Here is a 112,249-nt window from a genome sequence, read left to right as displayed (position 1 = left end):
GGTGCACGTGCTGGCGCCGACGTGGTGCGGCGAGGTCGTGCTGGTGGACATCGGGCTCGGCCCGGAGCTGGGGGAGCCGTCGATCCGGCGGCTGGACATCGCGGACATCGCGGCGGCCTGGCCGGTGCCGGGCCCCGAGGACGACAAGTACAGCCAGGGCGTGGTCGGCGTCGCGGCGGGCTCGGCGCAGTACCCGGGCGCGGCGGTCCTGACCTCGGGAGCCGCGGTCCGTGCGACGGCCGGGATGGTGCGCTACGCGGGCCACGCGGCCGACATCGTCCGGGCGCAGTGGCCGGAGGTCATCGCGACGGGCACGGTCGCGGACGCCGGGCGCGTCCAGGCGTGGGCGGTCGGGCCCGGCATCGGCACGGGTTCGGAAGGGCGGGACGTGCTGCGGCACGTCCTCGGCGAAGGCCTGCCGGTGTGCGCGGACGCGGACGCCACGACGATCATCGCGAAGTCCCCGGACGTCCTCGACGCGCGCGACCCGGGCACCCCGCTGGTGCTGACGCCGCACGCGGGCGAGTACGAGCGGCTGATGGGCCGGAAGCCGGGCGCGGACCGCGTGATGGCGGCGCGCGAGGCGGCTCGCCGGTACAACGCGGTCGTGCTGCTGAAGGGGTACGTCACGGTGATCGCGGCCCCAGACGGCCGCGTGGCGGTCAACACGCCCCGTGGCGCGTGGCTGGCGACGCCGGGTTCGGGCGACGTCCTGTCGGGTCTGCTCGGCGCGCTGCTGGCGGCGGGCCTGGACCCGTGGCTGGCCGCGGCCGCGGCGGCCCACGTGCACTCCCTGACCGGGGCGATCGCGGCCCGGAACGCCCCGACGTCGTCCTCGGCGCTGGTCCACGCGATTCCGGAGGCGATCCGCTCGATCCGCTCCCTGAAGTGAGCCTCGTGCGAAGAGTTATCGAGTTCTCTGTTAACTCCGGGCGTTAAATCTGGTAAGAAGTGCGTGTGAGCGGCGGCACAGCGTCTGGAGACCGGAAGACCCGGCCGTCCGATGCTGTCGTCGAACAGCGGCGGCAGGACATCCTCGATCACGTCATCGAGCAGGGTGAAGCCCGCATCGACGACTTGACAACAAAATTCAAGGTCAGCCTGATGACCATGCACCGCGACCTCGACGACCTCGACGAACGTCGCCTCCTGCGCAAGCTGCGCGGCAAGGTCGAGGCCTACCCGGCGCTCACCATCGAGACCGCCGCCCGCTTCCGCGACACCCTCCACCACGGCGAGAAGGACGCGCTCGGCGAGGCCGCCGCGAACCACGTCCAGCCCGGGCAGACCGTCTTCGTCGACGACTCCACCACGCTCCTTCCGCTGGTCAAGCGGCTCGCCGAGATCGACGCCCTCACCGTCGTCACCAACTCGCTGCACGCCGCGCGCCTCCTGGGCCCGAAGGTCGACGTCGTCCTCGCCGGGGGCCGCTACAGCCACGAGTACGACTCCTGCGCCGGGCCCGAGGTGCTGAACCTGCTCGACAGCATCCGCGCGGACGTCTCCTTCGTGTCGGTCACCGCGGTCGCCATCGGGCGGCTCTACCACCCCGATCGCGACTACGCGGAGCTGAAGAAGACCGCGCTGAAGATCGCGAACCACAGCGTCCTCGTCGTCGACCACTCGAAGTTCGGCCGCACCGCGACCTACGCGCACGGCAACGTCGGGGACTACGACCTGCTGATCACCGGCGAAACCACGCCGACCGAGGAGATCGAGGCCGCGCTCAACGCGGGCACGGCGATCGAGATCGTCGAACACGTCGAGGAGGGGCAGCCGTATGACAGCTGAGCTGGTGGCCGGCATCGATTCGTCCACGCAGTCGACCAAGGTCGTCGTGTGCGACGCCGAAACGGGCGAGATCGTCCGCACCGGCCGCGCGCCGCACCCGGACGGCACCGAGGTCGACCCCGCCGCGTGGTGGGGCGCATTCCAGGAAGCGACCTCCGGGCTGCTCGACGACGTCAAGGCCATCGGCATCGGCGGCCAGCAGCACGGCATGGTGACGCTCGACGACGGCGGCGACGTCGTCCGGCCCGCGCTGCTCTGGAACGACAACCGCTCGGCGCAGGCCGCGCTCGACCTGATCGACGAGCTCGGCGGGCCGTCCGTCTGGGCGAAGTCCGTCGGCTCGGTGCCCGTCGCCAGCTTCACCGTGACGAAGCTGCGCTGGCTGGCCGACCACGAGCCGAAGCTGGCCGACCGCGTCGCCCGCGTGCTGCTGCCGCACGACTGGCTGACCTGGAAGCTCACCGGCGGCGACCCGGTCACCGACCGCGGTGACGCGTCCGGCACCGGCTACTTCTCGCCGTCCGACAACGCCTACCGCCTCGACGTCCTCGCGCACGCCTTCGGCGGCCGGACGCCGGAGCTGCCCACCGTGCTCGGCCCGGCCGACACGGCCGGCCACACGAAAGACGGCGTGCTCGTCTCCGCCGGCACCGGCGACAACATGGCCGCCGCGCTCGCGCTCGAACTGCAGCCGGGCGACGTCGTCGTCTCGCTGGGCACCAGCGGCACCGTGTTCGGCGTCGCCGAGACCGGTGCCGCCGACGCCAGCGGCGAGGTCGCCGGGTTCGCCGACGCCACCGGCCGCTTCCTCCCGCTGGCCTGCACGCTCAACGCCGCCCGTGTCCTGACGTCGACCGCGACGATGCTCGGCGCGACGCTGAGCGAGTTCGACCGGCTCGCCCTGCGCGCCGAGCCCGGGGCCGGCGGCCTGACGTTCCTGCCCTACCTGGACGGCGAACGCACCCCGAACCTGCCCGACGCCACCGGCTCGCTGGCCGGGCTGACCCGGGCCAACATGACGCCGGAGAACCTCGCGCGCAGCGCCGTCGAGGGCATGCTGTGCGGCCTGGCCGCCGGTCTCGACGCGGTCCGCGCGCACGGCCTCGACGTCCACCGCGTGCTGCTGATCGGCGGTGGCGCGCAGTCGGCCGCCGTCCGCGCGGTCGCGCCGCTCGTGTTCGGCGTGCCCGTGCAGCTGCCCGAGGTCGCCGAGTACGTCGCCATCGGCGCGGCGCGGCAGGCGGCCTGGGCCCTGGCTTCCGGTGCGGAACCCCCGTCCTGGCAGGAAAAAGGGCAGAGCAAGAACCCCCAGAAGACACGGCTCGAGCTGGACGAGCCGACCGAGGCGCAGCGCGCCGAGGGCCACCGGATCCAGCAGCGCCACCTCGAAGCGCGCGAAGCCGCGCACGGGGTCCGGCGGACTTTCGGAGAGGACTGACCCCGATGGCTTCCATCACCTACGACAAGGCGACCCGGCGTTACACCGGCAGCGACCGCCCGGCCGTCGACGCACTGGACCTGGAGATCGCCGACGGCGAGTTCCTGGTGCTGGTCGGCCCGTCCGGCTGCGGCAAGTCGACCAGCCTGCGCATGCTCGCCGGCCTCGAGGACATCGACGACGGCGCCGTCTGGATCGGCGACCGCGACGTCACGCAGCTGCCGCCGCGCTCGCGTGACATCGCGATGGTGTTCCAGAACTACGCGCTCTACCCGCACATGACCGTCGGGCAGAACATGGGCTTCGCGCTGAAGATCGCCGGGCGCCCCGCGTCCGAGATCAAGCAGAAGGTGCTCGACGCGGCCAAGCTGCTCGACATCGAGGACTACCTCGACCGCAAGCCGAAGGCGCTCTCCGGTGGTCAGCGCCAGCGCGTCGCCATGGGCCGCGCGATCGTGCGTGAGCCGCAGGTCTTCCTGATGGACGAGCCGCTGTCGAACCTCGACGCGAAGCTGCGTGTGTCGACCCGTACGCAGATCGCCGCGCTCCAGCGCCGCCTCGGCGTCACGACCGTGTACGTCACGCACGACCAGGTCGAGGCCATGACGATGGGTGACCGCGTCGCCGTGCTGTCGGACGGCCTGCTGCAGCAGTGCGACACCCCGCGCGCGCTCTACGACAAGCCCGCGAATGCGTTCGTCGCCGGCTTCATCGGCTCGCCCGCGATGAACCTCGTCACCGCGAAGCTCACCACCGACGGCGCCGAGGTGGGCGGCGCGCGCGTGCCGTTGACCCGCGAGATCATCGCCGCCGCCGAGGGCGACACCGTGACGCTGGGCTTCCGGCCGGAGTCGCTCGAGGTGTCGGCCACCGAGGACGGCACCGTGCCGATCAAGGTGGAACTGGTCGAGGAGCTCGGTTCGGACGCCTACGTCTACGGCAAGCTTGCCGAGACCGACGCCGAGGGCACCAAGTCCAACGTCGTGGCCCGGGTCGACCCGCGCAAGCCGCCGGCCATGGGCGACACCCTGCACCTGCGGATCCGTCCCGACGAGCTGCACGTGTTCTCCGCCACGTCCGGGGCGCGCCTGTCCTGACCTCGGGTCATGGGAAACTGGGGGTCGTCATGACCCTCAGTTTCCCGAGAGCGCAGGTCGACATCGACCTCGACGCGATCCGCCACAACCTCACGCTGCTGGGCGCCCGCGCGCCCGGCGCCGAAGTGATGGCCGTGGTGAAGGCCGACGCCTACGGCCACGGCGCGCTGCCGGTGGCGCGCGCCGCGGTCGAGGCCGGCGCGAGCTGGCTCGGTACCTGCTCGCTCGGCGAGGCCCTCGACCTGCGCCGCGCCGGGATCACCACGCGGCTGTTCAGCTGGCTGGACGTGCCCGAGGTCGACTTCGCCGCAGGCGTCGAGGCGGACGTCGACCTCGCCGCCAGCTCGGTCGGTGAGCTACGTCGCATCGCCGCCGCCGTTCCCGCGGGTACCCGGGCTCGCGTGCACCTCAAAATCGACACCGGCCTCTCGCGCAACGGCTGCCCGCCCGTCGGCTGGGCCGAGCTGGTTTCCGCGGCGGCCGGCGAACCGCGCGTCGACGTCGTCGCGATCTGGTCCCACCTCGCGTGCGCCGACGAGCCGGGGCACCCGTCGATCGACGCCCAGGCGAAGCGCTTCGACGACGCGTACGACGTCGCCCGAGACGCCGGGCTCGACCCGCTGCGCCACCTCGCGAACTCCGCGGCCGTGCTGACCCGGCCGGACCTGCACTTCGACGTCGTGCGGCCGGGCATCGCGATGTACGGGCTCAACCCGGTGCCGCAGGCCGAGGACCTGCGCCCGGCCATGACGTTCCGGTCCGCCGTCGCGCTGGTCAAGCGCATCGAGGCCGGGGAGTCGGTGTCCTACGGGCAGACCTGGACCGCGGCGCACGACACGAACTTGGCCCTGGTGCCGGCCGGTTACGCCGACGGCGTGCCGCGGTCGCTGTCGGGCCGGATGGACGTACTCCTGGGCGGGCAACGACGTCCGGTCGTCGGGCGCGTCTGCATGGACCAGCTGATCGTCGACTGCGGTGACTTCGAGCCGGACGTCGGCGCCGAGATCGTCCTGTTCGGACCGGGCACGCGCGGCGAGCCCACGGCGCGGGAATGGGCCGACAAGCTCGGCACGATCGACTACGAGATCGTGACGTCGATGTACCGCCCGCGGGTGCGCCGCCGGTATCTGGGAGTGGCCTCGTGACACCTTCACGTCGACTGCTGGCCATCGCCGGCGGCGTCGGAGCCGTGGCCACCGGGACTGCCGCGGCCGCCATCGCGGTCGCCGCCCAGCAACGGCGGCACAGTGAGGACCCGTACGTGGACGAGCCCCTGGGGGAACTGAAGCCGGACCGCACGTCCACGGTCGCGGCCGACGACGGCACCCCGCTTTCGGTCGAGGAGATCGACCCGGAAGACGGCGGCAAGCCCGAACTGACCGTCGTCGGCGTGCACGGTTTCGCGCTTTCGCGGCGGTGCTTCCACTTCCAACGCCGCGACCTCGCGAAGCTGGGGCTGCCGCGCGTGCGTCAGGTCTACTACGACCACCGCGGCCACGGCCTGTCCGGTGCGGCGTCGGCGGAGAACTCGACGATCGAGCAGCTGGCCCGCGACCTCGACGTCGTGCTGCGGTCGCTGGTGCCGACGGGGCCCATCGTGCTGGTGGGGCACTCGATGGGCGGCATGGTGATCATGGAGCTGGCCGCGGAGTTCCCCCAGCTGTTCGCGGACCGCGTGGCCGGCGTCGCCTTCATCGCGACGGCGGCGGGCGAAGTCGGGGCGCGCGGGCTGCCGCGTTCGCTGCTCTCGAAGTACAACCCGCTGACGCGCGCCGCCGGCGGTCTCGCCGGCTGGCAGCCGGGCTTGGTCGAGTTCGTCCGCGCGGCCGGTGGCCAGCTGACGCGCCAGGCCGTGCGCCGGCTGGCGTTCGGCAGCCGCGACGTCGCACCCCGGCTCGTCGACTTCATGCTCGAGATGCTGGAAGTGACGCCGGTGCGCGGGCTCGTGAACTTCGTCGACACGCTCGGCAGCCACAACCGCTACGCGGCGCTGGCCGGGCTGAAGACCGCGGAGGTGCTGGTGCTCGGCGGTGATTCGGACCGGTTCACGCCGTTCGCGCACGCCGAGCGGATCGCGTCCGAGCTGCCCGACGCGGAGCTGGTGCGCGTCCGCGGCGCCGGGCACATGGTGCTGCTGGAGCAGCCGGACCTGGTGACCAGCCATCTGATCGACTTACTGCAACGCTGCTCCGGTGTGGACGGCGAAGATTCGGCCCGGCGGAACTGGTGGTGGCAGCGTTGACGTTGGTGTTTCCCACGCCCGAAGACACGATGGAGTTCGGGCGCTCACTGGGCCGCTCCCTGCGCGCGGGTGACCTGGTGCTGCTCGCCGGGCCCCTCGGCGCGGGCAAGACCACGCTGACCCGCGGCATCGCGGACGGCTTGGGCGTCGGCGGCCGGGTGAGCAGCCCGACGTTCGTGCTGGCCCGCGTCCACCCGGCGGGTGCTGCCGGCGTGCCGCTGGTGCACGTCGACGCGTACCGCCTGGGCGGCGACCTGTCCCAGCTGGACGACCTGGACCTGGACACGGACCTGGAGCGTTCGGCCATCGTCGTCGAGTGGGGCGAGGGCTCGGCGGAACGGCTGTCGTCGGACTACCTGGTGGTCCGGCTGGACCGCCGCGACGACGACGTCCGCGAGATCACCCTGGAACCCCACGGCACCTGGGCCGACCGAGTACCGGAGCTGGCCCGCTCGTGACGCACCCGCCTTCCGGCTCGCCGAAGGCGACCTGGACCCGTGCCAAAAGCCGTGAAGGCCTCTCGGAGTCATGGGGTCGTTGCAACACCACCTCAACGAAAGGTGGAATTGCAGATGGCTCGAGTTCACCGCTGGCTACCACGATCAGTCCAGCTGGACTTCTGGGACCAGATCCGGGCCGGGACGACGGCGAAGCCGGCCGCGCAAGCGGCCGGCTTCGCCCCCGCCACAGGCGGGCGACTGTTCCGCCAAGCTGGCGGAGTGATCAGCAACGCACCCCACCAACCTGGCCCGGTCCGGCTGACTATCGCCGAGCGGGAAGAGATCGCCTGCCTGACAGCCGCAGGTCACGGCCCACGCGCCATCGGCAGAACGATCGGCCGGCCGGCCTCGACAGTGTCACGGGAGCTGGCCCGCAACACCGGCCTGACCGGGACATACCGGCCCAGCAGCGCCCAGCACACCGCCGAGCAACGCGCGAAACGACCAAAGACAGCCAAACTGGCCGCGAACGTGAAGCTACGGGCGGTGGTGCAGGCCGGACTGGACCGCAAATGGTCACCTCGGCAGATCTCCGAGAGACTGGTCCTGGACTTCCCCGACCAGCCGGAGATGCGGGTGTCACACGAAACGATCTACCAGTCCCTCTACGTCCAAAGCCGAGGCGCGCTGCGCCGGGAACTGACCAGCGCGCTGCGGACCGGACGAGCGTTGCGGATGCCACGACGCCAAGCCCAAACCCGGCGGGAACGACCGTCGGGCCGGATCCAGGACATGGTCAACATTTCTGAGCGGCCCGCCGAAGTCGCCGACCGTGCGGTCCCGGGGCACTGGGAAGGCGACCTGATCCTGGGCAAGAACAACAAGTCCGCGATCGGGACGCTGGTGGAACGCTCGACCCGGTTCGTGATGCTGCTGCACCTGCCCCACGGGCGGGACGCGGCCACGGTCGCGACGGCGATGACCGAGATGATCCAGACGTTGCCGCCGCTGCTGCTGGGCTCGCTGACCTGGGATCAGGGCAAAGAAATGGCCCATCACCGGAAGATCACCCTGGACACGGGGTTGCAGATCTACTTCTGCGATCCGCATTCGCCCTGGCAGCGCGGCAGCAACGAGAACACCAACGGTCTGCTCCGGCAGTACTTTCCCAAAGGCACCGACCTGTCCCAGCACACCGCGGATGATCTGATGCGGGTGGCGGACGAGCTGAACGGGCGGCCTCGGGAGACCCTCGGCTGGCGGACACCAACCGAGGCCCTCACGAAGCTACTCTCAGATCAACAAACACCAGGTGTTGCAACCACCGCATGAATCCGCCCCTCCTTCGCGGCTCTTAGCGCCGGTAAGGAGGCCTTCACGGCTTTTCGACAGGCGCCGGGCTAGTCGGCGGGGCTGACCACCGCGCGGGCCACGCCCAGCTGCACCAGGTCCTGTGGGCGTAGGCGGAGCTGGTTGGCCAGCTCCGGGACCTCCGACGCGGGACGCTTCAGGATCGCCGCCGCCGCTTCGGGTGAGGTCACCGAGAAGTACGCGTCCGGGGTCACCCACGTCGAGCCCGGGGCCGCGAACGCCAGCGCGCCGCCCGAGCCGCCCTCGCCGATCACCAGCGTCGTCACCGGGGCCGACGCCGTCGCGACCGCCTCGAACAGGTCCGCGATCGCGCCGCCCGCGCCCGCCTGTTCCGCCGCCGCGTCGTTGGCCGCGCCCGGGGTGTCGACCAGCGTCAGCACCGGGATCGCCAGCCGTGACGCCAACCGGACCAGACGCGCGGCCGTGCGGAAGCCCGACGGCAGCGTCGGCGTGCCGCACTGGGCCGCGTACGCGATCGTGCGGCCGTTGCGCCAGCCGAAGCCGCAGCGGACGCCGTCGTCGACGCCGCCGCAGCGGTCGCCGCTGATGTCCTCGCGCCAGTCGAAGTACGCGTCGAGGTACTCGACGGCCCGCGCCCGGCGTGGGGACCGCGCGGCCTGGACCGCGTCCCAGCCCGTGTCCGGCAGCGCCGCCTCGCGCAGCGCCCGGGGCGGTGGTGCCGCGGCGTTCGACGGGGACGTCAGCAAGCGCAGCCGGCGTTCCAACGCCGGCCCGAGGTCCTCGGGCGCGACGATGGCGTCGACCTGGCCCCACGCGAGCTTCGCCTCCGCCGTGTAGGCCTCGGGGGAGCCGGCCGGACGCACGCGTGAACCGGCGAAGCCGACCTGGGCCTCGGGCAGCGCGAGGATGACGTCGGCGCCCGCGCCGAGCGTCGCCCAGCCGCCGCCGGTCGTCGGGTCGCGCAGCACCGCGATCTGCGGGACGCCCGCCGCGCGCGTCCGCGCCGCCGCCCGCGCCACGCGCTGCAGCTGCATGAGCGCGCGCATCCCCTGCTGCATGCGGCTGCCACCGGTCGCGATCAGCGAGACCACCGGCAGCCGGACGTCGCGGGCGTGCGCGAACGCCGCCTCGATCCGGTCGCCGGTGCGCTGGCCGAGCGAGCCGCCGAGGAACCCGAACTCGAACGCGATCACGACGGCCTCGGCGTCCCCGATCTTCGCCGTCCCGCAGACGACCGACTCCTTCTCGCCGGTGCGCTCTTCGGCGGCGGAGCGTGCTTCGCGGTAGCCCGGCCAGTCGATCGGGCCGTCGGCGGGCTCCTCGCGCAGCGGCGTCGTGAACTCCTCGAAGCCGGTCGAAATCGTGTCGACGACCTCGCGCGCCGGCCGCCTAGTCACCGAGCGCTCGCTTCAGGACCTTGCCCATGTCGTTGCGCGGCAGGGCATCCAGGTACCGGACGACCCGCGGGCGCTTGTGCGGCGCGAGCAGCCGGGCGACGTGGTCGGCCAGCTCCTCGGCCGACGGCCGCTCGCCCTCCGGGACGACCCAGGCGACGATCCGCTCGCCGAGGTCGTCGTCCGGTTCGCCGGTGACAGCCGCTTCGGCGACGCCGGGGTGCTCCAGCAGCGCGTTCTCGATCTCGCCCGCGCCGATCTTGTACCCGCCGCTCTTGATCAGGTCGGTCGCCTTGCGCCCGACGATCTTGACGTACCCGTCGGCGTCGCGTGTGGCCATGTCGCCGGTGCGGAACCAGCCGTCGGCCAGCGCGGCCGCGGTGGCGTCCGGGCGGTTGAGGTACTCGGTGAAGAGGTTCGGCCCGCGCACCTGGATCTCGCCGACGGTCTCGACGTCCTCGAGCACCTCGCCGGCGTCGCCGATCAGCCTGAGTTCCACGCCGCCGAGCGGGACGCCGACGGTGCCGGGCTTGCGTTCGCCGTCCGCGCGGACGCTCGTGTTCATCAGCGTCTCGGTCATGCCGTAGCGCTCGACGACCTGCTGGCCGGTCGCCGCGGTGATCCGCTGGTGGTCGTGCACCGGCAGCGCCGCCGACCCCGAGACGAGCAGCCGTGCGCCGCGCAGAGCGTTGGCCAGCACGCTGTCGGTTCCGACCTCGCCGGCGATGCGGTGGTACATCGTCGGGACGCCGAACATCATGGTCGCGCCGGCCTTCAGCTCGCGCGCGACGCCGTCGGTCGAGAACCGGCCGAGGTGGCGGACCGAGCCGCCGCGGCGCAGCGGGCCGAGGATGCCGAGGATGAGGCCGTGCACGTGGAACAGCGGGAGTCCGTGCACCAGGACGTCGTCGGCGGTCCACGCCCAGGCGTCTTCGAGGGCGTCCAGCGTGGTCGCGATCGAACGGCGGGGGAGGACGACGCCCTTCGGCGGCCCGGTGGTCCCCGACGTGTAGACGATCAGGGCGGGCGCCTCGGCGTCCGGTTCTTCCTTCAACGGCGTGGCCGGGCCGGTCAGCGGGATGTCCCGCCGCGGCAGGCCGGCGAGCCCGGCGGGCAGCTCGACGCCGGGTTCGGCCAGCACCAGCTGTGGCTCGCTGTCGGCGAGGATGTGCGCCAGCTCGCGCTCGCCGATCTTCGGGTTCAGCGGCACCGCGGGCACCCCGGCGAGCAGGGCGGCGACGACGGCGACGCTGGTGTGCAGGGTCGGCGTCGCCCACACGGCGACGCGGCCGCGGGGCAGCTCGGCGGCGAGACCGCCGGCGACGGCGGCGAGCTCGGCGTAGGCCAGGGCCTGTTCGCCGAATCGGAGGGCTTCGTTGCCCGAGGCTGACGTGAGGGCGGGGAACAACGGGTCGGGCACCGCGGGGACCTCCAGCTCGGGGGACTCGCTCCTGCGAACCCCGATTCGCGCGTTGCTAAACCGGCCCAAGGTAGGCCGACCCCCCGAGCGGCGCGTAACCGCAGCTACGAAGTCATTCGGCCGTGACTGTGGTCGGTTTGGCAACGATCGGCACAGTACCGTGCTGATCTGGCCCCCGCAGCGACCGGTTTCACCGGTGATCCGGGCCCGCGAATGCGACATCTCGGCCTGGTCGTAGGCTGGGACACCGTGTTGGTACTGGCGATCGATACCTCGACCCCGGCGGTCACCGCGGGCGTCGTCGCACTGGACGGCGACCGGGTCGAGACGCGCGGCGACCGCGTCACCGTGGACCCGCGCGCCCACGGCGAGCTGATCACGCCGCACGCGCTGGCCGCGGCCGAAGCCGCCGGTGTCACCCTCAAGGACCTCGACGCGATCGTCGTCGGCGTCGGCCCCGGGCCGTTCACCGGCCTGCGCGCCGGCATGGCCACCGCGGCCGCGTTCGGCCACGCGCTCGGCATCCCGGTGTACCCCGTCGGCAGTCTCGACGCGATCGCCGCCGACGTCGCCCCGGGTGAGAAGCCGTTCCTCGTGCTCACCGACGCCCGCCGCCGCGAGGTCTACTGGGCGGCCTACGACGCGTCCGGCGCGCGCACGCACGGCCCCGACGTCCAGCGCCCGGCCGACCTCGAGACCGACGTCAAGGCCGCGGCCGGCGACGGCGCGATCCTCTACGGCGCGGTGCTCGACGTCCGGCCGATCGAGCCGCGCTTCCCGTCGCCCGCCGGGCTGGTCAAGGCCGCTCGGAGCGCCCTGCTCGCGCAGGAGACGCCCGCGCCGCTGACGCCGTTGTACCTGCGGCGCCCCGACGCCGCCGAGCCGTCGGCGCCGAAACGGGTGACCGCGCCGTGAGACTCGATCCCCTGCGCCGCAGGGACATCGCCCGCTGCGTCGAGATCGAGAAGATCCTCTTCCCCGGGGACGACCCGTGGAACGCCCACGCGTTCCACTCCGAGCTGGACATCGGCCACTTCTACCTGGCCGCCCGCCCGGACGAGGGCGACGAGCTCCTCGGCTACGCCGGACTGGCCGTCCTCGGCCGGCGTCGCGGCGAGTACGAGGCGACCGTGCACACCCTCGGCGTCGCGCCGGAGCACCAGGGCCATGGCATCGGCAAAGCGCTGTTGCTGGCGTTGCTCGAGCGCGCCGACGAGTTCGAGGCGCCGGTGTTCCTCGAGGTCCGCACGGACAACACGACCGCGCTCGGGCTGTACAAGCGCCACGGCTTCGAACGGCTCGGCATCCGGAAGCGCTACTACCAGCCTTCCGGCGCCGACGCGTACACGATGGTCCGCCCCGCGCGGACGCGAGACGAGGTGGCGGGCTGATGTCGCGCATCATCATGGGCATCGAGAGCTCGTGCGACGAGACCGGCGTCGGCCTGGTCCGCCTGCACGACGACGGCACGGTCGAGCTGCTGGCCGACGAGGTCGCCTCGAGCGTCGAGCAGCACGCGCGCTTCGGCGGCGTCGTGCCCGAGGTCGCCAGCCGCGCGCACCTCGAGGCGATGGTCCCGACGACTTCGCGCGCGTTCGAGAAAGCCGGGCTCTCACTGTCCGATGTGGACGCCATCGCGGTGACGGCGGGGCCGGGTCTCGCGGGCGCGCTGCTCGTCGGCGTCTCCGCGGCGAAGGCGTACGCGACGGCGCTGGACGTGCCGCTCTACGGCGTCAACCACCTGGCCGGGCACATCGCGGTGGACACGTTGCAGCACGGGCCGTTGCCGGCGCCGTGCCTGGCGCTGCTGGTCTCCGGCGGGCACACGCAGCTGCTGCGCGTCGACGACATCGCGTCGTCGATCACCGAGCTGGGGTCCACTGTGGACGACGCGGCGGGGGAGGCGTACGACAAGGTCGCGCGCGTGCTCGGCCTGCCGTACCCGGGTGGCCCGCCGATCGACAAGGCCGCGAAGAACGGCAACCCGTCGGCGATCGCGTTCCCGCGCGGCATGACCGGCCCGCGCGACGCGAAGTTCGACTTCTCCTTCTCCGGCTTGAAGACGTCGGTCGCGCGCTGGGTCGAAGGCGCTCAGCGGCGCGGCGAGGAGATCCCGGTGGACGACGTCGCGGCGTCGTTCCAGGAGGCCGTCGCGGACGTGCTGACGGCGAAGGCGATCCGCGCGGCGAAGGAGCAGGGGATCGGCACGATCGTCATCTCCGGCGGCGTGGCGGCGAACTCACGGTTGTCGTCGCTGGCGGCGGAACGCTGTGCCGCGGCCGGGATCGAGCTGCGCGTCCCACGGCCTCGGCTGTGCACGGACAACGGCGCGATGATCGCCGCGCTGGGCGCCCACGTGGTGGCGGCCAAGCGCCCGACGGCGGCCCTGGACTTCAGCGCGAACCCGGCCCTCCCGGTCACCGTCATCTCGCTCTAGCCCTCGTGAGTGTTTAGGGCGGTTCTAACCGCCCTAAACACTCACGACGAGTCTGGGCCTACGAAGCCGCGGCATGGCGGTGCGCCGGGGTCCCGACGCCCAGCAGCTCCTCGATCGCCGCCACCGCCAAGACCGCCGCATTGCCTTCGCCGTAAGGGTTTCCGACCTGGGCCGTGCGCAGCTCGCCGCGCAGCAGCCGGGCCGCGGTGTCGGCGATGCGGGCGGTGTCCGTGCCCACCAGCCACGCGCACCCCGCGTCGACGACCTCGGCGCGCTCGGTGACGTCGCGCAGGACCAGCACCGGCGTGCCGAACGTCGGCGCCTCCTCCTGGATGCCGCCCGAGTCCGTCAGCACCAGCGACGCCAGCCGCAGTGCGCGGACCAGGTCCGGGTACTCCAGCGGGTCCGTCACCGTCACCCGCGGCAGGCCGCCCAGCGCTTCGTCCACCTGGGCCCTGACCTGCGGGTTCGGATGCGCCGGGAACAGCACCTGGACGTCCGGGTGCTCGGCGACGATCAGCTGCACCGCGGCGAGCGTCCGCTCCAGCGGCTCGCCCCAGGACTCGCGGCGGTGCGACGTCACCAGCACCAGCCGCTCGCCCGCCTCCGCGATCTCCATCTCCAGCAGCGCCAGCGCCGTGTCGCGCGCCGGGAGGTCGCGCGCCGCGATCTCCAGCACCGCGTCGACGATCGTGTTGCCCGTGACCGCGATGCGTTGCCGCGCAACGCCTTCCGCGCGCAGCTCGGCCGCCGCGCCGAGCGTCGGCGCCAGGTGCAGCGCGGCCAGGCGGGACACCATCTGCCGCGCGCCCTCCTCGGGGAACGGCGCCGTGAGGTCGTGCGTGCGCAGCCCGGCCTCCAGGTGCACCACCGGGATGCCCAGCCAGAACGCGGCCAGCGCACCAGCCAGCGTCGTCGTCGTGTCGCCCTGGACGACCAACGCGGCCGGGGCGATCCGGCGCAGCGCGTCGTCGAGCGCCGGCAGCAGGCCCGCCACGAGCTCCGCCTGCCCGCCGGTGACGCGCGGCGGGACGTCCAGCCACGCGTCGGCGACCAGGCCGAACGGCAACAGCGCCTGTTCGACCATGCTCTCGTGCTGGCCGCTGTGGACCAGGATCGGCCGGAGCGCCGGGTGCGCGTCCATGGCCAGCGCCAGCGGCGCGAGCTTGAGCGCTTCCGGGCGGGTCCCGGCCAGCAACATCACATCCACCCCGCGGTGCCTCTTTTCCACGTCGTCCAGTTTCCACGAGAATTTGGGACCGGGGCCGCCGGCGTGCGAGGGGCGCACGCCGACGGCCCCGGTTTTCAGTGCTCCCGCGCCTGGGAGAGACGGCGGTTGCGGCGGTGGACGGCGATCAGCGCGACGGTCCCGAGCAGGACCAGCAGCACGCCGACAGCCAGCCACCACCCGACGTCGGCGCCGGTGGCGGCGAGGGTGCCCACCCCGCCACCGGCCACGCCGACGCCCGCGCCCGGCATCTTGTACATCCGGGCCTCACTCAGGCCGTGCGGCGGTTGCGGAGGATGCGCGTCCCGACCGGCAGCGCGATCGCGCCGAGCAGGCCGAGCCCGACCCACAGGCCGGCACCGGACGCCAGTGGCATCGGCGGCGCGGCCGGGCCGCAGGTCGCCGACGAGACGATCACGTCACCGGAGCCGAGGGCGCCGACGACCCCGCCGAGCAGCTTCACGTGGAGGGCGTTGACCGTGAGGCTGCCGTCCTTGTTCTGGATCTGCTCGTTGAGGATGATCGTCGCCACGTTGACCAGGCCGATGGCCACCTTGATCTGGGTGTTCGGCGCCGGGTTGGCGTCGACCGCGCCGATGCTGCCGAGCTTCGCGTCGGCCAGCGTGCTGCTGCCCTTGACGCCTTCCTGGGTGGCGGTGCAGACGGCTTCGACGGTCTTGACGCCGACCGTGCCGAGCGCGGCCTTGAGCAGCGGCAGGCCGACGTCGGCGGTGGTCGCCTTGGCCGTCACCGCGCCGGACTCGTCGTCGCGCTTGGCCTCGGCGGTGATCACGCCGGCGGTCAGGATGCCGGCCGCGGTGGCGCCGGCCACCGTGCTCGTCGTCGGACCGGCGGTGTTCGCGACCGCGAGCGGCCCCACGTTCACCGCGGGCTGGCCGAGCAGCGTCACGCCGACTTTGACGCCGTACGCGGAACCGTCGCCGGGGGCCGCCGAAGCGGGGGCCGCGCCGGCGAGCACGACGCTCGCCACGACCGCGGCGAGCAGTCCGCCGCGTCGCACGAGGGAGCTCTTCATCAACTGGTCCTCCGAATTCGCTGAGTTTCTCGGGGGTTTGGATTCACGTGACTCGGGCGCGGATGCATCCGGCTTGCCTCGATTCGGCACGCGAATCGACTATCGCCAAGACGGCCCCGAATAGCACACCAAAATCGCCGAATCACCGGATCGGGTAGTGCTTTCGAGTAATCCCGCAGGTCGAATCCGACGTCACCCGGACGGCCTAGCAAGTTCGCGGCCGAAACTGCCGAATGGCCGCCTAAACCCCATCTCCGGGTGGAACGCGGGGCGGTCGTGTCATACGCTCGCCCGGGGTCCGCAGCTTGAACGAGAAATCGTCTCCGAGAGGAAAGTCGTGGCCGTAGCGAGCGCTCCGAACGCAGGGATGGCGAAGTTTCCGCTGGTCGTAGCGCTGGGGGCGCTGGCGTCCGCGGGGGCTGTGGTGGTGCTGGCCGAGCGGTTCTACCGCGAACTGGAAGTGCGGCTCGCGGGCGCGATCCTCAACTTCATCACTACATCGGGTGTTTATGTAGCGCCCGATCGAGAGTCTGTTTACTTTGGGTTGAGTGGCGCTACTCCATTCGGGTTGAGAATGACGCCGGAGTGTTCGTCGGCATTCCTTTTGCTGCCACTGATCGTTGTCACGATGGCCATGCTCTACTTCCGCCCCGCGAATGCGAAGCAGCTCTTCTTTTCCCTCGGTATTTCCGCGATCGTCGTCGTGCTGGTGAACCAGCTGCGCATTCTCACGATCGTCGGGCTGGTCCACTGGCTCGGCCAGGACGAGGGCTACTACTGGGGGCACACGCTGCTCGGCTCGATGGTGAGCGTGTTCGGCGGCGCCGTCTCGCTCGTCCTGTTCGTCTGGCTGGCCACGCGGAAGAAGAACGCATGAGCGTCAAGGTCCTGCTGGCGACCACCCAGGCGTTCGCGCTGACCATGAGCGTGGCGTTCCTCGTCTACGTCGTGCTGATCGTGGTGCCGTACCTGCGCCGCAAACCCGGCCCGGTCGGCGACCCGGCGGACTTCACGTGGCACTTCTTCGTCCCGTGCCGCGACGAGCAGACCGTCATCCGCGAGACGATCCGTTACCTGCGCACGACGTTCCGGCACGCGCACGTCTGGGTCGTCGACGACGACTCGGAGGACCGCACCGCCCGCGTCGTCCGGATGCTGTGGCGGCGCAACGGCGGTTACGACCCGTACCTGCACCTCGTGCCACGCGTCCGGCCCGAAGCCCGCACCGGCAAGGGCGACGCGCTCAACGCGGCCTACCGGGCCCTGAACGACTGGATGGGACCGGAGGCGAACCGCGACGACGTCGTGGTCGTGGTGGTCGACGCCGACGGCCGCCCGGCGCCGAACTGCCTCGAGGTCTGCGCGGCGGACCACCTCTTCGGCGACCCGGGGATCGGCGCGGTGCAGCTCGACGTGTGGATGAGCAACGTCGAAACCCCGCCGCCGACGCGCAACCCGGCCGGCCGCTGGTTCGGGCTGAAGCTCGCGCAGCTGCAGGACCTGGAGTTCCGGACGGCGATCGCGGCGATCCAGACGTCGCGCGGCTTCACCGGCACGATCTCGATGGGCGGCAACGGCCAGTTCACCCGGCTCACCGCGCTCGACTCGATCGCCGGCCCCGGCGAGCAGCCGTGGCGCGGCTCGCTGCTGGAGGACTTCGAGCTCGGCGTCCACCTGCTGACCGCGGGCTGGCGCACCGGGTTCACCCCGGATTCCCATGTGGCGCAAGAAGGTCTGTACAGCCTGCGGCGGTTCCTGGTGCAGCGCACGCGCTGGGGCCAGGGCACCATGCAGTGCGCGCGGTACCTGCGGCGGATCTGGGACTCGCCGCACGTCAGCACGCTCGGCGCGGCGGAGATGATGTACTACCTCGCGCAGCCGTGGCTGCAGCTGCTCGGCTCGCTGCTGTACCCGATCCCGTTCCTGCTGCTGATCTTCAGCACCGCCGGCGACCCGGCGCAGATGTGGACGTGGTTCACCGGCGGCGCCTGGATCCTGTTCGCGATCTACGGCTCGTTCGGCCTGCTGCCGTTCCTCGTCTGGGGCCCGATCTACCAGCTGAAGTGCTTGCGCAGCAAGAACATCCTGCGTGGCATCGGCCTGGGCTTCGCCTACGCGGCGTACATCTACACGTTCTACGTGACGTCGTGGCGCGCCCTGTTCCGGCTGATCCGCGGCCGCAACGGCTGGGCGAAGACGCGCCGCAACACCGAGCAGTCCACCGGCGCGAAGGTCGCGCTCGACGCCTGAAAGCCGTGAAGGCCTCCTTCCCGGCTCTTAGCGCCGGTAAGGAGGCCTTCACGGCTTTGGGCTAGAACGCCGGCAGGAACCGGACGTCGTCCGCCTTGACGAACGCGATCCGGTGCCCGAACTGGATCTGGACGTACTTGAGCTTGCCCTTCACGACCACGTGGTCGGCCACGTCGAACGTGGTCGCCGAGTAGTACTCCGACCCGACCACCCCGGCCGACGAGTACTTCTGCCCGGCGGCCAGCGTGTACGGCAGCGGCGTGATGGCCTGCGGCGTGAGGTTCGCCGGATAGGCCTCGGGTTCGGGGTAGGCGCGCCCGTACACCGGAATCGTCGCCAGCCCCGGCTTCGGCGTCACCACGAGCCCGATCGCGGGCTTCGCGACCCGCGCGTTGTGCGGGTTGTGGAACCAGCCCTTCTGGCCGAGGTACCAGATCGCCGTCCAGTCGCCGCTGGTCCCGGCGACGGCGAACCGCTGCCCGGTGGCGGCGCGGCTGCCGACGTCGGAGACGTCCGTGGTGGCCGGTCCGCCCGCCGGGTGCAGGCCGATGTCGACCAGCAGCGGCGAGGTGTCACTGGGCTGCGAGTACAGCACGACGGCCTCGGAACCCCTTGGCGCGCAAGGTGTTCCGGCGGTGTCGCAGCCGGTGAAGAGCGGCTGGTTCGTCGCGAAGTCCGGGTCGATGGTGACCAGCGACGAGCCGGGCAGGCCGAACCCGCCGAGCGGCGCGCCCAGCAGGTCGAAGTAGTGCGACCAGTCCCAGTAGGGGCCCGGGTCCCAGTGCATGCCCGCGATCGTCGACGGGACCGTGCCCGGCACGTTGTCGTGGCCGATGATGTGCGCGCGGTCGAGCGGGATGTCGTACTTGCGCGCGAGGTAGCCGACGAGCTTCGCGCTCGAGCGGTACATCGCCTCGGTGTACCAGGTGCCCTTCGCGGCGAAGCCCTCGTGCTCGATACCGATCGACTTCGCGTTGATGTACCAGTTGCCCGCGTGCCAGGCGACGTCCTTGGTCGGGACGTGCTGCGCGATCAGGCCGTCGGCTGAGCGGACGGTGTAGTTCCAGCTGACGTACGTCGGGTCCTGGGCGAGCTTGAGGACGCTGTCCCAGTAGCCCTCGGTGTCGTGGATGACGATGTGGTCGATCTTCTGGCTCACCGGCCGGTCGGCCAGGTCGTGGTTGCCGTAGTCGTCGTTCGGCAGCTCCTGGTAGGGAGCCGGGACGGACTCGCAGGTGACGGTCCGCGGGCACTCGACGTTCGCCGGGTTCGCCGCGGCCTCGGCGTGCTTCGGCAGCGCGAGGCCCGGCGTGGCGGCGAGGGTGACCTGCTGGCCGTCGTCGGTGGTGCGGCTCACGCCGCTCTTGATCGTCTCGAAGACCTCGTCGGCGAACGTCTGCGCGGCGTCGCCGGTCGAGCCGCTGTAGCGCGCGACGGCGTCGTACCAGTCGGTCTGGCCGAGGTGGTACTCGGCGAGCAGTGCGGCGCCACCCCGGATGTTCTGCGTGGTGTCGGTACGCAGAGTCTTCGTGTCGGTCTTGAGCAGCTGAGCGGCCTCGTCGACGGTCTGCAGCCCGGCTTGCGGCGGCACGTCGGGCCCCGCGGCCGGGTGCAACGCGGGCCGCGCGTCATCACCGCGCGGGTCCTCGCTGCCGACGTCGTGATGACTACTGGCGACCCCGGCTTCCCGCAGGTCGGTGAGGTGCATGGGCCCGTACCCGGCGGCGGTGCTGGGCGTCCCGGCGTTGAAGTCCCACCGGGACTCCAGGTAGGAGACGCCGAGCAGGACGTCGAGCGGAACCCCGAACTCGGCAGCCGCGGCGGCGAAGTCCCGCTGTCGCTGATCGGTGGTCGCGGCATGGGCGGGCGCGGTGGCGAGCCCACCGAGCAGGGCGACGGCAGCGGCCAGCGCCGCCGTTCTGGAGAGCGAACGAAACGACATGGGCATAAACCCCCAGGGTTCAGGTGCCAGACGGTGAGAACCTAACCAGAAACTCACGCCGGGGGTAAGAGCCGTCGCCGACCTGCCGAAGAGTGAGGGGCGCCGGCCTTCGGGAGGACCCTGGTTGCACGGCTGGCACTCCCGTGGCTAGAGTGCTAATCGCACGGCCCGACAGCCCCGGCACCCGCGACGGCGGGGGTGGTAGAGCCGTAACCACAACCTGCCAACGCTTTCGACGACCGTGGAGGTCAACCCGGTGAGCGTGAACATCAAGCCGCTCGAGGACAAGATCGTTGTCCAGACGAGTGAGGCCGAGGAGACGACCGCTTCCGGTCTCGTCATCCCCGACACCGCCAAGGAGAAGCCCCAGGAGGGCAAGGTTCTGGCCGTGGGCCCGGGCCGGATCGACGACAAGGGCAACCGCGTCCCGCTCGACGTTTCCGTCGGCGACGTCGTCATCTACTCGAAGTACGGCGGCACCGAGGTCAAGTACAACGGTGAGGACTACCTGATCCTGTCCGCCCGCGACGTGCTGGCCGTCATCAACTGACGTCCGCTCGCAGCGCATGACGCCCCGGGCCCCGCACAAGCCGGGGGACGGGGCGTTCGTGCGTTCAAGACCCACCGAAAGGTAAGCGGAACACGCTATGCCCAAGCAGATCAGATTCGACGAGGACGCTCGTCGCGCCTTGGAGCGCGGGGTGAACAAGCTCGCCGACACGGTCAAGGTCACCCTCGGCCCGCGCGGTCGCCACGTCGTGCTCGACAAGAAGTTCGGCGGCCCGACCATCACCCTCGACGGCGTGACCGTCGCCCGTGAGATCGAGCTCGACGACCCGTTCGAGAACCTCGGCGCCCAGCTCGCCAAGAGCGTGGCCACCAAGACCAACGACGTCGCCGGCGACGGCACCACGACCGCGACAGTGCTCGCGCAGTCGCTGGTGAAGGTCGGCCTGCGCAACGTCGCGGCCGGCGCGAACCCGACCTCGATCGGCCGTGGCATCGAAGCCGCCGCGGCGAAGGTCATCGAGGTCCTCAAGAGCAAGGCGACCCCGGTCAAGGGCCGCGAGAGCATCGCGCAGGTCGGCACCGTCACCTCGCGTGACGCGAACATCGGCGCCCTGCTCGGCGAAGCCGTCGAGAAGGTCGGCGAAGACGGCGTCATCACCATCGAGGAGTCGTCGACCCTGGCGACCGAGCTGGTGATCACCGAGGGCGTCCAGTTCGACAAGGGCTTCCTCTCGGCGCACTTCGCGACCAACCCGGAGGAGCAGAAGGCGATCCTCGAGGACGCCTACATCCTGCTCGTCCGCGAGAAGGTCTCGTCGCTGGCGGAGCTGCTGCCGGTGCTCGAGAAGGTCGTCGAGGCCAAGAAGCCGCTGCTGATCATCGCCGAGGACGTCGACGGCGAAGCGCTGTCCACCCTCGTGGTGAACTCGCTGCGCAAGACGATCACCGCGGTCGCCGTCAAGGCGCCGTTCTTCGGTGACCGTCGCAAGGCGTTCCTGGACGACCTCGCGTTCGTCACCGGTGGTGAGGTCGTCTCCGCGGAGATCGGCCAGAAGCTGTCCGAGACCGACCTCGGTTCGCTGGGCAAGGCCCGCCGGATCGTCGTCACCAAGGACGACACCACGATCGTCGACGGCGGCGGGGCCAAGGACGCCATCCAGGGCCGGATCGCGCAGATCCGCAAGGAGATCGAGACCACCGACTCCGACTGGGACCGCGAGAAGCTGCAGGAACGGCTCGCGAAGCTGGGCGGCGGTGTCGCGGTGATCAAGGTCGGCGCGGCCACCGAGACCGAGCTGAACGAGCGCAAGCACCGCATCGAGGACGCCGTGGCGGCGACTAAGGCGGCTGTCGAAGAGGGCATCCTGCCCGGCGGCGGCTCGGCGCTGGTGCACGCGGTCAAGGAGCTCGAAGACGGCCTCGGCCTCGAGGGCGACGAAGCGACCGGTGTCCGCATCGTGCGTGACGCGCTGTCCGCCCCGCTGTTCTGGATCGCGACCAACGCGGGCCACGAGGGCGCGGTCATCGTGAACAAGGTGCGGGAGCAGAGCTGGGGGCACGGCTTCAACGCCGCCACCGGCGAGCTGACGGACCTGCTGGCCGCCGGCATCGTCGACCCGGTCAAGGTGACCCGGTCCGCGGTGGCGAACGCCGCCTCGATCGCGCGCCTGGTGCTGACGACGGAGTCGTCGATCGTCGAGAAGCCGGCCGAGGAAGAGTCCGCCTCGGCGGGCCACGGCCACTCGCACTGACGCAGTCCGACGCACGAAACGGGGCGGCATCCTTCCGGGGGTGCCGCCCTGTTCGCGTTGCCGCTAGGCGCGTCCGCGCGCGAAAACGGGGCGGCATCCGCGAGGGATGCCGCCCCGGTCCCGTCCCGGGCAGAACTCACCCGGAAAGCACGGAGGGCGGCCACCCCACCCGGCGCCGCCCTCCGATGTTCGTGGGCCGTCAGCCGCCCGACATGCTGAGCGTGCGCTTGTCGGCCTTGATCAAGTGTTCGCGTTCGGACTCCGAGAGCCCGCCCCAGATGCCGTAGGGCTCGTGCACCGCCAGCGCGTGGCTGCGGCACATCTCCAAAACGGGACAGCTCAGGCACACGGCTTTCGCCCTGGCCTCCCGCCGTGCCCGCGCCGGGCCGCGCTCGCCGTCCGGGTGAAAGAAGGACGCGCTGTCCATCCCCCGGCACGACCCTTCCAGCTGCCAGTCCCACATGTCGGCGTTGGGTCCTGGGAGCCTGCGCGTGTCTGCCATCCTGACCGCCTCCGTCATTCGGTCGATGCCGCTAGCTGCTCTGCTGTAGTGCCGATACTCCATTCGGTGCAACGGCGGTAACGTTAGAAGCGCGCCAATAGTTGTTCAAGTGATTCGGTTCGATTCAGCCGTTAGGCATCCCCCGGATGTGTGAGCGGGGGGTTCGCCTCCGGTTGCCGACCTCGGTGAGTGCCTGGATATTGAGGCTCGTGGGAGCTGGGTCGGGTACCGAAGAACCCACCCTGCCGGTGGCCTCGGTCGCCCGCAGGCTCGGGGTCGCGCCGTCCACCCTCCGAACCTGGGACCGGCGCTACGGACTGGGCCCCAGCCGCCACACGGACGGCCGTCACCGCCGCTACGGCACCTCCGACATCGGCCGGCTCGAACTGATGCAGCGGGCCCTCCTCAGCGGCGCGTCGACGGCGGAGGCCGCGCGCTACGCCCTCGAGCAGATCCCGCGCTCCGGCTCACCCCAGCCGGAGGAGCCCGAGGAGCCTCCCGAAGCCGGGACCGCCGACGACGGTCACGAGGTCCGCTCCCGCCTCGCGCGCCGGCTGAGCACCGCCGCGCTCGCCATGGACGTCCACGCCGTGCAGCGCATGCTCGCCGACACCGTCGCCGAGCTGGGGGTGCTGCCCGCCTGGACGGGCGTCCTCGAACCGGTCCTGTCGGCGCTGCGGGCCCGCTGGCGCGGGGCCAGCGCGGGCGCCGAGGTCGAGTACCTGCTCGCCGAGTGCGTGTACGCCGCCCTGATCCGCGCCACCCCGGTGCTCGACGAGCCGCGCAACACCCGCCCGGTGCTGCTCGGCTGCGTCCCGGAGGAGCGCGACACGATGCCGATGTACGCGCTCGCGGCGTCACTGGCCGGCCGGCGGATCGGCGCCCAGCTGTTCGGGGTCCCGCTGCCCGCGGACGTCCTGGCGGTGGCGGTCCGCCGCAGCGCGCCGGCGGCGGTGGTGCTGTGGGCCCACCGCCACGGGATGGCGGACACCCGCCTGTTCGCCCGGGTGTCCCGCGGCCGCCAGCGGAGCAGGCTGTTCGCCTGCGGCCCGGGCTGGGACCCGTCCGGGCTGCCGGACAAGGTGGAGCACCTCCCGGACCTGCAGGGCGCGGCGGACCGCATCGAGCACGTCCTGGTCGGGGTCCACCACTAGCCGGAACGCCGTGAAGGGCACCTTCAGGGCGCTCAGGTCCCTGAGGGTGCCCCTCACGACCCCCGCGCCCGCTTCGATCACGTTCTTGTCGGTGGCAGGCGCTAGAAAGGACGGGTGCACGAACCCGCCCTCCGCGCCGCGGCCTTCGGCAGTGACCCGCGGCCCGACCCCGCCGTCCTGCGCGGTGCCGGGCCGCCACGGGCCCGCCTGCTCGCCGCCGTCGTCCTGGGCGCCCAGGGGCGGTACGCGGCCGCCGCGGCGCTCCTGGACCCCCTGCGTGCCGCGGGCGACCCCTTGCTCGGCTCCCTCGCCGCCAGCACCCTCGCGGCGCACCGGCGGCAGCTGGGTGGCCACGCACGGGCCCGCGCGCTCGACGGCGAGGCCTTCGCGCGAGCGGCGACCCTGCGCGGCGACCCCGACCCGGACGGCCTCGACGCCGCCGGCGCCCGGGCCGACGCGCTGCTGGGCCTGGCCGCCGACAACCTCGCCCTGGGCCGGCTGAGCGCCGCGCGGCGGCTGGCCGCGCGGGCCGCGGCGCAGGACGCCGGGTGGCGGGCCGAGGTCCGCGGTGGCTGGGTCGGCGCCGAGATCGAGCTCGCCGCAGGTCAGGGTGCCGCCGCCGTGGCGCCCGCCGAGCGCGCGTTCGAAACCGCCGTCGCCCGTGGTGCCCGCCGCCACGCGACCAAATCCGGCATCGTGCTGGCCGTGGCCCTGCGGGCGGCCGAAGCTCCCGATCACCGGAACATTTCGGACGCTCTTGTCGGAAAGGCAATGGCGGCGGCCGAAGAATGCGAATTGCTTTCACTTTTGTGGCCCGCCGCGCTCGTCGCGGCCGACCTGCGCCCAGGACACGCCGAGGAGTATCGATTCAGAGTCGCCGAGGTGTTGCACGCAGTGTTACGAAGCGCAGATCCTTGCGGGAGGAGGATCGCGGGGGAATCGCCATGGGTCCCCGCCCCGGGTGGTTGAGCCGTCGGAATGGGGTGTTCCGGCATCCGGGCTAAGAAGTTTCAAAAAAAGCCACCGGATCGTGTCAAGGTTCGGGCTAAAGCGTCCGATAGGGGAAGTGGAATGTCACCCGGCTGCAGGAAGGAAACCCCGTGACGACGGTCTTGATCTGCGACGACCGACGCAGTGTCCGTGAAGGGCTCACCCGAGTGATGTCCGCGGTCCCTGGGGTCAGTCGCATCGACTGCGTAGCGCACGGTGACGAGCTGCTGGCCCGGTACTCCCGTCAGCCCGTCGACGTCGTGCTGGTCGGGACGCAACGCGCGGTCCCGACAGGTGTCGAAGCCACCCGGCGGCTCGTCTCCGCGAACCCCCAGGCGAACGTCATCGTGTTCGGCGCCCCCGACGACGCCGGCAGCATCGCTGCCGCCATCGCCGGTGGTGCCCGCGGCTACCTCCGCTGGGACGCGTCCCGGCCGGAGCTGGTCGCCGCACTGGCCCACACCCTCGCGAGCACCTCGGTGCCCGCGCCCCGTCAGCCGTCCGACCCGGGCGTTCAGCTGACCGAGCGCGAGCTTCAGGTGCTCCGCGGGATGAGCCAGGGCAAGAGCAACGGCCAGATCGGCCGCGAGCTGTACCTGTCCGAGGACACGGTCAAGACCCACGCCCGGCGGCTGTTCCGCAAGCTCGGCGTGCGCGACCGCGCGCAGGCCGTGGCTCACGGCTTCCGTCGCGGCCTGGTCAGCTGAGAAGTTCCGCGGACTCTCCTCGATCCTGACACGGCCGGAATGCAGGTGACAGCGGGCCAGGGCGACGTATCGTCCTGGCCCGCACCTGTGTGGTCCCCATCACACTCCGGCGCCCTTCGGGGCAGCCCTCGGGGCGGTCTCCCGCCCCGGTTCCCGCCCTCCGGACGGGAACTCGTACCTGTGGCCCCGGTCGCTCGTTGATTCGACGACATCGATCGTGGGCTTCAGGGGCTAATCCGTATTTTCGCGGCGCCGGCAGGCGCGGCGCGCCGCGGAGCACCGCGCGCGCCGGTCCGAGCCGGCCGCAGGTACGGTAACGGTCACCGGTCCGCGGCGCGGGCAGCCACGAGCCGGACTCTTTGCACGCCTACACGTAACACTGGGACTGTTGTCTGCGATGGCCAATGTGGGGGATGGACTGGATGAACCGGTCGCCGCTGCTGTCGAGGGAGATCCCCAGGCGGTGGAGCGGCTGCTGGCTGCTATCCGTCCACTGGTAGTGCGGTATTGCCGCGCTCGGGTTGGCAGGCAGGAGCGATCGTTCGCTTCGGCGGACGACGTTGCGCAGGAGGTGTGTCTCGCGGTGCTAACGGCATTGCCTTCGTACCGTGACCAAGGGCGCCCTTTCCTGGCCTTCGTCTACGGGATCGCCCAGCACAAGGTGGCCGACGCGCACCGCGCGGCGGCTCGCAACCGCGCCGAACCGGTCGCCGAGATCCCCGACGAGGTCGAGGGTGGCGTCGGTCCCGAGCAGCGGGCGTTGCAGGGTGAGCTGAACGAGCGGATGTCCCAGTTGTTGCAGGTGCTGCCGGACAAGCAGCGGGAGATCGTGGTGCTGCGCGTGGTCGTCGGCCTGTCGGCGGAGGAGACCGCGGACGCCGTGGGGTCCACCCCCGGAGCCGTCCGCGTCGCTCAGCACCGCGCCCTCGCGCGGCTGAGAAAGGTCCTGGCCGCGGAGGAGGTGCTCTGAGTGACCGGTCACGAAAAGGGTTTCGAGCCGGATGACGTCTGGGCCGGCGGCCTGTCGGGTTCGGAGGCGGAGTTCGCCGCCGACCTGACGGCGGTGCAGGCGGACGACGCCCTGCTCGACGCGCTCGGCGGATCCGACCCGGCCCTGGCCGACGGCCTCGGCGACCAGGAGCTCAACGCGTTGCTGGTGGCGTGGCGAAGAGACATCGACAGTGAGCCACTGGCCGAACTGGTCGACGTCGACACCGCTGTACGCACCGTGACCACCGCCGCTCTCGCGCAGCGGCACGCCTCGAGCGGAGGCCGCCGCAGGCTGCTCGTCCCGGTCGCCGTCGCCGCCGCTGTGCTGGCGATCGCGTTCACCGGAACCGGGCTGGCCGCGCGCTCCGCGGAGCCCGGCGACACGCTTTGGGGCCTCGCGAAGGTCCTGTACTCCGATCACACCCACTCGGTCGAGGCGGCCGCGAACGCGAAGCTCGACCTCGAGAAGGCGAACCTCGCCCTCGCCGGTGGCGACCTCGTCGGCGCCCGCCAGGCCCTCCAGGACGCCCAGACCGCGCTCTCGCAGGTCAGCGACGAGGACAACAAAGGCCAGCTGATGGAGCAGCACCGGCAGCTCGCCGCCCAGCTCCAGAACCCGGACGCGCCGGTGCAGGGCCCGACCCAGCAGCCCACTTCGACGCAGATACCGCCCGGTGGTGTCTCGGCGACGCAGGTGCCGCCGGCCGGCTCGGCGACGTCGATCCCGGGCAGCAGCGGCGGCACGACCAGCCTGCCGGGCACCGGGACGCCGAGCGTGACGCCTCCGCCGCCGACCACCGAGACGACGCCCCCGCCGCCGACCACACCGACCACCACGGCCGCGAGCGGCAACGACCCGGGCACGTCACCCCGCAGCGAGACGGTCGGCGGGGCCGGCCAGCAGGGCGTCACCGATACGCCGTAGTCGTCCACAAACCGAAGAAGCCCCGGTGAGGAAACTCACCGGGGCTCCTTCGTTCGGTCAGGGGCCTCAGTAGGCGCTTTCGTTCGCCGTGACGCCGTCCGCGAAGCCGCGGCAGTAGTCCCAGCTGACGTAGTCGCCGGGGTTCGGGTCGTAGGCCGGCTCGTGCGGGCGCATCCGCCCGTCGGCCAGCAGCTGCTCCAGGCTGGCCCGCAGCAGGTGCCAGTCGTGGTAGTGCGGTTCGTCGCACTCGCCGCAGTCCACGACGATCCCGCGGACCCCGCGAGGCTCGAGAAGCGCCTGGTAGACGGCCAGATCCGAGAGATCGGCCAGCAGCTCGGTGCGTTCCTGGTCGCTGATCGGCTCGTCCAGCCGCTCCTCGTTGTCGAGGAACGCGCGGGCCGGGTCGTCCGGGTCGTCCGCGAACGGGTCCGGAGGCAGAACGTCATGCGCCACGGCCTGCACGCTACCGGTCGGTCCTCGCGGCTCGCCCACCACCCGGGGCAGGGGCCGGACCCGGATATCATGAGGGGAAGGCTCCGAGTCGCCACAGCGACGCCGCTCACCCCGCGCCAGGAAGGCCCTTCACCCGCTATGACCAGCGACGGCATCACCGCCCCCGTTCCGGCCAAGTTCGCCATGCTCGGCCTGACCTTCGATGACGTGCTGCTGCTGCCGGCGGAATCGGACGTCGTGCCCAGCATGGTCGACACCGGCACCCGGCTGACCCGGAACATCACGCTCGGCGTGCCGCTGGTCTCCGCCGCCATGGACACCGTCACCGAGGCGCGGATGGCGATCGCCATGGCCCGCCAGGGCGGCATCGGCGTGCTCCAGCGCAACCTCCCGATCGACGAGCAGGCCGCCGCCGTCGAGGTGGTCAAGCGGTCCGAAGCCGGCATGGTCACCGACCCGGTCACCTGCGCGCCCGACGCCACGTTGGCCGAGGTCGACGCGCTGTGCGCGAAGTTCCGCATCTCCGGCGTGCCGGTCGCCGACGCCGCCGGCACCCTCGTGGGCATCATCACCAACCGCGACATGCGGTTCGAGGTCGACCACAGCCGCCCGGTGTCCGAGGTCATGACCAAGGCCCCGCTGATCACCGCGCAGGTCGGGGTGTCCGCGGACGCCGCGCTCGGCCTGCTGCGCCGGCACAAGATCGAGAAGCTCCCGATCGTCGACGGCGCGGGCAAGCTGCGCGGGCTGATCACGGTCAAGGACTTCGTGAAGACCGAGCAGTACCCGAAGGCGACGAAGGACCCGGACGGCCGGCTCATCGTCGGCGCCGCGGTCGGCGTCGGCGCGGACGGCCACAAGCGGGCGATGGCCCTGGCCGACGCCGGCGTCGACGTCCTGATGGTCGACACCGCGCACGGGCACTCCCGCGCGGTCGTCGACACCGTCTCGCTGCTGAAGAAGGAGCTGGGCGACGCGGTCGACATCGTCGGCGGCAACGTCGCGACCCGCGCGGGCGCGCAGGCCCTGGTCGACGCGGGTGCGGACGGCATCAAGGTCGGCGTCGGCCCGGGCTCGATCTGCACCACCCGGATCGTCGCGGGGGTCGGCGTCCCGCAGATCTCGGCGATCTACGAGGCCGACCAGGCCGCCCGCCCGGCGGGCATCCCGGTGATCGGCGACGGCGGCATCCAGTACTCCGGCGACATCGCGAAGGCCATCGCGGCCGGCGCGTCCACGGTGATGCTGGGCAGCCTGCTGGCCGGCACGGCCGAGGCGCCCGGCGACCTGATCCTGGTCAACGGCAAGCAGTTCAAGGTCTACCGCGGCATGGGCTCGCTGGGCGCCATGCAGTCGCGCGGCGAGGGCAAGTCCTACTCCAAGGACCGCTACGCCCAGGACGACGTGCTCAACGAGGACAAGCTGGTCCCGGAGGGCATCGAGGGCCGGATCCCGTTCCGCGGCCCGCTCGCCAACGTGGTGCACCAGCTGGTCGGCGGCCTGCGCGCGGGCATGGGCTACGCGGGCGCCGAGACGATCCCGCAGCTGCAGGAGGCGCAGCTGGTCCGGATCACGGCGGCCGGGCTCAAGGAGAGCCACCCGCACGACGTCACGATGACCGTCGAAGCCCCGAACTACACAACTCGCTGAGCCGGGCCGCGAGCGGTGCCCCACGGCACCGCTCGCGACCTGCTCTGATTACAAGATCGCGGGTCTTCCGGCGTCGAATGCCCCCGTTCGGCCTGGGCCATAGGCCTCTTCGGCTGAACTTTCGTTACCCAGAGTGCTTACGGTAACTGGCCTATCGCCTTCCGTGGCCACCGTAGTGTCCACTGGACGCCATGACGGCCGGCCGCTTCACGCGCTTGCTCCGCAGGGTGTTCTTCACGGCAGTCGCGCTCGTCTCGCTGTTCCTCGGCGGCGTCGTCTGTCTCATGTGCCAGGTGCTCGCCGGCCGGGACGCGCCCACCTACCGCGTCGACGGGCACGTGGTGTCCCACGAGCGGGGCGAGCTCCCGGTCGGCGGGGACGACGGCGCCGTGCGGCACACCATCGGCATCGACGCGGCCGACGGGCGGCACTACAGCATCACCACGGTCGGGTCCGGCCTCGACCTGCCGCCGGGGCAGCCGGTCGCGCTCGACGTCTCGACCGCGGACAGCACCATCGCCTACCTGCGGGCCGGCGGCGGTGTGCTCGACCTGCGGGCGGGCGTGATCCGGCCGGTGCTCCTGATCGTCGCGTCGCTGCTCGCCCTGGGCGCGGTCTACTTCGGCGCGGTCCGGCTCAACGTCTATCCACCGATGGCCACCTGGCTGGCGCTCGCGCTGGGCGCGATCCTGTCCCCGGTCGCCGTGTTCGTCCGCGTGTAGCCCGTGGACCTCCGACCGGCGTTGTGGGCGGTCGTCGCCGGGGCGGCGGCCACCCTCGCCGTGGTCTGGTTCCTCCAGGCCGTCGGCCCGTCCGGCTGGGAAGAAGCCGTCGTCGAGGCGGCGGACCCCGTGCAGTGGCCGGTGAGCACCGAGCCGGGTGCGGGCGAGGACCAGCAGCACCACCTCGTCCTCCGCACGGCGTCGGGTGAGCGCTTCGACGTCCGGGGCAAGGACCGGCACCTCGGCCGGCCGGCGGGGACGTGGCTCCGGGCGGAGATCTCCGATGTCGGGCGGGAGGTCCAGGCCATCGAGGTCGACGGCAGGCGGACCACCGTCGACTCCGGCGGTCTCGGGATCTTCGTCGCGGCGTTGACCGGGCTCGGGTTCCTGGCCGGCGCGCTCGGCGCGTGCGCCGACGCCAAGCGCCCGATCCCGGCGGTGGCGGGCGCGGTGGCCGGGCTCGGGGCCGGCGTACTGCTCGTGTCGCGGCTGTTCTAACCCCCGTGCGCGGGTCACCCACGCGGACTAGCGACAATGGGGCACGGCAGATTGTCGTCGTCGGAGGAGGCTTCACGTGCGGGACCTGGTCGAGATCGGGATGGGCCGCACCGCGCGGCGGGCGTATGACCTCGACGACGTCGAGATCGTGCCCTCACGGCGGACCCGGTCGTCGTCGGTGGTGTCCACCTCGTGGCAGATCGACGCCTACCGCTTCGACCTGCCGCTGGTCACCCACCCGACGGACGCGATCGTCTCGCCCGGCACCGCGGTCGCCGTCGGCGAGCTCGGCGGCCTGGGCGTGCTCAACGCCGAAGGGCTCTGGGCCCGGCACCCGAACGTCGAGGACGCGATCTTCCAGCTGGTCCGCGCGGCCGAGGACGTCGAGGACCCGACCGCCGTCGGCCGCGTGCTGCAGGAGCTGCACGCCGCGCCGATCCGGCTCGACCTGCTGACCGAGGCGATCAAGACGGTCCGCGAGTCCGGCGTCACGGTGGCCGCGCGCGTCAGCCCGCAGCACGCCGCCGAGCTGACCCCGGACCTGATCGCGGCCGGCGTCGAGATCCTGGTCGTGCAGGGCACGATCATCTCCGCCGAGCACGTGCAGCGCGACGCCGAGCCGCTGAACCTCAAGGACTTCATCGGCCGCCTCGACGTCCCGGTGATCGCCGGCGGCGTCAGCGACTACCGCACGGCGATGCACCTGATGCGCACCGGCGCGGCCGGCGTCATCGTCGGCCACGGGTACACGCCGGGCGTGACGAGCACCGACCGCGTGCTCGGCATCGGCGTCCCGATGGCCACGGCCGTCATCGACGCCGCGGCCGCCCGCCGCGACTACCTCGACGAGACCGGCGGCCGCTACGTGCACGTGCTGGCGGACGGCGGCATGACGACGTCGGGGGACATCGCGAAGGCCATCGCGTGCGGCGCGGACGCCGTCATGCTCGGCTCACCACTGGCCGCCGCGTCGGACGCGCCCGGGCAGGGCCTGTACTGGACGGCGGCGGCCGCGCACCCGTCGCTGCCGCGCTCGCGCGTGGCGGCCGGGCCGGACTACGCCGTCGACCTCAAGACCCTGCTGTTCGGGCCGTCGTCCGACGCGGAGGGCGTGGTGAACCTCTTCGGTGCCCTGCGTCGCGCGATGGCGAAGACGGGTTATTCGGATTTGAAGGAGTTCCAGCGGGTGGGGCTCACCGTTCGCCGGTGAGGTGCCGCACGAAGGCCGCGAAGGCCTCCGCGGGGTAGACGAGCACCGGGCGGGCGGCACCGAGTGCCGCTTGCTTGGTGTCCCGCACCCCGACGACGCCGGGCGCGGAACCGATCTCCACGCAGGCGTTCTCTTCGAAGTGACTGTGGCTCGACTTGCGCCAACCGGTGAGCTGCTGGGGGCCCATGGCGGTCCCTCCCGGAAATCGTGTCCCGCCGAACGGGTCTCGCCGACGTGAACATCGAGCTACTGTTTGTATACCCACAATCACCGTCCGAGAAGCGCGCAGACGGGTGACTGGCCAGTAACTTACCTCTGGTCAGGAAGCGGACCCGGGGTTACGCTCTAGGTGTGACTGCCAGTAACACCACCACCAGTGCCGGTGCGTTCGACTACGACGTCGTCGTGGTCGGGTCGGGGTTCGGCGGCAGCGTCGCGGCGCTGCGGCTCACCGAGAAGGGCTACCGGGTCGCCGTCGTCGAGGCGGGGCGCCGGTTCGCCGACGACGAGTTCGCGAAGACGTCCTGGGACCTCAAGCGCTACCTGTGGGCGCCGCAGGTCGGCTGCTACGGGATCCAGCGCATCCACATGCTCAACGACGTCATGGTGCTCGCGGGCGCCGGCGTCGGCGGCGGGTCGCTCGTCTACGCCAACACGCTGTACCGGCCGCTGAAGCCGTTCTACGCCGACCAGCAGTGGTCGCACATCACCGACTGGGAGTCCGAGCTCGCGCCGCACTACGACCAGGCGAGCCGGATGCTCGGGGTCGTCACGAACCCGACCATCACGCCATCGGACGTCGTGATGCGCGACGTCGCGAAGGACATGGGCGTCGGCGACTCGTTCCACCCGACACCTGTCGGCGTCTACTTCGGCAAGCCGGGGGAGCGGGCCGCGGACCCGTTCTTCGGGGGCGCCGGGCCCGCGCGCACCGGCTGCACCGAGTGCGGCGCCTGCATGACCGGCTGCCGCGTCGGCGCGAAGAACACCCTGGTCAAGAACTACCTGTATCTCGCCGAGCAGGACGGCGCGCAGGTCATCCCGCTGACGACGGTGACGTCGGTTCGGCCCCGTTCGGGCGGCGGCTACGACGTCGACCTCAAGAAGACCGGGACGACGTCCCGCCGGTTCCGGACGACCATCACGGCCGAGAAGGTCGTCTTCGCCGCGGGCACGTGGGGCACGCAGAACCTGCTGCACAAGATGAAGGACACCGGCACGCTGCCCGCGCTCTCGCGGCGCTTGGGCGAGCTGACCCGGACGAACTCCGAGGCGATCATCGGCGCCGCGCGCACCGACGTCGACGAGAGCCGGAACTTCAGCCGCGGGGTCGCGATCACGTCGTCGATCCACCCGGACGAGAACACCCACATCGAGCCGGTCCGCTACGGCAAGGGCAGCAACGCGATGAGCCTGCTGCAGACCATCGCCACCGACGGCGCGTCACCGGTGCCGCGCTGGCGGCAGGCCGTGTCGTTCATGGTCAAGCACCCGGTCCAGTCGGCGAAGCTGCTCAACGGCTACCGCTGGAGCGAGCGCACGGTGATCCTGCTGGTGATGCAGAGCCTCGACAACTCGATCACGACGTACACGAAGCGCGGGCTGTTCGGCCGGCGCAAGTACACGTCGAAGCAGGGCCACGGCGAGCCGAACCCGAGCTTCATCCCGGCGGGCCACGAGGCCAACGAGCGCACGGCCGACCGCATCGGCGGCCTCGCGGGTGGCACCTGGGGCGAGATCTTCGACATCCCGCTGACGGCCCACTTCATCGGCGGCGTCCCGATCGGCGCCACCACCGACGAGGGCGTGATCGACCCGTACCACCGCGTGTTCGGCTACCCGGGCCTCTCGGTCGTGGACGGCGCGGCGATCACGGCCAACCTCGGCGTCAACCCGTCCCTGACGATCACGGCCCAGGCGGAGCGCGCGTTCTCGTTCTGGCCGAACAAGGGCGAACCGGACGCGCGCCCCACGCAGGACGTGCCGTACGTGCGGCTGGAGCCGATCGCGCCGAAGAACCCGGCCGTCCCGGCGGACGCCCCGGCGGCCCTTCGGCGGTCCTAGACTCGGGCCGGTGACGACGGCATCGGAACAGGCATCCGGGAAGGCCCGCGCGCTGCTCGACGGCGTGCGGCGGCTCGACGACGAATGGGCCCGCGTGGCCGGCGGGCTCGGTGAGCCCGAGCTGCGCGCGCCGAGTGCGTTGCCCGGCTGGACGCGGGCGCACGTCGTGGCGCACGTCGCGCGCAACGCCGATGGCCTGCGCAACCTGCTGACCTGGGCCGACACCGGTGTCGAGATGCCGATGTACGCCAGCCCCGAGGCGCGCGAGACGGACATCGAGGCCGGTGCGCGGCAGGCGGTGCCGGACATCCTCGCGGACTTCGTCGCGTCGGCCGGGCGGTTCGAGCAGTACGCCGCGGCCATGCCGGACGACGCGTGGGCGCGCGAAGCCCGCAACCGCCAGGGTGGGCCCGTGACCGGCGCCGTCGTCGCGCGGATGCGGCTGTCCGAGCTGACCATCCACCTCGCCGACCTGGGGCTCGGGCCCGACCTCGACCAGGTGCTGGCCCTGCTCGGCCCGCTCACGGAGGACGTCGTCCAGCACGCGATCACCTCCCGCGGTGCCCACTTGCCGGCGTTGCGCCTGGTCACCGACGGCTTCGAGTGGACGACGGGCGCCGCGGCGAAAGAGACCGTCACGGGCACGCCCGGCGCGCTGCTGGCCTGGCTGAGCGGCCGGTCCGACGGGTCCGCCTTGGACGGTGCCGTGCCGAGCGTTCCCGCCTGGTCCTGAACGCACCGCGCCGTGGGCGCGTGTAGGCATCGAGGCAGCCGTCTCAGCGTGTTGCGATTCGCCTGCCGACCTAGACTGGCCGCGCCGGGTGCATCCCCCGGGGCTGAGGAGTCCGATGTGGACAGCGAGCAGGACGCGGGACAACCCGCCGGACAGCCGGACGTCTACCCCCGTATGGACCTGGACCGAAGGGCGTTCCTCCGGATCGCGGGCGTTTCGGCGGTAGGCGCGGTCGCCGCGGCCTGCTCGACCGGCGGCAGCCCGGTGCCCGTGGGCTCGACCGCGCCCACCACCGCGCCCCCGGCCTCGCCGACGACCAGCAGGCCGCCGACCGGGCCGCCGAACTGGGACGACCTGCGCACCCGGCTGACCGGTGGCCTCCTCCGCCCGGGCGACGACGACTACGACGTCGCCAAGCACGCTTTCAACCCGCTCTTCGACGGCCGCAACCCCGTCGCGGTGGCCCAGGCCTCGACGGCCCAGGACGTGCAGGCGTGCGTCCAGGCCATCGCCGGCCGCGTGTCCATCGCCGCGCGCAGCGGCGGGCACAGCTACGCCGGGTACTCCGTGCCCGAGGGCGGGATGGTCATCGACCTGTCCGCGATGAACAAGGTGGACGTCCAGGGCACCAAGGCCGTGATCGGTGCCGGCGCGAAGCTCAAGGACGTCTACGCGGCGCTCGGCGCGGCCGGGCGCGCGCTGCCCGCCGGGTCGTGCCCGACGGTCGGGATCGCCGGGCTGACCCTCGGCGGCGGCATCGGCGTGCTCGCCCGCAAGTACGGCCTGACCTGCGACCACCTCAGCTCCGCCAAGGTCGTCACGGCCGACGGCAAGCTCGTGACGGCGTCCGCGACGTCCGAGCCGGACCTGTTCTGGGCGCTGCGCGGCGGCGGTGGCGGCAACTTCGGCGTCGTCACCGAGTTCACCTTCGACACCGACCCGGCGCCGAACCTGACCGTGTTCTCGCTGCACTTCCCGGTCGGTTCGGCGGCCGACGTGCTCAACGCGTGGCAGCAGTGGATTCCCGCGATGCCGCCGGAGCTGTGGGCGAACCTGGTCGTTTCGGGCGGTTCGCCGGTCCAGTGCCGGGTCGGCGGCTGCTACGTCGGCGGCGCGTCCGGGCTGAACACGCTGCTGAACAACCTGACCACCAACGCCGGCGCGAAGCCGACGCAGCGCACCGTCCGCAGCCTCGACTACCTCGGCGCCATGAAGTACTTCGAGGGCAGCTCGGACCGCCAGTCGTTCCTCGGGTCGTCGCGGATCATCACGGCCCCGGTCGACGCGGCGAAGGTCGTCGCGCTCGCCACCGGCCGCGCCGGCACCGACCTGCTCATCGACGGCCTCGGCGGCAAGGTCGGCGAACCGGCCAAGGACGCCACCGCGTTCTGGCACCGCGACGCGCTGGCCAGTGTGCAGGTCTACGCGCAGGCGACGGCGAAGAACCAGGCCAAGGTGAGCCAGTCCGTCGCCGACGTCGTCGCGGGCCTCTCCGCGGCCGGCGCGGGCGGCGGCTACGTCAACTACATCGACCCGGCCCTGCCCGACTGGAAGACCGCCTACTACGGCGACAACGTCAACCGGCTGCAGGACGTCGCGAAGAAGTACGACCCCTTCAACGTCTTCCGGTTCGGGCAGGGCGTCCAGGTCTGAGTCAGAGGTCGATGCCGGTGAACACCGTGACGCGCTCCTCGGTGAGGTCGTGCATCGCGGCGAGCACGCCCTCACGGCCGATGCCGGAGCCCTTGACCCCGCCGTAGGGCATCTGGTCGGCGCGGTAGGACGGCACGTCGCCGATGATCACGCCGCCGACCTCCAGCTCCGCCGACGCGTGGAAGGCCAGCTGGACGTCGGTGGTGAAGACGCCGGCCTGCAGCCCGTACGCGGAGTCGTTGACCGACCGGAAGGCCTCGTCCACACCGTCCACAACGGACACCGCGAGCACCGGGCCGAAGATCTCCTCGGCCCACGCCTTCGTGTCCGGCGGGACGTCGGTGAGCAGCGTGGGGGCGACGGTCGCGCCGTCCCGCGTGCCGCCGGTGAGCAGCTTCGCGCCCGCCGCGACGGCCTCGTCGACCCACGCGACGATCCGCTCGGCGGCGGCCTCGTCGACGACCGGGCCGACGTCGGTGTTGCGGTCGTACGGGTCGCCGGTCCGCTGCGACTGCACGGCTTCCAGCAGCTCGGGGACGAACTCGCCGGCGATCGCGGCGTCCACGATCACGCGCTGCACGGCGATGCAGGACTGCCCGGCCTGGTAGTTGCCGAAGGTGGCGATGCGGTGTGCGGCGCCCTCGGGGTCGGGCCAGTCGCGCAGCACGACGGCCGCCGCGTTGCCGCCGAGCTCGAGCACGACGTGCTTGCGCGGCGCGGCGTCGCGGATCGACCAGCCGACCGGGCCGGAGCCGGTGAACGACACGACCGGCAGCCGCGGGTCGGCGACGAGCGCCTGCGTTTCCTCGTTTCCCAGTGGCAGCACGGAGAACGCGCCTTCGGGCAGGTCCGTCTCGGCCAGGATCTCGCCCAGGATCAACGACGAAAGCGGCGTCCGCGGCGCGGGCTTGACGATGATCGGCGCGCCGATCGCGAGGGCCGGCGCGACCTTGTGCGCCACCAGGTTGAGCGGGAAGTTGAACGGCGCGATGCCGAGCACCGGCCCGCGCGGGACGCGGCGGGTCAGCGCCAGCCGGGCCTCGCCCGCGGGGTCCGTGTCGAGCCGCTGGACCTCGCCGGTGAACCGGCGGGCCTCCTCGGCGGCGATGCGGAACACCGACACCGCGCGGTTCACCTCGGCCTCGGCCCACTTCAGCGGCTTGCCGTTCTCCGCCGTGATCACTTCGGCGATCTCGTCGGCGCGGGCGGCGAGGACCCGGGAGACGTGCTCGAGCGCGCCGGCCCGGACGTGCGCCGGTAGCCGTCGCAGCTCCTTCGCGCTCGCCACCGCGGCGACGACCGCGCGCTCGACCTGCTCCGGCCCGGGAACCGCGACCGTGGCGACCTCGCTGCCGTCGTACGGGTGGTGCACGACGAGGGTGGTCGCGCCCGGTTCGGGGCGGCCGGCGATCCAGGCGGGGCGCGGCTCGGGGGTGATCATGTCCATGCGTACCAACGTAATCCGGGTGGGGGTCCGGCACAGTCGCACCCCGCCGACCCCCACCCGGACGGGTCACGGCTTGATGAGCACCTTCAGCGCCTCGCGGTCGGCCATGGCCCGGTAGCCGTCCGGGACGCCTTCGACGTCGATGGTCCGGTCGAAGACCTTGCCGGGCTGGTACTTGCCGTCGAGGACGTCCGGCAGCAGCTCGGGGATGTAGTGCCGGGCCGGCGCGACCCCGCCGGTGACGGTGACGTTGCGGCGGAACACGCCCACGCCGATCGGGCCCTCGTCGTACTGCGGCAGGCCGACGCGGCTGACCGCGCCACCCGCCCGCACGGCCCCGATGCCCATCTCGAACGCGCCCTTCGTGCCGACGCACTCGAGCACGGCGTGCGTCCCGTGGCCGCCGGTCAGCTCGCGGACCTTCTCGATGCCTTCGTCACCGCGCTCGGCGACCACGTCGGTCGCGCCGAACTCGCGGCCGAGGTCGGTGCGCGCCTGGTGACGTCCCATGAGGACGATCCGGTCGGCGCCGAGCCGCTTCGCCGCGAGGACGGCGGAGAGGCCGACGGCGCCGTCGCCGATGACGGTGACGTTCTGGCCCTCGCTCACGCGCGCCTTCACCGCGGCGTGGTGGCCGGTCGAGAAGACGTCCGACAGCGTGAGGAACGACGAGAGCAGCGCGTCGTCCTCGGTGTGCGGGAGCTTGACCAGGGTGCCGTCGGCCTGCGGCACGCGCACGGCCTCGCCCTGCCCGCCGTCGACGCCCTTCGAGCCCCAGCCGCCGCCGTGCAGGCAGGACGTCTGGAGGCCCTCCCGGCAGAACTCGCAGGTGTTGTCGGAGTAGAGGAACGGCGCGACGGCGAGGTCGCCCTTCTTGACGCTTCGGACGTCGGCGCCGGTCTCCTCGACGATCCCGAGGAACTCGTGCCCGATGCGGCGGCCGTGCTCGCTCGGCTTCATGTCGGCGTAGGGCCAGAGGTCGCTCCCGCAGATGCAGGACCGCACGACACGCAGGACGACGTCGGTGGGTTCGACCAGCTTCGGGTCGGGGACGGTTTCCACCCGCACGTCGCCGGCACCGTAGATGACTGTCGCTCGCATGCAGGTGCCTTTCTCGGGTGGAACGTGACAAACGTCGGGGGTGCGACCACGTCGTCGCCCCTAGATTTTCCGTCATGACCACTCGCGCCGCAGCTCGCAACCCGTTCGGGGCCCTCGCCACCGGTCCCCGCCTGCCGGTGCTGACGGGCGTGGTCTTCCTGGTGACGCTGGCGTGCGGGATCGCGCAGCTGGTGCACCCGCCGCTGTACGGCTACGTCGTGCGCGACGCCGCGCGCATCGACGATGGCGAGTGGTACCGCCTGCTCACCGGCATGTTCTTCCAGGACGGCTGGGCGTTCGGCCTGGTCTCGAACCTGCTCTGGCTGGCGGTGTTCGGCACGTTCGCCGAGCGCGCCTTCGGCCGGTGGCGGTGGCTGGTGCTGTACTTCGGCTGCGGCTGGTTCGGGCAGTTCATGAGCTACATCTGGCTCAACCCGGTCGGCGCGGGCAACTCGATGTGCGTCGCCGGCCTGCTCGGCGCGCTGGCCGTGCTGGTCATCGTGGCGTCGCGCCGGTACGGCGTGGTGCTGCCGATGCAGTTCCGGGTCATGGCGTGGGCGCTGCCGGTGCTGGCCGTGGCCGACACGGTCGTCCACGACAACCACGGCGTGCCCTGCCTGCTGGGGATGGCGCTCGGCTTCGCGCTCCTGCCGCGGCCCGTCGTGAGTGGTTAGGGCGGTTCTAACCGCCCTAACCACTCACGACCTAGTCCGGGTAGTGACCGCCGAGCTGCCGCCAGTGCGTGACCAGGTGCGGCTGCACGGGCACGGCGAGGATCTCGGCGAGATCCGCCTCGGCCTTGCGCGCGGCTTCCTCGGTGCGCTCCCAGTCCTGGGCTTCCCACCGGGTGTCCGAGCCGAGCACCCCCACCGGCTGCCCGCCCGCGCCGCTGCGCAGCTCCGCCCGGGCGTGGGCGGCGGCGATCCGGTCGCAGCGCAGCTCGTCGGCCCGGCCCAGGTCCTCGGTGTGCCGCGCGTCGAGGACGATCCCGCTGCCCGAGCGCACGCCGTGCCGGACGGCGATCCGCAGGAGGTCGTTGCTGAACGCCCGCGTTTCGGCGGGCACCCACGACAGCCGCTCCCAGTCGGGCGGCGGCTGGTCGTCGGCGCGGCAGACCGCGTACCCGGGCACGTCACACCAGGTCAGCCGGCCGGACGGGCGGAGTCGGTAGAGCATGCGCGGGTCCCCCTCGGCGGCGGTCCCCGGTCGGAGCCGCCTTCCACACCCGTTGAGTCGCACCGGCGGTGACTCGGCGTTACAAGGATCTTCGGTCACCGGTGGCGATGGAGGTCGCGCAGCAGCAGGACCTCGGCGCCGTGGTGGAGGGTCTCGCGGTTGATGTGCAGGACCAGCGTGGCCAGTGGTTCCGCGGCGTACGGGCCCTCCGCCGGGCCGCACGGCCGGGCGAGGCCGCCGTCGTCCAGCGCGCGCACGCCCGCGATCCAGCGGCCGTACAGCTCGTCCAGCTGGGCCAGCGCCGCGGCGGCCGTTCCCGGGTAGTCGTAGGAGTCGTAGTCCATCGCGGGCCCGCCGAAGTGGGACGCCGTCCGCATGCCCAGCACGCCGACCAGGATGTGGCTGAGCCGCCAGGCGATCGTCGTGACCGGGGGCGGTTCGGGCGCGGGGTGGGCGAAGTCAATGGTGAACTCGCCCGAGCCGGGTTCGTCGTCCGACTTGCGCGGCCGCACCGTCCAGCAGCCCGGCACCGGCTCCCACAGGTACTCGTCGTCCGTGAGGCCGTCGAGCTTCGGGCGGAAGAAGTTCTGCCAGTGGAAGTCGAGCTGGTCGGCGAGCTGGGTGGTCCAATCGACAGTCATGCCGCAGACCGTAGAGCCTTTCGCGGACAGCGGCTGTCCTCGTTCGACGGTGGGGCCGGGGCCCGGGTGACCCGGCCCACCTGGGACGATGGAGGCGAATCCCACTTCTCGCCAGGAGGTTCCCAGGTGCCCAGTCCCACCGGTCCGGTTCTCGTCGTGGACTTCGGGGCGCAGTACGCGCAGCTGATCGCCCGGCGCGTCCGGGAGGCGCAGATCTACTCGGAGGTCGTGCCGCACAACGCGTCCGTCGAGGAGCTCCTCGCGAAGAACCCCTCGGCGATCATCCTTTCCGGCGGCCCCTCGAGCGTGTACGCCGAAGGCGCCCCGAGCATGGACCCGAAGCTCACCGAAGCGGGTGTCCCGATCTTCGGCATCTGCTACGGCCACCAGCTGCTCGCCAGCGCGCTCGGCGGCGTCGTCGAGCCGACCGGTGTCCGCGAGTTCGGCCGCACCGAGGTCCGCGTCACCGGCGACGGCGGTGTCCTGCACGCCGGCCTGCCCGCGCGCCAGCCCGCCTGGATGAGCCACAACGACAGCGTCACCAAGGCCCCGGAGGGCTCGGTCGTCACGGCCTCCTCCGACGGCGCCGTGGTCGCCGGCTTCGAAGACGTCGAGCGCCGCTTCGCCGGCGTCCAGTACCACCCCGAGGTCGCGCACTCGCCGCACGGCCAGGAGGTGCTGCGCCGCTTCCTGCACGACATCGCGGGCATCAAGCCGCAGTGGACGACGTCGTCGATCGTCGAGGAGCAGGTCCAGCGGATCACCGAGCAGGTCGGCGACGGCCGCGCGATCTGCGGTCTGTCCGGCGGCGTCGACTCCGCCGTCGCCGCCGCGCTGGTGCAGCGCGCCATCGGCGACCGGCTGACCTGCGTGTTCGTCGACCACGGCCTGCTGCGGGCGGGGGAGCGCACCCAGGTCGAGCAGGACTTCGTCGCCGCCACCGGCGTCAACCTGGTCACCGTCGACGCCCGCGACCGCTTCCTCGACGCGCTCGCCGGCGTCACCGATCCGGAGCAGAAGCGCAAGATCATCGGCCGCGAGTTCATCCGCGTCTTCGAGCAGGCCGAGCGCGACCTCAAGGCCGAGGGCGACTACCGCTTCCTGGTCCAGGGCACGCTCTACCCGGACGTCGTCGAGTCCGGTGGCGGCGAGGGCACGGCCAACATCAAGAGCCACCACAACGTCGGTGGCCTGCCCGACGACCTGCAGTTCGAGCTGGTCGAGCCGCTGCGGCTGCTGTTCAAGGACGAGGTCCGCAAGGTCGGCACCGAGCTGGGCCTGCCGGAGACGATCGTCCAGCGCCAGCCGTTCCCCGGGCCCGGCCTGGGCATCCGCATCATCGGCGCGGTCGACGCCGAGCGCCTCGAGACTCTGCGCGCGGCCGACATGATCGCCCGCGAGGAGCTGACGGCGGCCGGGCTGGACCGCAGCATCTGGCAGTGCCCGGTGGTGCTGCTGGCGGACGTCCGCAGCGTCGGCGTCCAGGGTGACGGCCGCACGTACGGCCACCCGATCGTCCTGCGTCCGGTGTCGTCCGAGGACGCGATGACCGCGGACTGGACGCGTCTGCCGTACGAGGTCCTGGAGCGGATTTCGACCCGCATCACCAACGAGGTCGCGGAGGTCAACCGGGTGGTACTGGACGTCACGTCCAAGCCGCCGGGCACGATCGAGTGGGAGTAAGGCCTTAGACGGACTCGAGGCCCCGGCGTGGGATCCGGGGCCTCGAGAGTGAGGGTTATTCTGGTTAGCCCGCCGCGTCCCACTCGAGAACGCTGGTTGGCACGGATGTCATGCGGCGGGCGACGGCTGAATAATCCTCATTGAGTGGTGTGTTTTTGCTTCAGCGGCGGCGTTTCCCGCCGAACGACGCGCCCAGGAGCATCAGCCCCACGAACACCGCGCCGCCCGCGATCACCCAGCGGAAGTCGAAGTGCGGCAGCCAGCTCGCGCCGTCCGAGAGGACGTACGCCGAGATCAGCAGCGTCGCGACCCCGACGATCAGGGTGAAGAAGTCCACGCCGCGCCGCGCGGGCGTTGCCTCGGCCGGATTGTCGTAGGCGTAAGGGTTCTGGTCAGCCACGGCGCACCTCCACGTCGCCCACCGTGTTCGACACGTGCAGGGTGATCTTCTGGCCGCCGACGCCGTCGGTGCCGTAGTCCGTCCCGGTCAGCGAGTCCTGGCTGATGCCGTCCGTCGACCGGTTGAAGCACTCCGTCGTACCGGCGCCGGTACGGCAGTCGAAGGTGACGTCCGCCGTGTCCGGCACGGTGATCGTCGAGTTGCCGGCGCCGTTGACCACGTTCGTGGTGATCGGCGAACCGACGGGCAGCTTGGTCAGGTCGAGGTCGATGTCGCCCGCCGCGTGCTGGTAGAGCGGCTTGACGTCGGTCGCCACGACCGGCGTCACGTTGAGGTCGCCGGCGCCGCCGCGGAAGTCGAAGTTCTGGAACGGCGCCGTCGTCAGGATCATCCCGACGATCGCCAGCGGCACCGCGAGCCCGATCAGGCCCCGCCCGCCGCGGACGAACGCGCCGGTGACCAGGCCGATCCCGACCACCCCGAGCACCAGCCCGATGATGTGCTGCGCGGAGAACCAGGGCACGCCGTTGAGGTTCGCGAGCACGCCGCCACCGGCGGTCACGACGGCCAGGCCGAACGTCGCCGAGCCCACCTTCGAGCGGTGGCGGGGCGCGGGTGCCTTGAACGCCTTGGGCGGCACGGGCGGCGGCGGTTCCCGGTAGGACGGTGCGTCGGGCAGGTCCCAGCCGGCCGGGTCGGCGGCGAGGGGGTCCCAGCCCCGCTGGGACGGCGACTGCGCTTCGGCGGTCGCGGTGTCGGTCATGGTGAAGGCTCCGTTCCCGGTGAAGGCCGCGGCCGGCGACCGCGGCGTGACCGGGGCCGGCCGGTTCTCGTGACCCCGGCTGCGGTGCAGCAGGTAGAGCGCGATGCCGAGCAGCGCGAAGCTGATGAGGCCGCCGCCGTCGAACCACGAGCCGCTGAAGCTCCCGCCGACGCTCACGACGGTCAGGATCGACAGCACCACGGCGAACGCCGGTGACACCGACGAGCGCCCCCGCCCGATCAGCCCTTCGAAGCCCGAGACGTCGTCGCTCTCGCCGGGCAGGAACAGCCACCCCAGCAGGTAGAAGGTCACCCCGAAGCCGCCGAAGATCGTCGCGACCACCAGGGCGACCCGCACCACGACGGGATCGATCCCGTACCGGTTCCCGATCGCCGCGGCCACCCCGGCCACCTTGCGCCCACCGTGCGGCCGCCGCGGCCGGCTGCCCCAGAAGTCCTTGACGGTCTCCTCGAAGCCGTTCAACGGACTCGGCTTCGGTGCCCTTGTCTCACTCGCACCACTCATAGGCCAAAGCATGCGCGACAGCGGTCCCGGAGACATCCGGGAAGGACCCTGATTCTCCCCGGAGAGGGTCCCGGGGGCTTGGTCCGTAACGCGCCACGCCCGGCCGCGACCTTGTCACGAACGTCGGCGGACCGTGGAGGAGCAGTGGCCCGAAAACAGAACCCGGTCACGGGGGCCGGTTGCGCCGTGGCCGCGCTGGGCGTCTTCGTGGTCGCGGTGGCGGCGGCAGCGGTGCTGAGTGTGGTCGCGGCGCACCCCGTCGCGTCGATCGTCACCGGCAGCGCCGTGCTAGGCGTGACGATCTACCTGCTGGTGCTGTGGCAGCAGTCGCGCGCCCGCACGGCGCGGCAGGCCTGGGAGCTCGACGTCGCCCGCTCGCAGGAGATCGCCCGGTACCACGCGATGGGATCAGGCGAGTTCGAGCGAGCGCTGGCCTTCCTGTGTACCCGCGACGGTTGTGCGCACGCCCAGGTCACCGGCCGCGCCGGCGACCTGGGGGCGGACGTGGTCGCCTTCGCACCCGACGGGCGCAAGATCGTGCTGCAGGCCAAGCGGTTCGGTGCCACGAAGAAGGTCACCAGCCCGGATCTGCAGCGCTTCGGCGGTACTTGCTACACCGTGCACGGAGCCGGCGTCGCCGTCGTGGTCACCACCTCGACGTTCACCGAGCCGGCCCGGCAGTACGCCGCGCACCACGGCATCCGGCTCTTCGACGCGCACGGTCTCGCCGCGTGGGCGAGCCGCACCGGCCCGGCGCCCTGGCACTGACCCACCGGAAGCCGCTTCGGCACCGGATCAGGGGGTTTCCCCGATGCACCCCCACGTCCGCGCGTGTGACCATGGACGGCGTGCAGGAGTCCCACGACCAGGTCGTCGTCCCCGAGACGGTGACGCAGGCCGTCACCGTCCCGCCCTCGCCGAAGATGTTCCGGCGCCGGTCCGGGCGGGCGATCGCCGGCGTCGCCGGTGGTCTCGCCGACCACCTCGGCGTGCCCGTTGTCTGGGTGCGGACCGGGTTCGCGCTGCTGGCCGCCCTCAACGGCGCCGGCCTGCTCGCGTACGGCCTGCTCTGGGTGTTCGTCCAGCAGCAGTCCGAAGAAACCGCGACGACGCCGACGTCGAAAGAGCGTCAGCAGGCCTTCGGGCTGATCGCGCTGGGTGTCGGCCTCGCCGTCGCCAGCGGGACGCTCACCGGGTTCATCAGCGGCTGGGTCGCCGTGCCGCTCGCCGTCGCCATGATCGGTGCGGCCGTCGTCTGGCGCGAGGCCGACGAGTCGCAGCGCCGCCGCTGGCGCACCGGCGCGAAGGACAGCGTCGCCGGCGCCTTCCTCGGGGGTGGCGGCTGGTCGGCGGCCATCCGGATCGTCGCCGGCGTCGCGCTGGTGATCACCGGCATCGGCGTCGTCGTGCTCCGCAGCGGCAGCCTCGACCAGGTCCAGTTCGCGCTCATCGCGGTGATCGCGACGCTGATCGGCGTCGCCGTGCTGACCGTGCCGTTCTGGCTGCGGCTGGTCCGCGACCTGTCCGACGAGCGCAAGGCCCGCATCCGCACCGACGAACGCGCCGAGATCGCCGCCCACCTGCACGACTCCGTGCTGCAGACGCTGGCGCTGATCCAGAAGCAGAGCGAGCAGCCGCGCGAGGTCGCGCGCCTCGCCCGCAGCCAGGAACGTGAGCTGCGCGGCTGGCTCTACGGCCCGAACGGCTACGGCAAGCCCGTCGAGAAGACCGCCGAAGGTGAAGAGACCCAGACTTCGGGACAGCTGTCCGAAGCGCTCGCGACGGCGTGCGGCGAGGTCGAGGACACCTTCGCGATCTCCGTCGGCCAGGTCGTGGTCGGCGACGCCGAGCTGGACGAGGCGCTGATCGCCCTGGTCCAGGCCGCGCGCGAGGCGATCGTCAACGCCGCCAAGCACGCCGGGGTCGAAGAGGTCAGCGTCTACGCCGAGGTCGAGCCGACGTCGGTCACGGTGTTCGTCCGCGACCGCGGCAAGGGCTTCGACCCGGACGTCGTCCCGGGCGACCGCCACGGCCTCGCCGACTCGATCCGCGGCCGGATGACCCGCCACGGCGGCACGTGCAAGCTGCGGACCGCGCCGGGCGAGGGCACCGAAGTGCAGCTCGCCATGCCGGTGAAAGCGGGCAAGGGTGCGGCGTGAGGCGGCTATGCTCGGGGGCCAGGGCCAGTGAGGGAGAGTCGTGACGGATAGCCAGCGGGAACCGGTCAAGGTCTTCCTCGTCGACGACCACGCGTTGTTCCGCGCGGGCGTCCGCACCGAGCTCGACTCGATCACGGACGAGGTCCGCGTGGTCGGCGAGGCCGGTTCGGTCGCCGAGGCGGTGGCCGGGATCGCCCGGACGAAGCCCCAGGTGGTGCTGCTGGACGTCCACATGCCCGACGGCGGCGGCGCCGAGGTCCTGCGCCGCGTCCGCCCGGAGCTGCCGGACACCGTGTTCCTGGCGCTCTCGGTGTCGGACGCCGCGGAGGACGTCATCGCGGTCATCCGCGCCGGCGCCCGCGGCTACGTCACGAAGACGATCTCGTCGAAGGAGCTGGTCCGCGCGGTGGTCCGCGTCTCGGACGGCGACGCGGTGTTCTCGCCGCGGCTGGCCGGGTTCGTGCTGGACGCCTTCGCCGACCGCCCGGGTTCGGCCCCGATCAACGACCCCGAGCTGGACCTGCTGACGCCCCGCGAGCGCGACGTCCTGCGGCTGCTGGCCCGCGGGTACGCGTACAAGGAGATCGCGTCGGAGCTGTTCATCTCGGTGAAGACGGTCGAGACGCACGTGTCGAGCGTCCTGCGGAAGACCCAGCTGTCGAACCGCTACGAGCTGTCCCGCTGGGCCTCCGACCGCCGCCTGGTCTGACCGCAACCCCTCAGCCGCCACTTTCACCAGGAAAGATGCACGATCCGGCCCCCGAGGCGTCACTTTCCCTAGGAAAGATGCGTTTTGGGCTGCGCGAACGGGCCGTTCGTGACGGCACTCCGAGAGAGCCTCAGTCCGCCAGAGGAGCGAGAGGCCTGGACGCGCGGCCGGTGGTGTCGTCACCAAGCCCATCCGCTTGGTCACCGGGCTCCTCCAGGACCCCTCGCTCCGGCTTCTGGAGCCGGGTCAACGCGACCCCGCCGAGGACGACGGCCATCCCCGCGATCACCCGCAGGTTCAGCTGCTCGCCCAGGAACACCGCGCCCAGCAGCACCGAGACCACCGGCAGCAGGTACCCGACCACCGAGGCCGCCACGGCGCCTTCGCTCGCCAGCAGCTGGTAGTTCAACGCGAACGCGATGCCCGTCGAGCCGATGCCGAGCACCAGCATCGCGAGCAGCGGCCCCACCGAGAAGTGCACCGGCGTGAACCCGCCCGCCGGCAGCGCCAGCAGCAGGAACCCGCTCGCGATCAGCATCTGCCCGGCCGAGAGCGCGTACGGCGACAGCGGAGTCCCCGACAGGTACTTGCCCTCGTAGACGAACGCGAAGCCGTAGCTCGCCGCCGCCGCGAGGCAGGCCAGCGCGCCCCAGCTCAGCAGGCCCGACGCCTGCCACGGCGCGAAGATCAGCAGGATCCCGCCGAGGCCCACGAGCAGCCCGGCCAGGCGCGTCCCGGTCATCCGCGACGACGTCCCCATCATCGGCGCCGCGAGCAGCACCCACAGCGGCGTCGTCGAGTTCAGCACGCCGGTGATCCCGGAGTCGACCGTCGTCTCGCCGATCGCGAAGAGCAGGAACGGCAGCGCGTTGTGGAAGAACGCCGCGACGGTCAGGTGTCCCCACGTCCGCCGGTCGCGCGGCAGCCGGGCCCGCTGCAGCTTGCACAGCAGCAGGAGCATGGCCGCACCCAGCACGAGCCGCGCCAGGACCAGCTGCACCGGCGAGAACATCCCCAGCCCCAGCTTGATCCAGAAGAAACTCGAGCCCCACATCAGCGCCAGCGCGGCGATCCTGAGCAGGGTCTTCGTCTCGCCCACCCCAAGTCCTCCTTCAACGATCATCGCCAGCTTCGCGCCCACGAGACGTAAGGACAAGCGAAAATAACTGCAGGAACACTTAAGCCGAGCTGTACGATCGGGCCATGCTCGACGTCCGCCGCATGCAGGTCCTCCGCGCCGTGATCACCAGCGGGTCGATCACCGCCGCGGCCCGCAACCTGGGCTACACGCCGTCCGCGATCAGCCAGCAGCTGTCCGCGCTCGAACGCGAGGCGGGCACCGAGCTGCTCGAACGCGTCGGGCGCGGCGTCCGGCCGACGCCGGCGGGCTCGCTGCTGTCCGAGCACGCCGAGACGCTCAGCACCGAGCTCGCGCGGGCCGAGGCCGCGCTCACCGAGCTCAAGGAGGGCCGCATCGGCCGCATCACCATCCGCTACTTCGCGACGGCCGGCGCGTCGCTGGTCCCGCCCGCCATCGCCGCGGTCCGCCGCGAGCACCCCGGCGTGCGCCTCGACCTCAAGCTCGTCGAACCCCTGGACCCGCTGGCCGACGTCGAGTCGGGCGAGGCCGACGTCGCGATCACCGTCTTCCCGCGCAAGACCCCGCCCGGCAAGGGCGTCGAGCTGGTGCACCTGCTGGACGACCCGTACCGGGCCGTGCTGCCGAAGACCCACCCGCTGGCCCGCAAGCGCGTCATCGACCTGACGGAGTTCGCCGAGGAGCCGTGGGTCGGGGTCGACGGCATGCCCGGCGTCTGCCGCGACATCCTGCTCGGCGCGTGCGCGCAGGCCGGCTTCGCGCCGAACGTTGTCGTCGAGTCCGAGGACTACCAGACGGCTCAGGGGTTCGTGGCCGCCGGCATCGGCGTCGGGCTGATCCCGGAGCTCGGGCTCGGCTCGCAGCACCCCGGCGTGGTCGTGCGCAAGATCCGCCACCCGGAGCCGATCCGGGCGATCCACGCCGCCGTCGCGTCACGCGCCTGGGGGCACCCGGCCGTCCGCACGCTGCTCGAAGCGATGCGCGCGGCGACCGCGAAAGTGGCTTAAACGAAGAACAGTTCCGAGACGAGGATGCCCACCAGCACGGCCGCGAGGATCGCGGCCACGGTGATCAGCGTCTTCTTCGTCACCGGGAGGTTCCACTCGTCCGTGGCCGCCGCCTGCTGCGCCGCCTGCGGAGCCAGCGACTGGGGAACCGGTGCGGGCACGTACTGCGTCGCCTGCTGGGACGGCGGCACCGGCTGCATCCGCTGCGTCTCCTCCGCCGGGGAGTAGCCGGGCGCGGGAGTGTTGAGCGGGATCTGCTGCTGGTACTGCGGTCCCGACGGCGGCAGCGGCGGTGCCGCGGGCGTGTGCGCCGGGTTGAAGGGCGGGGGCGGCGGGGGTGGTGGCGGCGGGATCCCGGGCGCGGTCGGCGGGATGAACGCCGTCTCCCGGCCTTCGGTGATCGCGCTCAGCGCCCGGACGGTGTCCGCCATCGTCGGCCGGGTCGCCGGGTCCGCGCGCAGCATCTTGCGCAGCGCCGCGGTGAGCACGCCGGCGTTCTGCGCCGGGCGTTCCGAAGACTGCCCGTCGTCGCCGAACGGCGGCACGCCTTCCACCGAGGTGTAGAGCGTCGAGCCGAGGGAGAAGACGTCCGCGGGCGGCGATGGCGGCAGGCCGCGCGCCACCTCGGGGGCCACGTACGCCGGGCTCGGCCCGCCGCCGCTGATGCCGATGTCGGTGAGCTTCACGCCGCCGTCGTCGGCGAGCAGCACGGTGCCCGGTTCGAGCGTGCGGTGCACGAACCCGGCCGCGTGGATCGCGGCGAGCGCGTTGCCGAGCTGGATCCCCAGCGCCGCCGCCTGGTCCGGGGTGAGCCGGCCGTGCTCGGCGAGGAACGTCGCCATGCTGCGCGACGGGATGTACTCCATCACCAGCCAGACGTCCTGGCCCTCGGGCAGCACGTCGAACACCTTGATCGCGGACGCGTGCTCGATCCGGGCCGCGTCCTTGCCCTCCTGCATCGCGGCCGCGCGCGCCTGCTCGGCGCGGTCGCCGGCGCCGACCGGGAGGTACATCCGCTTCATCGCGACGGTGCGGAACAGCCGCGTGTCGAACGCCAGCCACACGATCCCGGCGCGGCCGCGGCCGATCGGCTGGTCCAGCCGGAACCGGCCGCCGACGATGGTGCCTTCGGAACTCAAGTCGAACCTCGATCAGCCAGCCGGAGGAGTGGTAGTCGGCGTAATGGACGTCTCCGGCGTCGTCGGAGTAGTGCTCGGCTCCGAGGTCGTCGTCTTCGGCGTGGTCTTCGGAGTCGTCTGCTGCGGCTCGGTCTGCCGCTGCGTCGTCCGCCGTGACGACGAGGTCGCTTCCTCGGTCGTCGACGGCAGTGTCACCGTATCCGTCGGTTCTTCGGTCGTCGATGGCGGCGACTGCGACGTCGCGGCCGGCGTCGGCCGGTTGCTCGACACCGGTGCCGCGGGTGCCTCCGGGTTGTTCGGGCTCAGCAGCCAGACACCCAGCGCGACCAGGCCGATGACCACGATGCCGCCGATGATCGCCGGGCGCTTCCAGGCGCCGGGCTTGTCGTCGTCGTCCGGCGGCGGGCTCGCCTGCGGCCGCTGCCGCGGGGGAGGCGGCGGCGGGGCCGGCTCGTCGTCGAAGTCGTCGTACTGGTCGTCCGCGTACGGGTCCTGCTGGCTGTGCGGCGGCACGGGCACCGCGCGGGTCGCGGCGAGCCCGGGCGGCACGCCGCCGGTCGAGGCGTACCGGCGGTCCTCCGGGTACTGGTCGTACCCGTCGTAGTCGTCCTCGGGGTAGCCGGTGCCCTCGGCGTAGTCGTCATCGTCGTAGAACGGCACGGCCTGCGTCGGCGCCGCGCCGCCACCCAGCAGCGTGCCGGAGTGGCCCGCGGGGATCTCGTCGAACATCTGGGTCGCGCCGGGGTCGGCGAGGGCGGCCGCGCCGAGCACACGGGCCGCGGGGGCCAGCACGGTCTCTTCGGCCGGGCCGCCGAGCGGCAGTTCGCCCCGCGCGACGGCGGCGAGCAGCTCCTCGCACTCCTCGGCGGTCGGCCGGTGCTCGATGTCCGGGTGCAGCAGCACGGCCAGGACGCTCGCCAGCGGCCCGGACTGGCGCGGCGGGTTGATCTGCCCGGCGGCGACGGCGTGCAGCAGGCTCAGCGTGTTCTCGGACAGGCCGAACGGCGGCTGGCCCTCACACGCGGCGTAGAGCGTGGACCCGAGGGAGAACACGTCGGACTCCGGACCGGGATCACCTCCGATGGCGACCTCGGGGGCCAGGTACGCGGGCGTGCCGGCGATCATCCCGGTCTTGGTGACCGTGACGTCGTCCTTGGCGCGGGAGATGCCGAAGTCGGTGATCTTCACGACGCCGTTGCCGCCGAGCAGGATGTTGCCCGGCTTGATGTCGCGGTGCACGATGCCGACCGCGTGCGCCTCGCGCAGCGCCGCGGCGACCTGGGCGCCGATGCGCGCCACCTCGGTCGGCGGCAGCGTGCGGCGTTCCTGCAGCACGGCGGCCAGGCTGGTGGAGTTGAGGTACTCCATGATCAGGCACGGCTGGCCGTTGTCGTCGGTGACGACGTCGAACACGGAGATGGCATTCGGGTGGTGCAGCCGGGCCGCGATCCGGCCCTCGCGCATGGTGCGCTGCCGGGCGTCTTCGGCGTCGTGCTCGTCCAGGTGGGAATGGAACAGGAGCTGCTTGATGGCCACGGTGCGGCCCAGGACTTCGTCGTGCGCCTGCCAGACGGCCCCCATCGCGCCCGTGCCGATCCGGCCGTCGATGCGGTACCGACCGGCGACCAGGCGACCCTCGTCGCTCACGCGACCTCCCTTTGGGCTCCGACTTCACCAGGGCGTGAGGATGGGTTCCCGGTGACGCGGCCAGGCGCACGCCGCTTCGCTGGAGCGTATGCACATGTCGTGGGCTGTGTGCCGGCTTTTCCGAGACCGACGCGAGACAAGGCTAGGCGCTCACTCTGCGCACACGAATCCGGTACAGGCACTTGAACCACGGGTGAAGGAGTGATCGCGCTGGGCTACATGTATTGGGCGGACACGAGCTCGGCTTCGGTGATCAACCCGCCCGTGTCGGCGACCCGGAACAGCTGGGTCACGCGCACCAGCGCGCCGTCCGGCCGGTGGAGCGTGGCGACCGCGACGATCGAGCCGTCCGGCTTGATCTGCGTGTCGGCTTCCTGGACGTCGATGGCGTCCATCGCGCTCCAGGTGCGGACGAGCTCACCGGCCGCGCCGTCGGCCAGCGTCGGGCTCAGCAGGGCCAGCGCGCCGTCCGAGTTCTTCGCGATCTCGGCGTAGAAGTTCTTGACGGCCTGGATCTTCCGGGTCGCGCTGCGCGGATCGGCCGCCGCGTCCGGCACCGTGGTGTCGGACTTCGGGGCCGCCTGCGGCTGCGGGCTGCCACCGGACGTCGACTCCTGGGCCGACGGCGCGCCGCCGGAGTGCGTGCCCTGCGGCGTGGTCGGGCCGGACTGCTCCGGTGCCCCGCCACCGGCCTGGCGCTGCGGGACGGCGAGGCCGCCGAGCTCCGCGGCTCCGGTGAAGTCGGCCGGCGTGGCCGCGTCGCCCGCGGAGACGGCGCGGTGCGCGCTGGTCAGCATGGGTGCGGCGATGACGGCCCCGGCGACGAGCGCGCCGGCCGCGAGGAGCCCGGCCAGCTTGGCCCGGCGGGCGAAGCGGCTCTCCGGCTCACCCTGGTCATCGGCCTGCTCGGGGTCGCGGACCGGTTCCGGGCGTGGCGGCAGGAACTTCTGCGGATCGCGGAAGACCTGCTCGAGATAGTCGCGATCGGCGTCACCGACGCCGTCGAGAATCTCGGCCGGGATCACGTCCTCGACGCGGACGGCGTTGGGTGCCTCACGCCGAGTGCGCTGCCGATCAAGCACGAAAGTCCTCGCTCTGGGGTTCCGGGGACGAACACTCGGCCGTTCGGCCGGATGTCCGTTGCTCCGGATGGCCGACTTGTGACCGGATCCGGAGCCGCTGTCGTCAGGTAACCCTGTGCGGACGGCAATCGCCAGGCTCTGTCGCCGGAATGCCGTCGCGATACGACGAGCGGCAGCTTATGTCACCCACCCGGACCAGGCATAACCGCTGAGCGCACCGCACGTGCATCGGAACGGGCGAACCGCACGTGCAAGATCGACTACTGACCGTCGCTGGTGATCTTGTCGCCGTCCCCGAACGTCAGCGTGCGCTCCTCGATCGTCTTGGTCCCGTCATCGTGCGTGATCTCGACGGTGTTCACCGTGACGCCGCGCTGCTGGTCGATGCTGACCTTCTTGACCTCGAAGTACGCGATGCCGGCGTACCGCTCGGCGAGCGCGTGCGGGCCCTGGTCGTGCAGCTCCCCGGTGGTCACCGTCGACGCCGTGCCGGGGTCGGTCGTGACCGTGTTGAAGAACTTCTCCGAGTTGTCGCCCAGCGTCTGGACGTCGGGCGGAAAGGAGTACCACCACGGCGCTTTCACCGGGGTTTCGCGCTCGGCCGCGGTGACCGGCGGCTTCTGCGGGAGGCTGCTCGTCGTGGCCGTGTCGCCGGTGGTCGCCGAGCCCGATGAGCCCGAAGAGTGGCCGGGGGGCGGCGGGACCGTGCCGTCGACCGGCCCGGCGCCCCCGCCGCTGCTCGTCCTGGTCGCGTCGTCCTGCTGCTGCGAGGTGCTGTCGGGGCCGGCCGCGGACCCGCCCGGGCGGGAGGTCGGCTGCTGCGGCCGGTCGCCGCCGCCGTTCACCGGGTCGTCGACCGTCGGCGCGCCCTGGTAACCCGGCCACGCGCCTTGCACGGCCTGGTCCATCGGCGGTTTGCCCATCAGGAAGGACCCGGCGAACAGCAGGCCGACGACCACGGCACCGGATGCGCCCGTGGCGAACCAGGCCGCCTTCCGCCACGTCTTCGGCGGGGTCACCGACGCGGGCACCGAGCCGATGGTGAAGCCGCCGAGCCCGTCGATGGCGTCGATCGGCGGGGCGGCGTAGATCCGGACCTCGTCGTCGTCGGGCTCCGGGCGGCGCGGCTTCGGGCTGGCGAGCGACACCCGGGTGCGCCGGGCGGCCTGTTCCGCGCGGGACTCGGTGTCGGGCATCGAGACGGGGCCCGTTCCCGGGCCCGGGTCGCCGAAGTCGGGGGCCTCGGGCATCTCGAGGATCGCGGGGTTTTCGGTCAGCGGCAGGTTTCCCTGCGCGGCGGGGAAGGGCGTGGGCCGCCGGTCGCGCGGCTGGGGCAGCAGCGGCCGGCTGGGCTGGGGGAGCGGGAGTGAGCCGGACACCGGCACGTCGATCGGCGCCGTGTCGTCCGCGCAGTGGCGCACGGGGCGGTAGGGCGGCGCCGACGGCGTCCAGCCGTCCGTGACGCCCTGCCGGTGCCGTCCGGGATGCGCGGGGGCGGTGCCGCGGCCGTGGAACTCCGTGCCGTTGCTCATGCGGACTCGACCACCTGCCGGTTCGGGTGTGACGCCGACCGGGGCCGGGTCAACCCGAACGGAGCACCCTCACGCGCGGAATCCTGTTCGGAATCCTGCGCAGATGCACGCGCATGCGAGAATGGGCGCGCGGGGCCAGTGCCCCCGCGCGCCTTCCGGGCGTCGCCCGACCCAGGCGCAAGGGTCCTCACGGCGTCAACCCTAGGAGCATCCGGCGTAGAAAGTCGCCCCCAAACCTGCAAGTTGCAGAGGTTTCACTCGGTCGGGCGCGACCGAAAGGGGGAAACAGGCGCCGCGAAATTTCACGCAGCGCGATCGCCGCAGCTCAACGGGATTCAGCCGCCGGTGCGGTAGCGATCCCGGGTCGACTGCAGCGCCTTCGTGGCCACCACGCCGCTACCCGCAGCGACGATGATCGCGAAGATGTCGAGCGTCGGTCCCCCGGCCGTGAGCAGCCAGGCGAACAATGACGCCGCGGTGGTACCGCCGGCAACCGCCCACCGGCCGCGGACGTACTGCGCGACCGGAGCACCGCCGGCACGCTTACCCGCCGCGTTGTTGAGCAGGGCCAGATAACCCACATGGCCCAGTGCGGCCAGCACGCTCGCGAGAGCGACGATGACGGCGATGAGGTTCACGATCCAGTCCATGGCCCCAGTCTGCCCGTACCGGGGCCACCGGTGCCTCGGGGAAGACCCCGAATTCGGTCAACCGTTACCGGCCGAGCCGCCCGCGGCCCAGGTTCAGCAGCGCCATGGCCAGCTGACGGCCCTCGGGGCCCAGTTCGCGGTAGCGCGCGAGGACGTCCATCTCGCGGTTGTAGACGATCCGCGTGCCGCCGGCGGCCATCCGCGCGGCCCCGATCGTCTTGGACACCTCGACCCGGCGCTTCACCAGCCGCAGGATCTCCTTGTCGAGCCAGTCGATCTCCTGCCGCAGCGACGCGATGTCGTCACCGGCGGGAGTGTCCTCGGCGGGCTGGCCGTCGGCGTTCGTCGCTTGTGCGTTCATCGGGAACCTCTTCCTTGAAGCCCGGATCCGGCCCCAGGGACGGCGACAGCCCCGGGTCCGTGGACTCCGGGGCTGGCGTGATGGCGGGTTCGGGCACTACGCGATCACGGGAGCCGGGGTCCGGGTCCCGTAGAAAAATCGCTTTGCGTGGTGCCGCATGGGTTCAGTATGGCACAGGCGTCCGGACGCGCTCCCGGGCCGAGCGGACCCCGGCATGAATGAAGAGGCTCGCCGCGAGCCAGAACATCGGGAACGCGGGCCAGAAGAACCCGGCGCCCAGCACGGCCCACCGCACGATCGCCACCACCGCGATGGCGACCACCACGGCGAGGTGCAGCCGCAGCGCCGGATGACGGCGCAGCGCGGCCGGGGAGAGCGGGAAGCCCGGCCACTGCGGCACGGGCCGCGGCAGGTCGGCGGTGAGCGCGGTCAGCTCGTCGGTGAACCGCGCGGAATAGACGTGGGTGAGGCGCTCTTCGACCTCGTCGAGGGTGAGCCGGCCTTCGGCACCGGCGGACTGGACGGTGGTGGCGACGCGCTCGCGATCGGCGTCGGCGGCCCGGATGCGGGCGGGGCGGATGTCTTCCATACCCGCCGATGCTCCGCGCGGCGGGCCGCCGGCGCGTCGGACGCCAGGCGACATCTCCCGCTACGCCTGGCGCGGTAGCCCACCCGCCCGGGGTAGCGTGGACAGGCGATGGACACCCTCTTCGATCTCCCCGCCGAGACCCCCGCGCGCAAGCCCGCCTCCGGCGGGCAGGCCGATCTGCTCGACGACCTGAACCCCGCTCAGCGCGAAGCCGTCACCCACGCCGGGGGCCCGCTGCTGGTCGTCGCGGGTGCGGGCTCGGGCAAGACCCGGGTGCTGACCCGCCGGATCGCCTACCTCCTCGGGCAACGGCACGTGCACCCCGGCGAAATCATGGCGATCACCTTCACCAACAAGGCCGCCGCCGAGATGCGCGAGCGCGTCGCCGCGCTCGTCGGGCGCCGCGCCAACGCGATGTGGGTCTCCACGTTCCACTCGATGTGCGTGCGGATCCTGCGCCGGGAAGCCAAGACGCTGGACATGTCGTCGAGCTTCTCGATCTACGACTCGGACGACACCAAGCGGCTCATCACGCTCGTGGCGCGGGACCTCGACATCGACCCGAAGCGCTACGCCGCCCGCACGCTCGCCATCCACATCTCGAACCTGAAGAACGAGCTCGTCGACCCGGACGAGGCGGCGGCCAACGCGGCCAACGACCTCGAACGCCGGGTCGCCGAGGTCTACGTCGAGTACCAGCGGCGGCTGAACCAGGCCAACGCCTTCGACTTCGACGACCTCATCATGCGCACGGTCTCGCTGCTGCAGGCGTTCCCGGCCGTCGCCGAGTACTACCGGCGGCGCTTCCGCCACGTGCTGGTCGACGAGTACCAGGACACGAACCACGCGCAGTACACCCTCGTGCGCGAGCTGGCCGGGACCACGCCGAACGAGTCGGGCGTCGAGCCGGCCGAGCTGGTCGTCGTCGGTGACGCGGACCAGTCGATCTACGCCTTCCGCGGCGCGACGATCCGGAACATCGAAGAGTTCGAACGGGACTTCCCGAACGCGCACACCATCCTGCTGGAGCAGAACTACCGCTCCACGCAGACGATCCTGTCCGCGGCCAACGCCGTCATCGAGCGGAACCCGAACCGCCGCGCGAAGCGGCTGTGGACCGACTCGGGCGACGGCGAGAAGATCGTCGGCTACGTCTCGGACAACGACCACGACGAAGCCGCGTTCGTCGCGAACGAGATCGACGCGCTGGCGGAGAAGGGCGAAGCCGACTACTCCGACGTCGCCGTCTTCTACCGCACCAACAACCAGTCCCGGGTCTTCGAAGAGATCTTCATCCGGCTCGGCCTGCCGTACAAGGTCGTCGGCGGCGTGCGGTTCTACGAGCGCCGCGAGGTCCGCGACATGATCGCGTACCTGCGCGTGCTGGCGAACCCGGAGGACACGGTCAGCCTGCGGCGCGTGCTGAACGTGCCCAAGCGCGGCATCGGCGACCGCGCCGAAGCCGTCGTGGCGACGCACGCCGAGCGCGAGCGGATCTCGTTCGCGCAGGCGCTGCGCGACGCCGTCGAGGACAAGGTGCCGCTGCTGAACCCGCGCTCGGTCAAGGCGATCGGCGGGTTCGTCGCGATCCTCGACGAGCTGGGCACGATGATCGCGGACGGCGCCGAGGTGCACGACGTCCTCGAAGCCGTGATGGACAAGACCGGCTACCGCGTCGAGCTCGAGGAGTCGGAAGACCCGCAGGACGCTTCGCGCGTGGAGAACCTGACCGAGCTCGTCACGGTCGCGCGGGAGTTCACCGAGCTGACCGCCGAGATCGTCGCGGACGAGAACGCCGAGCTGATCGTGGACGAAGGCGTCCCGGCGCCGGGTTCGCTGCCCGCGTTCCTCGAGCGCGTCTCGCTGGTCGCGGACGCCGACTCGGTGCCGTCGCCCGACGGCGGCGAAGAAGGCGACGGCGGCGCGGGCGTGGTCACGCTGATGACCGTGCACACCGCGAAGGGCCTGGAGTACCCGGTCGTGTTCTGCACCGGATGGGAGGACGGCGTCTTCCCGCACATGCGGGCGCTGGGCGACCCGGCCGAGCTGGCCGAGGAACGGCGGCTCGCGTACGTCGCGATCACGCGGGCCCGCAAGCGGCTCTACGTCTCGCGCGCGATCACGCGGTCGGCGTGGGGCCAGCCGTCGATGAACCCGGCTTCGCGGTTCCTGGACGAGCTGCCGCCGGACCTCGTCGACTGGCGGCGCCTGGAGCCGTCCAACCGCGGTTTCGGGTCGTTCGGCAGCGGTTCGCGCGGCACGCCGCGGGCGGCGACCACGTGGGGCAACCGGTCTTCGTCGCCGTCCGCTTCGTCCCCGGGCGTGAGTTCCTTCGGCAAGGGCTGGAAGGACACGGTGGCGCTGAAGCTGGACGTCGGCGACCGCGTCAGCCACGACAAGTACGGCCTGGGCACGGTGGTTTCGTGCGACGGCGTCGGCCCGCGCGCGACGGCGACGATCGACTTCGGCGCGGCCGGCAAGGTCCGGCTGATGCTGATCGGCAGCGTCCCGATGGTGAAGCTCTAGCCCGGTCGTCGGCCCTGTTCAGGGCCGCACCACCCGTCCGAGTGATTCCGGCGGCGATCTCCGCGATCGCCGCCGGAATCGTCGTACCCCACCGGTAGAACTGACCCCGTGATCGAACACGAGTTCGACGAAGGGGGAACGTGGTGTGGACGCGGTGCTGTTTGGGCTCCTGGCCGAAGGGGTACGAAAATATCTGCGAGGAGTCCTGGAGACGACGGTTCCGGATCGGGGTCGGGAGCCATCGGGGGCTTCGGGAAGCGCCTCGCGTGCGGGAGCGGAGGCGTGCCGGCTGGCCGCCGCCTGGCGAGCGCTGCTCAGGCAGCACGAGCTCGGCGCGGACGGGCACTGTGTCACCTGCGGCCGGGGACGCCGCTGGACGACCAGGGCCCGGAGAGCCGCGCGTGTCCGCTCCGCGAAGACCGAGCCGGCCTCGGTGGCGTGGGGCTGGCTGCCGGTGCGAAGACCGGCGGAGCTGTGCACGGTGTGGCAGGTCGCGGTGGGGTACTTCATCCGCCGTCTGCCGGGTGGCCACCGGTAGGTGGTTCGCGGCGCTGAGGAGCCGCTGGGCGGGCGCCGGGGTGCGATCGGTGGTCCGAACCACCCGCGAAGTCTTGAGGCGCTCTGTGGCGCTGCCGGTGTTCCGGCGTCGTGCGGGGCTCGAACCGCCGGCCGAAGGGGCACCGAGTACCGCGGTCGGCGGCCGCGTCCAGGACCCGTGTCCGGCACGTCGCGTCGAGCGGCGCCTTGAGCCTGCGGCGATTCCCGTGGCTAGCGGGCGTCTCCGGCCAGCGTCGGCGGCGGGTTCCGCGACCCCGTGGCCGTCGTCGTCGGCGGCTCGGCGAGCCGCGGGCGGTTTCGGCACCCCGGCCGCGCGGCTGCTGTGCAGCTCTCGCGCGGCCGTCAGGAGCGGAGCGAACTACGGATCAGGCGACTCAGACGACGACGCCGCGCGCGGCCAGCCACGGCCGGGGGTCGATCTTCTTCGTGCCGTCCTGCCAGACCTCGAAGTGCAGGTGCGGGCCGGTGCTCTGGCCGCGGTTGCCGATCTCGGCGATCTGCTGGCCGCACTTGACCTTCTGGCCCTCCTTGACGGAGAAGCTGTTCATGTGGCCGTAGACCTGGATCGTGCCGTCGTCGAGCTGGACGCGCACCCAGAGGCCGAAGCCGCTGGCCGGGCCGGCCTCGATCACGGTGCCGTCGGAGGCGGCGTAGATCGGGGTGCCGATCGCGTTGGCGAGGTCGATGCCGAGGTGGCTCGTGCCCCACCGGGCACCGAAGCCCGAGGTGAAGGTGCCGTGCGCGGGCAGGCAGGTCTTGGGCCGGGAAGCCTCTTCGGCGGCCTTCTTCGCGGCGTCGGCTTCGCGCTGCTCGCGGGCCTGCGTGATCGAGGCGCTGTCGGCGAGCTTCGCGGCTTCGGCGGAAGCGTCGACGACGTGGCCGGTCGGCAGGAGCTCGGGAGCACCCCCGGAGCCCGCACCTCCGGCCGTGAACGAGGCGCTGGCGTCCTGGCTGTTGGCCAGCGGCGTGATCGCGGTGTCCGAGTCGGTGACTGTCTTGAGGGTCGAGCCCGCAGCAGCTGCAGCGAACGCACCGGCCGCGACAGCGGCAACCACGACACGGCCGCGAAGGGCCGAAGAGGGCGGAGCGATGCGGTGCGCACCCCGGACACGAACGACCGCACCTTCCAGTGCGTCCTTCAATGCCGGGGAAGGAGCTTGGCCGCCGGGGGAGCGGTGTGAAGCCAAGACAGGGCCTTCCATCGTCGGGGAGCCGGGCCTAGGACTGCGGGCGGGGGAACCCGGTGAGCCAACCTCGGGGGTGGTTTGCTCGGTGTCCTACTTTGTGACCTGACTGTAATGGGGACCGGGCGACAGTAACGAAGGGGCACCACTGTAGGCAAGATCTGCCCCCGGCGTCGGCTGATCGGGTGGCGTCGATCTTGCGTCCACCTGTGGGAATTACGCAAAGTTAAAGGGGGTTTACTGCGTTCGGTGTGACTTGGCTTACAGGATCCCCGGTTGGTTGGAGACCTCCGAGGGTGCTCTGGGCCGGAGCCCGGCGGAATAAGGATTTGCGGACCGGCGTTGAGCGCCGCTCGACGACCGGAGCGCCGGCGACCCGTCCGGATCCGCCCGGACTTGCTAGGTTCGCGGGCAATGCCCCCACGCTCAGAGCCCCCAGCCGGGAGCGCCCCCGCCTCCCCGGGCACCCCGCAGGACCCGGCCCCCGCGGCCCCCCGTCCCACCGCCAAGCGGACGCTTTCCCGGCCGCGCCCAGACCCGCCGGCGCCGGACGAGGTAGCGAAGGACGCCCCAGGCCCGACGCCCCCAGCGGCCGACCCCGCGCCGGAGCCACCGACGGTGGGTTTCGCCGCCACTCGACCGGCCGCCCACGACTCGGCGCCGGACGCCGCGGAGACGCCCGCACTCGGCTTCACGGCCGTGAGCGAATCCGCCCCGGAGGCCGACCGCGCGCAGCAGACCGCCGCCCGCGGTGCGGCCGCGCAGCGTCGGCAGCTTCGTGACCCCGCAGCCGCATCGGCGCCGGATCCTGCGGAGACGCCCGCACCGGGCTTTGCCGCCGCGCGCGAATCCGCCGCGCGCGAATCCGCCGAGCCGACCGGGCCGACCGGGGACGCGGCGCCGGATTCCGGCGATTCCCCTGTGCCCGCGCGGACTTCCTCCGCCGCCGAATACCGGCGAAAGCCCTCAGCCGAGTCAGGTTCCACTGTGGCCACACCTTCACGCGCCCCCTCCACCCGACGCCCCGGCAAGTCGGCCGAAGCCCCGGAAGACCCCCCGGTCACCCCCTGGGAAGACGACCCCCGCCCCACTCCGCAGCTCACCGCCGCCCTCGTGCTGGTCGCCCTGGGCGCGGTCGCGCTGACCGCCGCGGCGTTCGTCCACGTCTCGCCGGCCGCCGGGCCCGGGTTCACGAGCTGGCCCTGGCTGGCCGTTCTCGCGGTCGGGCCCGTCGTGGCCGCCGTTGTTCTGCGCGGCAAACCCGTGCTGGCCGGCGGCGTCGTGATCGGGCTGGCCGCGCTCGCTCCCGGGCGGCTGGTGCTCGACCTGCAGTTCGCCGTCAACGGGCCGCTCACTATCCGGCCCGAGCTCTACCTGCCCGACCGGTTCGTGGGCGGCTCGGCCGTCGGGGGCGGCTTCTGGCTGCTCGTCGCCGGGGACGTCCTGACCGGGGTCGCCGGGGTGCTCGCCTGGCGGGCCGTCCGGGCCCGGGACGACGAACCCGAACGGCGGCGGTGGCGGCTGCTCGTCCCGCTGCTCGCCGTCACGGCTTCCGTCGGGCTGCTGACCGCGCCTGTGGTGTCGGACAACGGTTTCCTGCTCGCCCGCTCCGCTTTCGAAGGGCCGTTGCCCGCGCTCGGCGGGTACCTCCTGCTCGCCGTCGCCCTGCCGTTCGCGGCCGTGCTGGCGCTGGCCGCGCCGGCCGAACACGTGGCCCGTGGGGCCCTGGGCGGGCTCGCCGCGGCCGCGTTCGGTGTCGCGGCGCCGCCCGTGGTGGCCGGCCTCGTCCGGGACGACCTGCACGTCACCTGGGGGCCGGTCCTCGTGCTCGTCGCGATGGTGGCCGTCGCCGGGCTCGCGGGCACGCGGCTGACGGAAACCTCGGAAGAAGACGCCGAGAACCTGGCCGGTGGGGCGAAACTGCCCGGCCTGTTCTGGTGGCGGCTGACGACCGGCGTCCTCGGCCTGGCCACGGCGCTGGCCGCCGTGATCGGCACCCTCGCGCCGCAGGTCGCCGTCACCGCGCTGAACCCGGCCGCCGCGACGCCCGTCAGCGCGGCCGCCGAAAGCCCGGCCCGGTGGTTCCTGCTCACCGCCGCGATCGTGGTGGCCGTGCTGAGCTTCGGCGTCCTGACGCCGAAAACGGCGCCGGGCGCGCGGGCGCTGCTCGGGCTCGCCTGGGCGGGGATCGTCCTGGCCGGGACGGCCGTGCTGAACACCGCGCTCACCGCCACCCAGGCCGGCAACCTCGCCGGGTTCGGCGGGGCCGACCTGAACGGCGCTTCCGGCGCCACGCCCGCCTTCACCTACGACCTCGGGGCCGGCGCCGCGTGGACGTTCGCGGCGCTCGTGCTCGCCGTGCTGGCCGCGCTCGCCGCCGTCGGGACCGGCGTCGTCGAACGCGAGGACGCGGGGGACGGCAGCCGGCCCAGCGGTGGCGTGCTCACTCCCGTCGTGGCCGGGGCCGTGCTGGCCGTCGCGGCGTTCGGGCTGCCCGTCTTCAGCGTGCCCGGCTACGTCGCGCCCGGGCTCTGGTCGGACTTCGACACGCCTTCGTGGGGTCTGCTGACGGCGGCCGCGGTGGTCGTCGGCGCGGCCGTGCTGGCCCTGCGGTCGCGGCCGAAACCGGCGGCGGCCCTGCTGGCCGGAGGCGCGCTGCTCGCCCTGCTGCACGCCGCGGAGCTGCCGCTCGTCGGCGGCTCGCTCGGGGGCGCGAGCCCGGCGACCGGGTTCTGGGTCGCGCTCGCCGCGGCCGTCGCGCTGCTGGCCGCGGCGGCCATGTCGGCCGCGGGTGCCCGGCGGGCGGCGTGAGCCGGGCGATGCCGCGGGTGCTCGTCGTCGAGCTCGGCGGGCCTGATCCGCGCGCCGTCGCGCTGGGCCGCGTGCTGCGCGACGAAGGCATGGAGGTCGTCCACGCCGGCCCCCTGGACAGCACCGAGCAGGTCCTCCGCATCGCCGAGCAGGAGGACCCGGACGCGGTGGGCGTGCTCGGCGGTGAGCTGCGGGCGACCCTGAAAGACGTTCGCGTTTTCTACCTCGACGAGCCCGCGGACCCGGCGAGCGGCGTCTTCGAAACCCCCGAAGAAGCGGCGGAATGGTTGCGCGGTGGGCGGTCTCACACCTCGGGAACACCGTCTGACCGCGTACGGTGACCGACTTCACCAGGTGCGGAGTGCCCTGCGTTCGCGCAGGTCGCTAACCTCGACTGGTCCGACAGCGCGGTCCGGTCGCGGACCACCTGCAGTGGCGTGTCGTCAGGAGACTGGAGTAGTGGACCTCTACGAGTACCAGGCGAGGGATCTCTTCGCCGCCCACGGAGTACCGGTTCTGCCGGGCTCGGTGGCTAGCACCCCCGAAGAAGCCAAGGCCGCCGCGGAGCAGATCGGTAACCAGGTCGTCGTCAAGGCGCAGGTGAAGGTCGGCGGCCGCGGGAAGGCGGGCGGCGTCAAGCTGGCCCAGACGCCCGACGAGGCGAAGGAGAAGGCGGAAGCCATCCTCGGCCTCGACATCAAGGGCCACATCACGCGTCGCGTGCTGGTGGCCGAAGCCTCGGACATCTCGTCCGAGTACTACTTCTCCTTCCTGCTGGACCGGTCCAACCGGACCTTCCTGGCGATGGCGTCCTCCGAGGGCGGCATGGAGATCGAGCAGCTCGCCGTCGAGCGCCCCGAGGCGCTCGCCAAGATCCCGGTCGACTCGATCACCGGCGTCGACAAGGCGAAGGCCCTCGAGATCCTGAAGGCCGGCAACTTCCCGGCCGACATCATCGACGAGGCCGCCGACGTCGTCGTGAAGCTCTGGGAGACCTTCGTCTCCGAGGACGCCACGCTGGTCGAGGTCAACCCGCTGGTCCGCGACCCGCAGGACAAGATCATCGCCCTCGACGGCAAGGTCACTCTCGACGAGAACGCGGACTTCCGCCAGCCGGGCCACGAGGCCCTGGTCGACAAGGACGCGGAGAACCCGCTCGAGGCGAAGGCCAAGGCCAAGAACCTCAACTACGTGAAGCTCGACGGCCAGGTCGGCATCATCGGCAACGGCGCGGGCCTCGTCATGTCCACTTTGGACGTCGTGGCGTACGCGGGCGAGAAGCACGGCGGCGTGAAGCCGGCGAACTTCCTCGACATCGGCGGCGGCGCGTCGGCCGAGGTCATGGCGGCCGGGCTGGACGTCATCCTCAACGACACCGACGTGAAGAGCGTCTTCGTCAACGTCTTCGGCGGCATCACCGCCTGCGACGCGGTGGCGAACGGCATCGTCGAGGCGCTGAAGATCCTGGGTGACGAGGCTTCCAAGCCGCTCGTCGTCCGGCTGGACGGCAACAACGTCGTCGAGGGTCGCCAGATCCTGGCCGACGCGAACCACCCGCTGGTCACCGTGGTGGACACAATGGACAACGCGGCCGACAAGGCTGCCGAGCTCGCCGCGGCAGGTGCGTGAGATGTCGATCTTCATCAACGAGAACAGCAAGGTCATCGTCCAGGGGCTCACCGGCTCCGAGGGCATGAAGCACGCCACCAAGATGCTGAAGTCCGGCACGGACATCGTGGGCGGCGTCAACGCCCGCAAGGCCGGCCAGACCGTCACCATCGAGGGCAAGGACCTCAAGGTCTTCGGCACGGTCGAAGAGGCCATCAAGGAGACCGGCGCCGACGTGTCGGTCATCTTCGTGCCGCCGAAGTTCGCCAAGGACGCGGTCGTCGAGGCGATCGACGCCGAGATCCCGCTCGCCGTGGTGATCACCGAGGGCATCCCGGTGCACGACTCGGCCTACTTCTGGGCGCACGCGGTCGCCAAGGGCGGCACGACCCGGATCATCGGGCCGAACTGCCCGGGCGTGATCAGCCCCGGCAAGTCGAACGCCGGCATCATCCCGGCCGACATCTCGGGCCCGGGCCAGATCGGCCTCGTGTCGAAGTCCGGCACGCTGACCTACCAGATGATGTACGAGCTGCGGGACATCGGCTTCTCCACCGCGGTCGGCATCGGCGGTGACCCCATCATCGGCACCACCCACATCGACGCCCTCGAGGCGTTCGAGGCGGACCCCGAGACCAAGGTCATCGTGATGATCGGCGAGATCGGTGGCGACGCCGAAGAGCGCGCCGCGGCCTACATCAAGGACAACGTGACGAAGCCGGTCGTCGGTTACGTCGCGGGCTTCACCGCGCCCGAGGGCAAGACGATGGGCCACGCGGGCGCCATCGTCTCCGGTTCCTCCGGCACGGCCGCCGCCAAGAAGGAGGCCCTCGAGGCCGCCGGCGTCAAGGTCGGGAAGACCCCGAGCGAGACCGCCGTCCTGGCGCGTGAGCTGTACAACAACCTCGGCTGATTCCGAGGGATAGCTCCTGGTGAGGCCGGGCACCCACAAGGTGCCCGGCCTTTCCTGGTTTCAAGACGAAACCTCCTGAGGTATTCACGCGTCTGATGGGCTGGTGGCCTGCGAGTGCGCTAGCGTTCTGCGCACACAAGCCGCCTCGTCTTTCCCGGGCGCCATCGTGCCCCGGAGTGCCGGTCGAACCGACAGGAGTGCATCCCGATGACCTTCCCCAGCGGTGGGCCTGGCTACCCCCAGCAGGGTGGCGGCCAGCAGCCCCCCGGACCCCCGCCCCCCGGTGGCTTCCAGCAGCAACAGCACCAGCCGCAGCACTCGCACCAGGCGCCGTCGGGCCTCGCGGGCCTGCCGCAGAACCTGCCGCTGCTGCTCGCGCTCATCGTCGCGGTCCTCGGCCTCGTCCAGTACTTCCTGGGCTTCTCCGACAACGCCGATCTCGGGCTCGGCACGACGTTCCTGCTGGCCGGCGGCCTGCTCGCCGCGATGCACGCCCTGCCGAAGGGCCCGCGGACCCTGCCGTTCGCCGCGTTGTTCAGCGTCCTCGGCACCCTCGAGGTCCTGGACACGCTGGTCTCGCTGCAGAACACGCCGGGCCTCGTCATCGTCGTCCTGATCCTGGCGATCCTGCAGATGGTCGGCGCGGTCGGCGCGCTGCTCATCGAGCACGACGTGCTCAAGCCGCCGGCGCCGAAGCCCGCCGCGCCGTCCTACGGTGGCCAGTACGGCCAGCCGGGCGGACAGCAGTTCGGCCAGGGCGGCCCCCAGGGCGGGCCCCAGTACGGCCAGCAGCAGCCGGGCCCGGCCGGTTCGACGGGGGAGCCCTCGGCGCCGTTCGCGCAGCCGGGCCAGTACGGCTCGCCGAACCCGCCGTCGACCAACCCGCCGCCGCAGGCCACGACGTACGCCCCGATGCAGGGCCAGTTCTTCCAGCAGCCGCCGTCCGACAACCCGGGCACGCCGCCCGGGGGATTCGGCAAGTCGAGCTGACGCCGACCGCGTGAAAACACCCGCTGTGACACTCCGTGTCACAGCGGGTGTTTTGCACTCCGGGGTTACCCGACCGGGTGGGTTAGCTTCGCCACGCAGGTCGGAGGCGGCGTGGCTCACCCGTACGGACCAGCCAGGATGTCAGGGTGCGGATCATGGACCTGCTCACCCGCGACCCCCGCGAAGAGCCGGTGAGCGACTTCGAAGCCGACGTCGACCCCACCGGCGCGGCGCGGGTGCGGGTGTTGCTCGCGGCCGCGCTGGGCCCGCTGGTCACCGGCTACGCCGTCGTCGCCACCGTGCTGACCCTCGTCACGCTCACCGCCGAACGCACCGTCTTCTCGGGTTTCGGCGTCCTGCTGGCCGCGGCGCCGGGCTGGCTCGCCGCGCACCAGGTGCGCCTCGGCATCGGCGGGCACCCGCTCGGCCTGCTGCCGCTGCTGCCGACCCTCGGCGCGGTCGCGCTGGCCGCGCGGACGGCGTCCGGCGCCACCCAGCGGCTGGGCTGCCGCTCGCCGCGTGAAGCGCTGCCGGTGTTCGTCGCGGTCACCGCGGCGCACGCGGTGTTCGGGCTCGTCATCGCGTTCTGCGCGCAGGGCTCGCCGGTGACGGCGAACCCACTGGTCGCCTGCGCCGTGCCCGGGCTGCTCGCCGCCGTGGCCTCGGCCGTGGGCATCACCGCGGCCTGCGGGCTGCCGGACTTCGTCGCCGACCGCGTCGACCCGATGGCGCTGCGCGGGATCCGGGCCGGCGCCCTGGGCCTCGCGGTGCTGCTGGCCTGCGGGGCCGCGGTCTTCACCGTCGCGACCGCGGCGTCCTGGTCGACCGTGGCCGACATGTACGAGCCCGGGCTCGGCAACAGCTTCGGGCTCTTCCTGCTTTCCGTGCTGTACCTGCCGAACGCCGTGACGGCGTCGCTGTCGTTCGTCACCGGCCCGGGGTTCTCGATCGGCGGCCTGAACGTCGGGATGTTCGGCTACCACGGCGGCGCCGTGCCCGGCGTCCCGATCCTCGGCGGGCTGCCCGAGCACTCGAGCGCCTGGTGGCCGGCCCTGCTGGTGCTGCCGGCCGCGACCGGCGTGCTGGTCGGCTGGTCGCTGCGCAAGGTCGACGCCGACCCGGCCCAGCGCATCCGCACGGTCGCGGTCGCCGGCGCGGTGGTCGCGCTCGGCTGCGTCCTGCTGGGCACGCTGTCCGGCGGCCGGCTCGGCGACGGCCCGTTCGACCCGGTGAACGTGCCGGTCGGGGTCGCCTCGGTGGTCGCGTTCTGCTGGATCGTCATCCCGGGCGCGTTCACGGCGTTCTTCGCGGGCGAGCACGAGCCGCCCGCGTCGCCGGAGGCCCTCGAAGCCAACGAAGCCTTCGAGGACGCCGAAGACGTCGACGCCGACGAAGCAGCCGAAGCGCTCGAAGACTTCGAAGAGTCCGAAGAGTCCGAAGAGCCTTTCGAAGAGGAAGAGCCCGACGAGGACACGGAGTTCGACGCCGAGGCGGACGCCGAACTCGGCCTCGAAGACCCGGCACTTTCACCTGAAGGTGACGCCTTCGAGGACCCGGCACTTTCACGTGAAAGTGCCGCCGAGCCCGACGAGGCTGTGACCGGAGGCACCGAGACCTGCGGCGACGTCGAGCCGGGCGAGGCCGACCGTTAGGGTTGACGCGACCTGGTGAAGCGCCGTGCGCCCTGGCTGCGCACCGCCGACGGCAAGGAGCCTGCTCTGTCTCAACGGTTGGAGCTGCCCACTCCGGTGAAGCTCGTCGTGCTCGCGTCGGGCTCCGGCACCCTCCTGCAGGCGCTGCTGGACGCCGCCGGGCGGTCGGGCTTCCCGGCCAAGGTCGTCGCCGTCGGCGCCGACCGCACCGGCATCGAGGCGCTGGCCCGCGCGGAACGCCTGAGCATCCCGTCGTTCACGGTCCGCGTCGCCGACCACCCCGACCGCGCCGCCTGGGACAAGGCGCTGGCCGAGGCCGTCGCCGCCTACCAGCCCGACCTGGTCGTCTCGGCCGGGTTCATGAAGATCCTCGGCGAGGAATTCCTCGGCCGGTTCACGGTGCTCAACACGCACCCGGCGCTGCTCCCGTCGTTCCCCGGGATGCACGCGGTCCGCGACGCGCTCACGGCCGGCGTGAAGGTCACCGGCTCGACCGTGCACTTCGCGGACGCCGGTGTCGACACCGGGCCGATCATCGCCCAGGAGGCGGTCGTCGTGGAGAACGACGACGACGAAGACGTCCTGCACGAACGGATCAAGGCCGTCGAACGCAGGCTGCTGGTGGAAACGATCGAGCGACTCGGCCGCGGTGGCTGCACCGTGGACGGACGAAAGGTGACATTTCGTGAGCACTGACCTGGGACGGCGGCCGGTCCGCCGGGCGCTGATCGGCGTCTCGGACAAGGCCGGCCTCCTGGACCTCGCGGCCGGCCTGCACGCGGCCCGTGTCGAGATCGTGTCCACCGGCGGCACGGCGAAGGCCATCGCCGACGCGGGTGTCCCGGTCACGCCGGTCGAGCAGGTCACCGGGTTCCCGGAGTCGCTGAACGGCCGCGTCAAGACGCTGCACCCGAACGTGCACGCCGGGCTGCTCGCCGACCAGGGCAACGCCGACCACGTCGCGCAGCTGGAAAAGCTCGGGATCGCGGCGTTCGACCTGCTGGTCGTGAACCTGTACCCGTTCACGCAGACCGTCGCGTCCGGCGCGAGCCCCGAGGACTGCGTCGAGAACATCGACATCGGCGGTCCGGCGATGGTCCGCGCGGCGGCGAAGAACCACGGCAGCGTCGCGGTCGTCGTCGACCCGGCCCGCTACGGCTGGGTGCTCGAGCGCGTCGCCGACGGCGGTTTCGACTTCGGCGACCGCAAGCGGCTCGCGGCCCAGGCGTACGCGCACACCGCCGCCTACGACACGGCCGTCGCGTCGTGGTTCGCGAACGTCTACGCGCCTGCGGACGACTCCGGCTTCCCGGACTTCACCGGCGCCACCTGGGAACGCGCCGACGTCCTGCGCTACGGCGAGAACCCGCACCAGCGGGCCGCGCTGTACAAGAGCCAGGCCCCGGGCCTGGCGCACGCCGAGCAGCTGCACGGCAAGGCCATGTCCTACAACAACTTCGTCGACACCGACGCCGCGCGCCGCGCCGCGTTCGACTTCGCCGAACCCGCCGTCGCGATCATCAAGCACGCCAACCCGTGCGGTATCGCGGTCGGCACCGACATCGCCGAGGCGCACCGCAAGGCGCACGCGTGCGACCCGGTTTCGGCCTACGGCGGCGTCATCGCGACGAACCGGCCGGTCAGCCGCGAGGCCGCCGAGCAGATCGCCGAGGTCTTCACCGAGGTCGTGCTCGCGCCGGACTTCGACGCCGAAGCGCTGGAGATCCTGCAGCGCAAGAAGAACATCCGGCTGCTCAAGCTGCCGGCGATCGACCGGCCGTCGCCGATCGAGTTCCGCCCGATCTCCGGTGGCGTCCTGGTGCAGACCGTCGACGCGATCGACGCGCCGGGCGACGACCCGGCGTCGTGGACGCTGGCCACCGGCACGGCAGCCGACGAGCAGACGCTGCGCGACCTCGAGTTCGCGTGGCGTTCGCTGCGCGCGGTGAAGTCGAACGCGATCCTGCTGGCCGCCGACGGCGCGACCGTCGGCGTCGGCATGGGCCAGGTCAACCGCGTCGACTCGTCGCGGCTGGCCGTCTCGCGCGCGGGTGACCGGGCCAAGGGCTCGGTCGGCGCGTCGGACGCGTTCTTCCCGTTCCCCGACGGCCTGGAAGTGCTGGTCGAGGCGGGCGTCCGGGCGATCGTGCAGCCCGGTGGCTCGGTCCGCGACCCCGAGGTGATCGCGGCCGCGGAGAAGGCGGGCGTCACGATGTACCTGACGGGGACGCGCCACTTCGCGCACTGACCCGCGCGCTTCGAGAGGGAGGGCTCGATGCAGCAACCACCGCAGTACGGTCAGGGTCAGCCGGGGTACCCGGGCCGGCCACAGCAGCAGCCCGGGTACCCACCCCAGCAGGGCTACCCGCCGCCGGGGTATCCGCAGCAGGGATATCCCCAGCAGCAGCAGCCCGGTTATCCGCCGCCCGGGTACGGCGCTCCGATGCAGCAGCCGCCGCCTCCGAAGAAAAAGAAGACCGGGCTGATCCTCGGCGTCGTCGGCGGTGTCGTGGTGCTGCTCGGCGCCGGGATCCCGCTCGGCATCGTCGCGAGCGACTATTACGAGAGCACCGGCGCGGCCCCGGTGTCGTCGCCGGTGCCCGGCGAGTGCCAGGTCCCGGCGCAGGCGCTGGAGAAGGCCGGGTTCCCGAGCTTCGCCGGCAGCAACCCGGGGTCGGCCGGCGACCTGGCGGGCTTCAAGCAGATCGGCTGCGGCTTCAAGCCGGGGCCCGACGAGAACGTCCGCGACGCCACCCTGAACGTCCGGATCGTCGAGTACTCCGGCGAGGGCGCTCTGCAGCAGGCCAAGAACAACTTCATGCCGTACAAGCCGGAGACGCCGCCGATCGAGGTGCGCGGCCTCGGCGACAAGGCGGCGCTGGTCCGCCTGATCACCCAAAGCGCGTTCAGCGGCGCCGAACTGCACGTGCTCAAGGGGACGAACGTCTTCACGGTCGAGGTGACCGGCTGGGACAAGGGGTTCTTCTCGAACTCGCCGATTCCCCAGCAGGAAGCCGACGACGCCGTGAAGGCCGTCGGCGCTGAAGTCGTCAAGAAGCTGCCGCGCTAGGAGCGGCTCACGCGGGCGCCGGCAGCGCCTTGCAGAGCGCCGCCGGGAATTTCGGGTCGGCCGCCCGGATCTCCGCGCAGCCCGCGGACTTCGCCTGCGCGAACGCCGTCCAGCCGGCGTCGCTCCAGCGGAAGGCCGTGCGGGACGGCGGGTCGGTCTGGTGCGTCAGCAGGTCGAGGACCAGCCAGTTCGAGTCGCAGGCGCGGGTGGCGCCGCTGCTCTCGGCGCCCGTCGCGGACACCGCCGCGCCGATCCACGCGGGGTCGCAGTGGTCGGCGGGCGGCGCGCAGGTGCCCTGCGGGGCGCAGTGACCCCAGCCGGCGCCGAGCTTGTGCCAGGCGTTGCCGTTGTCGGCGTTGAGGATCACCGTGCGGTTCGCGACCGGCCCGGTCGTGGCCAGCCGCAGCTCGGCGGGCACCTTGTCCTCGCAGCCGCCCGCCGCGGGCCGCGTCGAGTAGACGACGTCGGCGCGGATGTCGGTCTTGGCCTCGGTGACCTGCTCGATCCGCGGCTCCCGGACGCAGCCGGGGTCCGGGCCGGGCAGCGCGACCTGGACGAACAGGCTGAACGGGTCGGGACCGGGGCGGATACCGGTGACGTCGGCGCGGAACGAGCGCCACTCCGGGCCGATGGTCGTCGGGCCAGGGGCCGCGGCCTTCGCGCCGGGCAGGCCGCTGCCGCCGGACGCGAGCACGACGGCCAGCACCGCGCCCGCCACGACCAGCACCCCGGCCGCCCACAGGATCGGTCTCTTCGTCATCGCCACCCCCGGAAGTCCACCGGGGAATCTAGCCGACCCCGCAGCGTCAGGCGGGCGGACCGGGCTTTTCGCGCTCTGTGACGTCCTTTTCGAGATGGACGGCGCCCGGGATGTGGCCCGGCACGTCCGGGACGTCGGTGAGCCGGTAGCCGGCCCGCTCGTACAGCCGGATGTTCCGGACGCTGCGAGCCCCGGTGAACAGCACGAACGTGCGCGCCTCCGCGGGCGCGCAGGCCTCGGCGTGTTCGAGCAGCCGCCGGCCCAGCCCGCGGCCGGCGAGGTCGGGGGCGACCATCAGCCGGCCGAGCTCCCAGCGGTCGCCGTCGAGCCGGGCGCGAACCGCGCCGACCAGGCGATGGCCGTCCCGCAGCGTCCACACCGACCACTTCTTCGTCCAGTCGCGTAGGTCTTCGAGGGTCTCGTGCAGCGCGGGGATGTCGAGGGTGCCGTTGAGGATCGCCTCCTGGACCCAGCAGCAGCGCTGCAGGACCAGCAGTTCGGGGCAGTCGTCGGGCCGGGCTTCGGTGATGTCCACGGCGGTCTGTCTAACGACGCGGCCGGGACGCGGGCAACTTCATTACGGCGGCGGGGTGACCCCCGGCTCGTCTCCGGCCTGGCGGGCCCGGGCTTTGCCGGAGTCGTTGAGCACGGTGACTTTCGCTCCTCTTCCTTGGGGCCGTCGCTACCCACTTGTGGGTGACTTGACAGGGGTGGACGTTCGCGGTTGACTGAATATGTCGAACAGGTGTTCGACATGGATCCGCCGCCTTCCCCGCGGCGTGCCAGGGCCGCCGGTCGTGTTTTGGGAGAGGCGCGGCCGTCGTTTCTGGTCCGTTGGTGGGGAGGTGCGTGCGGTGACCGCTGTGGTGGAGCCGCCGGTGGCCCGGCTGGCGGCCCTGCCCGGGGTCAGCACGGCGAGCCGGGTCGCGGCCCAGGCCGGCCAGGCGCGGGCGACGGGAAGGGTGCTCCCGGTCGTCCCGGCGCTGGCCGGGTTGCTGCCCGACGCCGGCCTCCGGCGTGGAACCACCGTGGCGGTCCACGGGGCGAGTTCACTGCTCCTCGCCCTGCTGGCCGAAGCCACCGCCGCCGGATCGTGGGCGGCGGTGGTCGGCCTGCCGTCACTGGGTCTCGCGGCGGCGGCCGAATATGGCGTGGACCTCGGCCGGGTGGCGGTGGTCCCGCGGCCGGGCCCGGAGCTGCCGGCGGTGGTCGCGGCCTTGCTCGATGGAGTAGACCTGGTGGTGACATCGACGTCGACGATCCAGCCGGCCGTGGCGCGGCGGCTGTCGGCGCGTGCGCGCCACCGCGGCGCGGTCCTGCTGCCGTTCGGCGCGTGGCCGGCCGCGGACGTCGAGCTGTCGTGCCGCCTGGACACCTGGTCAGGCCTGGAGGACGGCTACGGCCACCTCCGCCACCGCCGGGCACAGGTCCGGGCAAGAGGCCGCGGCGCGGCGGCCCGCCCGGTCTCGGCGCACGTCGACCTCCCCACCCCCACCGGCTCCGCGGACCCGATCTCCACACCCCGGCTCGGCACAGTCACCTCGCTACGCGAGGAAACAGCATGACCCAGTCCAAAGTAGACACACGACGCACGCGCCCCACCAAACCCCGCCCACTCACACACGCAAGCCGACAGGCGCGGTGCGTGAGCCGACCGCCCGAGTTCGCGAGCCGACCCTCCAGGCACGTGAGCCGACCCTCCAGGCACGCGAGCCGACTGTCTGGGTGCGTGAGCCGACCCTCCAGGTACGCGAGCCGGCCGTCTGGGTGCGTGAGCCGACCCTCCGGGTACGTGAGCCGACCGCCCGAGTTCGCGAGCCGACCCTCCAGGCACGCGAGCCGACCCTCCAGGTGCGTGAGCCGACTGTCTGGGTGCGTGAGCCGACTGTCTGGGTGCGTGAGCCGACCTTCCAGGTGGGCGAGCCGGCTGTCTAGGTACGCGAGGCGACTGTCTGGGTGCGCGAGCCGACCCTCCAGGCACGTGAGCCGACCTTCCGGGTGCGCGGGCCGACCCTCCAGGTACGCGTGTCGTCCCTTCAAGCACGCGAGTCGGCTCGTCGATCACACGTGTCGACCCGCCAATCACACGGCACCCGAGGTCCTCGGCGGTCGTGCCCGGATGCCGGAGGTCGCCGCCAGTGCGCTTCGGGGCGCCGTCGTGTGTCGCCGGCTGGGGGAGGTCGGATGACCGTCCCCACGCAACGGAATGCCTCCGACCTCCCTACCCGGATGCTCGTCCTGTGGTGCCCGGACTGGCCTGCGGTCGCCGCGGCGGCTGTGGGCGGTGTCGCCGTTACCCGGCCTGCTGCCGTCTTCACCGCCAACCGGGTTGTCGCCTGCACCGCCGTCGCGCGGCGGGATGGGGTGCGGCGGGGGATGCGACGGCGGGAGGCTCAGTCGCGGTGTCCCGGCTTGGCCGTCTTCGGGAGCGATGACGGGCGGGACGCCCGGTTGTTCGAGACCGTCGCGCGGGCTGTCGAGGCGCTGGTCGTCGGCGTGGAGGTGGTGCGTCCCGGGCTCGTGGCCGTGCCGGTCGCCGGGGCCGCGGGGTACTTCGGGGGTGAACACGCGCTCGTCGAACGGCTCGTCGACGAGGTGTCCGCCGCCGCGGGTGTGGAGTGCCAGGTCGGCGTCGCCGAGGGGCTTTTCGCCGCGACGCTCGCCGCGCGGCACGGCGAGTTCGTCGAACCCGGGCGGGTGGCCGAGTTCCTCGCGCCGCTGCCCATCGCCGAGCTCGACGACCGCGCGGAGCTGGTCGATCTGCTGCGCCGGCTCGGGTTGCGGACGCTCGGGGCGTTCGCGGCCTTGCCGGAACGTGACGTCGTCAACCGGTTCGGTGCCGATGGACTGCTCGCCCACCGGCTGGCCCGGGGCCGCTCGGAACGTCCGCCGCTGCGGCGACGTCCACCGCCCGAGCTGACGCTCACCGAGGAGTTCGACCCCGTCATCGAGCGGGTGGACGTCGCGGCGTTCCTCGCGAAGGGCCTCGCGACGCGGTTCTGCGCCGGCCTGGCGGGCAACGGGCTCGCCTGCACCCGGCTCGGCATCCACGCGGTCACCGAAGACGGCGAACAACTCGGCCGGGTGTGGCGCTGCGCGGAACCGCTGACGCCCGCCGGGGTCGCCGATCGCGTGCGCTGGCAGTTCGAAGGCTGGCTGCGGCCCGGGCACCGGCCGAAGTCCGGCGTGGTGCGGCTGCGGCTGGAGCCCGAGGAGACCGTCGAGGGGCGGTCGCTGCAGCTCGAGCTGGGCGGCGAAGGCAGTCTGGCGGAGGACAACGAACGCGCGGCGCGGGCGTTCGTGCGGGTCCAGGGCCTGCTCGGCCCCGAAGGCGTGCTCACCCCGCTGCTCGACGGCGGCCGCGACCCGGCGGCCCGGCTCCGGCTCGTGCCGTGGGGCGACCCGCGCGAGCGGCCGACGCCGGCCGGCGCCACCTGGCCGGGACGACTTCCCGCGCCCTCCCCGGCGACCGTCCTCGACCGGCCGGTCCCCGCCCAGGTCTTCGACGCCGAAGGCCGCGCCGTCGGGATCACCGCGCGCGAGTGGGTCACCGCGCCGCCGCGGCGGCTGAGCGTCGCCGGCGGTGCGCAGCGGGACGTCGTGGGCTGGGCCGGCCCGTGGCCGCTCGCGGGCGACCGCCGGCGGCCGGGTCCGCAGCGGGCGCGGCTCCAGCTGCTGCTCGCGGCCGGACCGGATGAGCCACCCGAAGCGGTGCTGGTGCACTGCGCGGGCACCGAGAATCCTTTGTGGACGGTTGAAGGAGTGTACGACTGAGCATGGACGAGGACTACGCACGCCTGCTGCGCGACTGGTTGCGCGCCGACCCGGGGACGCCGTGGCCCCGCCCGGACTCCGACGACGTGGCGATTCCGCTGCCCCGGCTGTCCGACGAGAACCGTCGCCGGACCGAGACGAAGGAGCAAGGCGGCCTGGCGCTGCCGCGTGACCCGGAGAACCTGGGGGAAGCCGAAGAGCGAACTGATCAGGAGAGCCGGAGTGCGGCGGAGGAGCGGAGCCGTTGGAACCATCCCTCCAACTGGCATCGCCGGAAAGCGGCGGAGCGTGCGGAGATCGGCGATCGCGTGGCCGAGCCCGAGGAGCCGCGCTGGCCCCTGCTCGACCCCGACACCCAGGCCGAGGAACCAAGCCGCCGGCGTCCGCTTGACGACCAGCGGCCGTGGAGAGAACTCGACGATGCCATCGAGCGAAGCCGCCGTCAGGAGCTTGACGCGGTTCGGGAACGTAACCGTCCCTCCAAGCGGGACAACGACAACGACGATCCCGGGAACCGGAGCCGCTAGATGGGGTGGAACAACCCGCCCGTCCCCTGGAAGGATCACGCGAGGCGGCTGAACGGTGAGCACGGCGACCACGGCGACAGCCCCGCCTGGAGCCGGCATCGCGAGGGCTACCAGCGTCCGGACGACCTGCCCGGACGCAGCACCGACGACGGCGGCGAGGCCGTCCGGGTGCCCTACGCCGAGCTGCACTGCCACTCCAACTTCAGCTTTCTCGACGGCGCCAGCCATCCCGAAGAACTCGTCGAGGAGGCCGCTCGGCTCGGGCTCGACGCCATCGCCCTCACCGATCACGACGGCATGTACGGCGTCGTGCGCTTTGCCGAGGCCGCGCGGGAACTCGGCGTGAACACCGTCTTCGGCACCGAACTCAGCTTCGGGCTGCACGGTCCGCAGAACGGCGTCGCCGACCCCGAAGGTGAGCACCTCCTGCTGCTGGCCCGCGGTGATCAGGGGTACCGGGCACTCTGCCGCGCCATCACCGCCGGGCAGTTGTCCGGGTTCGACGGCCGGAGCGCCAAGGCCGAGAAGGGCCGGCCCGTCTACGACCTCGACGCGGTCGCCGAGGAGGTCGCCGGGCAGTGCGTGGTGCTCACCGGTTGCCGCAAGGGCGCGGTGCGCTCGGCCCTCGTCACGCACGGCCCGGCGGCCGCCGCCGAAAGCCTGAAAGACCTCGTCGAGAGGTTCGGCCGCGACAACGTCTACGTCGAGCTCACCGACCACCGCCAGCCGCTCGACAGCACGCACAACGATCTGCTGAGCGAACTGGCGAAAGAATTCGGGCTGCCGACCGTCGCCACCACCGCCGCGCACTACGCCCGGCCCGAGCGGGCCCGGCTGGCCGACGCGCTCGCCGCGATCCGGGCCCGGCGGGCGATCGACGACCTCGAAGGCTGGCTGCCCACCGGCGGCGCGGCCTTCCTCCGCTCGGGCGCGGAGATGGACGTGATGTTCCGGCGTTATCCCGGCGCGGTACGGCGTTCGGCGTTGCTGGGCATCGAATGCGCGTTCCCGCTGAAGCTCCTCGCGCCCAAGCTGCCCCCGTTCGACGTCCCCGACGGCCACACCGAGACGACCTACCTGCGCGAACTCACGAAAGCGGGTGCGGAAGAACGCTTCGGCGGCAAGGACCACGAGGCCAAAGCGAAAGCGCAGATCAAGCACGAACTCGCCATCATCGAAGAACTCGGCTTTCCCGGGTACTTCCTGATCGTCTGGGACATCGTGCGGTTCTGCCGCGAGCACGACATCCTCTGCCAGGGCCGGGGTTCGGCCGCGAACTCGGCCGTCTGCTACGCGCTCGGCATCACCAAGGTCGACTCCGTCGCCTACGAACTGCTCTTCGAACGCTTCCTCGCCCCGGACCGCGACGGCTACCCGGACATCGACCTCGACATCGAGTCCGACCGGCGCGAAGAGGCCATCCAGTACGTCTTCGCGAAACACGGCCGGCTCAACACCGCGCAGGTCGCGAACGTCATCACCTACCGCGCCCGGTCCGCGGTCCGGGACGCCGCGCGGGCGCTCGGGTACTCGCCCGGCCAGCAGGACGCCTGGAGCAAGCAGATCGACCGCTGGGGATCGTTGCGCGACACCGAAAAGGACCACGACCACGACATCCCGGACGAGGTCGTGCAGCTCGCGTTCGCGCTCGAGGACTTCCCGCGTCACCTCGGCATCCACTCCGGCGGGATGGTCATGTGCCAGGAACCGGTCAGCCAGGTCGTGCCGGTCGAGTGGGCGCGGATGGCCGACCGCAGCGTGATCCAGTGGGAGAAGGAGGACTGCGCCGCCGCCGGCCTGGTCAAGTTCGACCTGCTCGGCCTGGGCATGCTCTCGGCGCTGCACTACATGCTCGACCTCGTCGACGAGTACAAGGACGACAAGATCGACCTCGCCGAGCTGGACCTCACCGACCAGAAGGTCTACGAGATGCTGTGCCGCGCCGACGCGGTCGGCGTCTTCCAGGTCGAGAGCCGGGCGCAGCTGGCGACGCTGCCGCGCCTGAAGCCCGACGAGTTCTACGACCTCGCCGTCGAGGTGGCGTTGATCCGGCCCGGGCCGATCCAGGGCGGCTCGGTGCACCCGTACATCCGCCGCAAGCAGGGCAAGGAGACCTGGACCTACGACCACCCGCTGCTGGAAAAGGCGCTGCACAAGACCAAGGGCGTGCCGCTGTTCCAGGAGCAGATGATGCAGATCGCGCTGGACGTCGCGAACTTCACCGCGGCGGAGGCCGACCAGCTGCGGCACGCGATGGGCTCGAAACGCTCCGAGAGCAAGATGGACCGGCTGCGGCAGCGGTTCCTCGAAGGCGCGGCCGCGAACGGCGTCGAAGAGGAGCTCGCGAAGAAGATCTTCCTGAAGCTCAAGGCGTTCGCGAACTTCGGCTTCCCCGAGAGTCACGCGCTGAGCTTCGCGCACCTGGTGTTCTCCAGTGCCTACTTCAAGCTCTACCACCCGGACGCGTTCCTGGCGGGCCTGCTGCGCGCGCAGCCGATGGGCTTCTACTCACCGCAGTCGCTGGTCGCCGACGCGCGCCGCCACGGCGTCATCGTGCACGGCCCGGACATCAATCGCAGCCTGCCGCACGCGACACTGGAAGCACTGCCGGACAAGGGAAAGCTACACGCCGTGCGCACCGGGCTGAGCACGATCCGGCTGATCGGCGAGGAGCTGGCGAAGAAGATCGTGGCCGAACGCGAAACGGGCGGCTACACGGACATGGCCGACGTCGCCCGCCGCGTCCGGCTCACCACGCCGCAGATCGAGGCGCTGGCCACGGCGGGGGCGTTCGAGAGCTTCGGCGGCGACCGGCGGCAGGCGTTGTGGACCGCGGGCGCGGTCGCCGGTGAACGCGCGGAGAAGCTGCCGGGCCTGATCAGCGCGCAGGCCCCGACGTTGCCCGGGATGGACGGTCTCGACGTCGCGGCCGCGGACGTCTGGGCCACCGGGGTCTCGCCGGGCAGCTACCCGACCGAGTTCATCCGCGACCGCCTCGACGCGCTCGGCGTCGTCCCGGCGGCCCGCCTGGCCGACCACGACGACGGCGCTCGGGTGCTGATCGGCGGCGCGGTCACCCACCGGCAGCGTCCGGCGACGGCGGGCGGGATCACGTTCCTCAACATCGAGGACGAGACGGGGATGGTCAACGTGATCTGCACGCTCGGCCTGTGGCAGCGCTACCACCGCGTCGCGCGCGGCAGCTCGGCGCTGCTGATCCGCGGCGTGGTCGAGAAGGCCGACGGCGTGATCAGCGTGCTCGCCGACCGCGTCGAGGCGCTGCCGATGCGGATCAAGGCGAAGTCGCGCGACTTCCAGTGAGTCAGGCGCGGCGGACGATCGTGACGATCTCCGGGCTCGCGTCCGTCACCGGCGTGCGGTCCCAGTAGCCATACTGCTCGTCGACGACCAGGCCGGCCTCCTCCACGAAGGCGGAAAGCGTTGGCACATCGAGGAAACGCAGCGTGGACTCGCTGAACCGCGGCGCGGCCCAGCTCGGGCTTTCGAACGTCGTCTTGAAGGTGACGCGGCCGTCCTCGAACGGCCCGGCGTCGTTCCACGAACGCACCTTCGTGCCGTCGGCGGCGGTGGTTTCCCAGACGTTGTCCGGCGTCCACCGTTCCCAGGCGCGGCGCGCGGGGTTGCGCGTGTCGAACCCGAAGCGGCCGCCAGGGGTCAGCGCGCGGTGGATCGCGGCGAACGTCGTCCGCAGCTCGTCGTCGGTCAGCAGCACCTGGAACGCGTGCCCGGTCATCACGGCGAAGTCGAACTCGCTGTCCCAGCGCGCGGTCGACAAATCGCCGAGCACCCATTCGACGTCGTCGCGGCGGCGGGCCTGCGCGAGCATGCCTTCGGCCGGGTCGAGCCCGACCAGCCGTCCGGCGTGGCCGGATTCGCGCGCCCAGTGCAGCAGCGAGCCGGTGCCGCAGCCGACGTCCAGCACCGACTCCGCGGCCATGATCATCGGCAGGTAGAACTCGAAGTCGCCGGAGCTCTCCCGCGGGTTCAAGGCGTCGTACAGCGCGGCGAGGCCGGTGTCGGCGAAGGCGTGATCAGGCACATCGTCACGGTAATGACCGGCGGCGGGGAACTCACCCGGTTTTCGGCGCCAGGCCGATCCGCCGCGCGGTCAGCTCGGCCGGGTCGCGCCCGCGGGCAGGTCCGCCATCGGCGTGCCGAGCACAGCGCCCGCGGCGCCGCACCGGAGCCGCGCGCCGACGCGGGACGCCGAGGCCGGGACCCGCAGCCGCAGCGACGCGCCGGCCGTGACGCCACTATGCAGCGGTCAGGATCCGTCCTATTTCGCCGTTAGCTTCGGTCGCACACCCGAGATGGAGGCACCATGGTCAACCCCGTTCCCGACGGCTACACGACGGTCACCCCGTGGATCATCGGCCGCGACACCGCCGGCCTGCTCGACTTCCTGAAGCACGCCTTCGACGCCGAAGAGCTCGGCCGGGTCGTCGGCGAGGACGGGAAGATCGGGCACGCTGAGGTCCGCATCGGCGACGCGGTCGTGATGGCCTTCGACGCCGCGGACGACTGGCCGGAGACCCCGGCGTACCTGCGCCTGTACGTCCCGGACAGCGAAGAGACGCAGCGGAAGGCCCTGGAAGCGGGCGCGACCGAGGTGACGCGGCAGACCGAGCTGTTCTTCGGCGACCGCGTCGGCCGCGTGCGCGACCCGTTCGGCAACCTCTGGTGGATCCAGACCCGGCTGGAGAACCTGGACGAAGCCGAGATGATGCGACGCGCACAGCTGCCCGAGTACGTCGCGGCGATGAACTACGTCCAGGGCGCGGACCTGGTCAGCCGCCGTCCATAGTGGACGGTTGCGGTGCGGCGACGGCGGTGTGGCACCCTGGGGCCGTGCTGGAAACCGGAGAGGACTACCGCGAAGCGGGGTTGTCCGGCCAGTGGTGGGAAAAGCGCCGGTTCACCGGCTGCGACTTCACCGGGGCGGACCTGAGCGGGCTGCAGACCCGTGGCTGCACGTTCGACGACTGCGACTTCAGCCGGGCCGACCTGTCGCGCTCGCGGCACGAGGCGTCGGCGTTCCGCTCGTGCACGTTCGACCGGACGGTGCTCGTCGACAGCCGCTGGTCGTCGTGCTCGCTGCTGGGTTCGTCGTTCGGCGACAGCGGCTTCGGCGGGATCGCGCTCACCGAGTGCGACCTCTCGCTGGCGTCGCTGGCGAAGGCGCGGCTGCGCCGGCTCGGGCTGTCCGGGCTGCGGCTGCGCGAAGCCAACCTGATGGAGGCCGACCTCACCGGCGCCGACCTGCGCGGCAGCGACCTGACGGGCGCCCGCCTGCAGGGCGCGAAGCTCGACGGCGCGGACCTGCGCGGCGCGCGGCTCGACGCGAACGCCCTGGTGCAGGCCGATCTCCGGGGCGCGCAGGTCGACATGGAGACCGCGGTCTCCTTCGCCGCCGCGCACGGCCTGATCGTCCGCTAGACGAAGAAAACCGGCGGCGAGCACAGGGTGCTCGCCGCCGGTTCACGCGCTTACTCAGTCGATCGGCGGTTCGCCCGGGTCGAGCTCGAGCAGGGCGCCGTCGGCGACCAGTTCCTCGATCGACGCCGGGAGCAGGTACGCCGACCCGCCGCCGGGCTGGTTGAACCACGGGATCGCGACGCCCGCGAGCGTCTCCAGCGGCCGCTGCACCCGGTAGACGTGGTACGGGCGGTTGATCCACTCCGGCACCAGCGACCGCTCGGCGAACGGCGTGCCCGCCGCGTACGTCAGGTTGCCGTTCGGGCCGCCGAAGCGGTCCAGCTCGCTGCCCGCGGGCAGCTCGCGCAGCTCCTTGCCGCGGAACAGCGTCAGCGGCGGCTCCCCGGACATCGGCCCGATCGGCCACTGCTGGTTACCGCCGCCACCACCGCCGTTGACGGCCGGGCGGACCGGCTCCGGACGACCCTGGCCGGGCGGGACCAGCGGGGCGCCCTGGGGCACCGGCGCCAGGACCGTCGGCGCGGCCTGCGGCGGCTCACGGCGCGGCGGGGCCGGGGCCGCGGGCGGCGGTCCGGCCTGCTGCTGCGCCAGCGGCGGCGGACCACCCGGGCCGGCGGCGACCGGCGCAGGCGGGCCGGGCTGACGCACCGGCGTCGGCGGCTCGTCGTCTTCGAGGTCGCCGAACAGCTCGTCGGCGCTGGTGAACGCCGTCTGCTCCTGCGGCGGCACCGGCTCGGGCTTGCGGACCGGGTACGAGCCGGTCGCGATCTCCGGCGACAGCGTCGCGACGACCCGCTGCGGCGCGGGTTCCGGCTCGGGCTCGGGCTCCGGTTCGGGCTCCGGCGCGGGCGGCTCCTCGGCGGGCACGTGGCCCTCCGGGTGGAGCAGCAGCTTGCCGAGCATGAACGCGGCCGCGTCCTCGGCGTCGCCGAACACCGCGGGGTTGCTGAGCTTGCCGTCGTACCAGCCGACGCGCCAGCCGTCGTCGACCTGCTCGACGCTCCAGCCGTGCTCGGCGGGCTCGCCCAGCTTGTAGCCGCTCTCCGGGACGTCCAGTTCGTCCAGTTTGGACTGCAGCCCGGCCAGCACCGGGTGATCCGGCGTCTCGCGGCGCAGCGCGCGCCGGCCCGAGCGAGGGGCGGCGGGCTCGGCCTGAGCCGGCGCCTGGGCGGCCGGCTGGGGCGCCGGCGGTTCCGGCACCGGCAGCACGCCGGGCACCTCGGGCTGGGTGATCATGGTCGGCGGGCCGGGGTCGAACGCGGCCGCGTGGGCAGGCTCGTCCTCCCGCCGCGGCCGGCCGGGCTCGAACGCGGACCGCGCCGGCTCCTCGTCGTCGTGGGAGACGTGGTCGTCGAACCCGTCGTCGTCCCGCACCGGCGGCTGGAAGACGGTCCGCCCCGCGGCGTCCTGAGTCGGCTCGAAAGCGGCGTGCGCCGGTTCGTCGGCGGCCGGCTCCTCGTCGTGGCGGCCCTGCGGGAAGCCGTGCGGGTCTTCCGGCTCCGGCTGACCGGCGTCGAACGCGACGCCGTCGTGCGCCGGCTCCTCGTGCCCGATCGGCTGGTCGGGGACGTACTCCGCGGTCTCCTCGAGGTCCGGCACCCGGCCGGGCTCCGGCGTCGTGCCGTTCGACCCGGCGGCGTGCCCGGCCGGCTCGTAGTGACCGTCCTCGGTGTACTGGTCGTCCTCGGCGAAGCGGTCGTCGAACTCCTGGTCGTCGTAGCCGTCTTCGGCGTACCCGGCCTCTTCGGTGTACTCCTGCTGCGGTGCGCCCGCGGCGGGGTACGCCTCGTCCTCGTAGTGCTCCTCGGCCGGGGTCTCGGGCTCCGCCGCGTGCGTGAGGAGCGGCGGCTCGACCTGCGCGGGCGGCTCCTGGTGCTGCTGCGGCGGCGTCACGGGCGGCACCGGCGGGGCCGGGGGAGCCTGCGCGGCCATGGCCGCCTGCGGCGGGCCCGCGGGGGCCTGCTGCTGCGGCGGCGGTCCCTGCTGTTGCTGCGGCGGGGGCGGCCCCTGCGGCGGCGGCCCGGCGGGACGCTGCTGCGGGTTGCCCCGGGTCAGGTACGCCCCGGCGGCCTGCAGCGTCGGCTCGTCGACCGGCGGCAGCTTGAAGCCGACGGCGCGGACGTGCTCGACCAGGTCCGGCTCCGGCGAGACGCCGTACTTGCGCAGGTAGAAGTTGACGGCGGCGGGCCAGATCCACTGGCCGTCGCTGTGGAACGCGACCGGGACGGTCGCCTCGGGCGTCTGCGCCAGCCGGTCGATGTCGTAACCGCGCTCGGTGACGACCAGAGGGGCCCGGTCGAGGTACTCGAGCATCCGGTCCTGCTCGTCGACCTCGAGGTCGGGCCGGTTGATCACCGGGCGGCCGGCCGGGCCGATCGTGTCGAAGATCCGGGCGATCCGGAAGTGCGGCCCCGGCTGCTCCGGGCCGAGCCCGGACATCCGCCGGATCAGCCACTCGGGCACGTTCTCCTCCGTGCGGGGGAACATGCGCAGTTCGTCCGAATAGGCCTGTGGGGGCGGCGCGAGGTTCCACACGGGTTCGTCGCGGTTGTACTCGAGGTTGTAGCTGGACGGGTGGTCCAGCTGGTACCGCGCGTTGAACCAGGTACCCCGGCCGTCGCGGTACATCCCACCGCGCAACCGCCCGAAGAGGGTCGCGATGTCGTGGGTGGCGAGCCATTCGTGCACCGAGCCGTCCTCGGTGACGATCTCGCCGGTCAGCTCGTGGTACCTCCCGACGGCTCGGTACTCCGCGCTGACCTTGCGCCAGTCGCGGGGGGCGGCGCGCAGCAGTGCCAGCCCGATCTGCTTGACCAGGGTGTCCTGCTCCGTCGCGTTCAACTGCGTCGTCGGTTGTGCCACGGGGACATTTTGACTGTTCGCGCGCGCGAGTGCACCCCGCATGTGGGTTTTGCCGCTCGACGGGTCAGCCGCACACGGTCTGACCTCGCGTGATGCGACGTGCCATAGATCACAGGTTGGTCGCGGACAAGATCACGGAGGGCCGCTCCGGGAGTGGCGATGAGTTTACGGGCTGCGACCGCGTACGCCTGGAAGCGACGCGCGGGCGGCCCTTTGCCAGAATGGACGTTGTGACGGCGAAGATTCTCGACGGCAAAGCCACCAAGAACGCCATTTTCGCGGAGCTCGAGCCGCGCGTCGCGGCGCTGGCCGCGAAGGGGGTGACGGTCGGCCTGGGCACCGTCCTGGTGGGAGACGACCCGGGGTCGCACTCGTACGTGCGGATGAAGCACGCCGACAGCGCCAAGATCGGCGTCAACTCGATCCGCCGCGACCTGCCGGCCGACATCACCCAGGAGAAGCTCGAGGCCGTCGTCGACGACCTCAACGCCGACCCGGCCTGTCACGGCTACATCGTCCAGCTGCCGCTGCCGAAGCACCTCGACGCCAACCGCGTCCTCGAGCGCATCGACCCGGAGAAGGACGCCGACGGCCTCGCCCCGGTCAGCCTCGGCCGGCTGGTGCTCGGCCAGCGCGGCGCCCTGCCGTGCACGCCGTACGGGATCATCGAGCTGCTCAAGCGCCACGGCGTCGAGCTGAACGGCGCGCGCGTCACCGTCGTCGGCCGCGGCATCACCGTCGGCCGCACGCTGGGCCTGCTGCTGACCCGCCGCAGCGAGAACGCCACCGTCACCTTGTGCCACACGGGCACCCGCGATCTCGCGGCCGAGGTCCGCCGCGCGGACATCGTGGTCGCCGCGGCCGGCGTGCCGGGGATCATCACGCCGGACATGGTCGCCCCGGGCGCCGCGGTGCTCGACGTCGGCGTGTCCCACGTGGACGGCAAGCTCACCGGCGATGTTCACCCGGACGTGGCCGACGTCGCGGCCTGGATCTCGCCGAACCCCGGCGGTGTCGGCCCGATGACCCGGGCGATGCTGGTGAGCAACGTCGTCGAGGCGGCGGAGCGCTCGGCCCAGGCCCGATGACCATGACCGACGACCGGCGGGACCAGCGGGACCGCCGGCCACGGCAGGCGCGGTTCAGCCAGCTGCCGTTCGCGGTGGTCCTGGTGGTCGTGGCGGTCGCCGCCCTGCGGATCTTCCAGTACCACTGGCGCGAGGGCGCGGCGCTGATCGGCGCCGCGCTCCTCGTCGCCGCGGTGCTGCGGGCGGTGCTGTCGACGGAGAAGGCCGGGCTGCTGGCGATCCGCGGCAAGGTCGTCGACATCGTCACCTACGTGGGCCTGGCCGCCTTGATCCTGTTCGTGGCGCTGACGATCATCGGCGGCCCGCTCAGCTCCTCTTAGGACGCCACCCGAGCGCCCCAATGTGGCGTTGGGTGCGTCTGACGCACCCAATGTGGCGTTCGGTGCGTCCAGCGCACCCAACGCCACATTGGGGCGTATGGGGACCGGTCAGGACGCCATCGCGAGTTCGCGCTCACGTCGTTCGACGCGGGCTTCGCGACGGTCCAAAGTGCCCGAGACGATCGCCAGCGACAGCCCGAAGACGGCCAGGAGAGCGCCGACCCAGTTGGGCGCCACCAGGCCGAGGCCGCCGGCGATGACCAGGCCGCCGAGGTAGGCCCCGATCGAATTGGCGATGTTGAACGCCGACTGGACCGCCGCCGAGACCAGCGACGGCGTGCCGCCGGCCTTCTCCATGATCCGGGCCTGCATCATCGGGCCGATCATGAACCCGGCGACGCCGACGAAGAAGATCGTGATCGCGGCGCCGACCTTGCCCTGCGCGGTGATGGTGAAGATGCCCAGCACGCAGGCCAGCGCGAGCAGCGCGGCGTACAGGCCCGGCATCAGGGCCTTGTCGGCCAGCCGGCCGCCGAGCAGGTTGCCGATCGTCATGCCGACGCCGGCCAGGGACAGCAGCAGCGTGACGTTCGACGGCGAGTAGCCGGCGACGTCGGTCAGCATCGGCGTGATGTAGCTCAGGCAGGCGAACACGCCGCCCAGCCCGAACGTGACGATCGCCAGCGCCAGGTGCACCTGCGGCCGCTTGAACGCGCTGAGCTCGGTGCGCAGCGACGCTTCGGCGGGCTTGCCCTGGTGCGGCACCAGCTTGGCGATGGCGGCCGCGGCGACCAGCCCGATCACGGCGACGACGCCGAAGGTGGCGCGCCAGCCGACCTGCTGGCCGAGCAGCGTGCCCAGCGGCACGCCGATGACGTTCGCCAGGGTCAGCCCGAGGAACATCATCGAGACGGCTTTGGCGCGCTGGCCGGGGCCGACGAGGCCGGACGCGACGACCGCGCCGGCGCCGAAGAACGCGCCGTGGGGCAGCCCGGCGAGGAACCGGAACGCGACGCCGAACTCCTGGTTCGGCGAGAGCGCGAAGAGGGCGTTGCCCAGCGTGAACAGGCCCATCATGGCCAGCAGCATGGTCTTGCGCGGCAATCGGACCGCGGCTGCCGTGAGCAGCGGGGCGCCGACGACGACGCCGAGGGCGTATCCGGAGATGAGGTAGCCGGCGGTCGGGATGTCGACGCCGAAGTCGGCGGCCGTCTGGGGCAGCACGCCCATCATGACGAACTCGGTGGTCCCGATGCCGAAGGCTCCGATGGCGAGCGCGAGCAGCGCGACGGGCACGGCACTCCTTCCAGGGGGTGAGAAATCGATTACCCGGGTGATCTTGGATTGTCTTCTGGATCGGTTCAGTCCGGGGGCAAAAAGGAAGACAGCTACCCGGCACCGACGCCGTGAGCTGCCCTACGGACAGTCCAACCGATGAGGGGGGTCGTTGTCATCCCGATATCGGGTGACGATCCACACCTGACCCGCGTGGGTCAGCGAGGCGCCGCGAGCACGCCGTCGAGCAGGCCCGGGAACAGGGCGTCAAGATCCTTGCGGCGCAACGAGTTGAACCGCGTCGTGCCTTCCTGGCGGCTGGCGACGACGCCGGCCTGACGCAGGATGCCCAGGTGGTGCGTGAGTGTGGACTTCGTCACCGAGACGGCCAGTGCGCCGCACGAGACCTCGCGCTCCGACGCCGCGAGCTGCCGGACGATCGCCAGGCGCACAGGGTCGGCGAGCGCGCGGAGCGTGCCCTCGACGGTCATCTCGTCCTGCCCGGGGTGGACGAGCGGCGACAGCGCGACGGACTTGGCCATGGGTTCATAGTACGACGCCGGTCGAAATTGTCGCCACCGCGTAGTACGGTAACCATCGAACTACGACGTTCGTCGAACCAATCGCCTGCTTCGCTTTGGGGGCTCCACCATGTCCGCACCCTCGTCCTCGAGGATCTCCGTGCTCGCCTTCGGCGCGTTCGGCGTCGGGACCAGCGGCTACATCGTCGCCGGGCTGCTGCCCGCGCTGACCGGCGAGCTGCACGTCTCCGCCACCGCCGCGGCGCAGCTCGTGACCGCGTTCGCCATCGCCTACGCGATCGGCTCGCCGCTGTTCGCCGCCGTCACCGGCACCTGGGAACGCCGCACGCTGCTCGTCGCCGCGCTCGTCGTCACCGCGGCCGGCAACCTGTTCGCCGCCCTCGCGCCCGGCTACGGCACGCTCCTGGTCGCCCGGGTGGTGACCGCGATCGGTGCCGCGGTGTTCACCCCGGCGGCCAGTGCCGTCGCGGCCGAGCTGACCAGCCCCGAACGCCGGGGCCGCGCGATCGCGCTCGTTTTCGGCGGCCTGACCGTCGCGCTCATCTTCGGCGTGCCGCTGGGCAGCCTCATTTCGCAGCACCTCGGCTACCGGACGGCGTTCGCGCTGGTCGCCGCGTTCTCCCTGGCGAGTGCGCTGGCCGTGCGGCTGGCGCTGCCGTCGGTCGCCGCGCCGCCGCGGGTCACCCTGGCCGAGCGGTTCGCCGCCGGCCGCGACCCGCGCGTGCTCGTCATGCTGGCCGTGACGGTCCTCGGCTGTCTCGCCGCGTTCATGGTCTACACGTTCGTGTCGCCGCTGCTGGCCGCGACCGCGGGTGTCCACGGCACGGCGGTCACGGTGCTGCTCTTCTGCTACGGCGTCGGCGGGGCGGTCGGCAACTTCGCCGGTGGCCGGGCAGCCGATCGCTGGGGTTCACGCACGCCGCTGCTCGTCGTGACGGCCGGGATCACCGTCGTGCTGGCGCTGCTGCCGATCGCGACGACGACGCCGATCGCGGCCGGCGTCACGCTGTTCGTGTGGGGCGTGGCGACGTGGTCGTTCAGCCCGCCGGTGCAGCACCGCCTGATCGAGCTGGCCCCGGGCCACGCCGGCTTGGTGCTCTCGCTCAACGCGTCCGCGATCTACCTCGGCGTCGGCCTGTCGGGCGTCGTCGGCGGCGCGGTCCTCGACTCCGCCGGCCCGCTGGTGCTGCCCGAGGTCGCGGCCGCATTGACGCTTGTCGCGCTGCTGCTCGTGAGCAGGGCGTGGGGCCGGGTCCGGGAACGCCGCGAAGAGGTCGCCGTCGGTTAGCCGACGGGACCGCGTCGGTCCACTTCGGACAGTGCGTCGCGGTGGTGGTTACGCGGGTGAGACGGGTTCGGCCGCGGCGGCCTTGGCGGCCTTCTTGAACGCGCGGACCTGGGCGAGCGTCTGGGTGTTGGTGACGTCCGCGATGGACCGGTGGGAGCCGCGGTCACCGTAGGCGCCGGCCGCTTCGCGCCAGCCCTTCGGCGCGACACCGCGCTGCTTGCCGAGGAGGGCGAGGAAGATCTTCGCTTTCTGCTCGCCGAAACCGGGCAGCGCGCGCAGCCGCTTGAGGACCTCGGGACCGTCGGGCTTCGGGCGTCCGGCGGTCCAGAGCCCTTCCGTGCGGCCGTCGTAGTTCTCGATGATGTGCTCGGCGAGCGCGTGGACGCGGCGCGCCATCGACCCGCCGTAGCGGTGGATGGCGGGCGGCACGACGCACATCTCGACGAAGGTCTGGACGTCGGTCGCGGCGATCTTGGCGATGTCGAAGCCGTCCATCCGGTCGGCGATCTTCCGCGGGCCGGCGAACGCGTGCTCCATGGGGTACTGCTGGTCCAGGAGCATGCCGACGAGCAAGGCGAAGGGATCGTCGTTGAGCAGCTTGTCGGCCGCGGGGTCGCCGGTCAGGTGCAGTTCACGCAGCATGTCGCCATTTTGACACAAGCGCCGTCTCCGAACGTGCTCCGTCGCGCGGGGTCGCCCGGGCCGGTCAGCGCGTCTTCGAGTACCGCGCCGGCGTCGTGCCCAGGTAGCGCTTGAAGTGCCGCGTCAGGTGGGCCTGGTCGGCGAACCCGGCGGCCGCGGCGACGTCGGCGGCCGGGGTGCCGTCGAGCAGCAGCCGCCGCGCGCGGTCGACGCGGCGGCCGGTCAGGTAGCGGTGTGGCGGCAGGCCGAACCGCGCGCCGAAGCAGCGCACGAGGTACGCGGGGTGCGCGCCGAGCGTGTCGGCCGCTTCCGCGAGCGTCATCGCGTCGGGCAGCTTCGCGTCGAGCAGGTCGCGCAGTTCGTCGGCGAGGCCGCGCTTCGGTTCGTGGGACGCGGGTTGCCCGAGGTGGGTGCGCAGCCGGTCGGCCACCAGCACGAGCCGGCTTTCGGCTTCGAAGGCGTCACCCGCGTCGGCCAGGGACTCGTGCAGCTGGTGGATCCGGGTGCGCAGCAGGCCGTCGGCGAGGCTCGGGCGGTCGACCGCGGCACCGATCAGGTCCTCGCCCAGCACCGACGCGTCCAGGTACAGCACGCGCTTGCGGAAGCCGTGGCTGGTCGCGGCGCGCCCGTCGTGGGCGACGTTCGGCGGCAGCAGCGTCACCGCCGGGCCGAGCGCGCCGTGGTGGTGGCGGTCGAGGTCGTAGCGGATGACGCCGTCGTCGACGATCAGCAGCGTCCACGTGTCGTGCGTGTGCAGCGGGTAGGCGTGGGTGATGAACCGCGCGTGGAAGACCTCGGCGATCCCCGGGACCGCCGGCCGCCAAGCCGAGACGCGCGCCTCCATGTCAAGAACGTACAAGACGCGGGCGTGGGCGGCGGGCGACGCTTTTCGCATGAGTTCCTTCGACACGAAGATCGCCGTCCTGCTGCGGGACGACCTGGCGTCCTGGCAACGGCTCAACGTCACGGCGTTCCTGGTCAGCGGCATCGCGCACGTCACGCCCGAGCTGATGGGCGAGCCCTACGAAGACGCCGACGGCACGGCGTACCTGCCGATGTTCGGCCAGCCGGTGCTGGTCTTTTCCGGCACCGGGGACGTCCTGACCGCGGCGCACGGCCGCGCTCTCGGCCGCGGCCTGCGCATCTCGATCTTCACCGACGAGCTGTTCCACACGGGCAACGACGACGACAACCGGGCCGCGGTCCGCGCGGTGCCGGGGGAGAAGCTCACGCTGGCGGGCCTCGCGGTGCACGGCCCGAAGAACGCCGTCGACAAGATCCTCAAGGGCGCGTCCCTGCACCGGTGAGCGGAACGCCGGAAACGGTTGCAAGGCCCGGCGAAAAGTGGCGAACCGCGCAAACCCGGCGTGTGACGCGCGGCCGGTGCCATCATCGCCTTCAGTGCGGCGGGAGGCGGCCCTGACTGGGGAGGTTTATTGATGAAATCCTTGCTGCGCACCGGTGTTCTCGCCGCGTCCACGCTGGCGCTGGGTCTCGCTTTCGTGCCGGTGGCTTCGGCGGATCCGGTGTCGACGGTCGATTACACCTCGGAAGCCGGCGCGCACCCGCTGAAGGGCTCCGCGAGCTACTCGGCGCCGGGCGACGAGATCGCCGTCTTCGAGTCCAACGGCGTGCTGTGGATCGACGTCCAGTCCGGCTTGAAGGACCTGAACGTCGAGCTGAGCGCCCCGGCCGGGGAGACCCTGCACACCGGGACCTACACGGGCGCGCGGTTCCGCGGCCAGAGCGACCCGGCGCTGGCCGGCCCGGGGATCTTCGTCTACACGGGCGGTCTCGTGTGCGGCGACGACTACGCCGACTTCACGATCGACCGCCTCGACCATTCGGCCGACGGACAGCTGACGGACTACGACGGAACGTTCGTCCAGCGTTGCGGCACCCCGGACGGCCCGGCCACCCACGGCGAGGTCCACTTCCACGCCTGACGCGCGTGAAGGGCACCCTCACGGCGCTTAGGTCCCTGAGGGTGCCCCTCACGGCACGAGGCGCTCCAGCGGCGGCAGGGCCCCGGTCGTCACCCAGGCGACCCAGTCGGCCGGCCCGAACACGCAGTTCCCGCACCACACGCGGCTCGCGCTCTCGGCCGCGAGCAGCCGGACGGCCTGCCACAGTTCGTCGTCGGCGTCGTGCCGATCGAGGGTCACGCGGTCCCCGGCGGTCCGGCAGAAGACACCGGTGCGGGACGTCGTCAGCCGGTCCCGGCGCTGGAGGAACCAGCCGTCGGGATCGGCGGGCGTGCCCGCGTCCCCGCCGAGGATCCGCCAGGCCACCGTGGGGCCGAGGGCCTCCTGCCACCGCACGGGATCCAGCGCAGCGGTGAGCCGCAGGGTGCAAGCGTTTGCGCTCGGTTCCGGCAGCACCGGCCGACGGTCCGTCCGCAGCAGCGTCAACTCGAACGCGGAGGCCGTGACGCGGATCCGGAGGGGCGTGAAGAACTCGACTGTCGTCAGCCCGTCGGCTTCCCAGCACGACGGCTCTTCCATCGTGTGGTCCGCGGCCGGCGGCTCGGCCACCGTCAGCTCGCCGTGGTCGGTACTCAGCTCGTAGACCTCGAAGACCGAAACCTCACCGGGCACGAACCGACCGCCGGTGTGCGCTTCCAACCGCAGCGAGACGCGGCTCCCGTCCGTCGTGACCGCCGTCAGCTGGCCGTCGGCGAACCGCGCCAGGTCGAGGCTCACGGAGCCGTCGCGTGCACCACGAAGACACTCCGCGTCCCGACCGCGAACGTCTTCGCGGCGACGTCCACGAACCCCGCGGCCAGCGCCGCCGCCTCGGTTTCGTCCGTCGGGAACGTGAGATCCCGCGGGACGAACGCCTCGAACGGCCCGGACGGCCGGAACCGCAGCCCCGACACCACCGAGAACGCGAGCCGTCCGCCCGGGCGCAGTACGCGGCGCCAGTCGGCGAAGGCCACCGCGCCCAGGAAGTGCAGCGACGACGCGCACAGCACGACGTCGGCCGTGTGGTCCGCCGCCGGCATCGGGACCGCCGGGCCGGCCTGCCACGTGATCACCCCCGACGGGTCCTGCGACGGCGCCTTCGCCTCGGCCCGCGCGAGCATCGCCGGCGACAGGTCCACGGCGAGCACCCGCGAGGGCTTCAGCCGCAACGCCGCGTACGCCGCGAAGCCCGTCCCGCAGGCGACGTCGAGGACCAGCTCAGGCCCCGCCGGCAGGGGGAGGACCAGCGCTTCCGCCACCGAAGCGTGGAAGGTGTCTTCGTCGTAGTTCTCGGCTGTGCTGTCGAAGAAATCGGCTCTGGTGTCGTGGTCCACGGCTTCAACCTAGCCGGGCGGACCAGCGGTTTTCAGTCGCCGGCGGCCCGCGAACCCCAGGTCCGTGCGGTGGTACCAGCCCAGCTCCGGATCGCCTTCCAGCCAGCACAGCAGGACGTCGACGCCGTCCAGCTCGGCCGGGAAGTCGACCAGCAGCGGCGCGAAGCCCTTCAGCTCGGCGCCGGTGTGCTGCACCGTCGTCATCAGGTCGTCGAGCCGGGCCTGCGCGGCCTTCCACTCGGGCAGCCCGCCCAGCGCCGTCGCCCGGCCACCCGGACGCAGCGACGCGGCGAGCTCGGCCGCGTCGGCGCGGACGCGCACCAGCTCGTCGAGGACCGGCCGCAGCCGCGCCAGTTCGTCACACGCTTCCGCGACGGTGAACAGTCCCATCCGCCGATTTTGCCATCGGCGCGCGTCAGGCTTCGCGGCGCCGCCGGACCAGCGCGTTGGCCAGCCCGCTGCCGACGAGCAGGAAGCCGGCCCCCAGCAGTCCGCCGATGAACAGGAAGTCCATGACGCCGTAGGCGATGTCGCTCTTCGGCATCAGGTTCACCAGCTTGAAGCCCCATTCGGGCACGGCCATCGCGGCGACGCCGGGCAGCACGCCGTAGATCAGCCCGCCCAGGATCGGGCCGGCGGCGGACAGCGCGCCGAGCGCGGCGACGAGCAGCAGCAGGATGGCGCCGCCGGCCAGCAGCGCGATGCCGAGCGGGTCGCGGTTGGTGCTCAGGGTGGCCTGGATCAGCTGCTGCTGCCGCAGCCCGCCCCAGCTCAGCAGGCCCAGCGCGACCGGGGTGAGCAGGAGACCGCCCAGCGCGCTCACCAGGTGGGCGACGCCTCGGCGCGGCCGTTCTTCGAGCACGTCCGGGGTGTCGTCGTAGTCGTCGTATTCGTATTCGTCTTCGTATTCGGCGTACCGATGGGTCGACATGGCCGTCACCTCCCGCATGATGAGTTCACGGATGGCATCGTGCCCTGGTTCACCCCATCGGCGCGACGATCGCTCGGCGAGCGGTCGGATCGGGTGACCGGCAGGTCGTGCCCGGTGATCCCGGCCACAATCCACGGGTGGAGACTTGATGCCGACCACTACTTGAACCATCCAGCTGCGTCAAGCAGTACGCTTGTACCGCTACCGGCGAGACTTAAAAGAAGAACGCGAAGATCCGCGGAAGGAGCACCGCTGCTCATGGCCAAGATCAAGGTCCAGGGCACCGTCGTCGAACTCGACGGCGATGAGATGACCCGCATTATCTGGCAGTTCATCAAGGACAAGCTGATCCACCCGTACCTGGACGTGAACCTGGACTACTACGACCTGGGTATCGAGGAGCGGGACCGCACCGACGACCAGGTCACCATCGACTCCGCGAACGCCATCAAGAAGCACGGCGTCGGCGTCAAGTGCGCCACGATCACTCCGGACGAAGCGCGCGTCGAAGAGTTCGGCCTCAAGAAGATGTGGCTGTCCCCGAACGGGACCATCCGCAACATCCTCGGTGGCGTGATCTTCCGCGAGCCGATCGTCATCCAGAACATCCCGCGGCTGGTGCCGACGTGGACGAAGCCGATCATCATCGGCCGTCACGCCCACGGCGACCAGTACAAGGCGACCAACTTCAAGGTCCCCGGCCCGGGCACGCTGACCATCAGCTACACCCCGGACGACGGCTCCGAGCCGATGGAGTTCGAGGTCGCGAAGTTCCCCGAGGGCGGCGGCGTCGCCATGGGGATGTACAACTACAAGAAGTCGATCGAGGACTTCGCGCGCGCCTCGCTCCAGTACGGCCTCGACCGCGGCCTGCCGGTGTACCTCTCCACCAAGAACACGATCCTCAAGGCCTACGACGGCCAGTTCAAGGACGTCTTCGAGGAGATCTTCCAGGCCGAGTTCAAGGCCGACTTCGACGCCAAGGGCATCTCCTATGAGCACCGCCTGATCGACGACATGGTCGCCGCGGCGATGAAGTGGGAGGGCGGCTACGTCTGGGCGTGCAAGAACTACGACGGTGACGTCCAGTCCGACACGGTCGCGCAGGGCTTCGGCTCGCTCGGCCTGATGACGTCGGTGCTGCGCACGCCGGACGGCCGGACCGTCGAGGCCGAGGCCGCGCACGGCACGGTCACCCGGCACTACCGCCAGCACCAGCAGGGCAAGCCGACGTCGACGAACCCGATCGCGTCGATCTACGCCTGGACCCGCGGCCTCGAGCACCGCGGCAAGCTGGACGGCAACCAGGAGCTCATCGGCTTCGCGAACAAGCTGGAAGAGGTCGTCGTCGAGACGGTCGAGTCCGGCCAGATGACGAAGGATCTGGCGCTGCTCATCAGCAAGGACCAGCCGTTCCAGACGACCGAGGAGTTCCTCGCGACGCTGGACGACAACCTGGCCAAGAAGATCGCCCAGGGCTGATCGATCGGACGAAAGCCCCCTTCCCGGAATGTCGGGAAGGGGGCTTTTGCGTGGTTCAGCCGAGCACGCTGCGTCACCGCCGGCGGGCCTTGATTGGCGCCTCCGGGTGGTTACGCCGCCCGGCGCTATTCGTCTGGGTAAAGGACTGCCTACCCTTGCGTGCAGGACGGGATTCGTGGTGAAGGAAGGCGTGGTCCTCGTATGTCGAAGAAAACGCTGATCATCGTCGGTGCCATCGTCGCGGTCATCGTCATCTACGCGTTGAACACGAACAAGCAGGCGTCCGGGGCGGCGGCCACCGGCTGCAAGGTCACGGTGATCGCGGACGTCCTCAACGCCCGCGAATCCGCCGACGGCAACGCGAAGGTCGTCGGGAAGTACCTGCGTGACGCCCAGTTCGACGCGCTGCCGGGTATCCAGAACGGCTTCCGGAAGGTGGCCGACGACAAGTGGGTCGCCGCCGCGTTCACCGAACCGGTCGCCGGGTCCGCCTGCTGATCGTCCCGGTCAGACGCCCAGGAGGTCGGTGCCGAGGGTGATGACGCCGCACAGCGCGGCGGTCAGCCCCAGCACCCGCGCGCGTTTCGGGTCGCGCTTGGCCGCGGCGCGCCAGTAGAGGCCGATGCCGATCACCAGCATCAGCAGTTCGACGACGGCCGAGACGGCGGGCAGCCGCCAGAGCCCGAAGCCGAACGTCGGCAGGTCGCCCGCGTTGCCGGGCAGGATCGGCAGGTCGGCGCGGTGCACGACGAGGTCGAGCAGCCAGTGCGAGAACACGACGCCGCCGAGGACCAGGCCGGCTTCCCGGCCGAGCCGCCACGCGGCGACGGCGCCGAACACCGCGGCGAGCACGAGCGCGCCGACGAGGGAGTGCGTGTAGTCGGCGTGGATGACGCCGCCGCCGTACCCTTCGCCGTCGATCGTCTCGACGCCGGAGAGGTAGAGCGGCACGAACACGACGTCCAGCCACGCGGTGGCGAGCATGAGCGTCCACACGGGAATGGCCGGGCGGCCGGCCTTGACCGCGGCCGCCAGCCCGAAGTGCCCGGCGATCATCGGCGGGCCTCCGTCCAGGGGAAGCGGGCGTCGAGCACACCGAGCCCGACGGTGAACAGGAGCACGGCGATGATGAAGGTCATCGTGGATTCTCTTTCTCTGCATAGGTTTTGAGGCCTTGGACGAGCATGGTCTTGAGGACTTCGAAGCTCTCGTCGACGTCTTCGGGCCGCCCGAAGCCGCCGGAGGCCTCGAGCCCGGCGAAGCCGTGGACGGCGGCGCGAAGGCAGCGCGTCGCGTGCACGGACCGCGCGTGGTCGAAGCCGAAGGGGCGGAGCACGGCGAAGACGACCTCGGCGACGGCGTGGGTCGCGGTGCTCAGTTCGACGTCCCCGCGATCCGGATCGGCGGTGAGCGCCCCGGTCCGGCGCGGGTGTTTCCGCAGGTAGCCGCGATAGCCGTCGGCGAGTGCCCCGACGGCTTGGCTCCCCGCGCGCCCAGTTGCGGCGGTGCGCAGGACGTCGGCCATCTCCTGGACCACCCGCAGGTCGACGAGCCGCCGCAGGTCGGCGAGGTTCTTGACGTGCTTGTAGAGCGAGGGCGCGGCCACCCCGGCCCGCTCGGCGACCTTGGCGAGGGTCAGTTCGTCGGGCCCGTGCTCGTCGACGAGCACGAGCGCGAGGTCGACGACGGCCTTGGTGGTGAGTCCGGCCCTAGGCGACATGACTCTGGCTACTTGGCATAGCTTTAAAGCTAATGGTCGTAGCTTGTGGGGTCAAGGCGCGTTTTTTGTCGGTGGTGGGTGTTAGAACTGATTCCGTCGGAAAGCGCAGGTCGGCGGGTGGTTCGCCGGGGGAGGAGCGATGTTTGGGAGGTGAGGTGCGCCGGGGTGGCGGACGTGTCCGCGGGGTCTCCAGGGGGAGTTCCGCGGGCGCCTGAGCCGGCGACTGCGCGCGGCGCTGGGGAGCGCGGCGGGTGGTGGGCCGGCGGTCCGGGGACGCACGCATCGAGCTGGGGAGCGCGGTGCGGCGGACGCTGAGCGGTTGCCGGGGGAAGCCTGCCGTCGCATTGTCGAGCGCGATGCGACTGGGGTTCGCCGTCGCTGCCGAGGCGGCGCGTGTCGTCGATGTGGAGGCGGGTGCAGCTCGGGGGAGCGGCGTCCGTGGCACCTCGTCGGCCGCGTCGTGGGCCGGCGGTGGGTGCGCGTGGTCCGGAGGAGGATCGAGCCTGGGGACCGGGTTCTGACGGGGGTCAGAGCGCGATGGTGAGATCTTCCTCCGCGACCAGCACTTCGCCGTCGAACTCGGCGCGGGCCTCGGCTGCGGCCGCGAGGCGGTCGGTGCCCGGCCAGAAGTGGGTCAGCAGGAGCCGGCGCGCGCCGGCTCGGGTGGCCCAGTGGCCGGCCTCCGTCGCGGTCATCAGGAAGCGGGGTTCTCCCTCCGGCGGTGGGGTGCGGAGGGTGGCGTCGCAGATGACCAGGTCCGCGTCGCGGCCGAGGTCCGCCAGCACGGGCGACGGTCCCGTGTCGCCGGTGTACGCCATCGTCAGCCCGGGCGCGGTGAGCCGGATCCCGAAGTTCGGCAGGAAGTGCGGCAGCTCGAACGGCGTGAGCCGGAACGGCCCGAGCGTCGTCGGCTCGCCGAGGTCGTGCACCTCGAACAGCTCGGCCGGGTCCGGCCGCGGCTCCAGCGCTTCGAGGCGCCGGACGGTGCCGGGCGTGCAGTGCAACGGCAACCGCGGCCGATCACGCGACGGCTCCTGGACGGTGTAGTACCAGGCCCGCCCGAGCGCGCTCACGTCCGCGCAGTGGTCGGGATGCTCGTGCGTCACGACGACGGCGTCGGGCAACCGGTCCCGGGTGTGCGCGAACAACCGCGAGGCGGCGCCGTACCCGAGATCGAGCACGACGCGGAACCCGTCGTGCTCCAGCAGGAACCCGGCGCACGCCCGCCCGGGCTCCGGAAACCCGCCGCAACTGCCGAGCACGGTGACCTGACTCATGACCGGCAGTCTGGCAGAGCACCCGCGGCCACCCGCACCGATTCGGACCCCCGAACCGGCCGGTGCGAGCCGGCCGCCCGGCCCGGCTCGCTGACGGAGCGGGCCCGGATCCACGTCCGCCGAGTCACCTTCGGTCCACCCCACCGAGCGGCCCGCCCCCAAGCACGGCCCCGCGCAACACTCGCGACCCGGCACCACAACCACCCGCACCCCGGCCGGTAGCGTGCTGTTCGTGCTGACCGTCTCCACCGTCAACGTCAACGGCCTTCGCGCCGCCGCCAAAAAGGGCTTCGTCGAGTGGCTTGCCGCCACGAAGGCCGACGTCGTCGCCTGCCAGGAGGTGCGCGCCACCGCGGAGCAGCTTCCCGCGGACGTCGTCGACCCCGACGGCTGGTTCGCGGCACACGCTCCCTCCGCCGCGAAGGGGCGCAACGGCGTCGCCGTCTACAGCCGCGTGGAGCCCGATGCGGTCCGGGTCGGTTTCGGGGAGCCCGAGTTCGAGGACAGCGGGCGCTACCTCGAAGTCCACCTGCCGAAGGTCGTCGTCGCGAGTCTCTACCTGCCCAGCGGGGACGTCGGTACCGAGCGCCAGGACGAAAAAGAACGCTTCATGGCCGCGTTCCTGCCCTACCTCGTCGAGCTGCGGGCCAAGGCCGCCGTGGATGGGCGGGAAGTCGTCGTCGTCGGGGACTGGAACATCGCCTACGACAACGTCGACCTCAAGAACTGGCGCGGCAACCGCAAGAGCTCCGGGTTCCTGCCCGAGGAACGCGAGTGGCTCGGCCGCGTCTACACCGAGGCCGGCTACGCCGACGTTCAGCGGCGCCTCGATCCCGCAGGCCCCGGGCCCTACACCTGGTGGTCCTACCGCGGCCAGGCCTTCGACAACGACTCCGGCTGGCGCATCGACTGCCAGCTCGCCACCCCCGGGCTCGCCGAAAAGGTCGTGTCCGTCGTCGTCGAGCGCGCCGCCGCCTACGACCGGCGCTGGTCCGACCACGCGCCCGTCACCGCCACCTACGACATCTAGGCCGCGCGGGCGGCGCGCCAGGTTTCGCTGTCCACGAAGTGGTTGTCGAACCGCTCCTGCGACGCCAGGATCTCCGCCGGTGACGCCTCACCGCGCCGGATGCGGTCGATCATCCGGAAGTACTCGAACCGCTCGACGCCGGGCGTGAACACGATCAGCACGTCCGCGCCGGACCGCGAAGACGCGCCGAAGGCGTGCGTCGTGTGCGGCGGCACGAACAGCATGTCGCCCGTCCGCACGGTCACCACCTCGTCGTCCTGAAGGACCTCCAGCTCCCCGTCGAGCATGAAGAACATCTCCGCCGACGCCGTGTGGAAGTGCGGTGTCGCGCCGTCGCGCCCGCGGCTCAGCGACGCGCGGTTGGTGCTCAGGTGCCCGCCAGTCTGGGAGACGTCGGCGAGCAGCGTCATCGTGTCGGGCGTGGTGCCGAGCTGCTCGGCTTCGTCGTGGCGTACCAGCAAGGTTGTCATGCCCGAGATGGTTCCACGGCTGATAGTTCGCTGTCAAACTATCTGGGAGCGAATAGACTGCCCGCGTGACTGACGAAGACGCCGTCGACGCCGTGGTGTCGGCGTGGGCCCGTGAACGGCCCGACCTCGATCTGACCGCCATCGGCGTCGCCGGCCGGCTCAGCCGGCTGAGCCTGGTGCTCGGCCCGGCGCAGGAGCGTGTCTTCGGCAAGTTCGGCCTGCAACGCGGGGAGTTCGACGTCCTGGCCGCGCTGCGCCGCTCCGGTAAGCCCTACACGCTGATCCCGTCGGAGCTGTCCACGACGCTGATGATGTCCCGCGCCGGCATGACGAGCCGCCTCGACCGGCTCGAAGCCGCCGGGTTCGTCGAGCGCACGCTCGACCCGAACGACCGCCGCAGTTTCCGCATCCGCTTGACCGACCAGGGTTTCGAGGTCGTCGACGCGGCGATGACCGAGCACACCGCGAACGTCACCGAGCTGCTCTCTTCGTTGCGGGGCAAGGAACTCGGCCTGCTCGACGACGTCCTGCGCAAGCTGCTGCGGGAGTACGACACCCCGTGAACGCGAACAGGGCCTCCCCGCGGGGGAAGGCCCTGATCGCCGTGCCGGAGGAGGTCAGCAGGACAGGTTGTCACCCGTCGGCACGCCGAGGATCCCGGTGATCTGCGTGTACTTGTCGACCCGGCTCTGGACCTGCGCCGGGTTGCCGCCGTTGCACTCGATGGACCCGTTGATGCTGCGGATGGTCTCGCCGAAGCCGCGCTGGTTCACCATCGCGTCGTGCGGCGTCATCGTGCCCGGGCCGGTCTGGGTGTTCCAGTACCAGAGGCCGGTCTTCCACGCGACGGCCGCGTCCTGTTCGACCAGGTACGGGTTGTTCAGCAGGTCGATGCCGAGCGAGTCGCCCGCGGCCTTGTAGTTGAAGTTCCAGCTCAGCTGGATCGGGCCGCGGCCGTAGTAGGCCGCGGTGCCCGCCGGGCAGCCGTAGGACTGGCTGGTGTCGCAGTAGTGCGGGTAGTTCGCGGTGTTCTGCTCGACGACGTAGACGAGACCACCGGTCTCGTGGTTGACGTTGGCCAGGAACGCGGCCGCTTCCTGCTTCTTCACGGTGTCGTCACCGGTGTTCGCGAAGCCGGGGTACGCGTCGAGCGCCGCCGTAAGGCCGCTGTAGGTGTAGAAGCTGTTGCGGCCCGGGAAGATCTGGTCGAACTGGGCCTCGCTGACCACGAACGCGGCGTCCGAAGTGGCCGGTGCGGCGGACGCGGTCGCGGTGGGGAGCACGACGGCCGCGGCGGTGGCGGCGAGTGCGCTCACCGCCACTCCGGCGAGCTTCAGGAACCGTGGGATCGACATGCTGGGACTCCTCTGGTCATGCCGGTCGTGCGCGGTCCCACCAAGCCGTGAATTCGTTCGGAGTTACGTGAAGAGGTATAGACCAATCACCAACGAGTGAAACGGTGTCTGGGCGAAGAGGCCGCGATCGGAGCAGTGTGAACTGCGGCAAACGGCAGAACGTGAGGTGATGTTGCGATGAACGGGTGACCAACGGCCGGACAACGATCGGCCAGCTTCTACTCTGGGTATGAGTGTTCCGTCTTCCGTAACACCGTTCGGGTGATCGCTGTGAACCCTGGGGGTGCCCGGATCGTGGTACGAGATGGGCGCTAGTCTCGGCCCCCGAGCCGAGTGGGTCTTCAGGCCTTGACACGCTCGGTAGTTTTTTGACCAGTAGCACGCAGCGTCTCACTCATTTGGGTGAGCGTTTCGCTCGTCACTCGCGGGAGGCACTCCGGTGCGCAACCCAGGTCATCTCCTGATGCGGTCCACGCTGCGCGGGTTCCGCGCCGTCGCGGTCCTCGCCCTCGTCCCGGCCGGCCTGCTGGCCGCCGGTGGGGTCGCGCTGGCCGACGTCACGACCGCGCAGGCCGACACCAACACCGACAGCTTCGGTGTGCTGGGCCCGGTCGGCCTGGTCGCCGTCGCGCTCGGCATCGTCGGCATGACGCTGGGTGTGCTGCGCCAGCGCCGCAAGACCCGTTCCACCGCCGAGATCGTCGAGGCCGTTCCGGTTGTCCCGGAGGTCACGGGCCCGGTGACGGCGCTGGCGGAGGCCGTTCTGTCCGAGCCCGACACGGCTCCCACTCGCCCGTTCCTGGCCCCGCACCCGCACGCCTGAGGCCCCTCGACGCCGTCGGCGCGTCGCGGCCTGAAAGAATCCCAGCGTGTCCGAAGAGCAGATCGCAGCCGCCCGCCGTCCGCGGGTCCTGTCCGGGATCCAGCCGACCGCCGACTCGTTCCACCTCGGCAACTACCTCGGCGCGCTGCGCCAGTGGGTGCGGCTGCAGGACACGCACGAGCCGTTCTACTGCGTGGTCGACCTGCACGCGATCACCGTCGAGCAGGACCCGAAGGTGCTGCGCCAGCGCACCCGCGTCTCGGCCGCGCAGCTGCTCGCCATCGGCATCGACCCGCGGCGCAGCGCCCTGTTCGTCCAGAGCCACGTGCCGGAGCACGCCCAGCTGAGCTGGGTCATGGAGTGCCAGACCGGGTTCGGCGAGGCCGGCCGGATGACGCAGTTCAAGGACAAGTCCGCGAAGCAGGGCTCCGACCGCTCCAGCGTCGGCCTGTTCACCTACCCGATCTTGCAGGCCGCGGACATCCTGCTCTACCAGGCGGACGTGGTCCCGGTCGGTGAGGACCAGCGCCAGCACCTGGAGCTGACGCGCGACCTCGCGCAGCGCTTCAACAACCGGCTGGGCAAGACGTTCGTCGTGCCCGAGCCGTACATCATCAAGGACACGGCCAAGATCTACGACCTGCAGGACCCGACGAGCAAGATGAGCAAGTCGGCGTCCGCCGCGAACGGTCTCGTCGAGCTGCTCGAAGACCCGAAGCGCTCGGCGAAGAAGATCCGCTCGGCGGTCACCGACACCGGCCGCGAGGTCGTGTTCGACGCCGAGAACAAGGCGGGTGTCTCGAACCTGCTGACGATCTTCTCGGCGCTCACCGAGCGCACGATCCCGGACCTCGAAGCCGCCTACGACGGCAAGGGTTACGGCGACCTGAAGAAGGACCTCGGCGAGGTCTTCGTCGAGTGGGTGACACCGATCCAGGAGCGGGTCAAGTCCTATTTGGACGATGTGACCGAGCTGGACAAGGTCCTCGCCGCGGGCGCGGAACGCGCTCGTGAGGTGGCCTCGAAGACGCTGGCCAAGACGTACCAGCGGATCGGGTTCCTGCCACCGGTGCGGTGAAACTCATCTTGCTGAACGGCCCGCCGGGCAGCGGCAAGTCGACGCTCGCCCGGCGCTACGCCGACGACCACCCGCCGACGCTGGCCCTGGACGTCGACCGCGTCCGCGCGCTGATCGGCGGCTGGCGCGAGTCGCCGGGTCCGGCGGGTCTGCTGGCCCGGGACCTCGCGACGGCCGCCGCCCGGACACACCTCGCCGCCGGTCACGACGTCGTCGTGCCGCAGCTGCTGGTCCGGCCGGAGTTCGCCGAACGGCTGGCGGCGCTGGCCCGCGAGACGAGTGCGAGTTTCCACGAGATCGTGCTCCTGCCCGGTCGCGAAGTGGCGTTGCGCCGCTTCGCCGAACGCGGGCCATCGGAGGTCGAGGCGGCTGTGCCGCTCACCAGGGCCGAGCTGGCCGAGGCGTATGACGCCGTGGCCGCGTTCGCGAAGACTCGGCCGCGGGCGATGGCCCTACGCGCGGAAGACGCTTACGAGAACCTTCTCGTCCTTCTTACCCAGGCGTGACGAGAGTTCTACCGGCTGCGAGACCCGGCGGGTCGACCCCAACTTAGCCCCCGCCCATCCCTGGGGGGCGTCCCCACGTCCAGTCTATCGGCGCCCACCGACGATTCGAGGTTTCGTGGTCCGGAAGGCGCGGGTTGTCCACAACTGCGGAGTCGTGTGGACAACCCTGTTGCCGTGACCGGGAATCACGGTCGTCCCGGCGCCCGCCGGTGATCAAGATCGGACCTACCAGGCCGTTCTCGCCTCCCTCACGTAGGCCGCTCGCGTTGCGGGAGTCACCCGGCGTGGTTAGCGTTTCACGGTGGCGAACGAAGAAACGAAGGAAAAGCTCCTGCTGCGGCTGCGGCGGAAGTACCCGTGGCTCGATCACCTGATCCGGGCGAACGAGGCCTTCAGCGAGCGGTACGGCAACCACTACGCGGCCGCCATCACCTACTTCAGCGTCCTGTCGGTGTTCCCGCTGTTCATGGTGGCGTTCGCCGTGGTCGGGCTGGTCGTCAACCACGACCAGACGATCATCACGAAGATCACCGACGGCATCAACAGCTCCGTGCCGGAGGGCCTCAAGGAGCTCGTCAACGGCATCGTCAAGGGCGCGCTGGACTCCGGCGGCGGGATCGGGATCTTCGGCCTGCTCATCGCCCTCTACTCCGGCATCGGCTGGATGTCGAACCTGCGGGACGCGCTCACCGCGCAGTGGGGCCAGGAGAAGCAGCCGCAGCCGGTCGTCAAGCAGACGCTCAAGGACCTGGTCGCGCTCATCGGCCTCGGGGTCGCGCTCATCGTCTCCTTCGCGCTGACCGCCGTCGGTGGCGGTGTCGGTCAGTTCCTGCTCGACCTCGTCGGGCTCGAACACCAGACCTGGGCGATCTACCTGCTGCGGGCGGCGACGATCGTGCTCGGCCTGGCCGCCAACACCCTCGTGTTCCTCTGGGTGATCGCGCGGCTGCCGCGGGAGCAGGTCGCGCTGCGCAGCGCCGTCAAGGGCGCCGTCGTCGCCGCGGTCGGGTTCGTCATCCTGCAGCAGGTCGGCTCGATCTACCTGGCCAGCGTCACGAAGTCGCCGTCGGCCGCGCTGTTCGGGCCGGTCATCGGGCTGCTCGTGTTCGCGAACCTCGTCTCGCGCTTCCTCCTGCTCATCACGGCGTGGACGGCGACGGCGAAGGAGAACCAGCACAAGATCGTCCAGCCGCCGGCGCCGGTGCGGCTCGAGCAGAGCGTCACCGTGCAGCGCGGGCCGGGGCTCGGCACCGTCGCGGGGGCGTTCGGCGCCGGGGCGCTGCTCGCGTGGCTGGGCGGCCGTCGCAAGTCTTGACAGGGACCCGTGCGGTAAAGAAACTGAACCGGTAAGAATTCTGAACCGGAGGTTTCATGCTGGACGCCGCCCGCGAGTGCGCCGCGCTCGCCAAGACGCTCGCGCCGGTCACCGAGCGGCAGCGCGCGCTGCCGGCCGAGCTGGTCGCGAAGCTGATCGACGCCCAGCTCCTGCGCAGCGGCGTCCCCGGTTACCTCGGCGGGCCCGAAGCGCCGCCTGCCGTCAGCCTGGAGACGGCGGAGACGGTCGCGCGCGGTGACGCGTCGGCCGGCTGGTGCGTCTCGATCGCCGTGACGAGCAGCCTGCTCTCGGCCTACGCCCCGCGGAAGTGCGCCGAGGAGGTCTTCGGCGACCCCCGGACGGTCGCCGCGGGTGTCTGGGCGCCGCGCGGGACCGGCCGAAGAGCCGACGGCGGGTACGTCGTCTCCGGCCGCTGGCCGTTCTGCAGCGGAATCCCGCACTGCGACTGGCTTTTCGCCGGGTTCGTGCACGAGAGCGCGCTGTACGTCGCGGCGTTGCCGAAGGCCGAGATCGAGGTGCTCGACACCTGGCACACCAACGGCTTGCGCGGCACCGGCAGCCACGACTGCGTGGCCGACGACCTGTTCGTCCCGGAGCACCGCGTCTTCTCGGTGCTGGGCGGTCCGCCCGAGGAAGCCGTTGCGCTGCATAGGTTCCCACTCTTCGGGTTCTTCGCGCTGTCCGTCGCCGCGGCCGCGCTGGGCAACGCGCGCGGCGCGATCGACGACCTGATCGAGCTGGCTTCGACCCGCAAGCCGCTCGGCTCCAGCCGGTCGCTGGCCGAGCGATCGCAGACCCAGGCCGCCGTCGCGGAGGCCGAAGCCGCCCTGCGCGCGGCGCGGTTGCTGTTCTACACCAGCATCGACGACGCCTGGCAGGCCGCGCAGGGCACCGATCCGGTCTCAGACCAGCTCAAGCTCGGCCTCCGGCTGGCCGCGACGCACACCACGCGCACGGCCGCGAAGGTCGCCGACAGCATGTACGACCTCGCCGGCGGCGCGGCGATCTACGAGACGTCACCGCTGCAACGCCGGTTCCGCGACGCGCACACGGCCACCGCGCACTTCCAGGTCAACCCGGCCAGCTTCGAGCTGTCCGGCAAGCTGCTGCTGGGCGTCCCGGCCCGCACCGAACAGTTCTGAGGAGCCCCGTGCCCGTCAACGCCCAGTACCGCCTCGCCGCCCGGCCGTCCGGCCTGCCGAAGGACGAGGACTGGCAGTACACCGAGGACGCCGTCCCGTCGCCCGGTGACGGCCGGTTCCTCGTCGAGGTCCAGTACCTGTCGCTCGACCCGGCCATGCGCACCTGGATGAACCCGGGCCGCTCGTACGTGCCGCCGGTCGGGATCGGCGAGGTCATGCGCGCCGCCGGGATCGGCACGGTCGTCGAGTCGAACCACGCGGACTTCGGCGTCGGGCAGAGCGTGTTCGGCACGTTCGGCGTGCAGAACTTCGCCGTCTCGGACGGCAAGGGCGTCCAGGTCGTCGACACGTCCCTCGCCCCGGCGCCGACGTTCCTCGGGACGCTCGGGATCAGCGGCATCACCGCGTACTTCGGGCTCTTCGACGTCGGCCGCCCGGAGCCGGGCCAGACCGTCGTGGTGTCGGCGGCGGCCGGGTCGGTCGGCATCGTCACCGGCCAGCTGGCGAAGATCCACGGCTGCCGCGTCGTCGGCATCGCGGGTGGCCCGGACAAGTGCCGCACGCTGGTCGAGGAGTACGGCTTCGACGCCGCCGTCGACCACCGCGCCGGGAACCTCCGCGCGGACCTGAAGGAGCACGCGCCCGACGGGATCGACGTCTTCTTCGACAACGTCGGCGGCGCCGTCCTCGAAGCGGCCCTCGCCCGGCTCGCGCGCGGCGCCCGGATCGTGCTGAGCGGCGCGGTTTCGCAGTACAACAGCACCGAAGGCCCACGGGGCCCGGCCAACTACATGCAGCTGCTGGTGCAGCGCGCGTCCATGACCGGCTTCGTCTTCTCCGACTACGCCGACCGGTACCCCGAGGCGATCCAAGCGCTGGCGGGTTGGGTGCGCGAAGGCCGGCTGAAGACCCGCGAAGACGTCGTCACGGGCGGGATCGCGAAGTTCCCGGAGACGCTGCTGAAGCTGTTCCGCGGCGAGAACACCGGCAAGCTGGTGCTGGCGCTGTGACCGATCTCCGGTACCGGTTCACGGCGGACTCGGTCGGCCGGGCGCTCGACCTGGTCGGGGAGCGGTGGAGCCTGCTCATCCTGCGGGAGTCGTTCTTCGGCGTCCGGCGCTACGGCGAGTTCGCGCGCAACCTGTCCATCCCGCGGCCGACGTTGTCCGCGCGGCTCAAGACGCTGGCCGAGGCGGGTGTGCTGGAGCGCGTCGAGCCGGTGCCGGACCGGCCCGAGTACCACCTGACGCAGGCCGGCCGTGACCTGTTCGGCGCCGTCGTCACGCTCATGCAGTGGGGCGACAAGCACCTCGCCGGGCCGGACGGGCCGCCGATCCTGTTGCGGCACAACGACTGCGGGGAGATCGCTGAGACCTACGTCGCGTGCGGGCACTGCGGCGGCGCGATCGCCACCGACAAGGTGACCCCGGAGCCCGGGCCCGCGTTCCGCTAGTTCCCCGCGGCCTTCTTGCGCTGGTGCCCGACCACGAACGCGCCGACGATGATCAGGAACACCACCAGCGTGATGATCCAGCCGGTGACGCCGAACGGGTCGTCCTTGGCGGCCGCCGCCGTGGACGTCCCGCTGTTGGTCGCGGTGCTGCCGTCGGGCAGGATCGACGGCTCGCCGCTCTCGGGCGTCGTGGGCGGCTGGTAGGTGATCCGGCCGACCGGCTCGGCGTGGTCGGCCTCCAGCGCGAAGCCGTAGTCGAGCAGCTTGCCCGCCTGGTCGACGACCTTGGTCGGCTTCTGCTCGGCGCGCAGCATGACGACGGCGAGCCGCTTGCCCTGCTGCTGCGCCGCGCCGACGTAGGTGTGGCGGGCGTCGTCGGTGAACCCGGTCTTGCCGCCGAGGAAGCCCGGGTAGACGCCGAGCAGCTTGTTGTCGTTGAACACCGGGATGGCCGGCTTGCCGCCGGCCGGCGGGATCTCGAACTCCTTCGTCGCGACGGCCTTCGCGAACTCCGGCTGCTTCATCGCGTAGTGGAAGATCAGGCTCAGGTCGTAGGCCGAGGTCGACATGCCCGGCCCGTCGAGCCCCGACGGCGTCGCGGCGCGGGTGTCGAGGGCACCGATGCGGACGGCCATCGCGTTCATCTTCGTGACGGCGGAGTCGACCCCGCCGAGCGCCGTGGCGAACGCGTGCGCGACGTCGTTGCCCGAGTGCATCAGCAGGCCGTGGAGCAGCTGGTCGACGGTGTAGCCGCCACCGGCGACGATGCCGACGCAGGTGCACTCCTGCTCGGCGTCCTCCTTCGTCGCGACGAGCACCTGCTCGGGCTTGAGCTGGGTGACGACGACGAGCGCGAGCAGCGTCTTGATCAGCGACGCCGGCCGCTGCCGGGCGTGCGGGTCCTTCGCCGCGATGATCGCGCCGGTGTCGAGGTCCTGCAGCACCCAGGACGCGGCGGTGTTGCCGTCAGGCGGGTTGAGCGCGCCGTCCGGGGTGACGAGGCCGCACTCGGCCAGCCGCGGGCCGCCGACCGGCACGCTGGGCACCGGCAGCGCCGCGGGCGCCGCCCGGCCGGGCGCGGGCCGCTCCGACGTGTCGACCGCGGGCGGTGGCGCTTGGTGGTTCGCGCACTGCGCTCCTTGCGGCGGCGCGGCGGCCGCGAGGACCGGCGTGCCCAGGGCCAGGAGACCGGCGGTGAGCGTCGTCGTGAAGACCTTGAGCGACCGGGAGGCGACGGAGTGCACCCACGCAATCTAGCGTCGCCGCGGCCCGCGCATACTCAGGGGCATGCGGATTTCCAAGCGCACCTCGCTGTTCCTGCTGGCCTTCGGCGTGTGGTCGTGGATCATCTGGATCACCTTCGCCAAGAACCTGTGGGCGAGCGACCAGTCCTGGACGCCGGACGGCTCGCCGACCGCGTACTTCGTCGTGCACGCCGTGCTGACGGTCGTGTCGTTCGTGCTGGGCACGCTCATCGGGGTGCTGGGCTGGCGCGGAGTGCGCACCGCTTCCTGACTTTGGTCGGTGGCGCCGGGTACGGCCTCGGTTTAGGTTGACGCCACCGAACATGGAGGTGGAATGTCCCGTTTACGCCGAATGGCGGCTCCGCTGGCGCTGGTCGTCGGGGGTGGCCTGCTGGCCGCCGCGCCGGCCGCCGAGGCCGCCCCGGTCGCCTGCGACACCACGAGCACGGCCTACACGTACGTCGTGACCTACCAGCCGGGCACGCGCGCGTCGGCCGTCGACAAGGAGCTGGCCGCCAAGTGCGGCACGAAGGTGGCGTACTACGGCGAGATCGGCGTCGCGATCGCCAGCTCGCGCAACGCGGACTTCCAGCAGAAGATCGGCGTCTACCGGGCGTACTCGGGCGGCAAGGACGTCGCGTCCGCCGGTGCGGCCCGGACCTCCTTGGGGGCGGTCCGGACGCTGGAGGACACCCAGTCGGTGGCCGCGGCCGGTGACCTGTCGGCGCAGCAGTGGGACATGAAGGCGATCCACGCGCCGGAGGCCAACAAGAAGTACCAAGGCAGCCGTTCGGTGACGGTCGGCGTCCTGGACTCGGGCATCGACGCCACGCACCCCGCACTGCGCGCCGCCGTCTCGCCTTCGGAGTCGGCGGGCTGCATCACGGGAGCGCCGGACCTGACGCCGGCGTCGTGGGCGCCGACGACGTCGGACCACGGAACGCACGTCGCGGGCACGATCGCGGGCAAGGACCCGGCGGCGGGCTTCACGGGCATCGCGCCGGGTGTTCGTCTGGCGTCGGTGAAGGTCGTCAACGACGACGGCTACATCTTCCCGGAGTCGGCCGTCTGCGGCTTCGTCTGGGCGGCGAAGCACGGCTTCCCGGTGACGAACAACAGCTACTACATCGACCCGGGCATGTTCTTCTGCTCCCGCGAGCCGGGCGACGCGGCGGCGTACGAAGCGGTCCGCCGCGCGATCACCTACTCGACGCACCACGGAGTCCTGAACATCTCGGCGGCGGGCAACTCGGGCTTCGACACGACAACGCAGACCACGGACCCGAACCGCCCCCACCCGGTGGACAAGTCGTGCGGCATCTTGCCGAAGGCGATCGACGGGGTAGTGACGGTGTCGTCGGTGGGGTACGCGGGCACGAAGTCGTCATTCAGCAACTACGGCGCGATCGACGTAACAGCCCCTGGTGGCGACTTCTCACAGACCCCGCCCGCTGGTTCGGGCCCGTCCTGCCCGCTGTCATCAACGGTCTTCGGCGGCCAGTACGGCTCGAAGTGCGGCACGTCGATGGCCTCCCCGCACGCGGCGGGCGTCGCGGCGCTGCTCGCGTCCCGCTTCCGGGGCATCCCGCCGCAGCTGCTGTCCCGCTTCCTGACGGGCGAGGCAGACCCGGTGGCCTGCCCAACAGCCGAGGCAACCTGCTCCGGCCCGGCGCGCGACAACTCCTACTACGGCCACGGCCAGGTAAACGCGCTAGACGCAGTCCGCTAACCCGGGTGCAGGGTTGCCTGCCGTGAGGGGCACCTTCAGGGACTGTATGTCCCTGAAGGTGCCCCTCACGGCGTCAGGCCGCGCGTTCGGCCAAGAACACGGAGGGGCGTGGCCGGGCGGCTGCGGCGGTGTAGGCATCGGCCAGTTCCTGCAGGACCCCGTCCGGATCGTCTCTGAGGCTTGACGGGAGTGTTTGTACGACCTTGATGCCGGCAGCCGCGTAGCGGTTGTTCCGCCGGAGGGTCCGAGCGTATCCGTCCGGAGTGAAGTGGAACTCGAACGAATCGATCTCCCAAGCCAAGGCGACTTCGTCCCACCATGCGTCGGGACAGCCGACGTAGCCACCGGCCGACTGGATGCCGGCGTTCCAATGAGTCGGCGGGTTCGGCAGCCGATCGGCCAGCTTCCTCGCACGCAATTCGGCGACGGAGCGGAGATCCACCCATTCCTTCAACAGCCGGCGGGGTATCGCGGTGCCCCGTTTGGTCCCTTCGTCGAGCTCGCTCGCCAGCCCGGTGGGGGAACAGTGTCCGTGTTGGACGGCTTCGATCAGCAGGTGGCCGATGGGTTCTTCCGCACGGATGCGACGAACGGCGTCAGTGGTCGCGCGAACAAGGGGAGCGAGCGGGATTCCCTGACGAGTCCAAGCGCCGGGGAGCCGCCTCGTGCGCTCGGCGACGACGTACTCGCTGCTGAGGACCCGCTGACCGTGGGGTACCAGCAGATGTACGTCCGACGCCGGGAACTGCTCCGGCACTCGGAGTCCGTACCATCGGCAGGCCTCCGCGCCGGTGATCATCGCTCGCGATCCGCCATAGAGCAAAGCCGCGACAACCCGCTCTCGACGAGTGGATTCGCCGTTGTGCAGCAGAACGATTCCTGGCAGCAGCCGCCGCCAGGGGCCACCGGGCAAGCACCTCCGGTAGATCGTCCGGTTGTGCATGCCCAGGGATTCCAGGTGCTGCGCCCGGATCACACCGTCCCGGGCATGCCGTTTCAGCAGTTCGGGATGCTCATCCCAGTTCCTCCGTGTGGACATTCACCCATCGTGAGCAGTGCCCAACGACTTCCGCCAGCCCTCATCGGCCCACCTGTGGACAACCCACCCCTTGTGGATAACTGAGAAAGCCGTGGCAGGAAACTCAGACGCGCTTGAAGAGCAGTGCTCGCTTTACTTCCTGGATCGCCTTGGTCACCTGGATGCCCCGGGGGCAGGCGTCGGTGCAGTTGAACGTCGTGCGGCAGCGCCAGACGCCTTC

Annotated in this window: 110 protein-coding genes and 1 pseudogene (1 of these 111 cut by a window edge); 67 read left to right on the top strand and 44 right to left on the bottom strand. The window is 71.6% G+C overall.

Annotated features, from left to right (window positions below):
• From ACLJQZ_RS38275 to ACLJQZ_RS38240, 8 genes are all read left to right on the top strand, one after another.
• A protein-coding gene (locus ACLJQZ_RS38275; protein ID WP_410625329.1) for an NAD(P)H-hydrate dehydratase crosses the window boundary here: on the top strand, positions 1–892 show its 3' portion. Its footprint begins 548 nt before the window's first position; the window shows 892 of its 1,440 coding nt (coding positions 549–1,440); its start codon lies off the left edge, out of view; its stop codon occupies positions 890–892.
• Positions 893–957: 65 nt separating this feature from the next.
• Entirely contained in the window at positions 958–1,791 is an 834-nt protein-coding gene (locus ACLJQZ_RS38270; protein WP_410625327.1) for a DeoR/GlpR family DNA-binding transcription regulator, read from the top strand.
• Positions 1,781–3,229, top strand: coding sequence for a xylulokinase (xylB, locus tag ACLJQZ_RS38265; RefSeq protein ID WP_410625325.1), 1,449 nt, complete (start codon positions 1,781–1,783; stop codon positions 3,227–3,229). Before ACLJQZ_RS38270 ends, xylB begins: the two co-directional genes overlap by 11 nt.
• A gap of 5 nt (positions 3,230–3,234) precedes the next feature.
• Positions 3,235–4,326 carry an ABC transporter ATP-binding protein gene (locus ACLJQZ_RS38260; protein ID WP_247060595.1) on the top strand — a complete coding sequence of 364 codons (1,092 nt, stop codon included), beginning with the start codon at positions 3,235–3,237 and terminating at the stop codon, positions 4,324–4,326.
• A 29-nt stretch (positions 4,327–4,355) separates the two neighbouring features.
• Entirely contained in the window at positions 4,356–5,471 is a 1,116-nt protein-coding gene (alr, locus tag ACLJQZ_RS38255) for an alanine racemase (protein ID WP_410625323.1), read from the top strand.
• The gene (locus ACLJQZ_RS38250; protein ID WP_410625321.1) at positions 5,468–6,568 is read left to right on the top strand and encodes an alpha/beta fold hydrolase; all 1,101 of its coding nucleotides are present in this window, start codon (positions 5,468–5,470) and stop codon (positions 6,566–6,568) included. The genes alr and ACLJQZ_RS38250 overlap by 4 nt, the downstream gene beginning before the upstream one ends.
• On the top strand, positions 6,565–7,026 hold the full coding sequence (tsaE, locus tag ACLJQZ_RS38245; protein ID WP_410625319.1) for a tRNA (adenosine(37)-N6)-threonylcarbamoyltransferase complex ATPase subunit type 1 TsaE: 462 nt from the start codon (positions 6,565–6,567) through the stop codon (positions 7,024–7,026). Before ACLJQZ_RS38250 ends, tsaE begins: the two co-directional genes overlap by 4 nt.
• A gap of 114 nt (positions 7,027–7,140) precedes the next feature.
• Positions 7,141–8,340: an IS30 family transposase gene (locus ACLJQZ_RS38240; protein WP_410625362.1), complete on the top strand. Its 1,200-nt coding sequence runs from the start codon at positions 7,141–7,143 to the stop codon at positions 8,338–8,340.
• Positions 8,341–8,408: 68 nt separating this feature from the next.
• On the opposite strand, the gene ACLJQZ_RS38235 is transcribed toward ACLJQZ_RS38240, so the two are convergent.
• Entirely contained in the window at positions 8,409–9,737 is a 1,329-nt protein-coding gene (locus tag ACLJQZ_RS38235) for a carboxyl transferase domain-containing protein (RefSeq protein WP_410625317.1), read from the bottom strand.
• Positions 9,730–11,154 carry an acyl-CoA synthetase gene (locus ACLJQZ_RS38230; RefSeq protein WP_410625315.1) on the bottom strand — a complete coding sequence of 475 codons (1,425 nt, stop codon included), beginning with the start codon at positions 11,152–11,154 and terminating at the stop codon, positions 9,730–9,732. Before ACLJQZ_RS38230 ends, ACLJQZ_RS38235 begins: the two co-directional genes overlap by 8 nt.
• Positions 11,155–11,403: 249 nt before the next feature.
• Between ACLJQZ_RS38230 and tsaB the strand changes: the two genes are divergently transcribed.
• From tsaB to tsaD, 3 genes are read left to right on the top strand one after another with little or no spacing between them, the layout of a single operon-like run.
• Positions 11,404–12,069, top strand: coding sequence for a tRNA (adenosine(37)-N6)-threonylcarbamoyltransferase complex dimerization subunit type 1 TsaB (gene tsaB / locus ACLJQZ_RS38225; RefSeq protein ID WP_410625313.1), 666 nt, complete (start codon positions 11,404–11,406; stop codon positions 12,067–12,069).
• Positions 12,066–12,545, top strand: coding sequence for a ribosomal protein S18-alanine N-acetyltransferase (gene rimI / locus ACLJQZ_RS38220; RefSeq protein WP_410625312.1), 480 nt, complete (start codon positions 12,066–12,068; stop codon positions 12,543–12,545). Before tsaB ends, rimI begins: the two co-directional genes overlap by 4 nt.
• Positions 12,545–13,591: a tRNA (adenosine(37)-N6)-threonylcarbamoyltransferase complex transferase subunit TsaD gene (tsaD, locus tag ACLJQZ_RS38215; RefSeq protein ID WP_410625310.1), complete on the top strand. Its 1,047-nt coding sequence runs from the start codon at positions 12,545–12,547 to the stop codon at positions 13,589–13,591. The genes rimI and tsaD overlap by 1 nt, the downstream gene beginning before the upstream one ends.
• A 58-nt stretch (positions 13,592–13,649) precedes the next feature.
• On the opposite strand, the gene wecB is transcribed toward tsaD, so the two are convergent.
• From wecB to ACLJQZ_RS38200, 3 genes are all read right to left on the bottom strand, one after another.
• Positions 13,650–14,801 carry a non-hydrolyzing UDP-N-acetylglucosamine 2-epimerase gene (gene wecB / locus ACLJQZ_RS38210; protein ID WP_410625360.1) on the bottom strand — a complete coding sequence of 384 codons (1,152 nt, stop codon included), beginning with the start codon at positions 14,799–14,801 and terminating at the stop codon, positions 13,650–13,652.
• Positions 14,802–14,896: 95 nt separating this feature from the next.
• A complete protein-coding gene (locus tag ACLJQZ_RS38205; RefSeq protein WP_155548917.1) occupies positions 14,897–15,079 on the bottom strand; it encodes an LPXTG cell wall anchor domain-containing protein in 183 nt (60 codons plus the stop codon).
• An 11-nt stretch (positions 15,080–15,090) separates the two neighbouring features.
• Complete coding sequence (locus tag ACLJQZ_RS38200; protein WP_410625308.1) at positions 15,091–15,855, bottom strand: choice-of-anchor P family protein; 765 nt, start codon at positions 15,853–15,855, stop codon at positions 15,091–15,093.
• Between the two features lie 367 nt (positions 15,856–16,222).
• Between ACLJQZ_RS38200 and xrtP the strand changes: the two genes are divergently transcribed.
• Together xrtP and ACLJQZ_RS38190 are read left to right on the top strand one after the other, a co-directional pair.
• Complete coding sequence (gene xrtP / locus ACLJQZ_RS38195) at positions 16,223–16,732, top strand: exosortase P (RefSeq protein WP_410625358.1); 510 nt, start codon at positions 16,223–16,225, stop codon at positions 16,730–16,732.
• Positions 16,729–18,105 (top strand): glycosyltransferase family 2 protein, encoded by a 1,377-nt coding sequence (locus ACLJQZ_RS38190; protein ID WP_410625306.1) that lies wholly within the window; start codon positions 16,729–16,731, stop codon positions 18,103–18,105. The genes xrtP and ACLJQZ_RS38190 overlap by 4 nt, the downstream gene beginning before the upstream one ends.
• Positions 18,106–18,166: 61 nt before the next feature.
• Here ACLJQZ_RS38190 and ACLJQZ_RS38185 read toward each other — a convergent pair whose 3' ends face one another.
• The gene (locus ACLJQZ_RS38185) at positions 18,167–20,053 is read right to left on the bottom strand and encodes an N-acetylmuramoyl-L-alanine amidase (protein WP_410625304.1); all 1,887 of its coding nucleotides are present in this window, start codon (positions 20,051–20,053) and stop codon (positions 18,167–18,169) included.
• A 250-nt stretch (positions 20,054–20,303) separates the two neighbouring features.
• On the opposite strand from ACLJQZ_RS38185, the gene groES reads away from it, so the two are divergent.
• Both groES and groL read left to right on the top strand, forming a co-directional pair.
• A complete protein-coding gene (groES, locus tag ACLJQZ_RS38180) occupies positions 20,304–20,597 on the top strand; it encodes a co-chaperone GroES (RefSeq protein WP_007031106.1) in 294 nt (97 codons plus the stop codon).
• Between the two features lie 97 nt (positions 20,598–20,694).
• Positions 20,695–22,308 (top strand): chaperonin GroEL, encoded by a 1,614-nt coding sequence (groL, locus tag ACLJQZ_RS38175; RefSeq protein WP_410625302.1) that lies wholly within the window; start codon positions 20,695–20,697, stop codon positions 22,306–22,308.
• A gap of 199 nt (positions 22,309–22,507) precedes the next feature.
• Here groL and ACLJQZ_RS38170 read toward each other — a convergent pair whose 3' ends face one another.
• Complete coding sequence (locus tag ACLJQZ_RS38170; protein ID WP_305879369.1) at positions 22,508–22,828, bottom strand: WhiB family transcriptional regulator; 321 nt, start codon at positions 22,826–22,828, stop codon at positions 22,508–22,510.
• Between the two features lie 230 nt (positions 22,829–23,058).
• On the opposite strand from ACLJQZ_RS38170, the gene ACLJQZ_RS38165 reads away from it, so the two are divergent.
• The 5 genes from ACLJQZ_RS38165 (at position 23,059) to ACLJQZ_RS38145 (ending at position 27,576) form a co-directional block, all read left to right on the top strand.
• A complete protein-coding gene (locus ACLJQZ_RS38165; RefSeq protein ID WP_410625356.1) occupies positions 23,059–23,964 on the top strand; it encodes a MerR family transcriptional regulator in 906 nt (301 codons plus the stop codon).
• A 114-nt stretch (positions 23,965–24,078) separates the two neighbouring features.
• Positions 24,079–24,933, top strand: coding sequence for a hypothetical protein (locus ACLJQZ_RS38160; protein ID WP_410625300.1), 855 nt, complete (start codon positions 24,079–24,081; stop codon positions 24,931–24,933).
• A gap of 131 nt (positions 24,934–25,064) precedes the next feature.
• On the top strand, positions 25,065–25,661 hold the full coding sequence (locus ACLJQZ_RS38155; RefSeq protein ID WP_003073605.1) for a response regulator transcription factor: 597 nt from the start codon (positions 25,065–25,067) through the stop codon (positions 25,659–25,661).
• A gap of 397 nt (positions 25,662–26,058) precedes the next feature.
• On the top strand, positions 26,059–26,631 hold the full coding sequence (locus tag ACLJQZ_RS38150) for a sigma-70 family RNA polymerase sigma factor (RefSeq protein WP_247063912.1): 573 nt from the start codon (positions 26,059–26,061) through the stop codon (positions 26,629–26,631).
• A complete protein-coding gene (locus ACLJQZ_RS38145; protein ID WP_410625298.1) occupies positions 26,632–27,576 on the top strand; it encodes an anti-sigma-D factor RsdA in 945 nt (314 codons plus the stop codon).
• Between the two features lie 66 nt (positions 27,577–27,642).
• Here the strand turns inward: ACLJQZ_RS38145 and ACLJQZ_RS38140 are convergent, their stop codons facing one another.
• Entirely contained in the window at positions 27,643–28,038 is a 396-nt protein-coding gene (locus ACLJQZ_RS38140; protein ID WP_247060636.1) for a DUF5319 domain-containing protein, read from the bottom strand.
• A 129-nt stretch (positions 28,039–28,167) separates the two neighbouring features.
• Between ACLJQZ_RS38140 and guaB the strand changes: the two genes are divergently transcribed.
• The 4 genes from guaB to ACLJQZ_RS38120 all read left to right on the top strand — a co-directional run bounded on the left by guaB (position 28,168) and on the right by ACLJQZ_RS38120 (position 32,109).
• On the top strand, positions 28,168–29,679 hold the full coding sequence (guaB, locus tag ACLJQZ_RS38135) for an IMP dehydrogenase (RefSeq protein ID WP_326946064.1): 1,512 nt from the start codon (positions 28,168–28,170) through the stop codon (positions 29,677–29,679).
• Between the two features lie 227 nt (positions 29,680–29,906).
• Positions 29,907–30,401 (top strand): hypothetical protein, encoded by a 495-nt coding sequence (locus ACLJQZ_RS38130; RefSeq protein WP_410625295.1) that lies wholly within the window; start codon positions 29,907–29,909, stop codon positions 30,399–30,401.
• A 3-nt stretch (positions 30,402–30,404) separates the two neighbouring features.
• Positions 30,405–30,899 (top strand): hypothetical protein, encoded by a 495-nt coding sequence (locus ACLJQZ_RS38125; RefSeq protein ID WP_410625293.1) that lies wholly within the window; start codon positions 30,405–30,407, stop codon positions 30,897–30,899.
• Positions 30,900–30,975: 76 nt separating this feature from the next.
• On the top strand, positions 30,976–32,109 hold the full coding sequence (locus ACLJQZ_RS38120) for a GuaB3 family IMP dehydrogenase-related protein (protein WP_323329588.1): 1,134 nt from the start codon (positions 30,976–30,978) through the stop codon (positions 32,107–32,109).
• Here the strand turns inward: ACLJQZ_RS38120 and ACLJQZ_RS38115 are convergent.
• Complete coding sequence (locus ACLJQZ_RS38115; protein WP_410625292.1) at positions 32,093–32,296, bottom strand: DUF397 domain-containing protein; 204 nt, start codon at positions 32,294–32,296, stop codon at positions 32,093–32,095. The two genes, ACLJQZ_RS38120 and ACLJQZ_RS38115, sit on opposite strands and share 17 nt — an antisense overlap.
• 164 nt (positions 32,297–32,460) lie before the next feature.
• On the opposite strand from ACLJQZ_RS38115, the gene ACLJQZ_RS38110 reads away from it, so the two are divergent.
• The 3 genes from ACLJQZ_RS38110 (at position 32,461) to ACLJQZ_RS38100 (ending at position 36,559) form a co-directional block, all read left to right on the top strand.
• Positions 32,461–34,173, top strand: coding sequence for a GMC family oxidoreductase N-terminal domain-containing protein (locus ACLJQZ_RS38110; protein WP_410625291.1), 1,713 nt, complete (start codon positions 32,461–32,463; stop codon positions 34,171–34,173).
• Between the two features lie 10 nt (positions 34,174–34,183).
• The gene (locus ACLJQZ_RS38105; RefSeq protein WP_410625289.1) at positions 34,184–34,906 is read left to right on the top strand and encodes a maleylpyruvate isomerase N-terminal domain-containing protein; all 723 of its coding nucleotides are present in this window, start codon (positions 34,184–34,186) and stop codon (positions 34,904–34,906) included.
• Between the two features lie 117 nt (positions 34,907–35,023).
• Positions 35,024–36,559 (top strand): FAD-binding oxidoreductase, encoded by a 1,536-nt coding sequence (locus tag ACLJQZ_RS38100; protein ID WP_410625287.1) that lies wholly within the window; start codon positions 35,024–35,026, stop codon positions 36,557–36,559.
• 1 nt (position 36,560) lies between these two features.
• Here the strand turns inward: ACLJQZ_RS38100 and ACLJQZ_RS38095 are convergent, their stop codons facing one another.
• Together ACLJQZ_RS38095 and ACLJQZ_RS38090 are read right to left on the bottom strand one after the other, a co-directional pair.
• Positions 36,561–38,006, bottom strand: coding sequence for an aldehyde dehydrogenase family protein (locus ACLJQZ_RS38095; protein ID WP_410625285.1), 1,446 nt, complete (start codon positions 38,004–38,006; stop codon positions 36,561–36,563).
• 66 nt (positions 38,007–38,072) lie between these two features.
• Positions 38,073–39,107 (bottom strand): zinc-dependent alcohol dehydrogenase family protein, encoded by a 1,035-nt coding sequence (locus ACLJQZ_RS38090; protein ID WP_410625283.1) that lies wholly within the window; start codon positions 39,105–39,107, stop codon positions 38,073–38,075.
• 74 nt (positions 39,108–39,181) lie between these two features.
• Between ACLJQZ_RS38090 and ACLJQZ_RS38085 the strand changes: the two genes are divergently transcribed.
• Positions 39,182–39,781 (top strand): rhomboid family intramembrane serine protease, encoded by a 600-nt coding sequence (locus ACLJQZ_RS38085; protein ID WP_410625281.1) that lies wholly within the window; start codon positions 39,182–39,184, stop codon positions 39,779–39,781.
• 31 nt (positions 39,782–39,812) lie between these two features.
• Here ACLJQZ_RS38085 and ACLJQZ_RS38080 read toward each other — a convergent pair whose 3' ends face one another.
• A complete protein-coding gene (locus ACLJQZ_RS38080) occupies positions 39,813–40,283 on the bottom strand; it encodes a hypothetical protein (protein WP_410625279.1) in 471 nt (156 codons plus the stop codon).
• Between the two features lie 95 nt (positions 40,284–40,378).
• Positions 40,379–40,924: a DinB family protein gene (locus ACLJQZ_RS38075; protein WP_410625277.1), complete on the bottom strand. Its 546-nt coding sequence runs from the start codon at positions 40,922–40,924 to the stop codon at positions 40,379–40,381.
• A 126-nt stretch (positions 40,925–41,050) separates the two neighbouring features.
• Between ACLJQZ_RS38075 and guaA the strand changes: the two genes are divergently transcribed.
• Positions 41,051–42,607: a glutamine-hydrolyzing GMP synthase gene (gene guaA, locus ACLJQZ_RS38070; RefSeq protein ID WP_410625275.1), complete on the top strand. Its 1,557-nt coding sequence runs from the start codon at positions 41,051–41,053 to the stop codon at positions 42,605–42,607.
• A 160-nt stretch (positions 42,608–42,767) separates the two neighbouring features.
• Here guaA and ACLJQZ_RS38065 read toward each other — a convergent pair whose 3' ends face one another.
• On the bottom strand, positions 42,768–43,007 hold the full coding sequence (locus ACLJQZ_RS38065) for a hypothetical protein (protein ID WP_410625273.1): 240 nt from the start codon (positions 43,005–43,007) through the stop codon (positions 42,768–42,770).
• Positions 43,000–44,295: a PspC domain-containing protein gene (locus tag ACLJQZ_RS38060; protein ID WP_410625271.1), complete on the bottom strand. Its 1,296-nt coding sequence runs from the start codon at positions 44,293–44,295 to the stop codon at positions 43,000–43,002. Before ACLJQZ_RS38060 ends, ACLJQZ_RS38065 begins: the two co-directional genes overlap by 8 nt.
• Positions 44,296–44,439: 144 nt before the next feature.
• Between ACLJQZ_RS38060 and ACLJQZ_RS38055 the strand changes: the two genes are divergently transcribed.
• From ACLJQZ_RS38055 to ACLJQZ_RS38045, 3 genes are all read left to right on the top strand, one after another.
• Positions 44,440–45,063, top strand: coding sequence for a restriction endonuclease (locus ACLJQZ_RS38055; protein ID WP_326956027.1), 624 nt, complete (start codon positions 44,440–44,442; stop codon positions 45,061–45,063).
• Between the two features lie 65 nt (positions 45,064–45,128).
• Entirely contained in the window at positions 45,129–46,454 is a 1,326-nt protein-coding gene (locus ACLJQZ_RS38050) for a PspC domain-containing protein (protein WP_410625269.1), read from the top strand.
• A gap of 40 nt (positions 46,455–46,494) precedes the next feature.
• On the top strand, positions 46,495–47,163 hold the full coding sequence (locus tag ACLJQZ_RS38045) for a response regulator transcription factor (protein WP_328445379.1): 669 nt from the start codon (positions 46,495–46,497) through the stop codon (positions 47,161–47,163).
• 130 nt (positions 47,164–47,293) lie between these two features.
• Here ACLJQZ_RS38045 and ACLJQZ_RS38040 read toward each other — a convergent pair whose 3' ends face one another.
• A complete protein-coding gene (locus ACLJQZ_RS38040) occupies positions 47,294–48,262 on the bottom strand; it encodes a DMT family transporter (RefSeq protein WP_410625266.1) in 969 nt (322 codons plus the stop codon).
• Between the two features lie 104 nt (positions 48,263–48,366).
• Here ACLJQZ_RS38040 and ACLJQZ_RS38035 point away from each other — a divergent pair, with 104 nt between their 5' ends.
• Positions 48,367–49,269 carry a LysR family transcriptional regulator gene (locus ACLJQZ_RS38035; protein ID WP_326946079.1) on the top strand — a complete coding sequence of 301 codons (903 nt, stop codon included), beginning with the start codon at positions 48,367–48,369 and terminating at the stop codon, positions 49,267–49,269.
• On the opposite strand, the gene ACLJQZ_RS38030 is transcribed toward ACLJQZ_RS38035, so the two are convergent.
• The 7 genes from ACLJQZ_RS38030 to ACLJQZ_RS38000 form a co-directional block, all read right to left on the bottom strand.
• A complete protein-coding gene (locus ACLJQZ_RS38030; RefSeq protein ID WP_410625264.1) occupies positions 49,266–50,408 on the bottom strand; it encodes a protein kinase domain-containing protein in 1,143 nt (380 codons plus the stop codon). The two genes, ACLJQZ_RS38035 and ACLJQZ_RS38030, sit on opposite strands and share 4 nt — an antisense overlap.
• A 12-nt stretch (positions 50,409–50,420) precedes the next feature.
• Complete coding sequence (locus ACLJQZ_RS38025) at positions 50,421–52,055, bottom strand: serine/threonine-protein kinase (RefSeq protein WP_410625262.1); 1,635 nt, start codon at positions 52,053–52,055, stop codon at positions 50,421–50,423.
• A 215-nt stretch (positions 52,056–52,270) separates the two neighbouring features.
• Positions 52,271–53,137 carry a hypothetical protein gene (locus ACLJQZ_RS38020; protein ID WP_410625260.1) on the bottom strand — a complete coding sequence of 289 codons (867 nt, stop codon included), beginning with the start codon at positions 53,135–53,137 and terminating at the stop codon, positions 52,271–52,273.
• A gap of 260 nt (positions 53,138–53,397) precedes the next feature.
• Entirely contained in the window at positions 53,398–54,669 is a 1,272-nt protein-coding gene (locus ACLJQZ_RS38015) for a hypothetical protein (RefSeq protein ID WP_410625258.1), read from the bottom strand.
• 335 nt (positions 54,670–55,004) lie between these two features.
• Complete coding sequence (locus tag ACLJQZ_RS38010; RefSeq protein ID WP_247060675.1) at positions 55,005–55,319, bottom strand: hypothetical protein; 315 nt, start codon at positions 55,317–55,319, stop codon at positions 55,005–55,007.
• A 64-nt stretch (positions 55,320–55,383) separates the two neighbouring features.
• Complete coding sequence (locus ACLJQZ_RS38005) at positions 55,384–55,680, bottom strand: chorismate mutase (protein ID WP_410625256.1); 297 nt, start codon at positions 55,678–55,680, stop codon at positions 55,384–55,386.
• Positions 55,681–55,843: 163 nt separating this feature from the next.
• On the bottom strand, positions 55,844–56,269 hold the full coding sequence (locus ACLJQZ_RS38000) for a DUF1707 domain-containing protein (RefSeq protein WP_328645940.1): 426 nt from the start codon (positions 56,267–56,269) through the stop codon (positions 55,844–55,846).
• 108 nt (positions 56,270–56,377) lie between these two features.
• On the opposite strand from ACLJQZ_RS38000, the gene pcrA reads away from it, so the two are divergent.
• Entirely contained in the window at positions 56,378–58,795 is a 2,418-nt protein-coding gene (gene pcrA / locus ACLJQZ_RS37995; protein WP_326956023.1) for a DNA helicase PcrA, read from the top strand.
• Positions 58,796–59,727: 932 nt separating this feature from the next.
• Here pcrA and ACLJQZ_RS37990 read toward each other — a convergent pair.
• Positions 59,728–60,408 (bottom strand): M23 family metallopeptidase, encoded by a 681-nt coding sequence (locus ACLJQZ_RS37990; protein WP_410625254.1) that lies wholly within the window; start codon positions 60,406–60,408, stop codon positions 59,728–59,730.
• A 1,116-nt stretch (positions 60,409–61,524) separates the two neighbouring features.
• Between ACLJQZ_RS37990 and ACLJQZ_RS37985 the strand changes: the two genes are divergently transcribed.
• The 9 genes from ACLJQZ_RS37985 (at position 61,525) to ACLJQZ_RS37945 (ending at position 71,581) form a co-directional block, all read left to right on the top strand.
• Positions 61,525–63,348, top strand: a complete 1,824-nt coding sequence (locus ACLJQZ_RS37985) for a hypothetical protein (RefSeq protein ID WP_410625252.1) — start codon at positions 61,525–61,527, stop codon at positions 63,346–63,348.
• Complete coding sequence (locus tag ACLJQZ_RS37980; RefSeq protein WP_410625250.1) at positions 63,345–63,689, top strand: hypothetical protein; 345 nt, start codon at positions 63,345–63,347, stop codon at positions 63,687–63,689. Before ACLJQZ_RS37985 ends, ACLJQZ_RS37980 begins: the two co-directional genes overlap by 4 nt.
• 118 nt (positions 63,690–63,807) lie before the next feature.
• A complete protein-coding gene (sucC, locus tag ACLJQZ_RS37975) occupies positions 63,808–64,977 on the top strand; it encodes an ADP-forming succinate--CoA ligase subunit beta (protein ID WP_247060688.1) in 1,170 nt (389 codons plus the stop codon).
• A 1-nt stretch (position 64,978) separates the two neighbouring features.
• Complete coding sequence (sucD, locus tag ACLJQZ_RS37970; RefSeq protein WP_410625248.1) at positions 64,979–65,869, top strand: succinate--CoA ligase subunit alpha; 891 nt, start codon at positions 64,979–64,981, stop codon at positions 65,867–65,869.
• A gap of 207 nt (positions 65,870–66,076) precedes the next feature.
• The gene (locus ACLJQZ_RS37965) at positions 66,077–66,859 is read left to right on the top strand and encodes a DUF5336 domain-containing protein (RefSeq protein ID WP_410625247.1); all 783 of its coding nucleotides are present in this window, start codon (positions 66,077–66,079) and stop codon (positions 66,857–66,859) included.
• A gap of 146 nt (positions 66,860–67,005) precedes the next feature.
• Positions 67,006–68,511: a DUF6350 family protein gene (locus tag ACLJQZ_RS37960; RefSeq protein ID WP_410625245.1), complete on the top strand. Its 1,506-nt coding sequence runs from the start codon at positions 67,006–67,008 to the stop codon at positions 68,509–68,511.
• A 78-nt stretch (positions 68,512–68,589) separates the two neighbouring features.
• A complete protein-coding gene (purN, locus tag ACLJQZ_RS37955) occupies positions 68,590–69,207 on the top strand; it encodes a phosphoribosylglycinamide formyltransferase (RefSeq protein WP_410625354.1) in 618 nt (205 codons plus the stop codon).
• The gene (purH, locus tag ACLJQZ_RS37950; RefSeq protein ID WP_410625243.1) at positions 69,197–70,759 is read left to right on the top strand and encodes a bifunctional phosphoribosylaminoimidazolecarboxamide formyltransferase/IMP cyclohydrolase; all 1,563 of its coding nucleotides are present in this window, start codon (positions 69,197–69,199) and stop codon (positions 70,757–70,759) included. Before purN ends, purH begins: the two co-directional genes overlap by 11 nt.
• A gap of 27 nt (positions 70,760–70,786) precedes the next feature.
• The gene (locus ACLJQZ_RS37945; protein WP_410625241.1) at positions 70,787–71,581 is read left to right on the top strand and encodes a hypothetical protein; all 795 of its coding nucleotides are present in this window, start codon (positions 70,787–70,789) and stop codon (positions 71,579–71,581) included.
• A 7-nt stretch (positions 71,582–71,588) separates the two neighbouring features.
• Here the strand turns inward: ACLJQZ_RS37945 and ACLJQZ_RS37940 are convergent, their stop codons facing one another.
• Both ACLJQZ_RS37940 and ACLJQZ_RS37935 read right to left on the bottom strand, forming a co-directional pair.
• Positions 71,589–72,341 (bottom strand): hypothetical protein, encoded by a 753-nt coding sequence (locus tag ACLJQZ_RS37940; RefSeq protein WP_410625240.1) that lies wholly within the window; start codon positions 72,339–72,341, stop codon positions 71,589–71,591.
• Between the two features lie 46 nt (positions 72,342–72,387).
• A complete protein-coding gene (locus tag ACLJQZ_RS37935; protein WP_410625238.1) occupies positions 72,388–72,876 on the bottom strand; it encodes a GNAT family N-acetyltransferase in 489 nt (162 codons plus the stop codon).
• A gap of 319 nt (positions 72,877–73,195) precedes the next feature.
• On the opposite strand from ACLJQZ_RS37935, the gene ACLJQZ_RS37930 reads away from it, so the two are divergent.
• The 4 genes from ACLJQZ_RS37930 to ACLJQZ_RS37915 all read left to right on the top strand — a co-directional run bounded on the left by ACLJQZ_RS37930 (position 73,196) and on the right by ACLJQZ_RS37915 (position 79,963).
• Positions 73,196–73,906 carry a hypothetical protein gene (locus tag ACLJQZ_RS37930; protein ID WP_410625236.1) on the top strand — a complete coding sequence of 237 codons (711 nt, stop codon included), beginning with the start codon at positions 73,196–73,198 and terminating at the stop codon, positions 73,904–73,906.
• A 664-nt stretch (positions 73,907–74,570) separates the two neighbouring features.
• On the top strand, positions 74,571–76,115 hold the full coding sequence (locus ACLJQZ_RS37925; protein ID WP_410625352.1) for a DNA polymerase Y family protein: 1,545 nt from the start codon (positions 74,571–74,573) through the stop codon (positions 76,113–76,115).
• A gap of 2 nt (positions 76,116–76,117) precedes the next feature.
• Complete coding sequence (locus ACLJQZ_RS37920; protein ID WP_410625235.1) at positions 76,118–76,642, top strand: hypothetical protein; 525 nt, start codon at positions 76,118–76,120, stop codon at positions 76,640–76,642.
• On the top strand, positions 76,643–79,963 hold the full coding sequence (locus ACLJQZ_RS37915) for an error-prone DNA polymerase (RefSeq protein ID WP_410625233.1): 3,321 nt from the start codon (positions 76,643–76,645) through the stop codon (positions 79,961–79,963).
• A gap of 1 nt (position 79,964) precedes the next feature.
• On the opposite strand, the gene ACLJQZ_RS37910 is transcribed toward ACLJQZ_RS37915, so the two are convergent.
• A complete protein-coding gene (locus ACLJQZ_RS37910; protein ID WP_410625231.1) occupies positions 79,965–80,702 on the bottom strand; it encodes a class I SAM-dependent methyltransferase in 738 nt (245 codons plus the stop codon).
• A gap of 282 nt (positions 80,703–80,984) precedes the next feature.
• Here ACLJQZ_RS37910 and ACLJQZ_RS37905 point away from each other — a divergent pair, with 282 nt between their 5' ends.
• Entirely contained in the window at positions 80,985–81,467 is a 483-nt protein-coding gene (locus tag ACLJQZ_RS37905; protein WP_326956011.1) for a VOC family protein, read from the top strand.
• Positions 81,468–81,511: 44 nt separating this feature from the next.
• Positions 81,512–82,099: a pentapeptide repeat-containing protein gene (locus tag ACLJQZ_RS37900; protein WP_247060710.1), complete on the top strand. Its 588-nt coding sequence runs from the start codon at positions 81,512–81,514 to the stop codon at positions 82,097–82,099.
• 54 nt (positions 82,100–82,153) lie between these two features.
• On the opposite strand, the gene ACLJQZ_RS37895 is transcribed toward ACLJQZ_RS37900, so the two are convergent.
• Positions 82,154–85,003, bottom strand: coding sequence for a TNT domain-containing protein (locus tag ACLJQZ_RS37895; RefSeq protein ID WP_410625229.1), 2,850 nt, complete (start codon positions 85,001–85,003; stop codon positions 82,154–82,156).
• 188 nt (positions 85,004–85,191) lie between these two features.
• On the opposite strand from ACLJQZ_RS37895, the gene ACLJQZ_RS37890 reads away from it, so the two are divergent.
• Entirely contained in the window at positions 85,192–86,049 is an 858-nt protein-coding gene (locus tag ACLJQZ_RS37890) for a bifunctional methylenetetrahydrofolate dehydrogenase/methenyltetrahydrofolate cyclohydrolase (RefSeq protein WP_410625227.1), read from the top strand.
• Positions 86,046–86,369 carry a DUF3017 domain-containing protein gene (locus ACLJQZ_RS37885; RefSeq protein ID WP_410625225.1) on the top strand — a complete coding sequence of 108 codons (324 nt, stop codon included), beginning with the start codon at positions 86,046–86,048 and terminating at the stop codon, positions 86,367–86,369. The genes ACLJQZ_RS37890 and ACLJQZ_RS37885 overlap by 4 nt, the downstream gene beginning before the upstream one ends.
• Positions 86,370–86,477: 108 nt before the next feature.
• Here ACLJQZ_RS37885 and ACLJQZ_RS37880 read toward each other — a convergent pair whose 3' ends face one another.
• Together ACLJQZ_RS37880 and ACLJQZ_RS37875 are read right to left on the bottom strand one after the other, a co-directional pair.
• Complete coding sequence (locus ACLJQZ_RS37880) at positions 86,478–87,665, bottom strand: MFS transporter (protein ID WP_247060714.1); 1,188 nt, start codon at positions 87,663–87,665, stop codon at positions 86,478–86,480.
• A gap of 197 nt (positions 87,666–87,862) precedes the next feature.
• Positions 87,863–88,186, bottom strand: coding sequence for an ArsR/SmtB family transcription factor (locus ACLJQZ_RS37875; RefSeq protein WP_410625223.1), 324 nt, complete (start codon positions 88,184–88,186; stop codon positions 87,863–87,865).
• Positions 88,187–88,295: 109 nt separating this feature from the next.
• Between ACLJQZ_RS37875 and ACLJQZ_RS37870 the strand changes: the two genes are divergently transcribed.
• Complete coding sequence (locus tag ACLJQZ_RS37870; RefSeq protein ID WP_410625221.1) at positions 88,296–89,474, top strand: MFS transporter; 1,179 nt, start codon at positions 88,296–88,298, stop codon at positions 89,472–89,474.
• 48 nt (positions 89,475–89,522) lie between these two features.
• Here the strand turns inward: ACLJQZ_RS37870 and ACLJQZ_RS37865 are convergent, their stop codons facing one another.
• A complete protein-coding gene (locus ACLJQZ_RS37865) occupies positions 89,523–90,116 on the bottom strand; it encodes an HhH-GPD-type base excision DNA repair protein (RefSeq protein WP_410625219.1) in 594 nt (197 codons plus the stop codon).
• 64 nt (positions 90,117–90,180) lie between these two features.
• Positions 90,181–90,960, bottom strand: a complete 780-nt coding sequence (locus tag ACLJQZ_RS37860; RefSeq protein ID WP_410625217.1) for an AraC family transcriptional regulator — start codon at positions 90,958–90,960, stop codon at positions 90,181–90,183.
• A gap of 49 nt (positions 90,961–91,009) precedes the next feature.
• Between ACLJQZ_RS37860 and ACLJQZ_RS37855 the strand changes: the two genes are divergently transcribed.
• A complete protein-coding gene (locus ACLJQZ_RS37855; protein WP_410625215.1) occupies positions 91,010–91,423 on the top strand; it encodes a DUF2000 family protein in 414 nt (137 codons plus the stop codon).
• A 132-nt stretch (positions 91,424–91,555) separates the two neighbouring features.
• Positions 91,556–92,062: a hypothetical protein gene (locus tag ACLJQZ_RS37850; RefSeq protein WP_410625214.1), complete on the top strand. Its 507-nt coding sequence runs from the start codon at positions 91,556–91,558 to the stop codon at positions 92,060–92,062.
• A gap of 48 nt (positions 92,063–92,110) precedes the next feature.
• Here ACLJQZ_RS37850 and ACLJQZ_RS37845 read toward each other — a convergent pair whose 3' ends face one another.
• Genes ACLJQZ_RS37845 through ACLJQZ_RS37830 form a run of 4 tightly spaced genes read right to left on the bottom strand, consistent with a single transcriptional unit; the run spans position 92,111 to position 94,345 of the window.
• The gene (locus tag ACLJQZ_RS37845) at positions 92,111–92,818 is read right to left on the bottom strand and encodes a hypothetical protein (protein ID WP_410625213.1); all 708 of its coding nucleotides are present in this window, start codon (positions 92,816–92,818) and stop codon (positions 92,111–92,113) included.
• Positions 92,815–93,414 carry a class I SAM-dependent methyltransferase gene (locus ACLJQZ_RS37840; protein WP_410625211.1) on the bottom strand — a complete coding sequence of 200 codons (600 nt, stop codon included), beginning with the start codon at positions 93,412–93,414 and terminating at the stop codon, positions 92,815–92,817. The genes ACLJQZ_RS37845 and ACLJQZ_RS37840 overlap by 4 nt, the downstream gene beginning before the upstream one ends.
• A gap of 9 nt (positions 93,415–93,423) precedes the next feature.
• The gene (locus ACLJQZ_RS37835) at positions 93,424–93,804 is read right to left on the bottom strand and encodes a DUF2203 domain-containing protein (protein WP_410625209.1); all 381 of its coding nucleotides are present in this window, start codon (positions 93,802–93,804) and stop codon (positions 93,424–93,426) included.
• Between the two features lie 25 nt (positions 93,805–93,829).
• A complete protein-coding gene (locus tag ACLJQZ_RS37830) occupies positions 93,830–94,345 on the bottom strand; it encodes a hypothetical protein (protein WP_410625207.1) in 516 nt (171 codons plus the stop codon).
• Between the two features lie 258 nt (positions 94,346–94,603).
• Here ACLJQZ_RS37830 and ACLJQZ_RS37825 point away from each other — a divergent pair, with 258 nt between their 5' ends.
• Together ACLJQZ_RS37825 and ACLJQZ_RS37820 are read left to right on the top strand one after the other, a co-directional pair.
• Positions 94,604–95,827 (top strand): NADP-dependent isocitrate dehydrogenase, encoded by a 1,224-nt coding sequence (locus ACLJQZ_RS37825; RefSeq protein WP_247060730.1) that lies wholly within the window; start codon positions 94,604–94,606, stop codon positions 95,825–95,827.
• Between the two features lie 201 nt (positions 95,828–96,028).
• Positions 96,029–96,325 carry an SH3 domain-containing protein gene (locus tag ACLJQZ_RS37820; RefSeq protein ID WP_410625205.1) on the top strand — a complete coding sequence of 99 codons (297 nt, stop codon included), beginning with the start codon at positions 96,029–96,031 and terminating at the stop codon, positions 96,323–96,325.
• A gap of 9 nt (positions 96,326–96,334) precedes the next feature.
• On the opposite strand, the gene ACLJQZ_RS37815 is transcribed toward ACLJQZ_RS37820, so the two are convergent.
• The 3 genes from ACLJQZ_RS37815 to ACLJQZ_RS37805 all read right to left on the bottom strand — a co-directional run bounded on the left by ACLJQZ_RS37815 (position 96,335) and on the right by ACLJQZ_RS37805 (position 98,824).
• Positions 96,335–96,883, bottom strand: a complete 549-nt coding sequence (locus ACLJQZ_RS37815; protein ID WP_410625203.1) for a permease — start codon at positions 96,881–96,883, stop codon at positions 96,335–96,337.
• A 79-nt stretch (positions 96,884–96,962) separates the two neighbouring features.
• Entirely contained in the window at positions 96,963–97,547 is a 585-nt protein-coding gene (locus ACLJQZ_RS37810) for a TetR/AcrR family transcriptional regulator (protein ID WP_410625201.1), read from the bottom strand.
• A 527-nt stretch (positions 97,548–98,074) separates the two neighbouring features.
• Positions 98,075–98,824 carry an MBL fold metallo-hydrolase gene (locus ACLJQZ_RS37805; RefSeq protein WP_410625199.1) on the bottom strand — a complete coding sequence of 250 codons (750 nt, stop codon included), beginning with the start codon at positions 98,822–98,824 and terminating at the stop codon, positions 98,075–98,077.
• A 223-nt stretch (positions 98,825–99,047) separates the two neighbouring features.
• Between ACLJQZ_RS37805 and ACLJQZ_RS37800 the strand changes: the two genes are divergently transcribed.
• Positions 99,048–99,854 carry an exodeoxyribonuclease III gene (locus tag ACLJQZ_RS37800; RefSeq protein WP_410625197.1) on the top strand — a complete coding sequence of 269 codons (807 nt, stop codon included), beginning with the start codon at positions 99,048–99,050 and terminating at the stop codon, positions 99,852–99,854.
• On the opposite strand, the gene ACLJQZ_RS37795 is transcribed toward ACLJQZ_RS37800, so the two are convergent.
• The gene (locus ACLJQZ_RS37795) at positions 99,851–100,324 is read right to left on the bottom strand and encodes a cupin domain-containing protein (protein ID WP_410625195.1); all 474 of its coding nucleotides are present in this window, start codon (positions 100,322–100,324) and stop codon (positions 99,851–99,853) included. The genes ACLJQZ_RS37800 and ACLJQZ_RS37795 overlap by 4 nt on opposite strands.
• A gap of 65 nt (positions 100,325–100,389) precedes the next feature.
• Between ACLJQZ_RS37795 and ACLJQZ_RS37790 the strand changes: the two genes are divergently transcribed.
• Positions 100,390–100,887: a MarR family winged helix-turn-helix transcriptional regulator gene (locus tag ACLJQZ_RS37790; RefSeq protein WP_410625193.1), complete on the top strand. Its 498-nt coding sequence runs from the start codon at positions 100,390–100,392 to the stop codon at positions 100,885–100,887.
• Between the two features lie 54 nt (positions 100,888–100,941).
• Here the strand turns inward: ACLJQZ_RS37790 and ACLJQZ_RS37785 are convergent, their stop codons facing one another.
• Positions 100,942–101,679 carry a chitinase gene (locus ACLJQZ_RS37785; protein ID WP_326946120.1) on the bottom strand — a complete coding sequence of 246 codons (738 nt, stop codon included), beginning with the start codon at positions 101,677–101,679 and terminating at the stop codon, positions 100,942–100,944.
• Between the two features lie 463 nt (positions 101,680–102,142).
• On the opposite strand from ACLJQZ_RS37785, the gene ACLJQZ_RS37780 reads away from it, so the two are divergent.
• The 7 genes from ACLJQZ_RS37780 to ACLJQZ_RS37750 all read left to right on the top strand — a co-directional run bounded on the left by ACLJQZ_RS37780 (position 102,143) and on the right by ACLJQZ_RS37750 (position 108,017).
• A complete protein-coding gene (locus tag ACLJQZ_RS37780) occupies positions 102,143–102,502 on the top strand; it encodes a hypothetical protein (RefSeq protein ID WP_410625191.1) in 360 nt (119 codons plus the stop codon).
• Between the two features lie 46 nt (positions 102,503–102,548).
• On the top strand, positions 102,549–103,580 hold the full coding sequence (gene trpS / locus ACLJQZ_RS37775) for a tryptophan--tRNA ligase (RefSeq protein WP_410625189.1): 1,032 nt from the start codon (positions 102,549–102,551) through the stop codon (positions 103,578–103,580).
• Positions 103,577–104,086, top strand: coding sequence for an AAA family ATPase (locus ACLJQZ_RS37770; protein ID WP_410625187.1), 510 nt, complete (start codon positions 103,577–103,579; stop codon positions 104,084–104,086). The genes trpS and ACLJQZ_RS37770 overlap by 4 nt, the downstream gene beginning before the upstream one ends.
• A 301-nt stretch (positions 104,087–104,387) precedes the next feature.
• Positions 104,388–105,401: an inner membrane protein YhjD gene (gene yhjD / locus ACLJQZ_RS37765; RefSeq protein ID WP_410625185.1), complete on the top strand. Its 1,014-nt coding sequence runs from the start codon at positions 104,388–104,390 to the stop codon at positions 105,399–105,401.
• Positions 105,402–105,457: 56 nt separating this feature from the next.
• The gene (locus tag ACLJQZ_RS37760; RefSeq protein WP_410625183.1) at positions 105,458–106,564 is read left to right on the top strand and encodes an acyl-CoA dehydrogenase family protein; all 1,107 of its coding nucleotides are present in this window, start codon (positions 105,458–105,460) and stop codon (positions 106,562–106,564) included.
• An 8-nt stretch (positions 106,565–106,572) separates the two neighbouring features.
• Complete coding sequence (locus ACLJQZ_RS37755) at positions 106,573–107,574, top strand: NADP-dependent oxidoreductase (protein WP_410625181.1); 1,002 nt, start codon at positions 106,573–106,575, stop codon at positions 107,572–107,574.
• Positions 107,571–108,017 carry a winged helix-turn-helix transcriptional regulator gene (locus tag ACLJQZ_RS37750; protein ID WP_410625179.1) on the top strand — a complete coding sequence of 149 codons (447 nt, stop codon included), beginning with the start codon at positions 107,571–107,573 and terminating at the stop codon, positions 108,015–108,017. Before ACLJQZ_RS37755 ends, ACLJQZ_RS37750 begins: the two co-directional genes overlap by 4 nt.
• Here the strand turns inward: ACLJQZ_RS37750 and ACLJQZ_RS37745 are convergent.
• Entirely contained in the window at positions 108,014–109,261 is a 1,248-nt protein-coding gene (locus tag ACLJQZ_RS37745) for a D-alanyl-D-alanine carboxypeptidase family protein (RefSeq protein WP_410625177.1), read from the bottom strand. The two genes, ACLJQZ_RS37750 and ACLJQZ_RS37745, sit on opposite strands and share 4 nt — an antisense overlap.
• 43 nt (positions 109,262–109,304) lie before the next feature.
• Here ACLJQZ_RS37745 and ACLJQZ_RS37740 point away from each other — a divergent pair, with 43 nt between their 5' ends.
• Positions 109,305–109,532, top strand: coding sequence for an SCO4848 family membrane protein (locus ACLJQZ_RS37740; RefSeq protein ID WP_410625175.1), 228 nt, complete (start codon positions 109,305–109,307; stop codon positions 109,530–109,532).
• A 63-nt stretch (positions 109,533–109,595) separates the two neighbouring features.
• Positions 109,596–110,990 carry a S8 family peptidase gene (locus ACLJQZ_RS37735; RefSeq protein ID WP_410625173.1) on the top strand — a complete coding sequence of 465 codons (1,395 nt, stop codon included), beginning with the start codon at positions 109,596–109,598 and terminating at the stop codon, positions 110,988–110,990.
• 73 nt (positions 110,991–111,063) lie between these two features.
• Here the strand turns inward: ACLJQZ_RS37735 and ACLJQZ_RS37730 are convergent, their stop codons facing one another.
• Both ACLJQZ_RS37730 and ACLJQZ_RS37725 read right to left on the bottom strand, forming a co-directional pair.
• Positions 111,064–112,029, bottom strand: a complete 966-nt coding sequence (locus tag ACLJQZ_RS37730) for a hypothetical protein (protein WP_410625171.1) — start codon at positions 112,027–112,029, stop codon at positions 111,064–111,066.
• A gap of 103 nt (positions 112,030–112,132) precedes the next feature.
• Positions 112,133–112,249, bottom strand: a pseudogene (locus tag ACLJQZ_RS37725) (succinate dehydrogenase iron-sulfur subunit); the annotation flags it as partial.

Source organism: Amycolatopsis sp. cmx-8-4, from assembly GCF_046548675.1.
In the GTDB taxonomy this organism is placed as follows: domain Bacteria; phylum Actinomycetota; class Actinomycetes; order Mycobacteriales; family Pseudonocardiaceae; genus Amycolatopsis.
Note: the sequence above shows the minus strand (reverse complement) of the source record. Positions and strands in the feature narration are given on the sequence as shown.

Excerpts from the sequence above, each read along its gene's own strand:
- xylB (WP_410625325.1), top strand. The coding sequence starts at position 1,781 with ATGACAGCTGAGCTGGTGGCCGGCATCGATTCGTCCACGCAGTCGACC.
- ACLJQZ_RS38260 (WP_247060595.1), top strand. The coding sequence starts at position 3,235 with ATGGCTTCCATCACCTACGACAAGGCGACCCGGCGTTACACCGGCAGC.
- alr (WP_410625323.1), top strand. The coding sequence starts at position 4,356 with ATGACCCTCAGTTTCCCGAGAGCGCAGGTCGACATCGACCTCGACGCG.
- ACLJQZ_RS38240 (WP_410625362.1), top strand. The coding sequence starts at position 7,141 with ATGGCTCGAGTTCACCGCTGGCTACCACGATCAGTCCAGCTGGACTTC.
- tsaD (WP_410625310.1), top strand. The coding sequence starts at position 12,545 with ATGTCGCGCATCATCATGGGCATCGAGAGCTCGTGCGACGAGACCGGC.
- ACLJQZ_RS38205 (WP_155548917.1), bottom strand. The coding sequence starts at position 15,079 with ATGTACAAGATGCCGGGCGCGGGCGTCGGCGTGGCCGGTGGCGGGGTG.
- ACLJQZ_RS38200 (WP_410625308.1), bottom strand. The coding sequence starts at position 15,855 with ATGAAGAGCTCCCTCGTGCGACGCGGCGGACTGCTCGCCGCGGTCGTG.
- xrtP (WP_410625358.1), top strand. The coding sequence starts at position 16,223 with ATGGCGAAGTTTCCGCTGGTCGTAGCGCTGGGGGCGCTGGCGTCCGCG.
- ACLJQZ_RS38190 (WP_410625306.1), top strand. The coding sequence starts at position 16,729 with ATGAGCGTCAAGGTCCTGCTGGCGACCACCCAGGCGTTCGCGCTGACC.
- ACLJQZ_RS38185 (WP_410625304.1), bottom strand. The coding sequence starts at position 20,053 with ATGCCCATGTCGTTTCGTTCGCTCTCCAGAACGGCGGCGCTGGCCGCT.
- groL (WP_410625302.1), top strand. The coding sequence starts at position 20,695 with ATGCCCAAGCAGATCAGATTCGACGAGGACGCTCGTCGCGCCTTGGAG.
- ACLJQZ_RS38170 (WP_305879369.1), bottom strand. The coding sequence starts at position 22,828 with ATGACGGAGGCGGTCAGGATGGCAGACACGCGCAGGCTCCCAGGACCC.
- ACLJQZ_RS38150 (WP_247063912.1), top strand. The coding sequence starts at position 26,059 with ATGGCCAATGTGGGGGATGGACTGGATGAACCGGTCGCCGCTGCTGTC.
- guaB (WP_326946064.1), top strand. The coding sequence starts at position 28,168 with ATGACCAGCGACGGCATCACCGCCCCCGTTCCGGCCAAGTTCGCCATG.
- ACLJQZ_RS38115 (WP_410625292.1), bottom strand. The coding sequence starts at position 32,296 with ATGGGCCCCCAGCAGCTCACCGGTTGGCGCAAGTCGAGCCACAGTCAC.
- ACLJQZ_RS38095 (WP_410625285.1), bottom strand. The coding sequence starts at position 38,006 with ATGGACATGATCACCCCCGAGCCGCGCCCCGCCTGGATCGCCGGCCGC.
- ACLJQZ_RS38090 (WP_410625283.1), bottom strand. The coding sequence starts at position 39,107 with ATGCGAGCGACAGTCATCTACGGTGCCGGCGACGTGCGGGTGGAAACC.
- ACLJQZ_RS38085 (WP_410625281.1), top strand. The coding sequence starts at position 39,182 with ATGACCACTCGCGCCGCAGCTCGCAACCCGTTCGGGGCCCTCGCCACC.
- ACLJQZ_RS38080 (WP_410625279.1), bottom strand. The coding sequence starts at position 40,283 with ATGCTCTACCGACTCCGCCCGTCCGGCCGGCTGACCTGGTGTGACGTG.
- ACLJQZ_RS38075 (WP_410625277.1), bottom strand. The coding sequence starts at position 40,924 with ATGACTGTCGATTGGACCACCCAGCTCGCCGACCAGCTCGACTTCCAC.
- ACLJQZ_RS38060 (WP_410625271.1), bottom strand. The coding sequence starts at position 44,295 with ATGAGTGGTGCGAGTGAGACAAGGGCACCGAAGCCGAGTCCGTTGAAC.
- ACLJQZ_RS38035 (WP_326946079.1), top strand. The coding sequence starts at position 48,367 with ATGCTCGACGTCCGCCGCATGCAGGTCCTCCGCGCCGTGATCACCAGC.
- ACLJQZ_RS38015 (WP_410625258.1), bottom strand. The coding sequence starts at position 54,669 with ATGAGCAACGGCACGGAGTTCCACGGCCGCGGCACCGCCCCCGCGCAT.
- ACLJQZ_RS38010 (WP_247060675.1), bottom strand. The coding sequence starts at position 55,319 with ATGGACTGGATCGTGAACCTCATCGCCGTCATCGTCGCTCTCGCGAGC.
- ACLJQZ_RS38005 (WP_410625256.1), bottom strand. The coding sequence starts at position 55,680 with ATGAACGCACAAGCGACGAACGCCGACGGCCAGCCCGCCGAGGACACT.
- ACLJQZ_RS38000 (WP_328645940.1), bottom strand. The coding sequence starts at position 56,269 with ATGGAAGACATCCGCCCCGCCCGCATCCGGGCCGCCGACGCCGATCGC.
- pcrA (WP_326956023.1), top strand. The coding sequence starts at position 56,378 with ATGGACACCCTCTTCGATCTCCCCGCCGAGACCCCCGCGCGCAAGCCC.
- sucD (WP_410625248.1), top strand. The coding sequence starts at position 64,979 with ATGTCGATCTTCATCAACGAGAACAGCAAGGTCATCGTCCAGGGGCTC.
- ACLJQZ_RS37965 (WP_410625247.1), top strand. The coding sequence starts at position 66,077 with ATGACCTTCCCCAGCGGTGGGCCTGGCTACCCCCAGCAGGGTGGCGGC.
- ACLJQZ_RS37945 (WP_410625241.1), top strand. The coding sequence starts at position 70,787 with ATGCAGCAACCACCGCAGTACGGTCAGGGTCAGCCGGGGTACCCGGGC.
- ACLJQZ_RS37940 (WP_410625240.1), bottom strand. The coding sequence starts at position 72,341 with ATGACGAAGAGACCGATCCTGTGGGCGGCCGGGGTGCTGGTCGTGGCG.
- ACLJQZ_RS37925 (WP_410625352.1), top strand. The coding sequence starts at position 74,571 with ATGCTCGTCCTGTGGTGCCCGGACTGGCCTGCGGTCGCCGCGGCGGCT.
- ACLJQZ_RS37920 (WP_410625235.1), top strand. The coding sequence starts at position 76,118 with ATGGACGAGGACTACGCACGCCTGCTGCGCGACTGGTTGCGCGCCGAC.
- ACLJQZ_RS37915 (WP_410625233.1), top strand. The coding sequence starts at position 76,643 with ATGGGGTGGAACAACCCGCCCGTCCCCTGGAAGGATCACGCGAGGCGG.
- ACLJQZ_RS37905 (WP_326956011.1), top strand. The coding sequence starts at position 80,985 with ATGGTCAACCCCGTTCCCGACGGCTACACGACGGTCACCCCGTGGATC.
- ACLJQZ_RS37895 (WP_410625229.1), bottom strand. The coding sequence starts at position 85,003 with ATGCGGGGTGCACTCGCGCGCGCGAACAGTCAAAATGTCCCCGTGGCA.
- ACLJQZ_RS37885 (WP_410625225.1), top strand. The coding sequence starts at position 86,046 with ATGACCATGACCGACGACCGGCGGGACCAGCGGGACCGCCGGCCACGG.
- ACLJQZ_RS37875 (WP_410625223.1), bottom strand. The coding sequence starts at position 88,186 with ATGGCCAAGTCCGTCGCGCTGTCGCCGCTCGTCCACCCCGGGCAGGAC.
- ACLJQZ_RS37870 (WP_410625221.1), top strand. The coding sequence starts at position 88,296 with ATGTCCGCACCCTCGTCCTCGAGGATCTCCGTGCTCGCCTTCGGCGCG.
- ACLJQZ_RS37865 (WP_410625219.1), bottom strand. The coding sequence starts at position 90,116 with ATGCTGCGTGAACTGCACCTGACCGGCGACCCCGCGGCCGACAAGCTG.
- ACLJQZ_RS37860 (WP_410625217.1), bottom strand. The coding sequence starts at position 90,960 with ATGGAGGCGCGCGTCTCGGCTTGGCGGCCGGCGGTCCCGGGGATCGCC.
- ACLJQZ_RS37855 (WP_410625215.1), top strand. The coding sequence starts at position 91,010 with ATGAGTTCCTTCGACACGAAGATCGCCGTCCTGCTGCGGGACGACCTG.
- ACLJQZ_RS37850 (WP_410625214.1), top strand. The coding sequence starts at position 91,556 with ATGAAATCCTTGCTGCGCACCGGTGTTCTCGCCGCGTCCACGCTGGCG.
- ACLJQZ_RS37835 (WP_410625209.1), bottom strand. The coding sequence starts at position 93,804 with ATGGGACTGTTCACCGTCGCGGAAGCGTGTGACGAACTGGCGCGGCTG.
- ACLJQZ_RS37830 (WP_410625207.1), bottom strand. The coding sequence starts at position 94,345 with ATGTCGACCCATCGGTACGCCGAATACGAAGACGAATACGAATACGAC.
- ACLJQZ_RS37825 (WP_247060730.1), top strand. The coding sequence starts at position 94,604 with ATGGCCAAGATCAAGGTCCAGGGCACCGTCGTCGAACTCGACGGCGAT.
- ACLJQZ_RS37820 (WP_410625205.1), top strand. The coding sequence starts at position 96,029 with ATGTCGAAGAAAACGCTGATCATCGTCGGTGCCATCGTCGCGGTCATC.
- ACLJQZ_RS37815 (WP_410625203.1), bottom strand. The coding sequence starts at position 96,883 with ATGATCGCCGGGCACTTCGGGCTGGCGGCCGCGGTCAAGGCCGGCCGC.
- ACLJQZ_RS37810 (WP_410625201.1), bottom strand. The coding sequence starts at position 97,547 with ATGTCGCCTAGGGCCGGACTCACCACCAAGGCCGTCGTCGACCTCGCG.
- ACLJQZ_RS37805 (WP_410625199.1), bottom strand. The coding sequence starts at position 98,824 with ATGAGTCAGGTCACCGTGCTCGGCAGTTGCGGCGGGTTTCCGGAGCCC.
- ACLJQZ_RS37795 (WP_410625195.1), bottom strand. The coding sequence starts at position 100,324 with ATGACAACCTTGCTGGTACGCCACGACGAAGCCGAGCAGCTCGGCACC.
- ACLJQZ_RS37785 (WP_326946120.1), bottom strand. The coding sequence starts at position 101,679 with ATGTCGATCCCACGGTTCCTGAAGCTCGCCGGAGTGGCGGTGAGCGCA.
- ACLJQZ_RS37780 (WP_410625191.1), top strand. The coding sequence starts at position 102,143 with ATGCGGTCCACGCTGCGCGGGTTCCGCGCCGTCGCGGTCCTCGCCCTC.
- ACLJQZ_RS37760 (WP_410625183.1), top strand. The coding sequence starts at position 105,458 with ATGCTGGACGCCGCCCGCGAGTGCGCCGCGCTCGCCAAGACGCTCGCG.
- ACLJQZ_RS37740 (WP_410625175.1), top strand. The coding sequence starts at position 109,305 with ATGCGGATTTCCAAGCGCACCTCGCTGTTCCTGCTGGCCTTCGGCGTG.
- ACLJQZ_RS37735 (WP_410625173.1), top strand. The coding sequence starts at position 109,596 with ATGTCCCGTTTACGCCGAATGGCGGCTCCGCTGGCGCTGGTCGTCGGG.
- ACLJQZ_RS37730 (WP_410625171.1), bottom strand. The coding sequence starts at position 112,029 with ATGTCCACACGGAGGAACTGGGATGAGCATCCCGAACTGCTGAAACGG.